Origin of the sequence: Tateyamaria sp. (genome assembly GCF_039945315.1) — a bacterium.
Taxonomy (GTDB): Bacteria; Pseudomonadota; Alphaproteobacteria; order Rhodobacterales; family Rhodobacteraceae; genus Tateyamaria.
In genome coordinates this window covers 1-111,430 of sequence record NZ_JBDUXB010000027.1, presented here as the reverse complement: position 1 = coordinate 111,430, position 111,430 = coordinate 1, and the positions used below count along the sequence as shown (strand labels likewise).

Below are 111,430 nucleotides of genomic sequence, written 5' to 3'. Positions count from 1 at the left end.
TCTTTCTTTGGCAGAAAGGTCATGTTTTCCGACATGCAGTACACACAGCGGAAATCGCATCGGTCGGTTACTGAAACGCGCAGGTATGTGATGGCGCGAGCAAAGGGATCAATCAATGGAGCTTTCATGTGAATATTGGTAGGTGTGCACAAGAGTGTCTGCAAGGGGCATTGCGCCAACAATTGCGTGCACTATGGTTGGGTCATGCGACAAATGATCATGATTGCGCTGTGTGTTTCGGGATGTGGAGTCTTGCCCGGGCCGATCGAAACTGCATCCGGTACCGCGAGTGTATCCTCGGCATCCGGTGAACTGCAGCGTCCCGTCGCTCGTTTCGACGGCGTCGTTGCGACCGAAGCATCTGTCAGCGGCACGCCCGAAGTCTCGGTTGGCACTCTGGGTCGTACGATTGCCTCTCTTGGTAACCCGGGCGAGCCGGGGATGTGGTTGAAAACCCCGTTGGTAAGCGCCGAACGGAGCGCTCGTGTTTCCAACCCTGCGACTGGTCAGTCCGTTGAGGTGACCCTCATTCCAATTGAGGGGCCACGGACAGCAGGCAGCCGAATGTCATTGGCCGCCATGCAGGCGCTTGGCGCACCGCTGGGTGACCTGGTCGAAGTTGACGTGTTCGGGCTTTAGCGCGTCACGCGAGGTACTTGCCCGCCTCTTTGGCGGCGAAGGGCTTCATGGTACCTCCATGTTCCTCGAGAAACGCGCGTGCGCGCGGGGCGTCATGTTTGCCCAATTCGCGCACCCACCACGCAACAGCCTTTTGAATAAACCATTGCTGATCAGGCACATAAGTGGCAGCCCATCCTAATACCCGTTCTCGGGCAGCCACTTCATCGGGCTTAGGAAAGTTTTGTTTGGTCCAGGGCAGGGTGATCACAAGAGCGGCCCGGCGCGTCCACATGTGTTCGGAAGTTGTCCATGCCTCAACCTGATCAAGGCGGGCCGGGTCGGCCGTAACCCGACGTTGCCCCGCCATGCAGGCGTGATCTGCGATGGCCCAACCGTCAAATTGCGGCACCCATGATGTAATTAGATCCCATGCGGCATCATCCGGGCGGATACGAGCTTGAGTCAGTAGCTTGGCGGCCGCCAGTCGGGCCTCGAAAATGTCAGTTTGCCAAAGCCCGTCCGCAAGGGCGACGCGCGCAGCAACATCAAGCTCCTTGCGCCAGCCTTGGGTCAAGTCATTCAGGACCGGATTGGGCACGCCCAGATGCACGCGTTTGGATTTGTGATATGCCTTGGCACCTGCTGCCCGAGTTTCATCCCCGTGTGTAGCGATCTGGGCCAGCGCGTCTTCCGGGCTCACTCGACTGTCACAGACTTGGCAAGGTTGCGGGGTTGATCGACGTCCGTGCCTTTGGCGACGGCCGTGTGATAGGCGAGCAATTGCGCAGGCACCGCATAGAGGATGGGCGCAATTATATCCGGGCAATCGGGCATCGTGATCTGCGCCCACGTGTCTTCTCCGGCCTCTTTCATACCTGCAGCATTAGAGATCAAGGCGACCTTGCCTTTGCGCGCCATGACTTCCTGCATGTTCGACACGGTCTTGTCGAAAAGCGTATCACGAGGTGCCATGACGACCACGGGCACGGATTTGTCGATCAGCGCGATGGGGCCGTGTTTTAACTCGCCTGATGCATAGGCTTCGGCATGTATGTAGCTGATTTCTTTTAGTTTCAGAGCGCCTTCCAGAGCCAGTGGGTACATCACGCCGCGTCCAAGAAAAAGGATGTCGCGCGCCTCGGCCAGTTTGCGGGCAGTGGATTTCATCGCGCTGCTCTGCTCGATGGCATGGTTCATAAGCGCGGGCAGACTGCGCAATGACGCGATGTGATCGGCCATTTGTTCATCTGTGATCGTACCGCGTGCGCGCGCCGCTTTCAGCACCAGCATCAAGAGAACGGTCAATTGGCAGGTGAACGCCTTGGTCGAGGCAACCCCGACTTCCACGCCCGCGAAGATCGGCAATGCCAGATCGCTTTCCCGTGCGATCGAGCTTTCGGGGACGTTGATGACGGACGCGATCTTGTCTGCCTTACCTTCGCAATAGCGCAAAGCGGCCAGCGTATCCGCGGTCTCGCCTGACTGGCTGACAAACAATGCCAGTGTACGCGTCGGTATCGGCGGTTCGCGATAGCGGAATTCTGAGGCTACATCGACTTCGACCGGTAGCCGCGCGATCTGTTCGAACCAGTATTTTGCGGTCAAGCAGGCATAATAGGCCGTGCCGCACGCGACCATGGTGAGCCGGTCGATCGCTGTGAAATCGATCCCAGGGTCGGGCAGGGTGATCTCGCCATCGGCATCGATGTAGTTTGCCAGCGTATTGGCCAACACGACGGGCTGTTCGGCGATTTCCTTGGCCATGAAGTGTTTGTGCCCAGCCTTATCGATGCGTGTGGAATCCATCTGGATCTGGCGCATCGCGCGGTTGGCTAAGGTGCCGTTGGCATCCCGGATTTCTACTCCGGCGCGGGTTACAACGGCGCGGTCGCCTTCTTCCAGATAGGTAATGCGATCGGTCATGGGCGCCAGCGCGATGGCGTCCGAGCCCACAAACATCTCGCCATCTCCATGCCCGATGGCCAACGGAGAACCCTTGCGCGCTGCTACAATCAGATCACCCTCACCTTGAAACAGAAACGCCAGCGCAAAAGCGCCTTCAAGTCGGTCGAGCGTGGCAAAGGCCGCATCCACCGGGCCTAACCCGCCGTTCATATAGTGTTGCGTCAGCAGGGAGACGGTTTCGGTGTCTGTCTCCGTCTGAAATTTCAAGCCAGCCGCGTCCAGTTCAGCGCGCAGGTCGCGGAAATTCTCAATAATGCCATTATGCACCACGGCAACCGGGCCGGACTTGTGCGGGTGCGCATTGCTGGTTGTGGGGGCGCCATGCGTGGCCCAGCGGGTGTGCCCGATCCCAGCCTTTCCAGCCAGCGGTTCATGCACCAGCCGATCGCTGAGATTCACAAGTTTGCCGACAGCGCGTCGCCGGTCCAGCACACCGTTGTTCACAGTGGCGATGCCAGCACTGTCGTAACCGCGATATTCCAGCCGTTTGAGCGCTTCCACCAGTATAGGCGCGACTTCATGGCTGCCCAGAACCCCTACAATTCCACACATTTTAGCTGCCTCTGCGCATTCTGGCCTTCTTGGCCTTTAACATTTCGAACAATTTGCGGGCCATGCCTGGTTTTTCCACCTGTGGCGCACGTGCCAGCGCAAGTGCGCCGGCTTCCACGTCTGATGTAATGACCGAACCAGACCCTGTCATCGCCTCGTTCCCGATGGACACCGGTGCAACGAGCATGGTGTTGGACCCGATAAAGACTCGTTCGCCGATATCGGTGAAATGCTTCATCACGCCATCGTAATTACAGGTGATTGTGCCTGCGCCGATATTGCTGGCCGCACCAATGGACGCATCGCCAATGTAGCTGAGATGGTTGACCTTGGATCCCTCTGCCAGCGTCGCATTCTTGACCTCGACAAAGTTGCCGATGCGCACATCTTCGGCCAGTTCTGCACCCGGACGCAGGCGGGCGTAAGGACCAACAATAGCACCACGCGCGACATGGCACCCTTCAAGGTGGGAAAATGCGCGGATGGTGGCACCGGATTCGACGCTCACGCCGGGCCCGAACACGACATTTGGTTCGATCACGGCATCCCGTCCGATCACCGTATCAAGGGAAAGATAGACCGTGTCGGGCGCGACCAAAGTCACGCCGTCGCCCAGCAATTCGGCGCGTGCCTTCGTCTGAAACAATGCATCCGCTGCTGCCAGATCGGTACGCGAATCCACGCCTAATGTCTCGGCTTCGTCACAGGCGATAGCCGTCACCGACAGACCCCGTCGGTTGGCCAGTTCTGCGACTTCGGTCAGGTAGTACTCACCTGATGCGTTGTCATTGTTCGTCTCACTCAGCATTTCAAACAATGTCTTTGCGTCGCAAGCCAGCAAGCCACTGTTGGTAAAACGAATAGTCTGTTCGTCCTCGCTGGCATCCTTGTACTCGACAATTTTAACCAAGCGGTCGCCGTCCATCACCAAACGGCCATAGCGCGGCTGAAGTTCGGCAATGTCGAACCCCAGCACCACCACATCGTGGGTTTGGCGGGTCGCAATCATGCGCTCCAGCGTTTCAGGGCGCAAAAACGGCGTGTCACCAAACAGCACGACAATGTCGCCTTCGAAGTCTTTCAGCACCTCGCGCGCCTGATCCACAGCATGACCTGTTCCCAATTGCTCTTCTTGCAGAACAACTTCGGCGTTCTCGTCATAGGCGAGGGCCGCCGCGCGCACTTGGTCCGCTCCGTGCCCGGCCACAACGATCACTTGTTCCGGATCTAGCGCCGCACCAGCACGCATCGCGTGGTGCAGCATGGGGGCACCGCCAATGGGATGCAGCACTTTGGGCAGGTCCGAATTCATCCGGGTGCCTTTGCCTGCGGCAAGAATGATTAATGCAGCGCTCATGAATTGCCTCTTAGCCCAATTCTCTTTGTCTTTTTGTTGCGCCCTGTTTATCGCCTATAGCGATGCGCGCAAGCGGGCCAGCCATCAAACAAGATTGCGGCTTGCAACAACTCGGACGCGGCGCGGGGCAAGGGAGAGCATGCATGACAGCGGTGATTTTCGATCTGGACGGAACGCTGGCGGACACCAGTGGGGACCTTTTGGCGGCGGCCAACGTCTGCTTTGCCGACATGGGATACGGGGATGTGCTGGGGGCAGGGGATGCGGGCGTTGCCTTGCGCGGCGGGCGCGCGATGCTGCGCGCGGGGCTGGCCCGCGTGGACCAGTTGGACGACGCGACCATCGATCGATACTACCCCGTATTGCTTGAGGCCTACGGTGCTGCGATCAGCACACACACCCGCCTGTATCCCGGCGCGATGGACGCCATCGAGGTTCTGAAATCCCACGGCCACGCCATTGGCATCTGCACCAACAAACCCGAAGGCTTGGCCGAACAGCTGATGCGCGATCTGGGCGTGCGCGACGTCTTTGGCAGTCTTGTTGGTGCCGACACTCTGCCTGTGCGCAAACCGGATCCGGAGCCCCTTTTTGAAGCGACCCGCCGTTTGGGCGTTGATCCAAACGCCTGTCTTCTGGTTGGCGACAGTGACACGGATCGCAATACTGCTCGTGCTGCCGGGGTGCCTTCTGTGCTGGTTACATTCGGACCCTCGGGTGAGGATATGGCCGCGCTAGAACCCGAAGCGCTGCTGGACGATTATGCCGCCTTACCATCAGTAGCTGCCGCTCTGTTGGCGCGCTAGAAACTCTGCATCCGACCTTTGATATTTTGAAATGGCAATGCACCGCATTGACGGTTGGCGCGTCTACTATCAAAACGAGATCATGACAGAGCAATTCACTGGCAGTTTCACCCAGCAAGAACCAATCCCCGAAGCGGGGATCGAGGCAGCGCTTGCCGTGCTGCGACACGGACGGCTTCACCGATACAACACAATTCCGGATGAAGTGTGCGAAACCGCACTGTTGGAACAGGAGTTCGCGGACGTGGTCGGCGCGCCCTATTGTCTTGCCGTAGCTTCGGGTGGGTATGCAATGGCGACGGCCCTGCGTGCCGTCGGAGTTGAAGCCGGAGACAAGGTTCTTTCAAACGCATTCACCCTCGCGCCCGTGCCTGGTGCCATTGCCTCTATCGGCGCAACCCCTGTGTTCGTCGGTGTGACTGAAAGCCTCACAATCGACCTTGATGATCTGGAGGCCAAACTGGATCAGGCCGGCGTCCTGCTGTTGAGCCACATGCGCGGTCATATCTGTGACATGGATCGTCTGATGGCCATGTGTGACGCCGCCGGCGTCGCTGTGATTGAGGATTGCGCGCACACGATGGGGGCTGCGTGGAATGGCGTGCCGTCGGGTCGGCACGGTACCGTGGGCTGCTATTCCTGCCAGACCTATAAACATGTGAACTCGGGCGAGGGCGGATTCCTCGTTACCGATGATCCCTATGTCGCCGCCAAAGCGGTCATGCTGTCCGGCAGCTATATGCTTTATGAACGGCACAGTGCAGCGCCACCTAAAGAGGCGTTTAAAGACATCAAATACACGACCCCAAACATCTCGGGCCGCATGGACAACCTGCGCGCTGCTATCCTGCGCCCACAAGTGGCTGATCTTGCCACGCAATGCGCGCGCTGGAACGACCGGTACTATGCGCTCGAAGCCGGTTTGCGCGATACACCCGGCCTGACGGTCATTGAGCGACCTAACCAAGAGACAATCGTTGGCTCCTCCATTCAGTTCCTGCTGCTCGACTGGGCTGCTGCCGCTGTGCGGGACGTGGTGGCGCGATGCGGGGCACGTGGGGTCGAACTCAAGTGGTTTGGTGCCCCTGAGCCGGTCGCCTTCACCAGTAAGTATGACAGTTGGAAATATGCGCCGTCAGCACCTATGGCGGACAGCGATCGTGTGCTGGCCGGGGTTGTAGATATGCGGGTGCCGCTGACTTTCAGCCTCGATGATTGCGCCCTGATCGCGCGGATCATTCGAGCGGAAGTCAGTGCGGTGTATCAGGCATCGGATTAGGCCACACCACTGAGCTCAAGTTGATCCTCGTCAAACGTCGCACCAGCAACCTGTGCTATCCTACTCCGCAGAATAAGGAGGGGTGCTATGGAAGATCTGGTCAAACTTGGGCGAGAGTTCGTAGAGGCAATGCGCGAACGTCGTGGCATAGAACATGTGGATGCCATCTACGCAGAAGACGCCCAATCGATTGAAGCGGTTGTTCCGCCCGGGCGCGACGTGCGCATCGCCAAGGGCCGACTTGCGATCAAAGCAAAGCGGGAAGATTGGGCTGCATCTCACGACATTCACACACTAGAAGCGGACGGGCCTTACGTTCAGCCACCCAGCCGGTTTGCAGTCCGCTTCAAAGCCGAAGTGACACACAAAGAAACAGGTCGAAAAATGACCCTGCGCGAGATCGCAATTTACACGGTCGAGGGCGATAGGATTGTTCGCGAAGAGTTCTTTCTGTTGCCCAAGTAGACCTTCAAACCAATCTGCCGCGCACAGTCCGGGGGCGGCGTATACGCCAGACTTTGCTTGGCGCGTACATTGACCAGTTTGCAACCCGGATCGGTGAATTGCAGTTGCGCCACGCGTTTGCGGACATGGCCAAATTTGAATGCTGGACAGACAACATCATGCGCTCTATTAATGAACAAGTGTTCAATAATTGCGGGGAAAGCTCGAAATGTTTACCCATTCTATGACCTTTGATCTCGGTGAGGACGTGAATGCCTTGCGCGACATGGTGCACCGTTGGGCTCAAGACCGGGTCAAGCCGTTGGCGGCTGAGATCGATCAAACCAACACCTTCCCTCCAGAACTCTGGGCCGAGATGGGCGAACTTGGCCTGCTCGGCATTACAGTGGATGAGGAATACGGCGGCGCGAACATGTCCTATCTCGCCCATACGGTTGCGATTGAAGAGGTTGCGCGGGCGAGCGCTTCGGTCTCGCTGAGCTATGGCGCACACTCCAACCTCTGTGTGAATCAGATCAAATTGAACGGCACACCTGAGCAAAAAGCCAAATACCTGCCCGGACTGATCAGCGGCCAGCATGTCGGCGCGCTTGCCATGTCCGAAGCGAGTGCTGGATCCGATGTCGTGTCGATGAAGCTGGCGGCTGAAAAACGCAATGACCGCTACATCCTGAACGGCACCAAATACTGGATCACCAATGGGCCTGACGCTGACACGCTGGTGGTCTATGCAAAAACAGACCCAGACGCAGGCCCTAAAGGTATCACCGCCTTCCTCATCGAAAAGTCGATGACAGGATTCTCCACCTCGCCGCACTTCGACAAGCTGGGCATGCGCGGCTCGAACACCGCCGAGCTGATCTTCGAAGATGTCGAGGTGCCCTTCGACAACGTACTGGGTGAAGAGGGGCGCGGTGTGGCCGTATTGATGTCCGGCCTTGATTACGAACGAGTCGTTTTGGCGGGCATTGGCCTTGGGATCATGGCGGCCTGCATGGACGAAATCATGCCCTACATGGCTGAACGTAAGCAGTTCGGCCAACCCATTGGATCCTTCCAGCTGATGCAGGGCAAGATCGCGGATATGTATACCGCAATGAATTCTGCGAGGGCCTACGTTTACGAAGTGGCCAAGGCATGCGACCGGGGGACAGTGACCCGACAGGATGCAGCGGCCTGTTGCCTTTATGCTTCCGAAGAAGCGATGAAGCAGGCCCATCAGGCAGTGCAAGCTATGGGCGGCGCCGGGTTCCTGAACGACGCGGCGGTCGCGCGCATCTTCCGTGACGCCAAACTGATGGAGATTGGAGCGGGCACCTCTGAAATCCGGCGCATGCTTGTTGGCCGCGAACTGGTCACGGCGATGGGCTGATGCCTCGCACCGTTCTCATCACGACGTCTGTGCTGGTGGTGCTGGCCGGGCTTGCCGGGTTCTGGCTGGGCCAGCGGCAAGTCACGCTGGATGCGACCGGGATCATCAACGCAGTTGCCACACAGCACGTGGCCGAACACGGGGGCGATACCTCCGCGTGCCTTGGCTGGGCGGGTTCAGGCGCGTCGGTGTTTCAGGTCAAATGCGGAGAGGTCACGTATCTGGTGGATCGGTTTGGCAACATTACGAATGCCCCGGAAGACGAGCTGTGACGACGGGTGCCAGCATGTACGATCCGGCACACGCACGGCGATGGATCAATCCATCAGGTGCGCTTTTGCAATCAGGCGCGCTGCCTCGTCCGCACGCAATGCCCGCAAGTACTGAGCGCACAGTTGCAACAACAAAGGCCTCTCTATGAAACTCACTTCACAAGCTCTGCCTTCGTCGCAAACCTTTAAAGACAATCGGGCCATTCATCTCGAGGCGCTTGATGTGGTGCAAAGCGCTGCGCAAACCGCCGCTGCGGGCGGGGGAGAAGCCTCTCGAGAGCGCCACCTTTCGCGAGGCAAGATGTTGCCACGTGACCGTGTCGCCAACCTGCTCGACCCCGGCTCGCCCTTTCTTGAGGTCGGCGCGACGGCAGCGCACGGGCTATATGATGGGGCCGCACCCTGTGCCGGAGTGATCGCGGGGGTCGGTCAGGTGATGGGTCACGACGTTATGGTCATTTGCAACGACGCAACGGTCAAGGGCGGCACCTACTATCCGATGACCGTCAAAAAGCACCTGCGCGCACAAGAGATCGCCGAGCAGAACCACTTGCCGTGCATCTATCTGGTCGACAGCGGGGGGGCGAACCTTCCCAATCAGGACGAGGTGTTCCCAGACCGCGATCACTTTGGTCGTATTTTTTACAATCAGGCGCAGATGTCGGCCAAGGGTATCGCGCAGATCGCCGTCGTTATGGGCTCCTGCACAGCAGGCGGGGCCTATGTCCCGGCCATGTCAGACGTCACCATCATTGTGCGCGACCAGGGCACGATATTCCTGGCCGGTCCTCCGCTTGTCAAAGCAGCGACGGGCGAGGTCGTCAGCGCCGAAGACCTTGGCGGCGGCGATGTGCATACACGCCTGTCGGGTGTCGCCGATTATCTGGCCGAAGATGACGCTCATGCCTTGGCGCTGGCGCGTAGAAGTGTCGCAAACCTTAACCTTTGCAAAGCGAACAACGTCACTTTGCAAAGCCCCGAAGAGCCCGCTTACGACCCCGATGAAATCCTTGGTGTCGTCCCGGGCGATCTGCGCACGCCCTATGACATCCATGAGGTGATCGCACGGATTGTGGACGGTTCGCGCTTTGATGCGTTCAAGGCACGATTTGGGGAAACACTCGTTTGTGGTTTTGCTCACATCAAGGGCTGCCCGGTCGGCATCATCGCGAACAACGGCGTGCTGTTTTCTGAAAGCGCCCAGAAGGGTGCGCATTTTGTCGAGCTCTGCAGTCAGCGTCGTATCCCATTGGTTTTCCTTCAAAATATCACTGGGTTTATGGTCGGTCAAAAATACGAAAACGGAGGGATCGCGCGGCATGGGGCCAAGATGGTCACGGCCGTCGCTACAACTTCTGTCCCAAAGATCACAATGCTTGTGGGCGGGTCATTCGGCGCAGGCAACTACGGTATGGCAGGGCGGGCCTATTCCCCGCGTTTCCTTTGGTCTTGGCCCAACTCCCGCATCTCCGTCATGGGCGGCGCGCAGGCTGCCGGGGTGCTGGCCACGGTCAAACGCGACGCAATTGAGCGCAAAGGCGGGACATGGTCGTCCGAGGAAGAAGCGGCCTTCAAACAACCGACCATCGACATGTTCGAAGAACAATCTCATCCGCTTTATGCCTCTGCCCGACTGTGGGACGACGGAGTAATCGATCCCCGCAAAGCCCGAGATGTTTTGCACTTGTCCTTACGCGCCGCACTCAACGCCCCGATAGAGGAGACGCGCTTTGGCCTGTTCCGCATGTGATCAACTTTGCAAAGGAAACCGTACGGATTTGCAAAGCTTAGGAGAGCGTTCATGTTCGACAAAATCCTAATCGCCAATCGCGGGGAAATCGCCTGCCGCGTCATTGAGACAGCCCAATCCATGGGCGTGTCATGCGTGGCCGTCTACTCGGATGCGGACGCATCGTCCAAACATGTCGCCATGGCAGATAAGGCTGTTCATATCGGTGGCAGCGCCCCGGCGGACAGCTACCTGCGTGGCGATGTAATTGTTCAGGCGGCGCTGGATACTGGCGCACAGGCGATCCATCCCGGCTACGGCTTTCTCTCCGAAAACCCCGATTTTGTTGGGGCTGTCGAGGCCGCGGGTCTTACCTTCATCGGTCCCAGCGCAGATGCCATCCGTGCCATGGGTCTCAAGGACGCGGCCAAGGCGTTGATGGTTGAGGCGGGTGTGCCAGTTGTTCCGGGCTACCATGGCAGCGATCAGGCGGACTTGACGCTCCAATCCGAGGCCGATCAGATGGGCTACCCGGTGTTGATCAAGGCCGTCGCTGGCGGTGGCGGTAAGGGCATGCGACTGGTCGAGAACCAAAACAACTTTGCGGACGCCCTCGCCAGTGCCCGTAGCGAGGCTCAAACCGCCTTTGGAAACCCCGACGTACTGGTCGAAAAATGTGTTGCTCATCCGCGCCATATCGAAGTGCAGATCTTTGGCGATGGGACCCGCGCCGTGCATCTTTTTGAGAGAGACTGCTCCCTTCAGCGCCGCCATCAAAAAGTGATCGAAGAAGCCCCTGCACCGGGCATGACGCCCGAAATGCGCACAGCGATGGGCGATGCGGCAGTCAAGGCCGCCGAGGCGATTGGGTACAAAGGTGCAGGCACGGTTGAATTCATCGTGGATGGTTCCGGCCCGCTGCGCCCGGATGGGTTTTTCTTCATGGAAATGAACACGCGCCTGCAGGTCGAACACCCGGTAACCGAGGCGATCACCGGCGTGGATTTGGTCGAATGGCAATTGCGGGTCGCTGCAGGCGCACCGTTGCCCATGACCCAAGACGAGCTGTCGATCACTGGCCACGCTTTTGAGGCGCGTCTTTATGCTGAGGATGTGCCGGCAGGCTTCCTACCTGCGACCGGCACTCTCACGCACCTGCGCTTTCCGGAGCAGGCTCGCGCGGACAGTGGCGTGCGGGCAGGGGACGCGATCAGTCCCTTCTATGACCCAATGATTGCCAAGGTGATCACCTACGGACCGACCCGTGACACTGCTTTGAGCCGACTGTCGCAAGCGCTCGCCGGAACAGAAGTGGCGGGAACAGTGACAAACCTCGCCTTTTTGGGTGCTCTGTCGGGGCATGACGGGTTCCAGCGCGGAGAGGTCGACACGGGTCTTATCGGGCGCGATCTGGAAACCCTGACATTACCACCGTCTCCTGAACCGCGCCACGCTGTTGCGGCTGCAATGGCTTTGGCGGGTCTTGCAGATGGTGGTGCTACGACCGGGTTCTCGCTTTGGGCTCCCTTGCGCCGCGCCGTGCCTCTTGCGTTGGGGGAAGACAGGTTAAACATCCATGTCGAAGTATTGGGACCGGATAAGCAGGTCTGGACGGTGGACGGAACCACCGTTCAAGCCAACCGACGACAGGGGGAATGGATTATTGACGGATCGCCTGCGCCCAGATGTAGCATTTCAAACGAGATCATCACTGTTTTTGGTCACTACGGGATCGCATATCGCGCCATTGACCTGCTCGATGTCACGGCGGGTGCCATGGGCGACGGCAACCTGATAGAAGCCCCGATGCCGGGTCTTGTCAAAGCCGTGTTCGCCACCCCCGGCGCAAAGGTTGCAAAGGGCGACAGATTGGCCATGCTGGAAGCCATGAAGATGGAACATGTTCTATTAGCCATGCGCGACGGCACCGTGGCCGAAATGTTGGTGTCACAAGGCGAACAGGTCAGCGCAGGGGCAGCGCTCGTCCGGCTTGAGGATGCTGATACGTGATTACCCTGCATCATTGCCCCCAGACCCGCTCGATGCGCACGCTCTGGCTACTGCATGAATTGGACATTCCCTTTCGCTTGGTCGTGCACCCGTTTGACAAGTCTCTGCGCCGCCCCGAGTTCCTGTCGCTCAGCCCGGCAGGGCGGGTGCCCGCACTGGAAATCGACGGCGAGCGGATGTTTGAAACTGGGGCGATTACGGAATACCTCTGCGAACGCTACAGCCCCGAGGCAATGGGGCGTGGTGCGAGGAGCCTGGATCGTATGGCCTGGCTTGTCTGGGTACACTTTGCTGAAACGGTCAGCCAGCATGCGGCAGCCCTGACCCAACAGCATGTCGTCCTCTATGAGGATACCATGCGCAGCCCCACAGTGATGAAGCTTGAGGCCGCGCGGCTCAGGAAATGTTATGATGCAATTGAGGCTCGGTTGTCCACGCCGTTGGAGAATCGCGACTTTTTGCTGACGTCAGGGTTTTCCGCGGCGGACGTTTCTGTCGGTCAGGCCGTCTATATGGCGCGCCATTTCGCGGCGCTTGACCAGCACCCTGAAACGTCGAAATGGTACGCACGGATCACCGAGCGCCCGGCATTCAAGGCCAGTTTACCCGAAAGTGGCGGTGGTCTTTACGACAAGGATTTCTATCCGGCTTGGGAGGGTTAGGTGGCAGAAGCAGTTGAAATTTACGAGGTGGGCCCGCGTGATGGCCTGCAAAACGAAGCTGGCGAAATTTCGGTTGCCGATAAGGTCGCGCTGATCGACCATTTGAGTAGCGCGGGTTTTCGCAGGATTGAGGCAGGCAGTTTTGTCAGCCCCAAGTGGGTGCCGCAAATGGCCGGCACAGCAGAGGTATTTGCCGGGATAGAGCGCGCGCCCCATGTCCGCTATTCGGCGCTGACACCCAACTTGAAAGGGTTTGATGCTGCCATTGAGGCCACGGTTGATGAGATCGCGGTGTTCGGCTCGGCCAGTGAAGGGTTCAGCAAGGCCAATATCAACGCTTCGATTGATGAATCCCTTGAACGGTTTGCCCCAGTCATCGAAGCCGCGCGGATGATCGATCTGCCTGTGCGCGGATATGTGTCTTGCGTGGTGGATTGTCCGCATGACGGTCCAGTCGTCCCTAGCGCCGTTGCGCGTGTTGCAGATCGGCTTTTCGCACTTGGATGTTATGAGATTAGTCTCGGTGACACCCTGGGCCACGGCACGCCCGAGACAATCGCGCGGATGCTGCTGGCGGTGCGAGATGTGGTGCCTGTGGGTCGTCTTGCCGGGCACTATCATGACACTGGCGGGCGGGCGATGGATAACATCGATGCGTCGCTGAGCCTTGGGGTGCGCGTGTTTGACGCCGCCGTTGGCGGATTGGGTGGCTGTCCGTATGCGCCGGGTGCGGCCGGGAACGTCGCAACCGAAGCTGTGGCCGAGCATCTGGAGCGGCTGGGCTATGACACGGGCCTTGATCTGGACGTTGTCCGCGCCTGTGCGGCGCGCGCCCAAGCCATGCGCAGTTGACATGCGCCACGAGACCATTTCGATTTCGCTCGATCCGCGTGGCGTGGCGACACTGACACTCAATCGCGCGGAAAAGCACAATGCGCTGAGCGCGCAGATGCTGGCGGAGTTGACACACGCTGCAGCAGATCTTGGCACTGATGAGGCTGTGCGTGTGGTGGTACTGACGGGGGCGGGCAAGAGCTTTTGCGCTGGCGGTGATTTGGAGTGGATGCGCGAGCAAATGCGGGCTGATTCAGAAACCCGAGCGCGCGAGGCTGCCAAACTCGCCCACATGCTTCAAGCACTTAACACTCTGCCCAAACCGCTGATTGGCGCGGTGCAGGGCAATGCGTTTGGCGGCGGGGTCGGGATGGCGTCAGTGTGTGATGTGGCCATAGGGGTCGATCACCTCAAAATGGGTCTGACCGAAACTCGTCTGGGCATTATCCCGGCCACAATCGGCCCCTATGTGCTGGCGCGTATGGGGGAAGGACGTGCACGCCGCGTGTTTATGTCCGCCCGTCTGTTTGGTGCAGATGAGGCAGTGTCGTTGGGGCTGTTGGCCCGTTCTGTTCCGCCGGCTGACCTCGCTCCGGCGATCGAAGCCGAAGTTGCCCCTTATCTCTCGTGCGCACCGGGGGCAGTCGCAGAGGCCAAGGCCCTGGCGCGCGCATTGGGACCGCGCATTGATGATGAAACGATTGAAACAACGATCCGAGCCCTCAAATCTCGCTGGGAAACAGACGAGGCAGTCGAGGGAATCAGTGCATTTTTCGACAAGCGCCCAGCCGCTTGGACGCACTCGTGAACTCAAAACCAAGTGCGCGTCCGCCTGATTTGCAGCGTGGGGTTGAGGCGCGTAAATACAATCATTGCCGTCTGTCAACTTTAAGTTGAGAGGTGATTTTGGCATTGGCGCAAACCCGCCCACGGGGTAGATTCGTTTTGTAAACTTAGGATTTTCAGTTATTTCTGCCAATCAGTAGGAGTTGGTGAGTTTTTCGATGCGTACACAGGTAAAAAACAAAAACGTCGATCAGGCGGATCATTCAAATGATATCAGCAACATGGCTGAGTTTGATGCGTTGGCGCAATCGATAACGGCCAAGCTAAACTGCGAGATGAGCCTGATCAGCATCGTGAATGCCGATGCTTTGGTCGCTCTTGGTTACTCCGGTGATGATCTGGCGGTGACGGGCCGCTCTTTCCAACTGCGCGACACGATCTGTTCGAAAACAGTGCAAGTCGGACGGCCTTTGCGCATTGCGGATGCTCAGATTGATCCGATGATTTGTGATATGCCAGCGGTCGTTGCGCATGGCATTGGTGCCTATATTGGCGCGCCTCTGCGGCTGGATGGATACGGCGTCATAGGGGCCGTCTGCGCTGTTTCGAAGTCGGCGCGTCTATGGCAGGACGGTGAGGTCGATTACCTGATCGCTGTCGGTGACCTGGTAGAAAGCAAGATCGAACGGCAGCTGCTGCGCTATGAACAGAAGGCGCTGAGTGACGCTCTCGCAGAGAGCGATGCCATCTTGACCATGTTGTCCGAGTTGGAAGGCAAGCCGCTCACCGTGCACAATGAAGCGGGCGATCTGGTCTTTGCGAATTCTGCGGTGCGTACGGACCTGCGTCTGAACACGCATGAAGTGTTGAGCCTGTCAAAAGTGGCAAGTGGCTTGATTCCAGAGGTGACACAGAATGGCGGAGTCGACGTGGCACTGCCTGTGCCAGGGCAAACGGAATTGAATGTGCATGTTTCGGCCATTCAGAACGGGTTGACCCTCGCGCAGTGGGCACGCACAGATTCTGAACTCGACTCCAACTGAAATACCCACCTGCATCAAAATTACGCGGCTCGCGGGCAGGATAGATCATTTGCCTTTATTGACGCTTTGAAAGTGCGCGCGTAGACAGGGCTCATCCACCGCGCTGATTGGATCGGCACCGGGCGGCAGACCAAAGGAGCGAGACTGTGGACGGCATGTTGCGGGAATATCTTCCCATTCTGGTGTTTCTGGCCGTGGCCATTGGACTTGGCCTTGTTTTGATGCTGTCTGCTGTTGTGATCGCGGTGCGAAATCCTGATCCCGAGAAAGTTTCAGCTTATGAATGCGGGTTCAATGCGTTCGACGATGCACGGATGAAATTTGACGTTCGTTTCTACCTGGTTTCGATCCTATTCATCATCTTTGACCTCGAGATCGCCTTTCTTTTCCCGTGGGCCGTGGCCTTCAAGGACGTGAGCATGGTGGGTTTCTGGTCGATGATGGTCTTCCTTGGCGTTCTCACTATTGGCTTTGCTTATGAGTGGAAAAAGGGCGCGCTCGAATGGCAATGAGTTCGACCTCGTTTCGTCAACATTCCGCAAAATTGTCTGTAAACGCATCGTAGTTGGCTAGATTATAGCTTCCGCTCTGGTAGCTCAGTTACGCCGTCTTGAGCCTGAATCTCAGTTCCCCAGCCATTCGGTAAATTCGGCAATCCTGTAGTTAGAAGTGCAGTCAAAGAAGTGCTCCGTACAGGGGGCCGCCTCTTGCGATTTTTCGACGACCATTCTGGGCCAAATGCGAATTCAATTTCAGTGATTGATGTGAAAGGTAACTTTGCGCAAAAGAGGATGCGACAAGCCGCCCTTCCATGCGCATGTCGCGTTGACCGCCTTGGGGTGCTAGGTTAGACGGGAACGGTATGACGATGCGGGGTTTGCGACCCCGTTCGAGCGCAGGAGCCAGAGCACTTATGTCGATTGCCACTTCGCCGAACGCCGCGGGTATGGACCGCGACGTGGCCGCGCAAAACCTGAACGAAGCCTTGCAAGACAAGGGGTTCTTGTTGACCTCGACCGATGACCTGATCAACTGGGCGCGCACAGGGTCGCTTCACTGGATGACGTTCGGCTTGGCCTGCTGTGCGGTTGAAATGATGCACACCTCGATGCCGCGCTATGACCTTGAACGTTTCGGCACAGCGCCGCGCGCCTCGCCCCGCCAATCCGACCTGATGATCGTAGCTGGCACCCTGACCAACAAAATGGCCCCAGCTTTGCGCAAGGTTTACGACCAGATGCCAGAGCCGCGTTATGTGATCTCGATGGGGTCCTGCGCCAATGGCGGCGGGTATTACCACTACAGCTATTCCGTGGTGCGTGGCTGTGACCGGATCGTGCCTGTGGATGTGTACGTCCCGGGCTGTCCGCCCACGGCCGAAGCGCTGCTGTATGGCATCATGCAATTGCAGCGCAAGATGCGCCGGACAGGAACGATCGTCCGCTAACCTTTTGATACCGCGTGCATTGTCGCGCAGACCACCTCCGGCTAGGAGCCTATGATGACCGAAGCCCTGAACGAACTTGGCGCCTACCTTGAGGCCAAGCGCACCGATTGCGTGCTGGCCTGGGATGTCACCCATGACGAGTTGAACGTGGATGTGACTCCGTCGAACATCGTCGGCTTTGTGGAGTTTCTGAAGGCGGACTCGACCTGCAAGTTCTCAAGCCTAGTGGACATTACGGCGGTGGACTACCCCGGCCGGGCCAAACGGTTCGACGTCGTCTATCATTTCCTGAGCATGTACCAGAACCAGCGCATCCGTTTGCGCGTGTCGATCCGCGAGGATCAGATGGTGCCTTCGGTCACCGAAGTGCACCCGTCGGCCAACTGGTTCGAGCGCGAAGTGTTCGACATGTTCGGCATCCTGTTTTCAGGCCATCCTGACCTGCGCCGCATCCTCACTGATTATGGCTTCCGCGGCTATCCACTGCGCAAGGATTTCCCGACGACCGGGTATACCGAGGTGCGCTATGACGACATGGAAAAGCGTGTTGTGTACGAGCCCGTCAGCCTTGTTCAGGAATATCGTCAGTTTGATTTTATGAGCCCATGGGAAGGTGCCGAATACATCCTGCCCGGCGACGAGAAAGAGCAAGAGGGGGCGTGATGTGGAGATGATTGTTTGGCTTGTCATCGCCGCGCTGACCATCATCCCGATGTTCAAGCTGTTGCCTCATTTCGGCATCAACGCCTATTGGGCGTTTGTCTGCGTAATCCCAATCGGAACGATCGCGCTCCTTTGGTTTATGGCGCTCAAGTTGCAAGAACTGGAGAAGCGGTGATGGACGGACAAATGGATGCAAACAGCGATCTACATGCCGCCGCTCTCGCCTATTGCGATGCGGTGTACTTTGCGAAAGCGGATGTGTTTGAGGACCTGTGCCATGAAAAATTTCAGATGACGTTGATCGAAGACGGGGCCGCAACCTTTTGGGACAAGGCATCTTACCTTGAACGTGTGCGCGGCCGCGAACCTTTCCCGGCGCCTGCCGCCTATGATCTGCTCGGTATGGACAGTGCGGGCGATGAGATTGCGCGGGTCCACCTGACTGTGGATGTGCCTCCGTTGCGTTATGAAGATCATTTGGGCTTTGTTCGAGTGAACGGCTCTTGGAAACTGTTGACCAAGGTGTTCCGCGTAAGCGCGCGCCTTAGCGAGGAGTAAAGCCATGATGGACGGCTCCAAATTCGACGACGCCCTCACAGGCGAACAAAAAATCCGTAACTTCAACATCAACTTCGGCCCGCAACACCCTGCGGCGCATGGTGTTTTGCGTCTGGTTCTTGAGCTGGACGGCGAAGTGGTTGAACGCTGCGACCCGCACATTGGCCTGCTGCACCGCGGCACTGAAAAGCTGATGGAAAGCCGGACCTACCTGCAAAATCTGCCGTACTTTGACCGTCTCGACTATGTAGCGCCAATGAACCAGGAGCACGCATGGTGCTTGGCCATTGAAAAGTTGACCGGGGTCGAAGTGCCCCGCCGTGCCTCGCTGATCCGGGTCCTCTATTCCGAAATCGGGCGCATCTTGTCTCACCTGTTGAACGTCACGACTCAGGCCATGGACGTGGGCGCACTGACGCCGCCGCTTTGGGGTTTTGAAGAGCGTGAAAAGCTGATGGTGTTTTACGAGCGTGCCTGTGGCGCGCGCCTGCACGCGGCCTATTTCCGCCCCGGCGGGGTCCATCTGGACCTGCCCGATGATCTGATCGACGATATTGAACAGTGGTGTCACGAGTTCCCGGCGCTGCTCGACGATATCGATGGGCTGCTGACCGAAAACCGCATCTTCAAACAGCGCAACGCCGACATCGGCGTTGTGACGGAAGATGACATTCAACTTTATGGTTTCTCCGGCGTGATGGTGCGGGGCAGTGGCCTTGCATGGGATCTGCGCCGCAGCCAGCCTTATGAGTGCTACGACGAGTTTGAGTTCCAGATCCCTGTGGGCAAGAACGGCGACTGCTATGATCGCTATCTGGTACGGATGGAGGAGATGCGCCAATCGGTGTCGATCATGAAGCAGTGCATCGGCAAGCTGCGTGAAGCGACCGGCGATGTGTTGGCGCGAGGCAAGATAACACCGCCGTCGCGCACAGACATGAAGACGTCGATGGAATCGCTGATCCATCACTTCAAGCTTTATACCGAAGGCTTCCACGTACCTGCGGGTGAAGTGTACTGCGCGGTTGAAGCGCCCAAGGGCGAGTTTGGCGTGTATCTGGTGGCTGATGGCTCTAACAAACCCTATCGCGCAAAACTGCGCGCACCGGGTTACTTGCACCTGCAGGCTATGGATTATGTGTCCAAAGGGCACCAACTGGCTGACGTTGCTGCGATTATCGGCACGATGGACGTCGTATTCGGAGAGATCGACCGGTGATGGCTTGGATCGGCCTCGGCTTTTGCGTGCCCTTTGTGCTGGCCTTTTGGCTGGCCGCTTGGACTGGTGCGCGGTCTAACTCTTCCCTTCTCGGCGCGCTGGTTGGTGTGCTGGGATTGGGCGTGCTGATGACGGGCTATGTTGCGATACTGTTTGTCCGTGTGCGGTCGCTGTTATTTGCGTTTGTCGAGAATGAGTTGCCTCTTTTCATCAGCCAGTTTCTGGGGATGGTTGAACAATTCTTGCAGTTGAGGGACGCGATCTGATGGTTGATGGAGTTTCGTCATGAAACGAATGGCCTTGACCGTAGGGTTTTTCTGCATCTGCTCCGCTGCACATGCCGATGCCCAAAAGGACGCTTTGATCGAAGCGATGCAGGCCAACGGCTGCATGATGACGACGGCGCAAGCCAATGTGCAAATGCCACAACTCGGTATCGACCAGCCTACGGCGATCCGGTTGTCCCGCGAAATGATGGCGGAGGGCATTGCTGCCTTCGCCGCTGATGAAGAAACGCTTTTGCTCTTGCCCCCTGCGTGCAAGTCATAGTGCGACAAGGATAATAGACATGCTCCGCCGCCTGCATCTAGACCAACCTGACAGTTTCGCTTTTACTCCTGCCAACCAGGCATGGGCCGAAGCACAGATCACAAAGTACCCAGAAGGGCGCCAGGCCTCGGCAATTATCCCTCTTTTGTGGCGCGCTCAGGAACAGGAGGGGTGGTTGACCCGTCCCGCGATCGAGACCGTCGCAGATATGCTCGACATGGCCTATATACGCGCGCTCGAGGTCGCGTCTTTTTACTTTATGTTCCAGTTGCAACCTGTTGGTTCGGTTGCCCATATTCAGGTCTGCGGCACAACGTCCTGCATGATATGCGGGGCCGAGGATCTGGTGGCGGTATGCAAGGACAAGATCGCCAAAAAGCCGCACCAACTGTCTGAGGATGGCAAGTTCAGCTGGGAAGAAGTGGAATGCCTCGGTTCGTGCGCGAACGCACCGATGGCTCAGATCGGCAAGGACTATTACGAAGACCTGACCGCCGCCCGCATGGGTGAGCTGATCGACGAACTCGCGGCCGGCAAAGTGCCGACGCCGGGCCCACAGAACGGGCGCTACGCCGCGGAACCGCTTAGCGGGCTGACAAGCCTCAAGGATTTTGACAGCGGACACACCAAATACAATGCCTCCGTCCAACTGGCCACAGACATCGGCGATACGGTCAAGCGGATCGACGGAACCGAAGTGCCCCTTATCGCACCGTGGCAGGGCAAAGCAGCCAATGCGACGGCCAAACCCAAACCGACTGCAAAACCGGCGGCCAAGGCCGAAATAGTTGAGTCAGGAGCCGGCGCCAAACCAGCGACTTTGGATGGCGCGCGTGACGGCAAGGCAGATGATCTCAAGATGATCAAAGGGGTCGGGCCCAAACTGGAGGCAGTTTTGAATGGCCTCGGCTTCTACCATTTTGACCAGATTGCAGCATGGACGGGTGATGAAGTGGTTTGGGCCGATCAGAACCTTGTAGGCTTCAAAGGTCGCGTCAGTCGGGACAATTGGGTCAGCCAAGCGCAGGCACTGGCGACCGGTGCGGAAACAGAATTTTCTCGACGTGCGAAAAAAGATGACATTTATAATGGTGAGTAACGTTTTGAATTCGGGGGACTGCGTATTATGAGCAATGAAAATGGATCAATAAGCTGCGCGTTGGGCTGTTGGCTGGTGGCGCTCCTTGGAGGCGTGTTGGCCGCTATTTTGTTGGGTCTGTTGGGCACATGGACGTTTGTGCAGGCGGTCTTTGCCGGTCTGGTCATTGCGGCAATTTCCGGTGCGTTGCTGAGTTGGATCATGTGCAAGTCTCTTCCGGCAGTGAATACTGCGAGTGACGACGCATCATCTGACGCTGAAGCGACAGCGGCGGCGGCCGTAGCAAAAGCGAAATCGGAAGCGGTTACGACGCCCCCTCCAGTTGCCGCGCAGACCGAAGCGGCTGTGAAACCGAAAGCCAGTGCAGCCCCCGCCGCCAAACCCGCGGCAAAACCAAAGGCCGAAAAAAAACCAAAGACTGTGACCAATCCAGAACCTTCAAGTGGCGGCAAAAAACCCGAAACTCTGAGTGCTGCGCGCGACAACGCACCCGACGATCTCAAGCAAATCAAGGGCGTGGGTCCCAAGCTTGAAGGTGTCTTGCATTCCATGGGCTTTTTCCACTTTGACCAGATTGCCGCATGGGGTGCTGACGAGATCGCCTGGGCGGATCAGAACCTCGTCGGGTTCAAAGGCCGGGTGAGTCGTGATGATTGGGTGACACAGGCCAAGACACTGGCCGAAGGTGGAACGACCGAGTTTTCCAAGAAGGTCAAAAAAGGCGACGTTTACTAGACCGTGGCTGAGCAACTTGATCCGAAACTGGCCCGGCAAGGCCGTATCGCGGCCCTCGTCATTGCGGGGGCCGCTTTGCTATCCATCTTTGCGCCTGTCATCGTGTCTGCTTTGGGCTTGCCTGCGCGCTTTGAGATACTTTTGCTGCTATTTGCACTGGCTGCGTTCATTTGGGCACTGGTGGTGGCCCTCAGGATTTGGCAAAACAGCCGCGACGCATGAAACGGCCCGGCGCGGGGTCGATTTAGGAGAATTGGCATGCTTGCTGACAAGGATCGTATCTTTACCAACCTGTACGGGATGCACGACCGCACGCTGAAGGGCGCGCAGGCGCGTGGCCATTGGGATGGCACGGACAAGCTGATCAAAAAGGGGCGCGACTGGGTTGTTCAGGAGATGAAGGACTCAGGTCTTCGCGGACGGGGCGGTGCGGGCTTTCCGACCGGGCTCAAGTGGTCCTTCATGCCAAAGGAAAGCGACGGACGTCCGGCCTACCTCGTTGTGAACGCGGACGAATCCGAACCGGGCACCTGCAAAGACCGCGAGATCATGCGCCATGATCCGCACACCCTGATCGAAGGCTGTTTGATCGCGTCCTTCGCGATGAATGCCAACGCCTGTTACATCTATATTCGCGGTGAATACATCCGTGAAAAAGAAGCCCTGCAAGCCGCCATCGATGAAGCATATGAGGCGGGTTTAGTGGGCAAGAACGCCGCCAAATCGGGTTGGGATTTCGACATTTACCTGCACCATGGGGCAGGGGCCTATATCTGCGGTGAGGAAACCGCATTGCTGGAATCGCTCGAAGGCAAGAAGGGAATGCCGCGCATGAAGCCGCCGTTCCCAGCCGGTGCTGGCCTTTACGGCTGCCCGACCACTGTGAACAACGTGGAGTCCATCGCTGTCGTACCCACGATCCTACGTCGGGGCGCGTCTTGGTTTTCGGGCTTCGGCCGTCCCAACAATGCGGGTACCAAATTGTTCGCCATCTCGGGCCATGTGAACAATCCTTGCGTGGTCGAAGAGGCGATGAGTATCCCGTTTGAGGAGTTGATCGAAAAGCACTGCGGCGGCATTCGCGGCGGCTGGGATAACCTGAAGGCCGTGATTCCCGGCGGGTCGTCCGTGCCCAACGTGCGCGGCGAAGACATGCGCGATGCGATCATGGATTTTGATGCGCTCAAGGAAAAAGGGTCATCCCTTGGTACAGCGGCGGTCATCGTGATGGACCAGAGCACTGACATCATCAAGGCGATCTGGCGTTTGTCGAAGTTCTACAAGCACGAGTCTTGCGGACAATGTACGCCTTGCCGCGAAGGCACCGGATGGATGATGCGCGTGATGGACCGTCTGGTGAAGGGCGAGGCGGAGGTCGAAGAGATCGACATGCTGCTCGATGTAACCAAGCAGGTCGAGGGGCATACGATTTGCGCCCTAGGTGACGCTGCGGCTTGGCCTATTCAGGGGCTGATCAAGAACTTCCGCGACGAGATCGAAGACCGGATTGCAAGCAAGCGGATCGCGGCGGAGTGAAGTGCTTTGCATTGTAGGGAGTAGTTGTCCGTCTTGTGGGCATCTCGGTTACTTTGATCCTGTCGGATATCGGGCACTCGGCCAGTCTATCTTGGGTTTCTTAAACTCTTACGGAAAACGGCTGTTGGTTGGAGCGTGCTTGGTGATCGTTGCAGTCGCTTAGGAATTGATCGATGCCCCTCGCAGAATTCAATATAGGCACTCTCAAATACGACTGGGACGATCCGCGTGTGGCGGACTTCCAGAACAATCTCGAACCAGTCTATAATATCGCGCGCCGCAGCCCCGGCTATATCTGGCATATGGAAAACGAGGATATGGAGGCCGCCCAACGCGATGCAGGTGGCCCGCTTGGAGGCAATCCGCGCACGGCATCTACGCTTTCCGTCTGGCAAGACATCGCCAGCTTTCGCCATTTTGTCTTTCAGACCGTCCACAAGCAGTTCTATGACCGCAAAGCGGAATGGTACGATCTGGACCAGCACGGCACCCGCCTTGTGATGTGGTGGGTGCCGTTCGGGTATATCCCTACCGTAGTTGAGGCTATGGAACGCTTTCATCATCTTGAAAACCATGGCAATACAGATCACGCCTTTGGCTGGAACCATGTGGATGCGGCGACGCGCGGAGAAGAAGATGACCAAGACCAAAACGCTGAGCCGGACTGACCTGCGTCCTGTCTGCCTGTTGGGCCTTTTACTAATTGCGACTTTGGTACTGACCGCTTGTAGTGGTGAACGGCGCGCGGATCGCATTGCCTTTGATGGCCAGTTCTTTCGCACTGATGCCAAAAAGCTGGACAAGCGACGCCTCGACTTTGAGGTGACGGTGCGTCCGGTCTCTGCCTCTTTGAATGGCGCGCTGGAAGCTGGGCTGCATGAGGGTATCCGCTACTGTATTGGCAATTTTGGCAGCTCGGATATTCGTTGGGTGAATGGTCCGGAATCCGAGAACGGCCAGGTTCCGATTTCCAACGACCGCCTCGTGTTGCAGGGAACCTGCACAGGCCTGTGACTTCATGCCCCTGAGTGGCCACAATTTGTGTGCTAACGGGTTGTGAAACCCTGTGATATTGCATAGCAAAGAGGAACTTTCCCATCTTGCGTCTGTACGACGCGATCAGAGGAGAGAAACGATGCGCGCAATGACCATGGCCCTGATTTTTTGCTTATCCGCCGGAGCGATTTCGGCCAAGCCGCATTTGCGGGAAGTTTCCAAGGTGGATGATACCCTTTTGGCTGTCGGAATTGCTGACGAAATCCGCAAAAACTGTCCGGATATTTCGGCCCGGATGTTCAAGGCGGTTGGCATGATCCGTGGGGTTGCTGCGCACGCGCGCGGTCTGGGTTATACGTCTGAAGAAATTGACCTGTACCGCAAGTCCGACACCGAAAAGGCGCGCCTGAAAGCCAAGCGTGACGCCTATCTGACGGCAGGTGGTGCAACGCCTGGGGCTAGCGATGGATATTGCAAACTTGGGCGTCAAGAGATCGAAAAAGGCAGCCTGATCGGCGCCGTGTTGAGGATGAACTGACCTATGAGCACTCTGCGCAAACTCGTGATTGACGGCCAAGAAGTCGAGGTCGAAGGGGCGTTGACCCTGATCCAGGCCTGCGAAGAGGTTGGGATCGAGATCCCTCGGTTCTGTTACCACGAGCGCCTGTCCATCGCGGGCAATTGCCGGATGTGTCTGGTCGAGGTTGTGGGTGGTCCGCCCAAGCCCGCCGCATCATGCGCGATGCAGGTCAAGGACATGCGCCAGGGCCGTAATGGCGAGCCGCCTGAGATCAAGACAAACAGCCCGATGGTCAAAAAGGCCCGCGAGGGCGTCATGGAATTCCTGCTGATCAACCATCCGCTTGATTGCCCCATTTGCGATCAGGGTGGCGAGTGCGATTTGCAGGATCAGGCGATGGCTTACGGAGTGGATTTCTCGCGCTTCCGCGAACCCAAGCGTGCGACGGACGATCTGGATCTGGGCCCGCTGGTCGAAACCCACATGACCCGCTGTATCTCGTGCACCCGTTGTGTGCGCTTTACCACCGAAGTGGCAGGCATCACACAAATGGGCCAGACGGGTCGCGGTGAGGACAGCGAAATCACGTCTTATCTGGGCGAAACGCTAGAGAGCAACTTGCAGGGCAACATCATTGATCTCTGCCCCGTTGGCGCGCTGGTGTCCAAGCCTTACGCCTTTACCGCGCGCCCTTGGGAGCTGACCAAGACCGAAAGTGTGGATGTGATGGACGCCCTTGGCTCCTCCATTCGTGTGGACACGAAGGGGCGTGAAGTCATGCGGTTCTTGCCGCTGAACCATGACGGCACGAACGAGGAATGGATTTCGGACAAGACGCGTTTTGTCTGGGACGGACTGCGCCGACAGCGTTTGGACAAGCCCTACATCCGCGAAAACGGAAAACTGCGCCCGGCCACTTGGCCAGAAGCGCTGGGTAAGGCGACTGAAGCGATTAAGGGCGCTTCAAATCTGGCGGGCCTTGTGGGCGATCTGGCTCCGGTTGAAGCGGTCTACGCACTGAAAGAGTTGGTTGAGGGGCAGGGCGGTATCGTCGAATGTCGCACCGATGGCGCCAAACTGCCTTCCGATAACCGTGCGGCCTATGTTGGAACTGCAGCGATCGAAGACATCGACGAAGCAGAAGCGATCATGTTGATCGGCACCAACCCCCGTGTCGAAGCCCCAGTTCTAAACGCGCGCATTCGCAAAGCGTGGGCGCGTGGAGCAAATGTGGGCGTAATCGGCGAAATGCCTGACCTCACTTACGAGGCAAACCACATTGGCACCGACGCCACTATCATGACCGATCTGCTTAAGCGTGATCATTCCGAAGTGGCTGAAAAGCCATCTGTGATCATCGTTGGCATGGGCGCGTTGACACGTGATGATGGGGCAGCGATTCTTGCGACGGCCCAAGCATTGGCAGAGTCGACCAAATCTGGCTTGATGGTGCTGCACACAGCGGCGGGCCGCGTCGGTGCGATGGATGTTGGCGCAACAAACTCGGACGCCATGGCGGCAATCGGCAATGCGGACGTGATCTATAGCTTGGGCGCTGACGAAGTCGAAATCGCGGACGGCGCGTTTGTAATCTATCAGGGCAGCCATGGTGATCGTGGCGCGCACCGAGCCGATGTGATCCTTCCGGGTGCCGCATATACAGAAGAGCCGGGCCTGTTCGTAAACACTGAGGGTCGCCCACAATTGGCTGCCCGCGCGAGCTTTGCTCCGGGTGAGGCCAAAGAAAACTGGGCCATCCTACGTGCGTTGTCGGGTGAGATGGGAGCGACGCTGCCCTTTGACAGCATCGCTGCCTTGCGGGCCGCGATCGTCAAGGGGCACCCCCACTTGGGTGACATCGACGTAGTGGCTGAAAACACCGGCGCCGCACTGGAGCAAGGTAAGATCGAGGGAGGCATGCTTGTGTCTCCAATCTCCGACTTCTACCTTACCAACCCAATCGCACGTGCCAGCCAATTGATGGCCGAACTGAGCGCGAACGCCAAGGCGCGCAAAACAGAGGCACTGGCGGCTGAATGAAGGCCGCGTGGCTCATAACGCTCGCACCCTTTGCAGGTTGTGACACAGTGCCCACGGCAGAACAGTTCATCCCGGACTATCGCGGCGTGGAAACCATGTTGCTCGCGGATGATCTGGTGCAGTTCAATGTGTCCATGACCAATGCGCTGAGTGTGCGGGACGTAGAAAACTATGCCGAATGCGCGGCCGCGGGCTATACCCTCATCCGAGGGTGGGGATTTGCGCGCCATTTGCGTACAAATGTTGACGAAGAGGCTGGCGTGTGGACGGCGGATGCTGTTTACACCATCTCGCCTGCCTTGCCGCGTGGGATCAGTACAATCGACGCCGAAGTCGTGTCTGCTGCCTGCGCGGAAAAAGGGATACCCACGGTGTGAGGACAGATGCCTGAATTTTTCACAAGCAGCCCGCTGGGCATCGGACTTTTGATCGTAGGGCAGGTGCTCTTGGTGGTGGTGCCACTACTCGTCGCACTTGCCTTCCTGATGTATGCGGACCGCAAGATCTGGGCTGCTGTCCAGATGCGCCGCGGTCCCAACGTTGTAGGTGTCTTTGGCCTGCTGCAGAGTTTTGCGGATTTTGGCAAATATATCGTCAAGGAAGTCGTTGTGCCCGCAGGCGCCGACAAGGGCGTGTTTTTCATGGCACCCATGGTCAGCCTTGTCATGGCGTTGATCGCGTGGGCGGTTATCCCATTCAACGATGGATGGGTTCTGAGCGACATCAACGTCGCGATCTTGTATGTATTCGCCATCTCGTCACTCGAAGTTTATGGCGTGATTATGGGTGGTTGGGCGTCAAACTCAAAGTACCCGTTCCTCGGTTCCTTGCGCTCTGCTGCGCAGATGATCTCCTATGAAGTTTCCATCGGTCTCATCATCATCGGTGTGATCCTGTCGACAGGGTCGATGAACTTTGGATCGATCGTACAGGCGCAAGACGGCGATTGGGGCATCTTCAACTGGTACTGGTTGCCACACCTTCCGATGCTGTTCCTATTCCTGATTTCGGCGCTGGCTGAAACCAACCGTCCGCCCTTTGACCTTCCCGAAGCGGAAAGCGAATTGGTTGCGGGCTATCAGGTTGAGTATTCCTCCACCCCGTTCCTGCTGTTCATGATTGGCGAGCTGGTCGCAGTTGTGCTGATGTGCGCACTGGTGTCGCTCTTGTTCTTCGGTGGCTGGCTGTCGCCCGTTCCGTTCCTGCCCGATGGCATTTTCTGGATGGTCGCCAAGATGCTGTTCGTCTTCTTCATCTTCTCGATGGTCAAGGCGATCACACCCCGATACCGCTATGACCAGCTGATGCGTCTGGGCTGGAAAGTGTTCCTGCCGTTCTCGTTGTTCTGGGTCGTGTTCGTCGCCTTTGCGGCCAAGTTTGACTGGTTCTGGGGCTTTTACGCCCGTTGGGCCGTAGGAGGCTGAGATATGACTACTCTTTCTGTTGCAGTCAGCGATGCCACACATCACGACCTTGCGGATATGACAGCGTTCATAGTCGCCGAATGCGAGATGTGCACCCAGGACACAGAGGGAAACATGATTGATATCAATCCTGACGAGGTGATCGTAGCGCTCAAAGCTTGGGCTCAAATGCATCGTAGAGAAGCCCAGAAGGGAGGCTTGCGATGACACAGATCGACTATGGCCGTGCCGCCAAGTACTTCTTGCTGCAGGACTTCTTCCAGGGCTTCAAACTAGGGCTGAAGTACTTTTTCCGTCCAAAGGCCACGCTGAACTACCCGCACGAAAAGGGGCCACTGAGCCCTCGTTTTCGTGGGGAACACGCGTTGCGCCGTTACCCAAATGGCGAAGAGCGCTGTATCGCATGCAAGCTGTGCGAAGCCGTCTGCCCCGCGCAAGCCATCACAATTGACGCTGAACCGCGGGAAGACGGCTCGCGCCGCACCACGCGCTATGACATCGACATGACCAAGTGCATCTATTGTGGCTACTGTCAGGAGGCCTGCCCGGTCGATGCCATTGTCGAAGGCCCCAACTTCGAATTCTCCACCGAGACCCGCGAAGAGCTTTACTACGACAAGGACAAGCTCCTTGAGAATGGCGAGCGCTGGGAAGCTGAGATTGCACGCAACCTTGAGATCGATGCGCCGTACCGATGAGTGATGAGGCAAACCCTTTTGCCGCTATGATGGCGCAGATGCAGGAAATGGCGAAAGCTTTTCCGCAAATGGGGGCGTTTGACCCGTCCAAGGGGTTTGATCCCAAAGCGATGGAAGCAATGTGGCCGACCATGCCCAAAGAGGTGATGGAGACGTGGTTTGGCAATGCGTTCAATGAAAACGGGTTGGATGCCAAGACCCGCCTGCTAATCACCCTTGCCGGGCTGACCATGCAGGGCGCGCAGGCTGACAGTGCCATACGCCAGACAGTGCGCCATGCCCGCGAGGCCGGGGCCACCGATCAACAGATTTCTGAGACATTGGGCATGATGGCGGTCTTCGCCGGAGTGCCTGCGATGACCCGCGCCATGGAATTGGCGCAAGAGGTTATGACCGACAGCGAGGACAAGACATGAGCGTGTTCGCCTTTTACCTCTTTTCGATCTGCGTGATCTCGGGGGGGCTGTTCACCGTGATCAGCCGCAACCCGGTGCATTCGGTCCTTTGGCTGATCCTAGCATTCTTGTCTTCGGCAGGACTGTTCGTCATGCTCGGAGCGGAATTCGTCGCGATGCTGCTGATTATCGTCTACGTTGGCGCGGTTGCAGTGCTGTTTTTGTTCGTGGTCATGATGCTCGACATCGACTTTGCCGAATTGAAGGCCGAGATGGCCAAATACATGCCGCTGGCCCTGCTGATCGCCGTTGTGATCCTCATGCAATTCGTGATGGCCTTTGGTGCTTGGGAAAGCAATGCCGCCGCCGAAGGGCTGCGTGCGCAGGTCACTCCTGTGGATCGTCACAATACCGAGGCGTTGGGCTTGATCTTGTATGACCAGTATTTCCTGCTGTTTCAGCTGTCTGGTCTGATCCTGCTGGTTGCTATGATTGGTGCGATTGTCCTGACACTGCGCCACCGCGAGGACGTAAAGCGCCAGGATGTAGTTGCCCAGATGATGCGCGACCCGGCTGCAGCCATGGAGTTGAAGGACGTCAAACCGGGGCAGGGGCTGTAAGCGGATGCGTATCAACTCTAAACAAATAAAGCCCGTGATTTGTGCTTGTTTCACGATAGCGATCAGCGGCGCTGCTCTCGCACAAAACGCTGGTGAGACAGCCATTGAGGGCATCGATGACCGCTTTGCGATTGCCAGTGAGCATTACGGTGAGGGCAAAGTCCAGATTCAGTCACGCACCAAGATCGATGACAAAGACGCTTATTCCGTCCATGAGGTGGACTGCATAGAAGGCAAAATGCGCGCGTTTTTCGAGAACACGGACGAAGCGAGTCCTTTACCGACATCTGGCAACATTCCCGGTGATGTGCCTTTTGAGCGTACGCCCGGCCTTGGACCCTTGGCGCGCCATGCTTGCGAGCAGCATGGTTTTAACTTGGTTGAATGGTGACGCATGTGTTTGGTCACGCAAAATCGCAGGTTTGCTGCTGAATGAAGAGGCTTCTGCATATCGTCTGTGTCTGTATGGCATTTGGTACGGTTGACGCGGCGGCGTTGACGTTGGCCGATTGCGAACGGACCACTCACATCTCTCATGGCGGAGAGGCGGATCACGTCGATCTGGGTGAAGAACGCGTGATGTGGCGCGACTGGTGGAGCCAGGAGGGTACCGCCACGTCCTTTGCGATTGTGGACTGCACACCGGGCACGGCCCTGACCTTTCGCAGCCAGGAAGAGAACATGGGCGCACGCCTGCCGTTTGATCGCACGGACAAGGCACTGGCCATCATTGCACGTCACCAAGACGGCGCGCGTGCCTTTGCGACTTTTGACAGGATCGCCGCCGACCTCGACGGGATTGCGCGAGACATAACCATAACCACCCTTGAAGCAGAGCCTTGCGCCTGCGCAGCCCTCTACCCAGAGGCGCGGGGGGACAAGACGGAATTCATGCTTGCGGGGTAACCGCGGGCGCAGACTAGGACAGACCGATGATCGGACTTGAACACTACCTCACTGTCGCGGCGACGTTGTTCGTCATTGGCATCTTCGGCCTGTTTCTGAACCGCAAGAACGTGATCATTTTGCTGATGAGTATCGAACTGATGCTCTTGGCGGTGAACATCAACCTGGTGGCATTCTCATCCTTCCTTGGGGACTTGGTGGGGCAGGTGTTCACCCTGTTCGTGCTGACCGTTGCGGCCGCCGAGGCTGCGATCGGTCTTGCGATCCTTGTGTGTTTCTTCCGCAACCGTGGCACCATCGCGGTTGAAGACGTCAACGTGATGAAGGGCTAAGACATCATGGAAACCATCCTCCTCTTCGCCCCACTTGTCGGCGCCCTTCTATGTGGCTTTGGCTGGCGCGTCTTCGGTGAGGCTGCGGCCTGCTGGATCGCAACGGGTCTTTTGTTCCTGTCCGCCATCCTGTCGTGGATCACCTTCCTGACCTTTGACGGTACGACCGAAAGCATCCAGATTCTGCGCTGGATTGAATCCGGTACACTCAGCACAGACTGGGCCATTCGCCTTGATCGGCTGACCTGCATCATGCTGATCGTGATCACGACGGTTTCATCCCTCGTGCACCTCTATTCCTTTGGCTACATGGATCACGATCCGCAGTGGAAAGAGGGCGAAAGCTACAAGCCGCGCTTCTTTGCGTACCTCAGCTTCTTTACCTTCACGATGTTGATGCTGGTCACAGCCGACAACCTTGTGCAGATGTTCTTTGGTTGGGAAGGGGTTGGCGTCGCATCCTATCTGCTGATCGGGTTCTACTATCGCAAGCCCACTGCGAACGCTGCTGCGATCAAGGCTTTTGTCGTGAACCGCGTCGGCGACTTCGGGTTCCTGCTGGGCATCTTTAGCCTCTACTTCCTTGTCGACAGCATCCGTCTGGATGACATCTTTGCCGCCGCACCAACGCTGGCAGAGACGCAGTTGACGTTCCTTTGGTCCGAATGGAACGCGGCCAACCTGATTGCCTTCATGCTGTTCATTGGTGCGATGGGAAAATCGGCGCAACTGTTCCTGCACACATGGTTGCCCGACGCGATGGAGGGGCCGACCCCTGTGTCTGCCCTGATCCACGCGGCGACCATGGTGACGGCAGGTGTGTTCCTCGTCTGCCGCATGTCCCCGCTGATGGAATTTGCGCCTGAGGCGATGATGTTTGTTACCTTTATTGGCGCCACCACTGCATTCTTTGCAGCTACCGTGGGTTTGGTGCAGACCGACATCAAACGTGTGATCGCATATTCGACCTGTTCACAGTTGGGCTATATGTTCGTGGCCGCTGGCGTTGGCATGTATTCGGCGGCGATGTTCCATCTGCTGACGCACGCGTTCTTCAAGGCGATGTTGTTCCTTGGGGCCGGGTCAGTCATCCACGCAATGCACCACGAACAGGACATGACCAACTATGGCGGCCTGCGCAAAAAGATCCCCTATACCTTCATGGCGATGATGATCGGCACGTTGGCCATCACCGGTGTGGGCATTCCGGTGTGGATCTTCACGCTGGGTGAAATTCCCATTGGCTTCGCGGGCTTCCAGTCCAAAGACGCCATCGTAGAAAGTGCATATGCCGCTGGAACGGGGTACAGCTTTTGGATGCTGGTCATCGCGGCGCTGTTCACCAGTTTCTACAGCTGGCGTCTGATGTTCCTCACCTTCTACGGTGAGCCGCGCGGGGACAAGCACACCCACGATCACGCTCATGAAAGCCCAATGACGATGCTCGTCCCTCTGGGAGTGCTCAGCATTGGCGCGATATTTGCGGGAATGGTCTGGTACGGATCTTTCTTTGGGCACGTGGACAAAGTCGCCAAGTTCTACGGCATACCTTATGCCGAAGCGGGCGAAGATCACTCTGCCATTGTCAACCCACGCGATAAGGCGGCCGGGAAGAAAGACGGCGAGCATCATTATGTCTTCGCAGGCGAGCCGGGGCAGGGCGCTCTTTACATGGCGCCTGACAACACGGTTCTGGATGACGCGCACAAGGTCCCTTACTGGGTGAAAACATCGCCCTTTGCAGCGATGCTTTTGGGTTTCTTGACCGCCTATTGGTTCTACATCAAGGATCCCAGCATTCCGGGTCGCCTGGCCGAAAACCAACGCCTGCTTTACCTGTTCCTCAAGAACAAGTGGTACTTTGACGAGCTGTATCACTACATCTTCGTCGTTCCGGCGATGTGGATCGGTAAGCAGCTGTGGAAAAAGGGTGACGGCAACGTTATCGACGGCTCGATCAACGGTGTTTCGATGGGACTCGTGCCCTTTATTACCCGCCTCGCGGGCCGTGCGCAGTCCGGCTACATCTTTACCTATGCCTTCGCCATGGTGATCGGGATCGCGGTTCTGATCACGTGGATGACGCTCAGCGGAGGAGCAAACTGATGGACAATCTTCTTTCCATCGTAACCTTCTTGCCCGCAGTCGCGGCGTTCATCCTTGCGATTTTCCTGCGCGGTGATGATGAGGCGGCCAATCGCAATGCCAAGTGGGTGGCTATGGCCACTACCTCCATTACCTTTGTGGTGTCACTGTTCATTCTTGCTGAGTTTGACCCCAACGATACCGGATTCCAGTTTGTGGAAGAAGGCGCATGGATCATGGGCCTGTCTTACAAGATGGGTGTGGACGGGATTTCGGTTCTGTTCGTGATGCTGACCACCTTCATGATGCCGCTGGTCATCGCGGCGTCGTGGAATGTGGAAACGCGGGTCAAGGAATACATGATCGCGTTCCTGATGCTGGAAACGCTGATGCTGGGTGTGTTCATGGCGCTGGATCTGGTGCTGTTCTATCTGTTCTTTGAAGCTGGCCTCATCCCGATGTTCCTGATCATCGGTATCTGGGGTGGGGCGAACCGGATCTATGCTTCGTTCAAATTCTTCCTCTACACCTTCCTCGGCTCGGTTCTGATGCTGGTGGCGATGGTGGGGATGTATGCGGACTCAGGCACCACCGATATTGAACAGCTGCTGACACACAATTTTGACTTTGCCACGTTTGAGTTGTTGGGCATTCAGGTTGTTGGTGGCTTGCAGACGCTCTTGTTCCTTGCCTTTTTTGCGAGCTTTGCGGTCAAGATGCCAATGTGGCCTGTGCACACATGGCTGCCGGATGCGCACGTACAGGCCCCGACGGCTGGCTCTGTCGTTCTAGCTGCGATCTTGTTGAAGCTGGGCGGTTACGGGTTTATCCGCTTTTCTCTGCCCATGTTCCCGGTGGGAGCAGAAGTGCTGACGCCGTTGGTCTTGTGGATGTCTGCGATTGCGGTTGTTTACACCTCTCTCGTGGCACTGGTGCAAGAAGACATGAAGAAGCTGATTGCCTATTCGTCTGTGGCCCACATGGGTTTTGTCACTATGGGCATCTTTGCGGCCAACCAGCAGGGGGTCGATGGAGCCATCTTCCAGATGATCAGCCACGGCTTTATTTCGGGCGCACTCTTTTTGTGTGTGGGCGTGATCTATGACCGGATGCATACGCGGGACATTGACGCCTATGGCGGTCTTGTGAACCGGATGCCGGCCTACGCAATGATCTTTATGCTGTTCACGATGGCCAATGTCGGCCTTCCGGGAACCTCGGGTTTCGTGGGCGAATTCCTGACGCTGATGGCGGTGTTCCAGGTCAACACTTGGGTCGCGCTGGTCGCGACGTCTGGTGTTATCTTCTCTGCCGCTTACGCGCTGTGGCTTTACCGTCGGGTCGTCATGGGCGATCTGATCAAGGAAAGCCTCAAGTCGATCACCGATATGACACGGCGCGAGCGTGCGATCTTTGCCCCGCTGGTGGTGATGACGATCCTTCTGGGGGTCTACCCATCGCTGGTCCTCGACATTACAGGGCCTTCGGTAGCGGCACTGGTAAGCAACTACGACACGGCACTTGCGGCGGCTGAAGCTGCAACGCAGCTGGCTGCGAATTAAGGACTGAATCGATATGATCTCCGCTGATCTGAACATCATCCTACCTGAAACCCTGCTGGCCGTCTTTGCCATGCTCGGGCTGCTGGGCGCGGTATACTCGTCAAAAGACGGGCTGGCCTCGCCGCTGCTATGGGCGACGTCTGCGGTGTTTTTGGCCGTTGCCGCGTGGATCGGATTTACGGGCGAAGGGGTGAACGTCGCCTTTAACGGCATGTTCGTCGATGACGCCTTTTCCCGCTTTGCCAAGGTGGCGATCCTTGTCTCTGCCGCTGCGGTCCTGTTGATGAGCGAAGCCTATATGTCGTCGCGCGGCATTCTGCGTTTTGAGTACCCGGTACTGGTCGTATTGGCGGTTGTAGGCATGATGATGATGGTGTCTGCCGGTGACTTAATGGCGCTTTACATGGGGCTCGAGTTGCAGTCGCTGGCGCTCTACGTGGTTGCCTCGTTGCGTCGAGACTCGGTGAAATCGACCGAAGCGGGCCTGAAGTACTTCGTGCTCGGCGCCTTGTCCTCTGGCTTGCTGCTTTACGGCGCGTCTTTGGTCTATGGCTATGCGGGCACAACGCTGTTCTCGGGCATTGTGCAAGTCGCCGAAGAAGGCGTCTCGCTGGGCCTATTGTTTGGCCTTGTGTTCCTCATGGCGGGCTTTGCCTTCAAAGTTTCAGCCGTGCCGTTCCACATGTGGACGCCGGACGTTTACGAAGGATCGCCCACGCCGGTCACAGCCTTCTTTGCGACAGCGCCAAAGGTCGCAGCGATGGCCCTGTTTGCACGCGTTATGCATGACGCCTTTGGCGGCGCAGTCGCTGACTGGCAGCAGATCATGGCGCTGCTTTCTGTCCTGTCCATGTTCCTTGGTGCCTTTGCAGCCATTGGGCAGACCAATATCAAACGACTGATGGCGTTTTCGTCTATCGCCCACATGGGATATGCACTGATGGGCTTGGCCGCTGGCACTGTTCTAGGTGTACAGGCGATGCTGGTCTATATGGCGATCTACGTCACCATGAACGTTGGCACCTTTGCGTTCATCCTGATGATGGAGAAAGACGGACAACCCGTCACCGACATCGGGTCACTGAACATGTATGCCAAGCGGGAACCCACCCGGGCACTGGCCATGCTGGTGCTGTTGTTTTCGCTGGCCGGTGTCCCGCCAATGCTGGGATTCTTTGGCAAGCTTTACGTGCTGCGTGCGGCCTATGAAGCGGACTTGATCTGGCTGGCGGTTGCAGGCGTGATCGCGTCGGTTATCGGGGCCTACTACTACCTTCGCATCGTGTTTTACATGTACTTCGGCGAAGAGCCGGAAGAGGGTTTGAACGGTGGCAAGTCTGTGATCCTGTCGGCCATGTTGCTGGGATCTGCAGCTGTGATGGTCTTTGGCATTGTCAACATGTTCGGTGTCGAAGGGGCTGCAGCCATGGCGGCGCAGACACTGGTCAACTAGGCACTTGGTGGCGGATCGGCCCTCTGGGGGTGATTTCTTGAATTCAGAGACGACAGGACCGCTTTGGCCTGAGGGTTATGGGCGGATCGTGTTGGCCCAAGTCGATTCAACGCTGAGCGAAGCGGCGCGTATTGCGCCCGAGCTAGGCGGGCCGACGTGGATCATGGCTCACGACCAGACGGCGGCTCGGGGGCGTCGCGGGCGTGCATGGGCTATGCCAAAGGGGAACTTTGCGGCGACTTTGGTCCTGCCACTGGCCGATGATCCGGGGCAGGCGGCGTTGCGTTCGTTTGTTGTTTCGCTCGCCTTGCATGAAGCTTTTGTAGCGGCAACGGGCCGTAGCGCAGCTTTTGCCTTGAAATGGCCCAACGATGTCTTGCTGAACGGAGGAAAGGTGGCTGGTATTCTTCTGGAAACGATCGTCACCGGGGCGCGAATGAGCCATTTGGCGATCGGCATTGGCGTGAACCTTGCAGCGGCACCTGATGTGGCAGAAGTTGAGGCTGGAGCGGTGCGCCCGGTCGCGGTGGCTTCAGACCTTGGCGTGCGCGTTGATCCGGTCGATTTTCTGAACCTTCTGGCCGCGTCCTATGCCCGTTTTGAGGATCAGTTTTCGCAGTACGGATTTGCCCCAATCCGGACGGCGTGGTTGGCGCACGCGGCCCGATTGGGCGAAAAGATCACTGCGCGCACGGTGCAGGTCGAACATGTGGGCACGTTCAGGGATGTGGACGAGACCGGACAACTTGTTTTAGAGACGCAGGCAGACCGCGTGACCATTCCTGCGGGCGACGTCTATTTCTGAAAGGGGCACCCTATGCTCTTGGCCATTGACTGCGGCAACACCAACACTGTGTTTGCGATCTGGGACGGAGAAGCGTTCATCGGCACATGGCGCACGTCGACCGAGTGGCAGCGCACAGCCGATCAGTACTATGTCTGGCTGTCCACACTGATGAAGTTTCAGCAGATTGACGTTGAGATTACGGATGTAATCGTGTCCTCCACTGTGCCGCGTGTGGTGTTCAACCTGCGCGTCTTTGCAGATCGCTATTTCAACACGCGGCCCATCGTGGTTGGTAAACCTGACTGTCTGCTGCCTGTGGATGTCCGGGTGGATGAGGGCACTCAAGTGGGTCCCGACAGACTGGTGAACACCGTGGCCGGATACGATCTGTTTGGTGGTGATCTGATAATGGTGGACTTTGGCACGGCCACCACCTTTGACGTGGTCGACAGCGACGGGGCCTACATCGGCGGGGTGATTTCGCCCGGTGTGAACCTGTCGCTTGAGGCGTTGCACAATGCCGCTGCCGCACTACCCCATGTAGACATCACCAAGCCACAAGCCGTGATCGGCACCAACACAGTCGCCTGTATGCAGTCTGGTGTGTTTTGGGGTTACGTCGGCCTTGTGCGTGAGATATGTGCCCGAATTAAAGCGGAACGCGCCCGCGACATGCGCGTCATCTCAACAGGGGGGCTGGCACCGCTTTTTCAGCAGTCAGAAGCCCTGTTTGATCACTTTATCGACGATTTGACGATGCATGGCCTGACGGTCATCCATCGCTATAACAAGGAAAATAACTGACAAAATGAGCAGTGAACGATTGATCTACCTGCCCCTCGGAGGGGCGGGTGAAATAGGCATGAACGCCTATGTGTATGGCTATGGTGCCCCTGAACAAGAACGGCTGATCGTGGTTGATCTGGGCGTGGCCTTTCCGGATATGGACGGATCACCCGGTGTGGACCTGATCTTGCCGGACATCGCCTGGCTGGCGGAACGGCGTGACCGGATTGACGGGGTGTTCATCACCCACGCGCACGAAGACCATGTTGGCGCGGTCTCTCACACCTATGAACAGCTTGGTGCGCCAATCTATGCGCGCCCCTTCACGGCCAACATCGCACGGCGCAAGATGGTCGAGCGTGGGCATCCGGATGATGCAGTGACTGTTGTGGCCGGATGGCCTGATCAGGTTGATTCCGGCCCTTTCAAGGTTGGCTTTTTGCCCATGTCCCACTCTATCCCTGAAAGTGCGGCGCTCGTCATTGATACGCCCGAGGGGCGTGTGATCCACTCTGGCGATTTCAAGCTGGATGAGACGCCATTGGTGGGTGAACCTTTTGATCTTGACCTGTGGGCTGAAGTGTCCAAGGATGGGGTGAAGGCGCTGATCTGTGACAGTACCAATGTGTTTTCTCCTAATCCCGGTCGCTCTGAGGCCAGCGTGGGGCCAGAGATTGAAAAACTGGTACGCGCCCATGACACAGGCATTGTGGTCGCCACGACCTTTGCCTCCAACGTCGCACGGGTCAAAACGCTGGCCGAAGCAGGGGATCGTGCAGGCCGTTCAATCGTTCTGTTGGGTCGTGCGATGCGCCGGATGATTGAGGCCTCAATTGAAACGGGCGTACTCAAGGACTTTCCGTCTGTGATCAGCCCTGAGGACGCGCGTAACATCCCGCGCGAAAACCTGATGCTGCTGGTCACCGGATCCCAAGGGGAAAGGCGCGCGGCGTCAGCTCAACTGGCCAATGGCAAGTATATGGGGTTGGAGTTGAAAGAGGGCGACCTGTTCCTGTTCTCGTCCAAAACCATTCCCGGCAATGAACGGGGCGTGATCCGCGTCATGAACCAGCTGAGCGAAAAGGGTGTGGATGTGGTCGACGACTCGTCTGGCCTTTACCACGTGTCTGGCCACGCCAACCGGCCTGATCTGGAGCGGTTGCAAGAGATCGTGAACCCGCAGGTGGTGGTGCCGATGCACGGTGAACACCGGCATTTGCGTGAGCATGTGAAACTGACCGAGGGCAAAGGGCGCTCAGGTGTTCTGGCCGTAAATGGGATGATGATCGAGTTGTCCGGCAATGCACCGCGCGTGGTTGAGTATATCGAGACCGGACGGACTTATCTGGATGGTGCTGTTCAAATCGGTGCTCTGGACGGCGTAGTACGCGACCGCATTCGCATGGCTTTGAACGGGCATGTGACCGTAACACTGATTTTGGACGAAGAGGACGAACCCCTCGGTGATCCGTGGTGCGAAACCATGGGCATTTCGGACATGGGGCGCAGCAACGCGGCTGTGGTCGAGGTGCTGGAGGCGGACTTAAGCCAGTTCCTTGGGCGCGCTGATGCAAAGACACTGCGGGACGATTCCAATCTGGAAGAGGCGTTGCGCCGTGTCGTGCGTAAGACGGCGCAGGACGAAATTGGCAAGAAGCCCGAGGTGACAGTGGTGATCAGCCGGATGCACTAACCCTTGGCGCGCATGGCAAGGGCATCTTCCGTTGTCAGGATGTTGCCCGCGTATCCCCATGCGCCGCTTTGCACGTCGAGGATGCGCACGGATGTGCCTCGTGCAATTGTGTCGCCGGCGACGCTGCCGAATGCTTCGGTTACGCGCGTGATGATGCTGGCTTTGTCTTCGGCGTCGAACACGCCTTCAAGCACTTGAATCTCGATGGATGGCATATGATTCCCCCAGTCCAAATGACGGACTGAGGGTAACCCTACCGGCGCTGAGCACAAAGCCTTTAGGCTTAGCTTACGCGGCGCTCTTCAAAGCTGAGCTCGATGAAGCTGGGCGTGTGATCGCCAAGACCCACAACCTTGTTGCCGCCACGGTCTTCGCGGTTTGATGACCGGTTGCGGCCAGAAGACGATCCGCGGCCGCGCCCACGACCCGATGTGCGCTCGGGTTCTGGTTCGGAGGTTGTCTCGGTCACGACCTCGACCGGTGCCGCTGCTTCAGGCTGCGCCTCTTCAACTTGTGGCGCGTCGGCCTTCGGTGCTTCGGCCTTGGGTTTGCGCGGGGCGCGTGTGCGTTTTGGTTTTTCTGCCTTCACCGCGTCGTCTGCTTCGGCGTCGGCCGCTGGGGCAGGGGTGCCGAGTGGATTGTCGATCCGTGGAATTTCCTTTTGGATCAATCGTTCGATATCCTCAAAATTCTTTTCGTCACGCGGCACGCAGATCATCATCGCTTTGCCATCGCGACCAGCGCGACCTGTGCGACCGATCCGGTGAACGTAGTCTTCGGCGTGGCTGGGCACATCGAAGTTGAACACGTGACTGACGGACGGCACATCGAGACCACGTGCAGCGACGTCTGACGCGACGAGGAACCGGAGTTCTCCATTGCGGAAGCCATCGAGTGTGCGGGTCCGTTGCGACTGATCCAGATCCCCATGTATTGGGGCGGCGTCATAACCGTATTTTTTCAGTGACTTGGCGACGATATCCACGTCTGTCTTGCGATTGCAGAAGATGATCGCGTTGGTGCATTTCTCACCTTCGGAGTCGATCAACATACGCAACACTTTGCGCTTTTCGCTTGCTTCTCGGTCCCGGCGCGAGCCTTTGAACATGACCACGCCTTGTTCGATCGTCTCAGATGCGGTGGCCTGACGGGCCACTTCGATCCGCTCGGGGTTGGACAGGAACGTGTTGGTGATCCGCTCAATCTCGGGCGCCATCGTTGCAGAGAAAAACAGCGTCTGGCGGGTGAAGGGCGTGAGACCAAAGATGCGTTCGATGTCAGGGATAAAGCCCATGTCGAGCATGCGGTCTGCTTCGTCCACGACCATGACTTTGACGTCATTAAGGATCAGCTTGCCACGTTCGAAATGGTCCAACAGGCGGCCCGGTGTCGCGATAAGTACGTCCACGCCCTTGTCGATCAGCGTGTCTTGTTCCTTGAAACTGACGCCGCCGATGAGCAACGCTTTGCTCAGCTTTACGTATTTGGAATAGGTGTCGAAATTCTCGGCCACCTGTGCTGCCAATTCGCGTGTAGGGCACAAGACCAGGCTGCGCGGCATGCGCGCACGGGCGCGGCCACGGGCCAGTTGGGTGATTAGGGGCAGAGTGAAGCTGGCGGTCTTGCCAGTGCCGGTTTGGGCGATCCCAAGAACATCGCGGCCTTCAAGAGCGGGTGGAATCGCGCCCTCTTGAATGGGCGTAGGGTTTTCGTAACCAGCCTCTTCGACAGCTTTGAGGACCTTGGGGCTAAGGTTGAGTTCAGAAAATTTTGTCATGTATGTCCGTAAGTTGCGGACACTGACTTGGCCCGCTGCGTATGATGATGTCGGCCCGAATGGCCCAAAGCGGAGGCAACTTGCCCCGACATGCTGCGCGTCCATAACAAAGGCGGTCGCACAGGTCAAACGGCAATGCTTTCAAAAGGTTGTTCGGCTTCAGAACGTTGCGTCCGGAAAGTGACGCGCTATCGGAGTTGCACAGTCCAAAGGCACAATCCTTAACAGGTCGTGAGCCGAAAGGCGGGCGCGCAATTCTGGGCCATCGCCGATGACTTCATCATAAAAAGCGCGCAAGCCTGCCTCGCCTTCTTCAACCTCGATCTTGCGGAACAGATCATGCAAGGACAATCCGCCCCGTTCGGGCGGAGACGCGGGTTTTAGTTCGGCCCTGTATGACCCCCGTTCATGGCGATACCGAAAGGACGCTCTCCAATCTTCCCACGACTTTGCGTGGCAATGGGCGAGATCAACCTGGTTAAGTTCGCTTGCGTTTGGGAGCATTGTATCGCCCTGAAATGCGTTGTGGATTTTGAACGTCATGTCGTTCAAGCCACTGCGAACAAATAGCTTTCCGGCAACATGACTTAGAAATCCCCCGGTCAAATGCGCGCCATATCGCGGGTAGATCTGGTTAACCACTTTGCGGCGCTGTCCGTTGGCGGGTACGAAGGCTTTGTACGCATCTGCGCTACCTCCCAACAGTTCCATCGGACGGACGCGAGCCGAGGTGACAGCGGAAGGCAAGTCGTCCAACACCTGTGTCAACGGCTGCTGCGCAACCAGGAATTCATCGACATCCATGTGAATGAGCCAATCAACCTCAGCCCGGCGGTTATAAGCATGGGTGGCATTGAGAGTTTGGCGCACTTGATGTTTCTCTGGGCGTTTACCCGACAGACGTTTCCAATAGGCCTCATCGCACGTCTGCACCCGGATTTTCGGATGCTCTTTTAGCGCCTTAAAGGCTGTGGGGCTTTCATCATCGAGATAGATATAGAGGCGATGCGCCCCTTGATCGAGGTGATAGGCGGCAAAACGAAGGATGTCGGCGGCCGGAGCACGGATGGTGGCTGCAAGGCCCCAGGTTGTCACGGGCTAGCCCTCCAGCTTGCCAAAATAGCGCGCGACCTTGGTGTCCAGATCAAGTGTGCGCGTGATCAGCATGTCATGGGCGGCCAAGACGTCAAGCCGTTCAGGGGCCGCGCTGCATAGTTCCTTGTGAAACGCCCGCAGGGCATCCGGGTCCGGATCGTCCATGAGAACGCGGATGAGATGGCCCTGCTTGTTCAGCTTTCCCTTGCGGTCATGATAGCTGCCCTTTTCGAGGCGATAGGTCACATGCTTCTGAAATGTCTCGAAATCCGGGGCGTGGGCATGACCAAGATCAAGCTCTTCAATCTGTGCACCTTCCCCGACGATCCGCCCCTTGTGGCGCAGGGCGTGGATGCCGAGGCGGATGTCGTGAAGCCCGCTTCGAGCAATCACTTTGGGGCTTTGCGTGCCGATGAAACCTCCGGACACATGTGCGCCATAAGTCGGGTAAATCTGACGCTTGATCGCTTTGTGCACGGGGCGTTTGAAATGATGGGGGTCGCCTTCGCAGTCTAACATCTCGGCCGGCAGCATCGCTACAAAGGGCGCGTTGGGGTCAACTTTCGCTAACAGGTCGGCCATGCGGGCAGGGGCCAGAATGAACTCATCAAGGTCGATATGGGCAAGCCAGTCGAGCTGGGTAATGCGATAGACGCGCGTCGCGTTATAGGCTTGGCGCATCTGATGCGTGCTGCGTGCGCGGGTTGGTTTGCCATCCCAATAGGCGTCGTCGCACTGCGTGAACCGTACTTTTGGATGTGAAAGACGCGTCGCAAGTTCGTGATCTGGAACGTCCAGATGGAGGTGAACCCGGTTGGCCCCCAAATCGAGGTGAAAGGCGATGAAACGCGCGATCTGGCGCATGGATCCCTTGACCGTAGACACAATCCCCCAACGCAGCTTGTCCGGATTGGTTTGGACGGGTTGCGGTACAGGAAGGGTCACATGAGCCAATGGTTCAGACCATCATTTCCTTGGTCGCCGTCAGTGTCACGTCCGGGTAGTCGCGCGCCACGCGGTCGATATCCCATTGCAACCGGGTGAGATAAACGATGTCTCCGTCATGATCGTAGCTGATGTGTTGTTTGTTACTTTCCACAAATTTATCAATGGCTTGCTGTCCGCCATTCACCCAACGGGCCGATGTGAATTGCGATGCTTCAAACCGGACGGGCAGCCCATACTCCAGCTCGATCCGGCTGGCCAGCACCTCGAATTGAAGAGCGCCAACGACACCGACGATGAAGCCCGACCCGATGGATGGCTTGAACACTTTGGCGGCGCCTTCTTCAGCAAACTGCATCAACGCCTTTTCAAGGTGTTTCGATTTCAGCGGATCGCCCGCGCGCACGCCTTGAAGCAGTTCAGGGGCAAAGGAGGGGATACCCGTTACCCGCAACGCTTCGCCTTCGGTCAGCGTGTCGCCAATGCGCAATTGTCCATGGTTTGGAATGCCCATGATGTCGCCGGCCCACGCCTCTTCCGCAAGTTCGCGGTCAGAGGCCAGAAACATCACTGGGTTGCTGATCGCCATCGGCTTTTTGGTGCGTACATGGGTCAATTTCATGCCCCGTTTGAAGTGCCCGGAGGCCATGCGGACAAAGGCAACGCGGTCGCGGTGCTTTGGATCCATGTTGGCTTGCACCTTGAACACGAAGCCCGAGACTTTGGTTTCCTCCGGTAAAATCTGGCGGGGCTCTGCTGATTGGATCTGGGGCTGTGGGCCGTAGGTGGCGATGCCGTCCATCAGTTCCTTGACGCCAAACGAGTTAATGGCGGAACCGAACCAGATCGGGGTGAGCGACCCTTCGAGCATGGCAGTCGGATCAAGCGGTGGCAGCAATTCGCGCGCCATTTCAAGCTCTTCCCGTAGGGTATTCAACTGATCCGCGGGTACGTACTCAGCCAACTTGGGATCATCGAGCCCGTTGATCTCAACGCTCTCGGCAACCTTGTTCCGATCGGCCCGGTCCATCAATTCGAGGCGGTCGCGCAGGATGTCGTAGCAGCCGATAAAGTCGCGTCCGACCCCGATGGGCCAGCTGGCAGGTGTCACGTCAATCGCCAGATTTTCCTGAATTTCGTCAATGATCTCAAAGGTGTCCCGGCTTTCACGGTCCATCTTGTTACAGAAGGTCAGGATCGGCAGGTCGCGCATGCGGCAGACCTCGAACAGCTTTTGCGTCTGTGACTCGACCCCTTTGGCACCGTCGATCACCATGATGGCGGCGTCGACCGCAGTCAGGGTCCGATAGGTGTCTTCAGAGAAATCCGAGTGACCCGGTGTATCCACGAGATTGAAGCGAAACACGTTGTCTTTATTGGTAAAATCAAATGACATGGCGGAGGCAGAGACCGAGATTCCCCGGTCCTTTTCCATTGCCATGAAGTCAGAGCGCGTGCGCCGCGCCTCACCCTTGGCGCGCACCTGTCCAGCCATCTGGATGGCGCCTCCAAATAGCAGGAATTTTTCCGTCAGCGTCGTCTTGCCTGCATCGGGGTGCGAGATGATCGCAAAGGTCCGGCGACGGGCAATTTCGGGGGGGAGGTCTGAGCGATTATCGAGCATGCGCGGTCTATATCGGCGGTGTGATGGGGGGGCAAGCGGGCGTTGAAAACGCTGTGCGCCAAACGTGTACAGGATGTGCACCGTCTTGGTGCATGTCCGATTTGGGTTGCTGCTAAAAATTGACAGGAGCGCCTGACACAACTGCTGCATCAACCCAAAAGGAAAACGATCATGACACTGAATGAAATTGCAAACGCACTTGTCGCAGGCTGCCGCAGCGGAGACACCAAGCCGAACCTTGACCGTTTGTATTCTGCGGATGCGGTTTCGGTCGAGCCCGTGGATTATGGCGATGGCCGTGCCGCACAAGGTCTGAACGCGATCAAGGGCAAGCACGATTGGTGGGATAGTGCATTTGAGGTGCTGGGTGGTTCGATTTCAGATCCGATGCCACACGGCGACGACCGTTTTGCTGTGATCTTTGAGTTGCAGACCAAGAACAAGGAAACTGGTGCCGTCGAAGACATGAAAGAGGTTGGGGTGTACCATGTCGCCGATGGCAAGATCACGCGGGAAGAGTTTTTCTACGCGTCCTGAGTGCGAAAACGGGCCGGCGGCTCGATCAACGTAGAGAGGCCCGGCGCAACAGTTCAGTTGCGTCGGGCCTATCAAGCAGGGTCTCGGTGACATCCAGCCCTGAAAGTCCGGCGCTTGATTGAGTGCTCAATTGCGCGCTCACTTCATCGGAAACGGAAGACTTTGTGCGCGTATTGATCAACATGGATTCCGCGGCGATCCCTTCGGCATAGATGATTTGGTGGCTGTCAAATAGCAGTTCAAAATAGTCTACAAAGCCACCATCCTGTACGATCACCGACTCGCCGTTCACAAGATGCCGGGCTTTGACCAGTAGTTCCGAGCGGCCCGCACCAAGGCGATCTTTGCGCTGGTAGATGAACAAGCGGTGGTCGGGGGAGACGATCAAATCGCGATCATTGTTCAGCGCGCCCGCTCGAATACAGATCGGGGCAAAATCACCGACCGCACGCACTGTGCTTTGCCCCACCCAGCGAACAGGTTGCGCGCCATCGTTGCGGGTCAGAATGCGGTCGCCGACAGCGAGTGCTTCGATCGGTTTTTGGGCGCCAGACGCCAGCGTGATATGCGTGCCACGGGTAAAGCGTGCGCAGGTCATTTGCGCGAATTTGGCCGCCGCGTCGAAGCGATCAGTGCCAACAAGGGCGTAGGGCGCGCGCGCGCTGAGCCGTGCCAATGGCAGCAAGTAGATTTGGGCGATGTCACCATCTGCGTCTGTTTCCACCAATACGATGGCATCCGTGATTTGCCCATCCGGAGACATCAGTGTCAGGGCGCAGTCCAGATGCACTTGGGCGCCCGTCTGGCCAAGTTCGCTATCGGCCGCGACGTGCAGATGTGCAGCCGCTGTGGCATGCAAAGTCAGTCGTTGGGGATTAGCGCCGCCGTGCAGCGCATAAACGTCGTCGAGCATCAGGTCATCCGCATGGGACAGCGGGTCGCTCAGATTGGCACCCTGGCGTACGCAAAAATCCTCGGCCCGGAAGACGGGCAGGTTTTGCGTCGGGCCTATTGCTGGGCCACTGTTCGGGGCGGTTATCATGCTAGGGTCTGGCCGGTTGTTTTGGACAGCGTACCCTAGAATTGTGGCGTGCCTTGGTCAACGCAGCGGTGTTTTACTGGCGCATCTGTGAGCGCCGCGTTACCAGTTGGCGGGATACATATGGGGAGAAGACTTATGGATTTGGGAATTTCGGGCAAACGGGCGGTTGTATGTGCATCGTCCAAAGGTCTTGGTCTGGGCTGTGCAGAGGCATTGGCGCAGGCGGGTGTTAACCTTGTGATGAACGCGCGCGGGGTTGATGCGCTGGAGGCATCTGCAGAGGCGATTTCGGCGGCCTATGGCGTTGAGGTGACCACGGTTGCCGCAGATGTCACCACGTCGTACGGGCAGGCGGCTCTGCTTGAGGCTGCGGGGGACGTCGACATTCTGGTCAACAATGCAGGGGGGCCGCCCCCGGGCATGTGGACCGACTGGGACCGCGACGACTTTATTGCCGCACTGGATGCCAATATGTTGGCGCCCATCGCGCTCATCAAAGCGCTGGTGCCGGGCATGATGGATCGTGGCTGGGGCCGGGTGGTCAACATTACCTCGCAATCCGTAAAAGCGCCCATCCCAGTACTGGGTCTGTCGAATGCGGCCCGCACCGGGTTGACTGGTTATGTGGCTGGCACCTCTCGTCAGGTGGCCGGGTCCGGTGTGACCATCAACAACCTGCTGCCGGGCATTCACGCCACGGCCCGTGCAGATGCTTTGGATGGCGGAGTTGTTGCCGCGCAGGGCATCACGCTGGAAGAGGCGCGCGCGAACCGTGCTTCCACCATTCCGGCAGGTCGCTATGGTACACGCGAAGAATTTGGGGCGGCTTGTGCTTTCCTGTGTTCAAAACACGCTGGCTTCATTGTTGGTCAGAACCTGTTGCTGGACGGTGGGGCGACTGTGGCAACCATCTGATGGCCAAGGCGCCACCTACGTTTTCACTGAAGGATCAGTTGTTTAACGCAGGGTCTTTAGGTGATTTGGCCGATGAGTTTGCCGCCGGAATACCGGGGTTTGATCGCAAGGCCTTTCATGCGGCCGCCCTGTCTGGGATCGCTGAGCGGTCGCTATTGGAGTGTCTGGACTGGTTTGCCGATTGTGCGGAGCCTTATCTGGCTGCGGACTTTCCGACCATGGCAGACCAATTGGAGGCGGCGATGCCGCCTCCGCTTGATCCTTCTTGGCGCGATGACGACTTTGGTCGTTTCATTCACGCGGTGCCGGGCATTCTTGCGGTGCGCCATGGGTTGGAGGCGCATCGTGACCGTGCCCTTGATCTCCTGTGGGCGGCCACGCAGCGGTTTTCGATGGAGTTCTATATTCGCGCTTTCCTTAACCGGTGGCCGGAGGAGACGCTCGCGCGCCTGAAAGAGTGGGCGAGGGACGACAATTACCATGTGCGCCGTCTGGTCAGTGAAGGCACGCGCCCCAAGCTGCCCTGGGCGCGCAAGGTAGATGTGACACCGGCACAGGCCTTGCCCTTGCTGGACCAGTTGCAGAGAGATCCGACACGGTTTGTTACCCGTTCCGTTGCCAATCACCTTAATGATCTGGCCAAGAGTGATCCTGACGCCGTTCTGGCCCGTCTTGAGGCGTGGGAGGTGGAGGCGAAGCAAGCCCCCGATGAACGCGCGTGGATGCGTCGCCATGCCTTGCGAACATTGATCAAGGACGGTCATCCGGGGGCGATGGCGATGCTGGGTTATGCGCAGGATGTGCCGGTTGAGGTAACTTTGGATATGCACACCCCTCAGGTCACGTTGGGGGAGGCGTTGGCGTTCGACGTGACCTTGCACGCGGATCGGGACGTGCCAGCGCTTGTGGATTACCGCATCCGCTTTGCTCGGCCCGGTGGGAAGAGTGCGGAAAAAGTGTTTAAGCTGAAGGTCGGGCGGGTGCGCAAGGGCAAGCAGTTGGTGCTGAAGAAACAGCATAAGCTGAAGGCCAATGCGACCACATTTGAACTGCATCGCGGCGTGCATGGGGTGATTGTGCAGGTGAATGGGGTGGACCGGGCGGAAGGCACTTTTGAGATTGTGTGAAGTCACTGTGCTGGTCTGTTTGCAATTGGCAAATGCACCCACCCGCCGACCCATCCAAATCCATCTTGGGTTCGCTCAGACAAAGGGCAACCTGAGATCAGGTGCTTGCGGCAGGTGCGGCACCCTGATACCTCCCGACTGTTTTTATCGGGAATGGACATCCACACGTGACTGACGCTGCCCCTCCACGGCTTGAAATCCGCGACATGGTGCGCAGTTTTAGTGGCCGCCGCGTGGTGGACGGGGTCAGCCTGTCCATTCAGCCGGGTCAGGTGACGTGCCTGTTGGGGCCGTCGGGCTGTGGCAAGTCGACGACGTTGCGCATGATTGCCGGTGTCGAGATGCAGGATTCAGGCGAGATCTACGTAGATGGTGCCCTGATTTGCGACACGAAGTTCCGTGTTCCGCCAGAGCGGCGGGCCATTGGCCTGATGTTTCAGGACTTTGCCCTGTTTCCGCATCTGAGCGTCGCGGGCAACGTGGCTTATGGGTTGAGTAGGTCCAAGTCCGAAAAGCGTGTCCGCGTTGAAGAGATGCTCAAGCGGGTCCGCATGGAGCGCTTTATTGATATGTATCCCCACCAGTTGTCAGGGGGTGAGCAGCAGCGCATTGCGCTGGCCCGTGCGCTGGCACCGCGCCCGCGTATCATGCTGATGGATGAGCCGTTTTCAGGTCTCGACAACCGTTTGCGCGATGGCATTCGCGATGAGACGCTTGCGATCCTCAAGGAAGAGGACACCGCCGTCTTGCTGGTGACGCACGAGCCGGATGAGGCGATGCGCATGGCGGATGAGATCGCGTTGATGCGCGATGGACGCATCGTTCAGCAGGGTGCGCCTTACAACGTTTACACTCGGCCTGTGGATCGCGCATCCGTTGCGTTCTTCAGTGATGCCAACCGTCTGCGCGCCACAGTTGAAGGCGCTTTGGCAATGACTCCATTTGGCCGGTTTCTGGCGCCGGGTGTGCCGGATGGGACGGATGTGGACATCGTGTTTCGCCCGCAGCACGTGAAAATCGACTTTGATCGTGCCGGTGTTGGCCCCGGGCCAACGGCCACAGATGGAACCGCAGCGCGTGCCACTGTTCAGCGCTCACGGTTTATGGGCAACGAGAGCCTTGTGGAGTTTCGTCTGGATCACGACGGCGCGATCATCAAGGTCACCGTACCCGGCGTGTTCCTGCCCCAGGCAGACACCGTGATGTGGCTGCGCATTCGGCGCGACAAGTGTTTTGTCTTTCAATCCGAGGAGGGGGGCTGATGGGACCCATGATCGTGGAATTTGGCCTTGGCACATCCCTGCGCCGTGGCGACTACACTCAGGCAGCGGAACGCGCGGTGCGCGCCGCCCTGTGGCGCAACTCGATCAATCTGGCCGAATATATGGGCGTTGCAAAAGAGGATATGGTGATTGAGGTGCGCGTTGGCTGTGCACAGCCTGACGCGGTTGATGTGGATGTTCTGGCGGATGCGTTTCCATATGGGCAGACTTCGTTTGTCGTGGAAAAGGGTGGTTTGGATGTGGTTCGGCCTGACGGCACCGGGAATCCGACTGTTATGGCGCAGGCCGCGCTGATTGTGTCGGTGGCATCATGAATCAACAGCGTTTGATCATCGAAATGGCCCAAGGGGTCGACCTGCACGGACGCGATGACTCCAAGGCGGCGCGGCGCGCGGTCGAGCAGGCATTGCAGGGCGCATCCCTGCCGGTTTTCGGCACGTTGGGTGTGGATCGCGAGACAATGCGCGTTGTGGTGCATATCGGAGTGCCGCGACCTGAGAGTGTCGACGTGGAGGTGATCGCGGGTTTGCTGCCCTACGGGTCGGTCGAGGTGGTCGTCGAGGCTGGTGGTCTGGATGTGCCTGTTGCGGGTGACGTTCATGTGATGGCGGTGGCTGCACTTGAGGTGTTCTTACCGGTTTCTTGAACGGCCGCTCTTAGCTCAGTGTCGGGTGCCACAGGGCAGGTCACAAGTGCGAAGCAAAACGCGGAATGCTGGGTTTTGTTAAATCAGACAAGGTATTAAAAGGCCCCGAGACACGCGGGGCCTTTGCATCATTTTGGTTCGGCCAGTTAACCAGAAGCGAAGCTGGAACCGCGTTCGACGCTCGTCATCTTCATTGGAAGCTCTTCTGCGGCTTGATCACGGATCTCATCGATGCGTGATTGAGCGGCCTGTCCAGCAGCCGCGTCCGCGTATTTCGTTACAACAACAAAACTCAAATCACCTGTTCTAATCATATCTACACTTTGTGCGCCCAGTGCCTTTACCATCGGTACATATTTGTCGCGGGCCAAAGCTTCCATTTCGTCGGTCCATTCGGTCGCAGCCCAGTGCGAGACGGAGTAGTAAGACATTTGTAGATCCTCCCAGTTTAGAAGCCTCACTTTGAAACTTCAGGGCCTATTTGTCGCACAGTTTCAATATTCGCCCTAGAATAATGACTCTTTGGGAGAGTCTGCCTGTTCCGCGTCGCCGGTATTGGCGCCGGTGTACCGCAGGTCTATGTGTTCTTCGTTTGGCGGGTTGCTCGTGACCAGTCACGGCCTTGAAACTTTGGAATCGAAAACCCTACGCATTGATTTGAGGTACCTCACAGGTTCGGATCATAGTCGCTGAGCTGCTTTCCGGGCTCGTCAACGAACATTTCTGGCAATGCCTCGGCCGACTGGATCAGGTCCACGCGGAACACACGGAAATCATTTCGTTTTTCGCACCATGCGGTCAACGTCCACACACGCCCCCAATACTCCATATGTAGCGGGCGGATGGTGCGCGTCGTGATCCGATCTCCCTTGGAGTGATAGGTCAGCCGCAGCTTCTGCCGGGCACGGATCGCAGCGCGCAAAGTTGGCATCTGTGCGAACCCGCGCACCGCATCAGCAAAGGGATAGACGGCGAATTTCCATTTGTCTGCGTCCGCCACTGTGCGTTCCGGCAGAACGGCGTCGATCTTGTCGGCGAGGGTTTGGGCCGCCCCTTTCAGTGTTTCATCGGCGGCTTCTGCCACGATGGCCATGCCGAGGTTGAGGGCTTCCAGTTCTTCGACCGTCATGGTCAGGGGCGGCAGGCTGATCGCCTCGGTGATCATGTAGCCCACGCCCCGTTCGCCCTGAACGGGCACGCCGGAGGCGACCAGCGTATCCATGTCGCGGTAGATGGTGCGCACCGACACCTCACAGGCCTCAGCAATCCCCCGTGCGGTGTGCAATTTGCCGTCGCGCAGGATCTGGATGATGTCAAAGAGGCGGTCGGTGCGACGCATGTTACTCCTGTTGCAGCTGGATCGGTGCGTGGCGCATGTCCATACCTTCAGGCGAGATCATGGCCATGAACGGCTGCGCTGCGGGCTGTTCAAACATCTGGGCGGAGGCAGCCTTGGCGGCCTCGAGCGAGGTCCAGGTGATGTGGTCGGTCCACAGGCCCGTGTCATCGACGGACAAAGTGCGTTTGATCATGGCGCCGGTGCTGCGCAGGAAAGGGCCCATATCATCTGCAGCTGAGACAAAGGCGGCGGGGTCAGCGCCATCAACAAGCCGGAATGTCACGACTTCTGCGACAGGACTTGTGTTGCCTGATCCTTCGCCTGCTGCTGGATGGGCAATGGTGGAAGCGAAGAGGGTGGTCATTATGGTGCGCATCGATGTCTCCTGTTGTTCGAGCGGTGATACGCCGGGTTTAGCCCTGTCCAACTGACACTAACCTGTCAGTTGGGTTGAGGCCAGAAGGATTTTTTCTGATTTTGCCACGCAGATCAGCGCCAAAGCCGCTGTGTTGACTGGTCGTTGTCGCGCGTCACCCATATCAAGCTCGGCAACAGGCGACGTGTGTCGCGCGAACAGGGAGACTTTGAAATGCTGAACAATATTGGTTTGCCGGGCATCCTGCTGATTGCAGTTGTGGTTTTGGTTCTTTTTGGCCGGGGCAAGATTTCGAGCCTGATGGGCGAAGTGGGCAAAGGCATCACCAGCTTCAAGAAGGGCATCAATGATGGCCAGAAAGAGCTGGAAGAGGAAGCCGCGGCAGAGGCCAAAGACATCACGCCTGAGGCGGAAGACGTCGCGGTGAAGTCCGAAAAAGACAAGGCCTAAGCCATGTTCGACCTCGGCTGGACCGAGATGCTGGTGGTCGGGATCGTCGCGTTGATCGTGATCGGCCCCAAGGACCTGCCCGTGCTGTTTCGCAATGTCGGTCGCTGGGTTGGCAAGGCCAAAGGCATGGCGCGTGAGTTTTCCTCTGCCATGAATCAGGCAGCGGACGAGGCGGGCGTGAAGGACATCCAAAAGTCGATCAAGACGGCGAGTAACCCAATGGGTGCTGCGATGGACGGGGTGAAAGATGCGGCCAAGGACGTGACCTCGGCCCTGAACAACCTCGATCCAGAGAGCGAGACCGGCAAGATGGCTGCCGACAAGGCAGAGCGCGCTGAAAACGCACGAAAAATTCAAGCGGCAACCGCGCGTGCCCAAGCCGAGCGCAAAGCCAAGGAAGCTGCAGACGCCTTGAAGAAGGCGGAGGAGCTAGAGGCTGCGGCGCCGGCGAAAGAAGAGAGCAAAGATGGCTGACACGTCCGACGTTGATGACAGCACAGCGCCGCTGATCGAGCATCTGGCGGAACTGCGCACGCGCCTGATCCGTTCGGTCATCGCGTTTTTGATCGGTATCATTCTGGCCTTTGCTGTGGCCGAACCGATCCTGCAATTCCTGCTTGGGCCTATTGAAGAGACCTTGCGCGACCTCGGCGATCCGTCTCCGACGATGCAATATACGTCGCCGCAGGAATATCTGTTTACGCTGTTCCGCATCTCGATGGTGTTCGGATTTGCTCTCGCCTTTCCAGTGATTGGCTTTCAGATGTGGCGCTTTGTTGCGCCGGGCCTGTATCGGCAGGAAAAGAACGCGTTTCTACCGTTTCTGATTGCCTCGCCACTGATGTTTTTCCTTGGCGCATCGTTCGCACATTTCGTTGTGACTCCATTGGCTATGGCCTTTTTCCTTGGCTTTGCCGATGTGCCGTCGATCATTGCCGGACTCATGAACGGGTTTGTCAGCCCCGATGTCGTGCCGGAAGTGGCCGTACCGGTGGCCCCAGAGACGGGCGAAGGCATTCGCATCACTTTCTTTGGGAAGGTGAACGAAAGCCTTGATATCACGTTGAAATTCATCATGGCCTTTGGCCTGTGCTTCCAGTTGCCGGTTCTTTTGACCCTGATGGGCAAGGCGGGTCTTGTCAGTGCTGAAGGCCTTGGGAATGTGCGCAAATACGCAATGGTGGGCATTTTGGTGTTGGCGGCGCTTGTGACGCCCCCAGACGTGATCACTCAAGGCATTTTGTTTACGGTGGTCTACGGCCTTTATGAAATTTCCATCTTCCTCGTTGCTCGTGTCGAGAAAAAGCGTGAGGCCAAGCTGCGCGCTGAAGGCTACTATGACGACGAGGATGATCTGGGCGATCTGCCTGAGGACGATGCGAAGCCATGATTGACGATCCTATGGACCGCATCGCGGCGGCGCTTGAGAGGATGTCTCCTGCGCCGATGGCAGCACCCGACTTTGACGCCAGCAGTGCATTTGTCTGGGGTACGGAGCCGGATCGTCTGGAGCCTGTGGCACAGGTGTCCCGAATCCCGCTTGACCTGCTGCTGGGCGTTGAGAGGTCACGCGATACGCTGCTGGCCAACACTCGCCAGTTTGCCAAAGGTCTGCCTGCGAACAATGCTCTTTTGTGGGGCGCGCGAGGCATGGGGAAATCGAGCCTTGTCAAGGCGATACATGGCGCCCTTGAAGCAGAGTTTCCACAATTGAAAATTGTGGAACTGCACCGCGAAGACCTGCCGTCCGTGGGCCGTTTGCTGGCCGTGATGCGGCAAGCGGAGCAGGCGCGCTTTGTGCTCTATTGTGACGACCTCAGCTTTTCCCACGACGATCAGCACTATAAATCCCTCAAGGCGGTACTGGATGGCGGGATCGAAGGGCGCCCGGAGAACGTGATCCTGTACGCCACGTCCAACCGCCGCCACCTGATGCCACGCGACATGATCGAGAATGAGCGCGGCAGTGCGATCAACCCGTCCGAGGCAGTTGAAGAGAAAGTGTCTCTGTCAGACCGCTTTGGGCTTTGGTTGGGGTTCCATGCCTGTGATCAGGACCAGTACCTTGCAATGATCCGCGGCTACTGCGGGGCCTATGGTGTCGAGATTGACGATGAATCCCTTTGGGCCGAAGCGATCGAGTGGCAGGCCACACGCGGGTCGCGGTCGGGCAGGGTGGCATGGCAGTTTTTCTGTGATCTCGCCGGGCGACGAGGTGTCAGCCTTACGGCCTGATCGCCCGTCGACGCGCTGTGGCAACGCGCCGTTGTGCAAGTCAGAAGGCTCCGTGTGTTGCTTAGAAAGCGTGGATCAAACCGCAAAGAACTGACTTTGGATCATTGGCAGCGAACGGCGGTTCTGAGCCCAGTTCGGACGACAGAGCTACTCTTGTATGCCGGCGCGTCGCGGCCGTCGGCATACAAATAGGTATTTTCTTGCTGGTCGAACATGACAGTTGCTTTCGTATCCCCAATAGATCAAAAATTTGCCCCGAAGCACTTGATGTGAAGGTCCTCTTTGGCGAGCAACGCTAAAGCACTGCTGAGCCCGCTCTCGTCGTTGAAACATAAGATTACAGGATCGGCCCGCTTTTTGAGCCAATCAGCCTTCCACTGCACAAAGCTGATTAAAGCGGCGCGCCCGGTGCGCATTATCCCTCAGACGGCGGCATATCGTTTGGATCAACAAAGGGGCCATCTTCGAACAAGTATTCGAAGAGTGCCTCGATGTAATCGAGCCATTCATCACCATCGGCAAAGTCCTGGCCCGTGAGTGCTTCCCAGCGCGCCTGATCCATGCCCTCCAATGCGATCATCTCGTTTAGCCCATCATGAAAGGCGTCCGAGACCTCGGATTTATGGGGCTGTTGCAGATAGGCTTTCAACGCTTCGATATCGTAAGCTTGGGGATCGAGATAACTCCCGGCAAGCTGGGTCAGCGCGGCCCTTGTGGTCATCTCAGCCATGCATTTTTGCTCCGAGTGTCATGTTCTGTAGGTCTCCGTTCAAGTCGTTTTTCCCTGCGCTGACCGATTCCTGCGGTTGTTGCGCTTCCGGCGTTTCCGTTTTGGTGCCGGTTTGGTAGGTGCAGGAGCAGGTGCCGGAACAGGCGGCGGGGTCGCTCCAATTGGCGCGGGCGCGCGCGTTTTCGGATTTGGATAGAGCGTAACTAGGCGCAGCGAGCCATCGTCAAGCAGGTCATAGATTGCCTTGCACGTGCTCCCAGCCTCCCAGACAGAGCCGACAACCTGGCCCGCTTTGTCCAGGTTAAAACGCTCGACCCCTTGCACGCTTTTGGCCCAATCAGGACCCAGAACATCCAACAGTGTCGCTTCGATCACCAGGCGTTCAGGGCGTCCGCCTTTAGGGGGCGGAACGATACCATCGCTCGTGATCTTGGCCAACGCGCGCTCGCGCGCATAGAGTTCGGCCTCAACATAGGAGGCTTTGTCCGTGAAATTCGACGCACTCTTGACCTTGTTCTTGGCTTTCGCCCCGGTGCGCGGATTAACCTTTTTTTCTATCCGGTCCCGCTGGTTGTCCATGGTCAGGCCAGGGCCATGACATTCCGGGCCATGGGCCGCCGGAGGTTGGTCAACATTGGCATAAAAAAGATCATCCATCTTCGCCTTCATCACCCGCAATTCGTCGATATTGGGCGGCGGCGGTATCAGGGCAATCGAACTTTTGAGAGCCCCGCGCAGCTTGGACATTTGACCATATGCGCTGCGCAAGAATGTGGGGTCACCGGTGGCCTTGGTCTCCCATTCGGTGATCTTTGGGCTTAGCGCGGCAAGTTTGGCGGGATCAACGGCGGCGGCAACATTGCTCGCAATTGCGCCGGTGTCAGAGATCGTACTAACAAGGGTCTTGATTGCATCCAACGCCTGTTTGGCTTTGGCGGGGCTTTTGGCGGAGACCGCTTTCTGGAAAAACACAATAGCTTGTTTGATTTTGGCCTTTAGCCCATCGGGCGCGTTGGGAAGACTGGATGTCAGGGTCGGCTTATAGGCTTCGAACGCAACAACAATCTTGGCCAGAACATCCTCGGAATCCGTCGATAGGTCCGTTGCCTCACCGTCGGTTTCGTCAGAGGCCGCGTCAATGACGTCGCCATTTGCAGCCTTCAAAACCACCTGCATCTTAATTTTCAGGGTATTGAGGTGCTTGCGAAAAGCCTTCGCAAAGTTGGCTGGTGTAGAATCGGGATCTTCAACAGTGAGGTAGGCGGTCTTTCCCTCAACTTTCAGAACCCCAACGGCGCCTTTGGGTGTCGCGCCATCATCCTTTGCCGCCTTGCGCATGGCGGACATGCTCTTGGTCTTATGGGCTTTGAACACGAATCCCGTATCGCCACGAAATAAAGCGAAGTTATGATCGCCCTTCTTTGCCGCAGTCATGATGGCCTTAACTTCATTGGCCTCATTTCCACCGCCGCCAGATTTGTTTTTCGCCATCGCCATCGCCATCGCCATCTCCCACGCCCTTCTAGTACCGAGGGCAGTCGACAATTTGTCAAGATGTTTTGCCGACGTCCGCAGTAGTCTCCCTCATCTTGCCAAACATCGAATAGTATCTGAGCCAACGACCACATCCGGTACAGCTTCGCTTCCGACATCTGCCCCTCCAACGCGATAGTTCGCATCCGATACTGCAAGAAGTCAGCAAAATGCGAAGGCAGCAGTATGTTTATGCGCTTGTGGCCAGCGACCGATTAACGCCACCGCCAGTGTGGTTATTCAGCCAGCCTACGCTCCTGTAAGTCAACATTTCAGAAGTTGAAAAGGCCTTGAAACGCCGCTTTGCAGTTAACAGTAGCTTTGTGCCTTGGCCAGCCCGTCAGATCACCGTTTAACGCTGCATCGCAGCAAGAGGCGGCTTAGTCCCGCACAGCGGAACTTAGGAAGAGCCTCAGTTAACGTCTGTTAAACGGATTGTTCAAAACCTAATCGATAAAGATGCAAAGCACACAATGGCCGTACAGCCCAGCATGGTCGACGGTTCTGACGTTTTTACACGTCACCATCGCCATCCGGTTTGCGCAACGTTGGAAGCGTGCACAGAATATGAAGAGTTGCCCACAAAGTCCTCTGTAAACGCTGCGATTTGATCAAAGGCCTTGGAAATCGTCCTCGAGTGGATACAGGATTTCCAATCCGCGCGCCTCCAAAATTATTTTTATCGCGTGTTCGCCCCTTGCTAGTTCGGCGAAAACGTTCGTTCTCGCTATTTGCTTGGGACCGCTAAACTTGTGGCATGGTGGCGCTACCAGCTCAGGTAAACAAGGATCATTCGGCCGCTCATTTCAGTGTATGCATCACATTTGCAAACGGCGAAGCGACGAGAATAACAGCTCATACAGAGACCCTTGGGAAACGCAGCCCAAGTTTTCAGCACTTGCCACCGTCCTATTTTGACTTACCCTAAAGGGTGGCATGGGGATGCCGCTGGTCCTGCCGCTGGGTTGAGGAGCCTTGGCAGGATAAAACAACGGAAAACCCCAGTCTGAACTATTAGGCGTGGTCGATTTCTCTAAATTGTTGGCTGCGTCAGATTCCTAGGGAGGGAACATGAAAGATACAGTTAACCGCAGAAACTTTCTGCGCGGTTCCGCTGTGGCCGGTGCCGCAGCTTTGGCGACGCCCGCGATTGCGGACGGTCATGGGACAACACTCAAGATGCAGGCAGCCTGGGGCGGCGGCATCTTCCTCGAGAACGCACAATCCTTTGCGGCTCGCGTAAACGAAATGTCGGGCGGCTCTCTGACAATCGAAGTTCTTTCGGTCGACGCCGTTGTGAAAACCAGCCAGATGCAGGACGCGGTACACCGCGGCGTTCTGGACGCGGCACACTATGTCCCAGCGTATTGGTACGGCAAATCCAAATCGGCTTCGCTCTTCGGTACAGGCCCTTGCTTTGGTTGGTCTAGCCAAGAAGTTTTGGGATGGGTCCACGCAGGTGGCGGCCAGGAACTCTTTGACGAGTTGATGGATACGCTGCGCCTCAACGTCGTGTCCTTCTTCAACTCACCAATGCCTGCGCAGCCTCTTGGCTGGTTCCAGGAGCAGATCACAGACGCTTCGCAAATGGACGGCCTCAAGTACCGTACCGTTGGTCTGGCTGCTGACGTTCTGCTGGAAATGGGTATGTCGGTTGTTCAGCTTCCGGGCGGCGAAATCCAGCCTGCTATGAAATCAGGCCTGATCGACGCGGCTGAATTCAACAACCCCACTTCTGACCGCGACTTTGGTATGCAGGACGTGTCCAAGCACTACCACCTCGCGTCTTACCACCAGAGCCAGGAGTTCTTTGAGGTCACGATCAACAAAGACAAGTTCAACGCACTGTCGGATGAGCATAAAGCGATCATCAAGAACGCATCTATGGCTGAAAACTCCGGCTTCTACTGGGGCAATACCAAGCGCTATTCAGACGACCTGCTGAAGCTGCAGGAATCTGACGGCGTGAACGTATACCGGACGCCGGATTCGGTGATGGCCGCACAGCTTGAAGCATGGGACAAAGTCACAGCGCGTATCGCAGAGGACGATCCGTTCTTTGCCAAGGTGATGGAATCGCAAAAAGCGTATGCGAAGGATGTGATGAACTATCTCAACCTGAACCAGCCTGACTATAAACTGGCCTACAACCACTACTTCGGTTGATTTCAGTACAAGACTGAGATGTCCGGGCACCGTTTCGGTGTCCGGACATCTTGTCCGCGGGTTACACAGTAAGCCCAGTGGATCTGTGGGGAGAATAAAAAAGATGAGATTTGTTCACGCGATCGAAGGCCTCAGCCTTTGGACGGGGCGGGCTTTTGGGTGGTGCATTTTGATCCTGACACTGTCGGTCTCTTACGAGGTCTTTGTGCGCTACGTGCTGAATTCGCCGACCGTCTGGGCGTTTGACATGATGATCCAGATGTATGGCGCATTGTTCCTGATGTGCGGAGCGTATGCACTGGCGCAGGACACGCATGTAAGGGCCGACGTCGTCTATCGCCTGTTTCCGGTCCGGGTGCAGGCAGCCTTGGATTTCCTGCTCTACTTCCTGTTCTTCTTTCCCGGCATCATCGCACTGGTCTGGTACGGTTATGAAATCGCCTCGGACAGTTGGCGCTACAAGGAAGTTAGCTTTAACAGCCCCGCCTCAATCCAAATCTACTTCTTCAAGTCTCTTATCCCACTGGCAGGCGGTCTGCTTGCGATACAGGGTATCGCCGAGCTGGTGCGATGTGTGATGGCCATTCGCACCGGTGTTTGGCCTGAACGTTTGGCTGATGTGAAAGAAACAGAGGATCTGCTGAGCGAAGCCGATCTTGAGGCGATCGAAGCCATATCTCCGAATAATCGATAAGCCGCTTAGCGCTTCTAGAAAGACAAAAAAGATGACAAATCCCGAAGTCGCCCTGCTGATGCTTGCGCTCTTTATCGTCCTCGTCCTGCTGGGTTTCCCAATTGCCTTTACATTGCTGGCGATGGGTGTCGCCTTTGGCTACTACGCCTACCATCAGGGCGGCTCGATCGAGAGCTTCAGTGATATATTCAACAACAACATCTTCTATCTGCTGAACCAGAACACTTATTCGGTGATGGAGAACCCGATACTTGTCGCGATCCCGCTGTTCCTGTTCATGGGCTATGTAGTGGAGCGCGCCAATATCGTCGATAAGTTGTTCTTCTCCCTCTACATGGCAGCGCGAAATTTGCCCGGCAGCCTTGCCATTGCCGCACTGGTGACCTGCGCCGTTTTCTCAACTGCATCAGGCATCGTTGGAGCGGTTGTCACGCTGATGGGATTGTTGGCCTTTCCCGCGATGGCCAAGGCTGATTACAACAAGAGCTTCGCCTCTGGCGTCATTTGTGCGGGCGGTACGCTGGGCATTCTGATTCCGCCTTCGATCATGCTGATCGTCTATGCCGCGATTGCGGACCTGTCTCCGCTGCGCCTTTATGCTGCGGCCCTTTTCCCAGGCATGCTGCTTGCGGGCCTTTATATCGTCTACGTGATCTTTCGGGTCTGGCTGACGCCGTCGCTGGCGCCCAAGCCCACGATTGAGAACCCGCCACCCCCGCGGGAGATTTATTGGGACCTGCTCGTCAGCTTCGTACCGTTGACCGTCCTGATCGCACTTGTCCTCGGATCCATCTTGGGCGGCTTGGCGACGCCAGCAGAGGCCGCTGCCATGGGTGCCCTTGGGGGTATGGTCCTGGCGGTGCTCTATCGGTCCATGACATGGACCAAATTGAAGGAAAGCGTGTTCCTGACGGCAAAAGCCACAGCAATGGTCTGCTGGTTGTTTGTCGGGTCGTGGACGTTTGCGTCCGTATTTTCCTATCTCGGTGGCCATGACATCATCGCCCATTGGGTGGGGGGCATGGACCTTGAGCCGTGGGAATTCCTGATCCTCGCGCAAATCATCATCTTCCTGTTGGGCTGGCCGCTGGAGTGGTCGGAAATCCTGATCATCTTCGTGCCGATCTTCTTGCCTCTGCTCGAAGTCTTCGGCGTGAACCCCTATTTCTTTGCGATGCTCGTTGCGCTGAACCTGCAAACTTCTTTCCTGACCCCGCCCATGGCCATGTCGGCCTACTACCTAAAGGGCGTGCTTAAAAAGCAGATCGAGTTGATGGAAATCTTCCGTGGGATCATGCCGTACTTGGGCATCGTGATTTTCACGATGGTGCTCATGTACCAATTCCCAGGCATCGCGTTGTGGTTCCCTGACTACCTCTTTGGGCCCTACATCCCGTGATCAAGGATGCCTACACTCTTTCGGCAACAGAGGCCCTTGCCGCTATGGCGGCAGGGCGACTGACTTCTGTCGCTTTGGTCCAATCTTGCCTTGATAGGATCAATGCTACAGACGATGCGATAAAAGCTTGGGTATTTCTGGATCCGGACGCGGCACTGGCACAAGCCGCGGAAAGCGACCGGTTGCGCAAAGCAGGAATGGCGTTGGGGGCTTTGCATGGCATTCCGGTTGGTCTGAAGGACATCATTGACACAGCCAAAATGCCGACGCAGCGCGGCACTCCAATCTTTTCAGGTCGCGAGACCAAGCATGTGGCCCGACTGGTCGAACGGCTGCGTGAGGCCGGCGCGGTCATCATGGGCAAAACAGTCACGACTGAACTGGCCTTCGTCCATGCAAATGAAACCCGCAATCCACACAATCCGGACCACAGCCCGGGTGGATCCTCCAGCGGATCTGCGGCAGCAGTCGCGGCGTGCCATGTGCCGTTGGCCGTCGGAACACAGACAAATGGATCGGTGATCCGGCCAGCGTCGTTTTGCGGCACATTCGGGTTCAAACCCACACGTGGAGTGATCTCACGCACAGGGCTGTTGCAAACCTCTGTATCTCTGGATCAGGTAGGTTGCTTTGGCCGCACTTTGGCGGACACAGCACTGCTGACCGACGCCATTGGCGGTTATGACCAACATGACCCAGCCAGTTTCGCTCGGCCTCGTCCGGATATGTCAGCAGGGGCGGGGGCAGACGTGCCTGTGCCACCTGACCTTGCGTGGTTCGACCTACCGTTCAACGACAGGCTTTCAGAAGATGCGCGCACAGGGCTTGATGCCGTTCTGGATATTCTGGGGCCGCAGGTAACACGTATGCAGCCCGCCGACACATTGTCGAACCTTGTCGCGGTGCAAGCACGCATCCACGAATACGAAATCTGTTGGCATCAGGCCGAGGTGTTCGATCAACACTGGGATCAGATAAGCGAGACGCTGAAACCGGTCATCACACGTGGCCGCCAAATTACCCAAACCGAATACGAGGACGCGCTTGCCGTCAAAGCATCTGCGGAGGCTTTCTTTGCCGATTTCTTCGTCGAGTTTGATGCGATCATAGCTCCCTCGGCAGCAGGTGAAGCACCTTTGTTTGGCAGTGGCACCGGCGATCCGATATTCTGTACACTGTGGACGTTGGCTGGTTTGCCTTGCGTCACGCTGCCCCTGCTTGTGGGTGAAACAGACTTGCCGATCGGGGTACAGCTGATCGGACCGGCGGAAAAAGACGACCGGTTGCTGCGCACCGCGCGCTGGTTGCAGACCGAACTGGCCCAAGCGGCCGACGCATAGAGAGGACATACCATGTCATACACTGTGAAACTGATTGTCGGACTGATTGGAACGGCGTTCCTGTGCATCTTCATTGGAGGATTGTCGCAAAGTATCTCGAGTGGCTTTGCTGGTTTCTACGGCGGACTGCCCTTCATGATCATCGCCATAATCGTTTGCGGCATGGCGATTTATGATTTCTGGGATGAATGCGTGCGCAAAAAAAATGACCCGTAAACGCCTATGGATCACTCGACGCTTATCTGACGCCACGCTGGAGCGAGCCGCGCGGGACTATGACGTGGTGATCAACCACGAAGATACTCCCGGCACGGCAGATGAATTGATTGCAGCCAGCGCCGATTTCGATGCCATCATTCCATGCCATTCTGAACATTTCAGCGCCGCTGTGGTGGCGCAGTTTTCGGATCGGCTGCAGATCGTGGCAAACCACTCTGTGGGTGTGGATCACTGCGATTTACCTGCGCTCAGGAAACGTGGCATCGCGGTAACGAACACGCCTGACGTGCTCTCGGATGCCACGGCGGAACTCGCGATGTTATTGATGCTGGGTGCGGCACGTAACGCGGTGGCAGGCGACCGTATTGTGCGCAGTGGCGGTTGGGATAGCTGGTCGCCTGCGTTCATGGTCGGTAAGCAAGTTACGGGCGCTCGGCTGGGTATCATCGGGATGGGACGTGTGGGCCGTGCTTTCGCCGCAAAAGCGCGCGGCTTTGACATGGACATCCACTACTACAACCGTACCGAATTGCCCGCCGATCAGGCGCAGGGCGCGACCTATCACGACAGTGTCGAAAGCCTTCTGAACGTCGCGGATTTTTTGTCATTGCATTGCCCGGCTACGCCGGAGACGACAAACCTGATGAATACGGAACGCTTTGCCCTGTTGCCGCAAGGTGCTGTGATCGTGAACTCCGCACGCGGAGCGCTGGTGGACGAGGCTGCGCTGTTGGACGCTTTGGCAAAGGACCACGTCGCAGCTGCAGGCCTTGACTGCTTTCAGATCGAGCCTGGTGGAAACCCTGCATTTTCGGCGCATGACAATATTTTTATGCTGCCACACATTGGCAGCGCCACGCGTCAAACCCGCGACGCTATGGGGTTCCGGGCGCTCGACAATCTGGATGCATTCTTTGCCGGGAAGACACCTGGTGACTTGCTTTAGTCGCTCGCGTCACAGTGACTTGGCTTGAGCAGGGCAGGAGACAGCGATCGCGCACTGTTCGCTGAAGGTTCAACCTGTCTCCCTTAAACATTTCAAACTGGCCCGGAGTTCATGTTTCACCGAGTCCTGCCCTTGTCGATCAAAGTGGGGGCACTTTTCAAGCTGCTCGTTGGTAAGGTCCTTTGGGCGCCCACAGGGGTTTTGAAGTAGTTCTGTGTCGGCGACATGGATGAAACCGGCTCAGCCTAATTCATAGGACCTCAGGGCCATACGGGTGCAGGGAGCAATCGGTTCCGACCTTTGGCTGTCGATACCAAGGCCTATGGCGATGCTGCAGAAATCTTTCTCTTTATTTCATTAAACCTCGCTCGCCCCTGAAAACCAGACGTCGGTTTTGGCTGGGATACTACATATTGCTCCCCGTTTGTGTCGCGCCCCCAAAGCATCGCAGTGCCGTCCTGAAGAACATTAACCAAAAGATGGACATCGTAAGGTTCGAAACGATAAACCCCCTCCTCATCAATCCCACTCGTCGTTGCGTTTTTCCACACATACCCCCCGAAAGGGGAATCATGAGTCTGCCATGTCCCTTCGGTGATTTCTTGCCTATAAAAATCTACAGATTGGAAGGAGCCGTTTTTCGCAAAATACAATTCAGTGAAATATCCCTTTGCGCCATCCGTAATGTCAAATCGAATAGAGTTTCCGGCATATCGGCTATAGACCTCGGCTTCTGTAAGCGTTCGCGATCCTTCAACCATAGCAGCGCTGATGGGAGGGCCATCACGAAGACAGCCCGATACGAAAAGAACGCAAATAGAGAGCAGGCAGATTGAAACTCTGCTCAGATATGGGTGATTTGTCATAAAGACTATCCTATGATTGCAGGTTAGAAAAAACCCGAATGCACCACGTCTCCAGTGCATTCCACTCAGGCTTTCGAACGAAACTCGGCTATATTCATCCCGCATTTCCCTGCACTGCGGACAGTGAAGACGACTGCGTTGAATGATCGACTGAGCGCAATGCAGACCTCAGGGGCAAGCTCAGGATTGGTTGATAAAGCTACAAAGCTTTTCTTGCTGGCGTGGGTTGGCTGAGGACCAGAAGATTTCTGTGATACGTGAGGATCATTGCCCCCACCACCAGCGCGGATTTGGTGATGTAGGAGAAAAGCCTACCACAAATGGATCAAAGTCCATTGAGCCTTTATAAAAACTCGGGTGTATAAAAACGTACATTGAATCACCTTTGACAAAACGCGTTGATTCTTGTCCCTTTTGTGTACCTTTTTCGATCTTTATGACGTTTTTCTTGTATCCTTTCGCAACCAATGCAGTCTGAAATGCATCGTCTAGTGCACGTACACCCGCCATATCGTGGTCGGCCGTCCCCTTAACCCTGAGTTTGAATGCAGCATAACACACACGCCCCCTTTTAATGCTATTTGCTGTTAATGTTATGTAGCGGCCAGTTACAAACTTTTCATGTTTATCATAAAAGCTTTTTTTCCTGTCGAGGTTCCACTAAACCCTGCCTGTTCGAGGGCAAGTGTGGGAAACTTCCCGGTCGCCAAGTACGAAGCGCATGCTTCGGCCGCAACTTTTCCATCCTTTACATGGTCAATGGTTTGGGACTGCACTGACAACGGCCAAATAAGGAGTGCTAGAAATAGAGTTGTCCAGTAAAATGATGAATGGGTCGGTATTGTTGATTTTATCATTATTCGTCCTTTTTATTCTAGATTAGCGTATGAGTTAAACTGGAAAATCAAAAGTGTAGTATACCTTACCTTCCAGAAATGACTTTGCAAAAATGGTCTGACTTGACGTAATTAAAGTTCGATATCCAGTATGTTGTCGATGCAGCATACGGTGGCTTCGTCCGCATGGCAGTCATTCAGGCAGAACGCAGCGAACGATGGTTCAGAGCCCTTAGCTGACACCAAAAGTGGTCTGCTTGAAATCGCCATGCCAAGGCTGACTGGTCTAACCTTTGCCCACCTTCGCTGTCTCAATGCGTTGGTGGAAGCCAGACTGTGAATTCCTCGGCGTTTGGAGCTGCTGAGTTTGGAGATATTGCGCCATAAAGCTCATCCCCGCACGTCACAAGAAAAGGTGCAACAACACCATCTTTATCATTAAAGTTGCCCGTGCAACGCTGGTACCCCTTGATAGAAGACGCATTCCGTTCCTTTGACGGGGGGCCGATGGGGTCCACGGTCACTACTGCATATTTGGTTGTCAGGCCGTCAAAGCTTAGAAAACCTTTTAGGCCTTTGTTGCAAACAAGTTCGGATCTGCTCGGGCCGGTTAACCCTCCTTCGCTTAGGTTGCGGGAGCCTTTGCAAATCACGGCATTTCTTGGCACCGTCAGTTTGGCTTCACGTTTGCCTGCAAAGGCGGGTGTCAGTGGCGTTCCCTTACTCGAAACGACTTCAACGGGCTGTTTCACTTTTGATTGGCTCACGCCGTATTGAATGGGGACCCAAACGGGGGCTGTGGCAACCACGGCGGCACCTGCATAGAGGCCAACAATCTCGCAGCCGGCTAGGAGAGGTATGGCAAAAAGTATAGCGACAAGTTTTTTCATAATTTCACCGGTGTTTAATAATTTGGAGTTGGGGCAATCCGCTGGAAATACGGAAACTGGACTTGGGCCTTTGCGAAGAAAGGCTTTGGTTCATTTGCATCGCTTTTGTTTGTAGAGATCTACCAGCACAGCCTGCCGCGCAGTTGCTGCTTCCTGTGCTTGTTTGGCATTCATGTTATTTCCGATCACGGCGGGCCAGAACAAGATGGCAGCGGCTACGTTCTCTCCGGAAGCGGTTCTGCCTTTTTCGGCTTCTTTCTGGATCTGCTGGAGTTGACCAAGTTGCGTTTTTATTTCTGAGCAGGTCAACGCGTCGTCGGATATCGTTTTGACGGTTACGACTTCTGGACTCACGCAGGCAGAGGTAAAGAGGCAGAGCGCTGTAAAGGGCAGGATTGTTTTTCGTGTCAGGTTCATAGGTCTTGCTTTCAAGTTTTTTCAGTTTGGTGCGAAACGGTAAAAAAGTTTATTCTGTACGGCGTTCAGAATGATCTGAATTCTGAACGGCAGTCAATAAAAATATTGAACAATGATCAGAAAAAATTTAAGACATTGTTTGTAAACGATTAAAAATCGCATCATCTCTTTGGGTTAGATCAATTTGGAAAGGGTGCTGGTTGACCGGGGATCAAAATAGTCGAATCCTGAAGAACCGAAGGTCCGTGTCGGACAGGCCGTTCCTTGGAGTAGCCTGATGGCTTTATGGGGAACTTCTTCGGCAGCACTATTGCTGCAGAAACTTGCTATTGGCTGGGCGGAACCTTCGCAGCATTCTGCATTGCAAACGGCCTCACTAGGCGGACGTGTTATCCGATTTCTGGTTGAGCGATCGTAAGTGGTCGGTAGCGCCGCCGCAGCGAACTGGCACTTCGTGCTCGAAGCAAAATCTCTGAGTGATTTTGTAATAAGTCGGTGCTGACGCAAACACGCCTGCTTCAGGCGTAGTTTCTACATCGTTTGTAATGCTTAGAGACCTTGGGATCACCCGGGCATTAAATCAAAGGTGCGTGCGTTTAATAAGCTGAAGACTTGCCCGGCCTATATCAGGCCCGATCAGTTGGGACATGCGCAGGTTGAAGACGACCAGAACACATGGGGAAAAAGCGACCGGCGCGTGAAAGTGATCAATGCCAGCTGCCGTCCACCGTATCAGGGCAGGTAGTTCGACGGATCGACACTATCGAATCCGTCTCGCACCTCAAAGTGCACAAAGGCCTGATCGGCACTGTTGCGCAGTTGTGCAATGGCCTCTCCGCGTTTGACCGCATCTCCTTTGGTCACTTTGACGCCGGCAACGTTGGCATAGACCGTCAGCAAGTTGTCGGGATGGCGCACGACGATGATCGGCACGCCCTCGGCGCTTTTGGTGATGGCGGCCACTGTGCCGCTTGCAGCGGCGTTCACAGGTGTCCCGGGTGCTGCCTTGATGTCGATCCCGTCATTGCGCCCTTTGGAATAGCCGCGGATGATGCTGCCTTGCACAGGGACCTGCATTGCAGCGCTTTCTTTTGGTGAACTGGTCTCTCCCACCTCGGCCACGGTTTCAGTCGTCGCGGCGGCAGCTGCCGCGGATTCACTTGCGGTGTCGTCTGCGGGCAGGGGCTTTGTCGCACTTGGAGGCGTTGGTGTGTCCGAGCCTGCGCCAGGAAGCGGTGTTGTGTTTGACGGTGGGGCGACGCGTGCCACGGGGATGAGCAAGTACTGACCTTCGCGAACGGCGAAATCTGCGTTCAGACCGTTCCATTCTGCAAGCGATTTCGCGGGCACCTGATAGAGCCGCGCAATTGTAAAGGCGGTCTCACCTCGTTCGACCTGGTGGCGGATTGGTTCCTGACCGGTCTCGGGCAACGCTGTGGTCGCGACTTGCGGAGCTGCCGGCGTGGGTTCTGCACGATCAATGGCGGAGCCTGCCAAGGTGGTCACATCCACGCCGCTTGGAGCGCTGATCTCGCCGGTCGGTTCGGACACGCGGCGGGGCAGGGCGATGATTTCGTCTTGTCGCAGGGGGACGTCCACTGCGATCCCGTTGTACCGCGCCAACTCATCCTCGGGCAGGCCAACGCGCTGCGCCACCTCTGTAACCGTATCGCCGCGCCGTGCCACGGCCACTTGATAGTTGGGATAAGAGATCACCCCACGTGCATCAGGTTCGGGCCGCTCCACTGTGGCATTGCGCGCCGCTTCGCGGGTATTGAACCCGCCTTCGGGCCCGCGCAGGTCAAAGTCGAGCGGTTCGTCGCATGCCACAAGCACACCCAGACTGAGTGTGGCGATCATAATGCGCCCCAAGCGCGCACGCGTTTTGGTCGGAGTCATCTGCGTCGTCCTCTGCCGGGCCCCTCTGTTTGGGGGTATTGCCGGATCATGGCACCACGTTTGGTACCGCCTCGCCGATGTTTTACACCAGTTTTACTCTTTGCCCAAGCCCTCGAGCAGAGGGACAAAGCGCACGTCGCGTAATTCGTCATACTCAAGGCCCGTCTCGGTCTTGTTGACCCGGATCAGGCTTTGCACCGCATCGGATTGGCCCACGGGCAGCACCATGATCCCACCAACTTTCAGTTGTGCGAGTAGGGGGCCGGGCGGGTCTTCGGCGGCTGCCGTTAGAATAATACGGTCAAAGGGGGCCTGATCGGACAGCCCGTGGCTGCCGTCCCCTGTAATGGCTGTGATCGTATGCAAATCAAGCTGGTCAAAGATTTCACGCGCTTCGTGCACAAGACGACGATGTCTGTCGATGGTGTAGACCCTGCGGGCCAGTTTCGCGAGGATTGCGGCCTGATAGCCTGATCCGGTGCCAATCTCGAGCACCTTGTCACGCGGGCTTACGTTCAGCGCCTGCGTCATCATCCCCACAACGGAAGGCTGGCTGATCGTTTGCCCACATGGGATAGGCAGGGGCATGTCTTCGTAGGCCCGTTCGGCGAAAAGCCCACGCACAAAGGGCCCCCGGTCAACCGCCTCCATGGCCTCAAGCACCCGCTTGTCGGTCACGCCGCGCGATCGCAGGGCGTAAAGAAACTGCATTTTGCGGGTTGCGAGGTCGTCTTCACTCATGTGGCGATGGCCCCGAGAGTGTCGAACATGTCGTGGGCGGTAAAGTCTGCGCGCATGGGCGAGACCGAGATGTAGCCGTCCAGGTTGACCGCAGCGTCAGTGCCGGGGGCGGTTTGCACCTGTTGGTTACCACCTTTGATCCAAAGGAACTGCCGACCCGATGGGGAGGTGGTCGCCTCAGTGTGAAAACCCACGCCGGGACGCAGTCCTTGAGGCACCAATGCAATTCCTTTGACGTCCTTGGCCGCAACGGGTGGCACGTTGACGTTGTAAAAGAGTTGGTAGTCCGGCTGGTTCTTCGGAGTGTTGGCGATAATCCGCTCAATCACGTCTTTGCCATGGGCCAGTGACGCTTCGAACGGGTCATCGAGGTCGCGATTGCCGGGGCCGAAATACTGAGAAAGCGCAATGGACAGCACGCCTTGTAAGGCCCCTTCGATCGCCCCGCCAAGGGTGCCGGAATAAAGCGCGTTTTCAGCCGAGTTGTTGCCCCGGTTCACGCCAGACAGGATCAGGTCGGGGCGTTCGTTCATGACTTCGAACAGCCCTGCCAGTACGCAATCTGCGGGGCTGCCTTCGACTGCGACGCGGGTGGGTCCGATTTTTTGAATCATGAAGGGGCGCGCATAGCTAATGCAGTGCCCAACGCCGGATTGTTCAAACGCAGGCGCAACTGTCCAGACCTCTCCGCCGGGTCCGGCCAGATCATGCGCGATGGTTTCGAGGACGGCGAGGCCGGGCGCGGAAATGCCGTCGTCATTTGTGATGAGAATGCGCATGGGATGCCCTTTTCTTTCCTTACTATGGGGCGTGGGTGCACGGGGCAACTGTGGGAGCGCGCCGCGCGGCTTTTTTTGAAACAGAGAAAGAGGACCGTGGCCTGTGGGTTACGGACGGCGCGCGGTATAGCCATGAGAGACGCGCGAGGGCGGACCTTTGGCAAACGGATAGGCGCAAATATCGCGAAAACCGGCCCGAACCAGCATGTCTCGCGCCTTTTGAGGCGAATAGGCGGCGTTGCCCCAGCGCCAGCGGACCAGTGCCGTGCACCAATGCGGTTTCGATATCGCCATTACGATGTGTCCGCCGGGGGCCAGACGGTCATAGAGCCATTGCAGACCGGCAATGGGATCATCAAGGTGTTCGATCACATGGGCGCAGAGCACGATGTCCTGCGCTGGGACATCCGGCATCGCGGAGCCGAGGCCAGCGTGAATTGCCCGTGCCTCCGGTAGGCGGATTCTGGCGGATGCCAGCATGGCGGGTGAAATGTCGGTGATTGTCAGTGTATGCGGCGCGCCATGTACGCTGATCCACGCGTTTGCAAAGGCCCCTGTGCCAGTGCCGACGTCCATGACCTTTGGCTGCGGTACGCGCGGTTTTGGGCACAGCGTGACAAGATCGCTGTAGGCCCCCACAAAGCCCAGTTTGGAAATGCCGTCCTGCCAACCTGTTTCTGCCGCATCATAGATACGGGCGAGTGTGCGGCGCCCTGTGGCGGGACGGGGCCGGTCAAATCGAGGTGAAATGCGCAGCATGGCCAGCAGTCAGCCACGGCCTGCACGTGACTTCAAGAGTCGAGTGCGATCATGATCCGCTTGGCCTCGGCCATTGGATCGGCAAGAGGGCCGCGATCCTCGCCCGGATGGAAGCGCGCGCGGGTGGCGGTCGGCATCGGGGCGGGCGTCGCGATATGCACGCGCGGGCCGCTCCGCTCGGTTTCGGCTTGCCAAGAGCGTGCCAGAGCAATCTGTGCCGCCTTTGTTGCGCCGTAGCTGCCGTAGAAAGGTACGCCTGCCTGTGGATCGTCAAAGAACAGGGCTGTGCCTTCTGTCCCCAGTAGCGGAGCAATGTAGGTGATCAGAGTGGCAGTGGCTGTGACATTGCCAGCCACCGATTTGCTCATGTCCTTGGCATCAATCATGGCCGCTGGTGTCAGAGGTGCCGCATGGATTGCCGTGTGCGCCCACATATCCAAGCCACCCCATCGGTCATGGATGCCCCGGCACAGCGTCTGCATCGCCGCCTCGACCGTAATGTCCATTGGCGCAAGGGTGGCTGACCCCCCCATGGCCTTTATCTGGTCATCCAGTTCTTCGAGCGCGCCCGTGGTCTTGCCCACAGCGATGATGTGGTGCGTTGGCGCAAGGGTGAGGGCCAGAGCGTGGCCAAGGCCACGCGAGGCACCGGTGATGAGTGCTGTTTTTGTCATATCGGCGTCTTGCCCCGCACGGTGCGGGGCGTCAAGCGGCGGCGCGCGGTTGTGGCGGCGCCGGAATGCGCAAAGTGTGGGTTCCGGTGGCGGTGTTCAGTATCACTGCACCCTCGTCGATGGCGATAACCGTGCCCTGTCGTAATTTGTCGCCGATGGACACAGTCGCGATTTTGCGGTCAGCGTGGCGCAGAAATGCACGGCGGGCGTTTTCACTGGTGAATGTCCCGATCAATTGCAGGCTGCGCAGGGGTAGGACGGCTTTCTGGGTCGCCAGATTGGCGGTGGTGGAATTGGTTTTGTCGGACATGATGCCTCTGGTTGGTAAACTGCAAGAGGCGTGCGGTAACACGGGTTTTGTAAGGGCAAAATGCGCCAAATGACACATGGGCTAAGACTTGCCCATTGACGCCGCGGCACTTGCGTATTGGGGAATTGAGAAGGGCTGCAAGGCGCGGAGCAGCGTCGTACCTGATGAACATCTGAGGGATTGGAGGTGCACCCATTGGTCGAAAAAGAGCACCGAACGAGGCGGTGCCCTTTCTGGTTGGTCCGTCACTCTGCGGCGTAACTAGGAATAGCGTCTTTGGATTTCAGCAACTTGATCATCGCGGGATACTTCAGCTTTTGAATCGGACTTGTCTTTGGCTCTTTCTTCTTAATCTTTTCAAAGACTTTTGGCGCTTTCTTGCGCGTGTCATAGTCCATATGCAGATTGATCATCTCCTTCAGCATCGTCACGATTGATTTGTCGTTAACGTTTTCGAAACCGAGCACCACGAGCTTTTTGCGGTCTACTTTTATTTGGTCGGCACCGGCCGAAAGCCCCTTTTGGTCCTTAATGGCGTCCTTGATCAGGAAGGCTTTCCACTTCAGGTCGGACTTCTTGCATGCATTTGTCGCCTCTACTTCGTCGTCCATGTAAAGCGCGATCATAATCTCCTTGATCGCGGCCTTGTTCTTTGAGCCCAGTCGCTCGGTGACGATGCCCACCTTGCCATAGCGGCTTTCGCATTTCTTGTCGGCAATCTTGCGCACGATCTTGTTGAGCGGGCTGCCTTTTTCAAATCGGGTTTCGTAGAACGGGCCCAACAGCCGCTTGTTGAACAGGTCGCGGAATTCCTTGTTCAGAACCTGGCCCAATACATCCAGTTTGGAAGCGGCCTCGCTCTGCGCGCCGGCCATGATCTTGTCGAGCGCTCCTTTCAACTGCCCGTCGAGCTTGATGCGCGGCCGCGCCTCGGGGCCTACGAACTTGGTGTAGATGTCGTAACCTTTGGGGTTTTCGTTGATAAAGGTGAGTTTGGCTGCGGCGTCGGAGCCCGCGTTCTTGATGACAAATGTCTGGAAAATAACGCTGAGCATGCGGTTGTTCAGCATCTCGTCGACGTTTGCTGGAAAGTTCTCTCCTACAATCTTGATAGGCATAATGTGGTCCTTTCGATGTCCAATGTCCGGCCAGCTCAGGCCGGGTTCACAGAGGAAACATCTGGGGCGGGGGTTTTATTCACGGGGGCGTGAAAAAAAATTATGCGACGGGCAAAACGCGTTTGTAGCGAAAAGTCATTTCAGCGAGATGGCGCAGCGCTTTTTTGGGCAGTGCGGCGCTTGATGCAAGGTACAGGGCCCGTGGAGCGTCGTAGTCAAACGCGTCCGGAAAGTCCGATTGCATGCGCACGCACAGGTCCGTCTTGCAATCCACAAACAGGCCAATCGCGCTCCTATCTGCCTTCCAACTCATCCTAAGCGTCGTCCCACCCTTTAGCGGACGCCATGCCGGTTCCCCCCATTTTAGCGATTCCGTCAATTCGGTCGCTGGATTGGCATCCGCCACTTCAAACGCAATAGCGCGGGCAGTCAAAAGGTGCTGCTGGGCCTGTTGTGGCCACAAGGCAATGACGTTCAGGATATCCGGGCTGAGTGGTTGCACAGCCAAGGTTCGCACATCCTGTTGACGGTTTGTGTCAACAGATGGTGATCACTCTGCCGCCTTCATCTCGAACCCTTTTTCAATCATATCGGCAGGTTCGACCGGGTATTCGCCAGAAAAACACGCATCGCAATACTGCGGGCTGCTGGCATCTCGTCCGTTGGCCTCGCCAACAGCGCGGTAAAGCCCGTCCAGTGAGATGAACTTGAGGCTGTCCACGCCCAAATGTTCGGTCATTTCGGCTTCGCTCATTGTGGCGGCGAGCAGTTTTTCGCGCTGGGGTGTGTCCACCCCATAAAAACAGGGCCAGGCCGTGGGAGGAGAGGCGATGCGGAAATGGACCTCTTTCGCGCCAGCATCGAGGATCATTTCCTTGATCTTGCGTGAGGTCGTGCCGCGCACAACCGAGTCGTCCACGAGGATCACACGCTTGCCCTTGATCAGGGCGCGGTTGACGTTGAGTTTGAGGCGCACACCCATGTTGCGGATCTGCTCGGTCGGCTCGATGAATGTTCGGCCCATGTACTGGTTGCGAATGATGCCCATCGCATAAGGGATGCCTGATTCCAGCGAATATCCGATAGCCGCCGGCGTACCACTGTCAGGTACGGGGCAGACAAGGTCCGCTTCAACAGGGGCTTCCTTTGCCAGTTCACGCCCGATGTTTTCGCGGGTCTCATAGACGCTGCGTCCACCGAGGATGCTGTCGGGGCGAGAGAAATAGACGTGTTCAAAGATGCAAAAGCGCGATTTCTGCCGGCGGAACGGGTGGTGGCTTTCGACACCGGCTTCGGTGATGACGACCATCTCGCCCGGTTCGATCTCGCGCACGAATTCGGCGCCAATGATGTCCAGCGCGCATGTTTCAGAGCTAAGCACCCAACCAGTAGGCAATTGGCCCAGCACCAATGGGCGCACACCCAGTGGATCACGTACGCCGATCAGCTTGGTGCGGGTCATGGCCACAACGGAAAACGCGCCTTCAACCCGGCGCAGGGCGTCTTCCATACGTTCGGGGATGTTGCGTTGCAGAGAACGCGCCATCAGATGGATGATGCATTCGCTGTCTGAAGAAGATTGGAAGATCGATCCGCGCTCGATCAGCTCGCGCCGCAGAGCGTCTGCATTGGTGATATTGCCGTTGTGTGCAATTGCCGCTCCACCCATTGCAAATTCGCCAAAGAAGGGCTGGACGTCACGGATGGCGGTTTGGCCCTTGGATCCGGCGGTAGAGTAGCGCACGTGACCGATAGACAGAGCGCCGGGCAGTGTTTCCATCACTTTTTGCGATGTGAAGTTATCGCGCACGTAGCCAAAGCGTCGTGCTGAGTTGAAACCATGATCAGGGTGGTATGAGACAATACCGCCCGCTTCTTGTCCTCGATGTTGCAAGGCATGCAGGCCAAGGGCGACGAAGTTGGCGGCATCCACTGTGCCGAGCACTCCAAATATGCCGCACTCCTCCTTTAGCTTGTCATCGTCAAATGGATGGGCAGGGGGCATTAGCGCGTCGGCGTCTTGGTCGGACAAGGGGCAGCTCCGAATCCGTGGAAAGGGTTAGCCGGGGTGTAGCAAGCCCGGCCAGCCCTGTCACGAAAGGATCACACTTCATGCAACCTTTAAGCCGCTGCTGCATCCGGTGCGGGCATTTTGCCATCCAGAAGTGCCAGAAGGGCACGGGTGTCGCCATAGTTGAGGGTCGGAAAAAAGCTGTCGGCGTTCGCGTCAAAGGCGTGAATCAAGAGGCCGGTCTGGGCATAGATCATCTCTTCTTCCCCGAAATGCAGGGTGGCAAGGTCGGGACCGGCAAATAGGGTGGGGCGGATGCCGTTCCAACCGCTCAGCGCCTTGATTAGAACAGACACCACAGGGGCTTGCGACCAGCGCGCCGGGGGCGTCAGGGCGATGTGGCCATCGGCTGGCAATGCGACGTCGGAACAGGTCGACAGAACGCCACCCGGCACCTGCACGAGCGGGGCGCGCCGTTTGGGGTGGGTGATAGCTGTGATTGTGGCGAATCCGCCATCCATCGTCGCCACGCGATCTCCTGCAATAAGGTCATCGACACTGGCCCAGCCACGTGTTGTTTCCAGTCTCGTCTGGGCGCTCAGCGTATCGGTGTACTGGGGCAGGTTTGAGTGAATGGCGGGGGCGAACGTGGTGAAGGCGGCGTCATGATTGAGGAACATTTTGGCTCTCCGGTGTGGTTTGGGTGATTGTGTTCTGCCACCAAAGACGCATCACAAATCTGCCGCTTTTTCGTCACAAAGAGGGCGATAGGCAGGCTCTGTTTCACCTCAGATGCCAGTCACGTTTGCAGGAGGGCCACTTTGCACGCTGGGGCCACGCGATTAACCGGGTGTTTACTATGATCGCCTGAGGCCTAAGCCGCGACGGTTCTGGCTACGCGCGCGAATCGTGATTAAGCCGGATGATTCTGAGGTAAATTTCTGGCCGCAATGGTTGAGCGGCGCGCAAAGCGCCGCGTCGCGCCGCAAGTTTTCGCCGCCGGTCTGTTTGTTCTAGCAATGGCCGTAACGCGAGACCTAGTTTCCGCGGCCATCTCATGGGCAACACCGCATCAGTCGGCATGGCGTTGCCGAGGAAACCGCGGATCAGCACACGTCAACTGACTGTCAGCGCATCACTCGGCCGAGCATGTCCCAACGAGTGCTTCGTATTGCGCTGTAATCCAGCCCAGGGCCTCTTCGGGGTTTTGCTCTTCGATTTGTCCGGTGAAGCGTCCGAATACGGCGGCTGAGCGGCTTTCGTCGACGATGGTGTATTCCTGACCAGTGATCACTGTGTCGTAGACAAAAAATGCGATCGCCACGAGCAGGACGCCGCGCGCCACCCCAAAGAGAAAGCCCATACCCTGATCGATCCCGCCAACCGCCGAGCGCTGCACAAGGGATGAAAACATTGGCGTAAACAAGGAAACCACAATGAGAGCCACTGCAAAGACGAGGGCAAAGGCACCGATAATGCTCAACTCGCAGCTGTCAGCGAGGAATTCGCCAATCACCGGTATTTCACGCACCAGTGGTTCGACCCGCGGGGCAAACAGGAACGCAAGAACAGCCGCTGCGATCCATGCCGCAATGGCCATGATCTCCCGCACGATGCCGCGCCCATAGGCCAGTAGCGCCGACAGGATGATGACCACGGCCACAATGCCGTCAATGATGGTGAACCCTTCCATGGTCCTTTTCCTTCTTCTGCTCGCCTTAGGCCTTGCAGCCGACGTCACGTTCATTCGATGGCTTTATCCGGCGCCAAAAACCTCACCCACAAACCCGGTCAAATCGCTCATCAGGTTGAGCGTCATTCCTTGCGATCCGTAGGCTTTGCCCCCTTTGGGAGCGATGGCAGATGCAAAACCAAGTTTTTGGGCTTCTTTCAACCTGTTTTCGGTCTGAGGGGCGGGTCTGAGCGCCCCAGACAGGCTGATTTCGCCAAAAACAACCGTATCAGCGGGCAGGGCGCTGTCTTCTCGAGCGGATAATAATGCAGCCGCCACAGCGAGGTCCGCAGCCGGTTCGGAGATTTTCATCCCCCCTGCAACGTTCAGATAGACATCTAATCCGGCAAATGGGATGCCGCATCGCGCTTCGAGCACCGCGAGGATCATGGCAAGCCGCCCGCCATCCCAACCCACCACTGTGCGGCGCGGTTGGCTGTGCGGAGTGGGGGCGACAAGGGCCTGCAATTCGCAAAGGACAGGGCGCGTCCCTTCGATGCCTGCAAAGACAACCGAACCGGGTGAGGGCGTACCGCGTTCGGACAGGAACAGGGCGGAAGGGTTGGTGACTTCGGCCAGACCCGAGCCGGTCATTTCGAACACGCCGATTTCCTCGGCAGGACCAAAGCGGTTTTTGACGGCCCGCAAGATACGGAACTGGTGACCGCGTTCCCCTTCGAAATAGAGCACGGTATCGACCATGTGTTCGACGACGCGGGGGCCTGCAATCTGACCCTCCTTGGTCACGTGACCCACAAGGATGACGCTGACGCCTTTGCGTTTGGCAAACGTGGTGAGTTCGTGGGCTGCCGCACGCACCTGACTGACCGAGCCGGGGGCGCTGTCCACTGTGTCGAGCCACATGGTCTGGATCGAATCTATGATAGCGAGGCCCGGCGCTTCGGCTTCTAATGTGGTGAGGATGTTGCGCAGGTTGGTGTCTGCAGCCAACTGCACCGGCGCATCCCCAAGACCAAGGCGCTGGGCACGCATGCGAACCTGAGCGCTGGCTTCTTCTCCGCTCACGTAAATGGTTTTGAGGCCACCGCGCGCGAATTGGGCTGCGGCTTGGAGCAAGAGCGTGGATTTACCTATGCCGGGGTCCCCGCCCACGAGGATCGCTGAGGCGGGAACGAGGCCACCGCCTAACACGCGGTCGAGTTCGGCCAACTTTGAAGCCGTGCGGGGGGGCGGTGCCTCTTCGGTGCGCAGATCGCTCAGGGCGATGCCGGTGCCCCGTTTGGCCCCGAGGTATTTGGCGCCCGGACCAACGGACAGGCCGGTATCCTCTGAAATGGTGTTCCATTCCCCACAACTGTCACAGCGTCCGGACCATTTGGTAAAGGTCGCAGCGCACGCTGAGCAGGAAAAGGAGGGTGATTTGGCCATGGGGCAAGGAGTGCCAGCGCGGTGCTGTGGGGTAAAGCCCTATTCCGCGCGCTCGGCCTTTGCGCTGCGTTGCGTGCGCCAACTCACCCAGAGGGAGGTGAGGATGCAGGCCGTGAACAGGTAAAGCCCCCATGCGGTTTCGAGCCGTCCGACCCCGACCCCTTTGGCCAGGGTGATGTAGAGGGCGATCAGAAAGATGTCGGCCATGGCGAGTTTGCCAAGGAAGCCTAGCAGAGGGGTGATGCGGGGCGTCAGGACATCCCAATGGACCAGTGCCAGAGCAATGGTTTTCAACAACGGCGCGACGAGGGCGAAGACGGCCACGACGATTGCGAGGAAGATATCGGATCCCCATAGAGACTGCAGCCCGGTGATGACCGAAATCTTGCTGAGCCCGAACAGTGGCAGCAGGCCTGCACGCATGAGCGGTGCAAACCACGCGATCGGAAACAGGATCAACAGGGATAGGTTAACGAGTTTCAGCGCAGTCATGTTGGAGAAGTAGACGCTGCGTATCTCTGCCACAAGGGCGACGCACCCGAGAGGGCGCTGGTTAGGTTGCCCTCACGAACCACGAATGAAGGGAGTTTGATGCCGCGTGCTTGCATGTTGGGTTTGCCGCTTGCGTAGGCGTGGTGTTGGCTTTGGATCAACGGTTAAACGCTGAGAACATCCTGTACGCAAGGGTATGGATATCCAGACTGCCTCATTGATGAAAAATCGCGCACGGTGGTTTCATCTGATTATTTTAATTAGAAAATTTTGAAGGAATATCCTCCAAGAAAACCTATTTTCTCGCCGGTGCGGTCGCAGCGCTGCTTTCGGGGTGCGAAATATTGATACTGGCGCCAGTTGCGCTTGTCGCTGCACCCATCATCCTGCCGATAGATGCGGCCCAAACCAGCGCCTCAATCACGCAACCGGTGGAGGTTTTGAACCGTTCTGGCAAGACACTCGCCGGTCCGGCGCAGGCTGGCGCGCCCGTCAAAGCGCGCTTTGAAACCACAAGCCGGACAGTACGTTGTAGCGGCAAAAAAAGTGGCGCACTCAAAGGGGCCAACCAGGCGGTCGTTAAATTGACCTGTACCAACGGGATGCGTGGTGAAGGTGTCGTTAGGAGTAATTTGACAGTGGGCTATGGTTTCAAAACGGAACTGACGGGCCGGCGGCCCGGGAACATTGCTTGCTCCGGAAATTTCCGTGCAAATGGTGAAACTCTAGGGCCGTTTCTTGCGTCTTGTCAGCTTTTCGAAGAGAGGTTCACGGATTTCACCAATAAAAAGAAGGGGTTGGTTGCCGTAGCAGACTGGCAAGCGGCTGTGTCGGCGGGGTCAACAGCGTCGGGTGACTATGCCATTACACTCTGGGTGCAAGTTCAGTGAGACGTGTTTTTAAAGTAACTGGCATCAAGGTATTTATGGTCGTTTCGCTTCTGAGCGTCATGTTGGCTGGATGTGTTGATCCACCCGGTCCGGTGGCGTCGGACCAAAGCTTTCGAGTGACCAGTGTGTCTGCGCAAGTTTTCAAAAAAGGCGATCGGCGAGTACCACTGTTGCAAACTGAATTTGAGCACATTCGTCTGTCCACCATCAACGCCTTCGGTCTAAACCAAAACCGTGTTCTGGCAGACCTCAAGCAGGTGATGGCAAACAGTCTCATCCCGGCGTCGCGCCAAGGTAAGCAAGAGGTTCGAGCGGAATTCGTGCTTTACACGATGCGACTGCGCACCGTGTCCGAAACGTTTACCAATCTTGTCGGGTGGTTGGATTTTTATGACGCCAAAAGTGGGGCGCAGTTGGCGAGTGTCGATGTTGCGATATCGCCGATGACCGGTATGAAAGCCAGTGAAGTCAGACGGCTGTGGCGGACGACAGGCAATGTGGTTCAGGAATATGAGTCTCTGATGGATTTGGCGAAGGACACGATGCCCAAATATCTGCCGCGACCTTGAACCGCGCTAGCGCACAGCTTCGATCGGCCCTGTCGCACGGCCATGGATGAACTGATCTACGTAAGGATCGCCGGCGCTGTCCATCTCGGCGACAGGCCCGGTCCAGCGGATTTTACCAGCGTGCAGCATGGCCACGTGATCTGCGATAGTGCGCACTGAACTCATATCGTGCGTGATCGTCATCGTCGTCGCCCCCATTTCGGTGACGATTTCCCGGATCAGGTCGTTGATGACCCCGGCCATGATCGGGTCAAGCCCGGTCGTGGGTTCGTCAAAGAAGATGATTTCGGGATCGGCCGCGATGGCGCGGGCCAATCCCACACGCTTTTGCATGCCCCCGGAGAGTTCTGCGGGAAGCCGGTCGGCCACATCCGGGGTCAGTCCGACCCGGCGCAGTTTTTCGACGGCGATGGCGCGGGCTTCTTCCTTTGGTTTGGCGAGTGATCCGCGCAGCAGGCGGAAAGAGACGTTTTGCCAGACGGGCAAGCTGTCAAAGAGGGCGCCCCCTTGGAACAGCATCCCAAAGCGGGCCAGAAAGGCGTCCCGGTCGGCCTTGGTCACGTCAGTGCCGTCGACGGTGATTGTCCCGCTGTCCGGGGTGACGAGGCCGAGGATTGATTTGATGGCGACCGACTTTCCTGTGCCTGAGCCGCCGATAATGACCATCGATGTGCCTTTGGCGACGTGCAGATTGACGCCGCGCAGGACGTCGTTTGAGCCGAAAGATTTATGGACGCTGTCGAGTGTGATCATGGTGCTGCGCCTAGGGCACCCCGGCCTTGCGGGGAGCCTGTATGGGGTGAGATGAAAATATGCCGATCTGTCATACCGAGAAAAACACCCCCGTCAGTACGAAGTTGGCGGCTAGGATCAGCACAGCAGCGGCCTCGACAGACCCTTTGGTGGCGCGTCCCACGCCTTGGGCGCCGCGCCCGGAGTTCATCCCGAAGTAACAGCCCATGAGGGCGGCGATACAGCCAAAGACGGCCCCTTTGGCTAGGCTGGAGGTGACATCGCGCAGCTGAAGAAAGTCAACTGTGTTCTGGATGTAAGCCGCCGCGTTGAAGCCAAGCGAGCCTGTCGCTACGGCATACCCTCCGAAGATCCCGATAATGTCGCCCACAGCCACCAGAAGCGGGACGACGAGTGTTGCGGCAAGCACGCGCGGTGCTGTGAGGTACTTCATCGGATGTGTTGACAGGGTCACCAGCGCGTCAATCTGCTCGGTCACCTTCATTGTCGCGATTTCGGCAGCGATTGAGGAGGTGACGCGCGCCGCTATCATCAAGCCAACCAGAACGGGCCCCAATTCACGTACCATACCGATTGCCACGATCTGGGGCACCACAGCCTCGGCGTTGAACCGCGCGCCGCCGGCATAGATTTGCAACGCCAGCGCGCCGCCGGTGAAGATGGCTGTCAGTCCCACCACGGGCAGCGACAGCCAACCGATGTTCAACAGGGCGAGTGCAAACTCGCGCGGGTAGAAGGGGGGACGCACGATGTGGGACAAGGTTTGGGCACCAAAAATGCTGACGCGTCCGATGGCGGCAAACAAACCGAGGATCACCCGCCCGAGGGCCGCAAGAACGCTCATGCGAGTATGGTCCGCGCGTAACGTGCGCCCAGTTGCGTCAGGATTTCATAGCCGATGGTGCCCGCGGCGTCCGCAACCGTGTCGATGGACTGGTGCCGACCCATCAGTTGCAGGCGTGTCGGGTCGTGGCGCAGGGCGGTGACGTCAGCTGTGATCAGGTCCATCGACACGCGGCCCACCACCGGGCAGGCCACATCGCCCGCATAAAGCACTGCGTTAGAGCCCATGGCGCGGATTAGCCCGTCTGCATACCCCCCGGAAACAGTCGCAATGCGCGCGTCTCCTTCGGCGGTCCAGCTGTTGGCGTATCCGACGGTTTCCCCCGCGGTTACATCGCGGACCTGAATTACTGGCAGATCGAGGGTAACGACGGGCTCTGCATCTACGAAGGGCAAGCCGCCATAAAGTCCCACGCCCGGGCGTGTCATATCAAAGTGATAATCCATCCCAAGAAGGGTGCCCCCCGTCGCCGCCAGAGAGCGGGGCACGTCCAGCCCATCCGTCATTGCATGGAATGCAGCAAGCTGCTGTGCGTTCATGCTGTGATCGGGCGTGTCAGCACAGGCCAGATGGGACATGACCAATACTGGCCGTTGCGCAATGGCGATGTCGCGCACTGCCGACCATTCCGCAGGCTCCATCCCCAGCCGGTTCATGCCGGTGTCGAGTTGGATACCAAAGGGTGCACCGGGCAGGGCTTCAAAATGGCGTAGCATCTGATCGACGGAATTCAGAAGCGGGGTCAGCGATCCTTCGCGGATTTGATCGGTATCGCCGTCCATGTGTCCGGAAAAGACAAAAATCCGTGGCCCGTGCCCAATGGCAGTGCGCAAGTCGGTGCCTTCGCCTGCAGTGGCAACGAAAAAGCTGCGCACCCCGGCCTTGTGAAGTGCCTGACCAACCTCGCTGGCGCCCAAGCCATAGCCGTTTGCTTTGACCACAGCCCCGGTTTCCCCTTCGCTCATCGCACCAAGGGTGCGCCAGTTGCGCACAACGGCGCCAAGGTCGATGGTCAGGGTTGCGGACGTCATGCTTGTCTTGTTGGCAACATGCCGCGCAGGGTCAAGGGGCAAATGTGCTTTGTATCGGCCGCTTGGCTCCTACGGGTAAGCAAACAGGCTGCGGTTCTGTTCCCAGATTTTTTCCCCGATGAGGCAATCGTACGGGGGCGGACTTTGCGCGCGCCATAAACGTTCGGTGACCGGGGTAGAGGCGATTTCAAGAACCAGCTTGCGCCGCACGGCCTCTTCGAACTCGGCCCAGTCAATGACAGGCAGAACGAAGGCGCCGCTCCCTCCGATCACACAGGCGGTATAGTATGCATCAAGATCGTCGATATTGTAGCGCGAGGTAATAGAGTCGTCTTTGGTCATCAGGGGCAACCCGTTGATCGTCATACCGCGCGCCAGCACTCTGTCTCGGGCGCTAGTAACTGCATCGCCCATGTTGTTGGGGCCGTCGCCCGACACGTCGATTACCCGGCGTAGCCCGTCAAATGCGTTGTTCTCGATTGATGTTGCGGCATAGTCCAGCGCCCCGGAGATCGACGTGCGCCGCAAAGCATCGTCAAAATTGGCAGTTATCTGGCTTGCGATCTGCTCTGCTTGCGCGCGGCTTTCCAGCAAGGTCCAAGGGACAATAACGCGCTGACTGTAGGCTCCGGCCCATTCGACGTAGGTTATGGCGATCCGCCCAAGCATACCGCCTCCGATGGCGGCCTGCACTTCGTCGCTTGTCAGTGCGGCGGCATAACCCCGGCGCTGAATTTCCAGCTCCAAAGGTTGCATGGAGCGACTGACATCGACGGCAAGGAACAGTTCCACGTCCACTTCGAAGTGGTCCTCGGCCTGCAAAGGCTTGGAAAACAGTAAAAACAGCAAAACAAATGCGCGCCACATAACATCAGTGGGGCAGAGAGGTGATGTGCTGTCCAGTCACAGTTCGGTTAGGGCCTGCTATAGTCTTGCGCCCAACGCCTGACCGCCTAATCCCCGGTCATCGTCTCTGATTCAAAAAATTCGAGGGAGCCCGAAGGCCGAACTCCCATCAACGCTCTCAGAAACCGACGTCGTCGCCGCCACCTTGTTGCTGCCAAGGCTGTACCAGATTGCCAAAGCGGGTAAATCGGCCCTCAAAGGACAGATCAACCGTGCCGATGGGCCCGTGTCGCTGCTTGCCGATGATGACCTCGGCGCGACCGTGCAGGCGTTCCATTTCTTCCTGCCACTTGCCCATGGCTTCCAGATCGTGATCGCCGGGTTTCTCGCGCTCTTTGTAGTACTCTTCGCGGAACACGAACATCACGACATCCGCGTCCTGTTCGATCGATCCGGATTCACGCAAATCGCTGAGCTGCGGGCGTTTATCTTCCCGGTTTTCGACCTGTCGGCTGAGCTGTGAAAGGGCAATGACGGGTATGGCCAGTTCCTTTGCGATAGCCTTGAGCCCCATGGAAATCTCGGCAATTTCCTGCACCCGGTTGTCAGCCACACCGCGTACCAGTTGCAGGTAGTCCACGATCAATACGTCCAGCCCATGGGCCCTCTTGAGACGGCGTGCGCGGGCGGCCAGTTGTGCTATCGGGATGGCGGGCGTATCGTCGATGAACAAGGGGCACGCTTCAAGCTGCTTGGCTGCATCTACAAAGCGGCGGAATTCGCCTTCGGTCATGTCGCCGCGCCGAATCTGTTCGCTGGGCACTTCTGATGCCTCTGACAGGATCCGGGCGGCGAGCTGCTCGGCGCTCATCTCCAGTGAAAAGAAGCCTACGACGCCGCCCTGGATGGATCCTTCGCTGCCATCGGGTTTCAGGCCGCGTTTGTAGGATTTGGCGATGTTGAAGGCGATGTTGGTGGCAAGTGATGTCTTGCCCATGGACGGGCGACCCGCAAGGATCAGCAAATCGGACGAGTGCAATCCGCCGAGTTTCTTGTCCATGTCAGTAAGGCCGGTTGAGATACCTGCAAGGCCACCCTCGCGCTGATAGGCCGCGTTGGCAACATTAACTGCGTCAGTTACGGCCTTGAGAAAGCTTTGAAAACCGCCTTCTGACGTGCCTTGTTCAGCCAGCTGATATAGCGCCTGTTCCGCCTCGACGATCTGTTCTTTGGGTTCGGAAGTCACTTCGACTTTGGCAGCCTTGGCGCTGATGTCGCGACCCAATTGGATCAGATCCCGGCGTACTGCCAGATCATAGATGATTTGGGCGTAGTCGCGCACCGCGTAGGCGCTGATTGCTGCGCCAGCCAGTCGCGCGAGGTAGGCGGGTCCGCCAAGTTCTTTCAGCCCTTCGTCATCTTCCATGAACGCTTTGAGAGTGACGGGGCTTGCAAGGTTGTTCTTGGCAATGCGCGCCGCCGAAATCTCAAAAATGCGGGCATGTACAGGGTCATAGAAATGACTAGGCCCAATGATCGCGGCAACACGGTCATAAATGTCATTGTTGGTGAGGATCGCACCCAGAAGCTGTTGCTCAGCCTCTGTCGAATGCGGCATCGTTTCGGCATCCTGTACCGCAACACCCGTTGGATTGATCGCCGCAATCTCGTTCATCTCACCCCGTCCTGCTCATTTTATTGCCTGTGCCCACCGTGCGGATGGGGTGTCACAGCGTCCTCGCACCCGCTATCGGGAAATAACTGGGGACAAGCCTGTGGGTATGTCCGTCCAGCCAGAAACGCCTTACAAGATATAGTATAGTTTTTCGGCTATGTCACCACATCGCGCAAGTTCACTGTCGTCGAATCGTCTTATTCACAAAGCGCGCACAGGCAGGTTATCCACCGATTCCTTGTAACGGCTCACAGCCTGTCCACAAGATGTCAGTCAGCCCTGACAGAAATCGCGCGGATTTTAATCCCCTACGTTTGCGTACGTGCGGCTTGCCAGGCGCGCGGGTCGTTCAGAAACTCTTCGACACCCGCGAGCGTATCGACGTCAAAGCTGCCCTGGACCTTTGCTTCGGCCAGAACATCCCACCACGTGCACAGATGGTGCAGTGCGACGCCATGATCGCCGAGCGTTTTCTCTGTCTCAGGGAAGATGCCATAGTAAAAGATGACGGCCGTATGCCCGCACGTCGCTCCGGTGTCCCGGATCGCATCCACAAAGCTCAACTTCGACCCGCCATCGGTTGTAAGATCCTCAACCAGCAAAACACGCTGGCCTTCGCTCATGTCCCCTTCGATCCGGGCATTGCGCCCGTATCCTTTGGGCTTCTTGCGCACATAGGTCATGGGCAATGCCATCCGCTCAGCCACAAGGGCTGCAAATGGGATGCCTGCGGTTTCGCCACCAGCGATGTTGTCAAAGGCTTCAAACCCTGCGTTGCGCATCACAGTTACCGTCAAAAAATCCATCAGTGTGGCGCGGATACGGGGGTGGCTGATCAGTTTGCGGCAATCGATATAGGTGGGCGAGGGCAGGCCGGAGGCGAGCGTGAACGGCTCGGCTGCGTTAAAGTGAACGGCCTTGATCTCGAGCAGCATACGGGCGGTGAGGCGTGCCATTTCTTCTGGGCTTGGATAGCTGGTTGGGATCATATCGCTTGTCTTTCGAACGGTTGGGCCGGTGGCGCGGGCAGGAGCCTCCGGCGGGGATTTTCTTGAAACACAGAAGTTACAGTACGGACCATTGCAATTCGAACCCGGGATCGAAGACCGTGACCGGGCCTTCGTCGGTTGCGATGTGGTCGTGATGCGGGGAGGGGGTTTTGGTCAAAGTGAGTGTATCGGCGTTTACTGGCAGGCCGTAAAAGGCGGGCCCGTTGTGGGATGCAAATCCTTCGAGCTTGTCCAGAGCACCGTCTTCTTCGAACACTTGCGCAAGGATGGCCATGGTGTTGGGCGCGGTGAAACAGCCCGCACAGCCGCAAGGCAGCAATTTGTTGGCGTCGGTGTGTGGCGCGCTGTCAGTGCCGAGGAAAAACCGTGTCTCACCGCCAGTTGCGGCTTCGCGCAAGGCAAGGCGGTGCGATTCCCGTTTTGCGACGGGCAGGCAGTAGTAGTGCGGTTTGATACCACCGGCGAGGATGTGGTTTCGATTGATCACCAGGTGGTGTGTTGTGATCGTGGCCCCTAGACTGTCGTCCTGAGCGCGGGCGTAGTCGACCGCGTTTGAAGTCGTGATGTGCTCCATCACTACCTTCAGGCCCGGTGTGGCACGCCGCAACGGGTCAAGCACGCGGTCGATAAACACGGCCTCCCGGTCAAAGATATCGATGTCAGCATCCGTCACTTCGCCATGGACGCACAGCGGAAGGCCGATCTTGGCCATTCGGTCGAGCGTTGCGCGGATTTTCCCAAAATCCGCCACGCCTGACGCTGAATTCGTGGTGGCGCCGGCGGGGTAGAGTTTTACTGCTTTGACCAGACCGCTGGTATGGGCGGCGGCGACGTCATCGGGGTCTGTGTCCTCAGTCAGATAGAGTGTCATTAGGGGTTCAAATGACATTCCCTCTGGCAATGCGCCCATGATCCGGTCGCGGTAGGCCGTAGCTTGCGCACCTGTCACCACAGGCGGCACAAGATTGGGCATAATGATCGCACGTGCAAAATGCTGAGCGGTGTGGGGCAGAACGGCGCGCATCATTGCGCCATCGCGCAAGTGCAGGTGCCAATCGTCGGGGCGGGCAATCGTAAGGGACTTCATGGCAAGCGCGTTAGCACGGGTGCGCGCGCGGGCGCTAGCCCTCCTGCGTGTCTGGGTTGTTCTTTTCGACTGTTTGCTGGGCCGCTTCACGCTCTGCTTCGATTTCGGCACAGCGTCGGACAAATCGCGGCGCATTGATGCGCTTGGCGACGTTATGTGCCAGCAGATACGTCAGTTCTGTGCGTTTGGCCCCATCGAGTGCAACCATCAGCCGTCGCAGGTATGGCAGGAATGTCCGCCGTGCGCGGTAGTGCGTGGCAAAAGAGGATTGGTCCAATGCGCCTGATGCCGCTTCGATGAGCAACGGCGTCAAAATGCGCATCCGCAACAGATCGCCCTGCAATGCGTTGCCCATTCGTGGCATGCGAAGGAGCACAGCGCCGGAAGTCGCAAACAGAGTTGCATGCATTGCATCTAGCTGCTCGAGCGGATCATAGGCAACATAGGCCTGTGCGCAGGCGTCCAGCATGTCCGGCGCATACCCGTATCGCGTTGCGAAATCAGTGCGACGCATTTCGATGAATCGTGTGTCCCATTCTGTCAGGCGCGGATCGAGAGTGGCCTGAGGCTGAATTGCAAAGACGCGTGCGCCGGGGGCTGCGACAGAAAAGGCCGCCGCCGCATAGCCGCAAGGGCCCGCGCCATAAAATAGAACGGTTTCAAAGTCGTCAAAGAAGCCGTCATCTACGAGTCGATCAAACAGCCCGATCACATCAGGGTCGCGAAACCAGGTGTCACCGTCTGCTGCGATGCACAGACTTGACCAGTTCTGCGTTCGCACAAAAGTCCAGCCCAGTGGCTCTGCTGTAGAGGTAAGCGCCTGCATGCCGTGAATAGACTCGAAACTGACGATCAGTGTGTCGCCGCGCCGCACATGTGCTGCGAAATGTTTCTTCCCAAGGGATTCGAAAAATCCGTGATCTTCGGAAACGGCCTGCAATTCAGCGCGCCATTTGCTTTGCGGCAATTCGGCAAGGTCGGGGTCGAACTTGGTGTCTGCGTCCTGCATCGCAATACCTCATACTCCCGGCGTTTTGAGCCCGGGTTTTCCTTTAGCTAGATAAGTAATACGGCGAAAGTAAGAAGACTTTGAGCGACTTTTTTGCCGTAGATCCGGCTCAGGACGTCACTGAAGAGGCTTTACGCCCATAGCGCAACACGAATTGAGCCGCTTGAACCGAGAGAGGCTGTGCGGGTGGTGTCAGGAGCAGGCGTCCGAACAAGGCGCGATAGGGTTCTTGCTCCATCAGCGTTTCAAACCGCGCTTTGCGCCATGCCACGGCGTCGTCGTGCAGGGTGGCAATAGCCTGATCGCCGCGCAAAATTTTCAGTATCTCATCCCGTGCTCCGTCGTAGCGCCGGATCGAGGTGTCTTGATCGGTGTTGAAGTTGCGTTCGACCCAGTAATCGGCCCCCAGTGGCGTGTCGGCCCGGTTCACCCGGCCCCGGTCCACCTTGATCAGATAGCTTTCCATCGACCCCAGAGGGTAGTGGTTGAGTTGCACCAGCCCATAGTTTCTTTGCGCAAAGTTTGAAAAAATGCGTTTGGTTTTGAATTGCGTGTCCAGTGCGCGGCCGTGCCCATCAAACCAGCGCGCGGCGTCGACACGGCCCGTATCTGGCGCGCGCGGGCGGTGCACCCCAGGTTTTGTGTAGGTCCCGTCATTGGCATAGAGCGTTTTGAACATAGAGGCCCGCCACGGCCAGTGCAGGATGTCAGGCGCCGCCTTGTCAAAGGTTTCGGTCACCGGCTGGTCGCTGTATCGCACCTGTCCGTTATTGCCGAAGAGCCGCCAGGTGAGCGTAATCGCTGAGGCGTCAGGAAGGGCGTCATGCAGAGCTGCAAACGTGCCATCGCCGGTGTGGATGTTCACGAATTCGTCCACGTCCATCGCCAAAATCCAATCGGCGGCGCGCACAACCTCCAATTTGGCCGCAAGGTTCAGCGCAGTGAACTGGATGCCAGCAGTGTCATATGGACCGTCGTTGTGGACATGGGTGAGCCAGTCAAGTTCTGCCAGCTTATCCAGCATATCATCGGTGCCATCGTCGCAATCATTTGAAAACACAACGAAATGATCCACACCGACGGCCCTGTGATGGGCCAGCCATTCCAGCAGAAACGCGCCCTCGTTGCGCATTGTTGTGATTACAACGTTGCTCACAGAGCGGTCCTTGGGGTGCCACAGCGCCGGGTCATCAACGCGGGCATGGCAGAAATTGGATACATGTTATGCCGCCTCTTATGGGGCTGGATGCGTGGTCGCCCATCCCTCGTTTTCTCAGATCAACATGTTTTCCACATGTGCCGCTGAATCATGCCAGTTTGGCAAAATTCCGTCAACGCGCGCGCGGGGCAAGGGCTTGACCTCCGGGCGCCGTGATGCAGGTTGGGCTGGAGATAGAAGGACTTTTCATGCCCATCCCCCAATCGATCGACGCCGTACAGGCCATGCTGGACGCCCAAGGGTATGTCTGTGACCGTGCCTTGGGCACTGTAGTGTTCCTAAGCCTGAAATTGGGCCGACCGCTTTTTCTGGAAGGAGAAGCTGGCGTAGGTAAAACTGAAATTGCAAAGGCCCTGAGTGCAGGGCTGGGACGGCGCTTGATCCGTCTGCAGTGCTATGAGGGGCTTGATGCGTCCTCGGCCGTTTACGAGTGGAATTTTCCGGCGCAAATGGTCGCCATCCGCACTGCCGAAGCAGCGGGCGGATCTGATCGCCAGGCGCTACAGACAGAGCTGTTTTCAGACGATTTCCTGATCAAACGCCCATTGCTTGAGGCGATGCAGCCAGATGAAACCGGTGCGCCCGTACTGTTGATAGACGAGTTGGACCGCACCGACGAACCGTTTGAAGCCTTTCTGCTCGAAGCGCTCAGCGATTTCCAGGTCACGATTCCTGAGTTGGGGACGATCAAGGCCCCGGAACCTCCCATCGTGATTTTGACCTCTAATCGCACCCGCGAAGTGCATGACGCCCTCAAACGCCGTTGTCTTTATCACTGGGTCGATTATCCCGACTTCCAGCGTGAGATGGACATATTGACGGCGCGCGCACCGGAGGCCGCGGCCAGTTTGAGCCGTGAAGTCGTCGCCTTTGTGCAGCGATTGCGCACAGAAGATCTGTTCAAGAAGCCGGGCGTGGCCGAGACCATCGACTGGGCCAAATGCCTGCTTGCGCTGGATGTGATGACGCTCAGCCCAGAGGTGATTGCTGACACCCTTGGCGCTGTCCTGAAGTATCAGGACGACATCCAAAAGCTTCAGGGGTCCGAGGCTAAGCGTATTTTGGACGAGGCCAAGGCGTCTCTCGAACCGGCATGACGTTTCTTTTGGCCGTAAATAGTACGGGGGTCTTGGGGCTGCCCACTGGTCTCACATATGCCTGAATACGCGCCTCTTGATCTGCCTGAGCATCCGAAACTGGCAGGCAATATCGCCCATTTTGCGCGGGCATTGCGCCGTGCCGGTGTGCCCATCGGTCCGGGGCGCCTGATCGATGCGATCGAGGCTGTTCAGGCTGCCGGGTTCACTGAAAAGCGTGACTTTTACTGGACTCTGCACGCCTGTTTCGTGTCGCGCCCCGAACACCGTGCGGTGTTCGGGCAAATCTTCCGCCTTTATTGGCGTGATCCGCGTTATTTGGAGCATATGATGGCGGCAATGCTGCCTGCGGTGCGCGGTGTGCAAGAAGATCGCTCAGCTCAAGCGGCCGAGAAGCGTGCGGCGGAAGCGCTGTTGGATGGTGCGCCAGTCTCGGAAGCTGAGCCTGACGAGGACGAACAAGGCACCGAGATCGAGATCGATGCGTCGCTCACCACCTCTGCCGACGAACAGCTAAAGACACTTGATTTCGAGCAAATGAGTACAGACGAAATGGCCCGGGCCAAGGCAATGTTGGCCCGCATGACGCTGCCCGTTGACCCAATCCCGTCACGACGCGTGGCTCTAGCACATAGCGGGCGCATCGATCGGGCGCGGTCTTTGCGTGCAGCCATGCGTTTTGGTGGCGAGATGCGGGACTTGAAGTGGGTGCAGCCCAAACCGCGCTATCCTAACCTTGTGGTGCTGTGCGATATATCTGGCTCGATGAGCCAGTATTCCCGCGTGGTGCTCCATTTCTTGCATAGTGTCGCCAATGCCAAGGGTGCGGGTTGGGCCCGTGTTCATGCGTTCACCTTTGGGACGCGGCTGACCAATATCACCCGCCATCTGGGCACTCGCGATGTGGATGCTGCCCTGCGCGCCGCTGGGGCGGAGGCACAGGATTGGGAAGGTGGAACACGCATTGGCAGTTGCCTTGAGACCTTTAACCGCGACTGGTCGCGCCGGGTGCTGGGGCAGGGAGCGGTGGTGCTTTTGATCACGGATGGGCTTGATCGTGGAGAGGCGGACGATCTGGCCCGTCAGATGCAACGCCTCCACTTGTCTGTGCGCCGTCTGATCTGGATCAATCCGTTGCTACGCTGGGATGAATTCGCACCCAAGGCCCGTGGGATTGCGGCGATGCTGCCTCACGTGGACAGCTTTCGCGCTGGGCACTCAATTGCATCGCTTGAGGAGTTGGCGGCCGTCATTTCGCGCCGCGATGATGTGGGCGAGCGTGATCGCCTGATCGGAATGTTATCAAATTGAGCGCCTTGCGGCGCATTACACTTTTGGTTCGGCGCTTCGGAACTCTCCGTCCCAAAAGATCGGAGCCGCCCTTGATTGATCTCGCATCTGACAGAGATGTCTGTCCTTCCCAAGTCAAATAGCCGTATCCCCAAAGGGGCCCCTCGGCGATTTCACTTGGCAAAACCAGCCCTCCCTGTCCGAAGCAGCTCAAGCAAGGACGGCTCCGACCCAAAGGTCAGGCGAAGGTGGCCGCGAAGGTCGTCTGGTAAGTCTCGGAAAGGTCCGTAAGAGGCGCGCTGGAGTTGCCCATCCACACTGTATCCCCGCTGAATTTGCCAACCGTCTGGATCGGCACACCCGCTTGACCCGCTGCAATCATTAAGGCTTCGGCCTTGTCAAAGCTACAGGCCACCAGATAGCGGCCCTGATCCTCGCCAAAGAGCGTGCTGGTATCGCTGCTGTCCAACACCACGCCGACGCCTGACGCTTGCGCCATTTCGAACGCGGCAAGCGCGAGCCCGCCATCGCTGAGATCGGTGCAGGCGTTGATCAGCGCCCGGTTGTCACGGATGAAATCACCGTTGCGTTTTTCCGCTGCTAGATCGACTAATGGCGCATCTCCCTCGGCACGGTTGAAGATTTCCAGCAACAGGGCGGACTGGCCCAAATGTCCTTCGCTGTCGCCTATCATGACGGCCAGATGCCCGTCGCGCACGTCGCAGCCGATGATGTCATCTGGGTGCGAAATAAGGCCTACGGCCCCAATTGTAGGGGTGGGCAGGATCGCAGTTCCGTCGGTTTCATTATACAGTGAGACGTTGCCTGACACGATGGGCATGTCGAGCGCGGCGACTGCTTCTCCGATCCCATTGATCGCACCAACAAGTTGGCCCATGATTTCGGGTTTTTCGGGATTGCCGAAGTTGAGGTTGTCGGTCGTCGCCAGCGGTGTGGCGCCCGTGGCGGTGAGGTTACGGTAGGCTTCTGCTACTGCCTGTTTGCCACCCATTTCGGGATTTGCTTGCACATAGCGTGGTGTCACGTCCGAGGTGAAAGCCAGCGCCTTGTCCGTGCCGTGAACACGGACGATCCCTGCGCCGAGGCCAGGGGTGCGCGCGCTATCGGCCATCACCATGGTGTCGTATTGTTCAAACACCCAAGCTTTGGAGGCATAGTTGGGGCTTGCCAGAAGCGCCTTCAGCCCGTCGATGGGATCGACATTTACAACATCTGCCAGCGGCTCAGGCGCTGGTGTGGGCACCCAGGGGCGGTCATATTCGGGGGCTGTGGAGGCAAGTTTGGACAGAGGCAGATCGGCCTTTATCTCGCCGTTGAGCTGGATCAGGAACCGGTCTTCGGCAATGGTTTCACCGACGATCGCAAAATCGAGGTCCCACTTGTCGAACACGGCTTTGGCCTCTGCCTCAAGTTCGGGGCGCAGGACCATCAGCATGCGTTCCTGAGACTCTGACAGCATCATCTCGTAGGCGGTCATTGCCGTTTCGCGCACAGGTACCTTTTCAAGATCGAGACGCACGCCAAGACCGCCTTTGTCACCCATTTCCACGGCGGAGCAGGTAAGGCCCGCTGCACCCATATCCTGAATAGAGATCACAGCGCCGGTGGCCATGAGTTCCAGCGTGGCTTCCATCAACCGCTTTTCGGTGAAGGGGTCGCCGACCTGTACGGTGGGGCGCTTTTCCTCGATTGTGTCGTCAAATTCTGCCGAAGCCATCGTGGCACCGCCGACGCCGTCGCGCCCGGTTTTGGCGCCGAGATAGACCACCGGCATGCCAATGCCCGATGCGGCGGAGTAGAAGATCTTGTCAGCATCCGCGAGGCCAGCGGCAAAGGCGTTTACAAGACAGTTGCCGTTGTAGGCCGGATCAAAGCGGACTTCACCGCCGACGCACGGCACGCCAAACGCGTTGCCATACCCGCCAACGCCTGCCACGACGCCGTGCACAAGCTGGCGCGTTTTGGGGTGTTCCGGTTCCCCGAAGGATAGCGCGTTCATCGCAGCGATTGGGCGCGCGCCCATGGTGAACACGTCGCGTAGAATGCCGCCCACGCCGGTGGCTGCACCCTGATAGGGCTCAATGTATGACGGGTGGTTATGAGACTCCATTTTGAAGACCACGGCTTGCCCGTCTCCGATGTCGACCACGCCTGCGTTCTCGCCGGGGCCGCAGATCACCTGAGGGCCGTCTGTGGGGAGGGTACGGAGCCACTTTTTGGAGGATTTGTAGGAACAGTGTTCGTTCCACATCGCCGAAAAAATGCCGAGTTCAGTGAAGGTTGGGGTTCGACCGATGATTTCGAGGATGCTGTCGTATTCATCTGCGCTGAGGCCATGGGCCGCGATCAGATCTTGTGTGATGGCTGGATCGGTCATGCGCTCTTGTCCCCTGACTGCATTTCTTGCGTTGCGGCTTCTCTTACAAGGCAGAACAGTCGGGGGAAAGGGGGCGTAAGCTTAGCGTCGGCTTAGAAGAACGACGTCCCTTGGGCCGTCATCATCGCGGAAGAATTTTGGCGGAATTGCATTGCGGAACCGCTGTTTCGATTCATCGAGAATCAAGTCCGTTCCGTTAAGTGTCACCTTGTCTGTGTAGGTAGTCACATTCAGGTCGTCACTTATGGGGCGAAAGCTCGATCCGACTTTGTTCAACACGAACAACCGCATACGGTCGTCGCGAAAGAAAAACAGCCCGTTGGTAACGCCGACAAACGCGCCATCCGACGTGAAAACGCGCAAACCGCTTTTTCCGGCAATCTGGTCTTTGTCGGCGTCCGACAGTTCTGCCTGCGCAAAGCTGGCTGTCATAATGATGGCAAGGGCGCTTGTGTGCAGTGCCTTTAGTAATTGTGACATGTTTTGTCTCCTTTTCGGTGCATGGACTACACGTCAGGTCGGGCTTTTATTCACGAAGGAAACATCGGCTCGCGCGCAAGTGAGATCGGCGTGAAACAAGCGACGTCGGTTAGTCGCCGGGTTTATCGCCTGCCGGTGCTGCCGCTGCCTGTTCCTGCGAAGCTTGCGCTGCTGCGCCAGCTATGGCCCTTTTTTCGTCATCCGTCAGCTTGTCGTCGCCATCTGAATTGGGCAATGCAACCCGTACTTCACGACGCGCGAATTCAATACCGTTTTCTGCAAAGGCTGCATTCACGCGGTTGTAGATTTCCTTGCGAATGGTGAACTGTGTGCCAGGCTTGGCCATGAACTTGCCCCGGATCACGATGCCCACGTCGTCGAACTGGAAGACGCCTTGCGACTTGAACGGCTGCAGAAAGTCATCGCCGTAGATCTCGTGTTGTAGCAGGTCCTGCCCGATCTTCTTGAACAGTTTTCGTACCTTTTCCGGGTCTGTGCCAAAGGGCACGGTAAAGATCAGCTTCATGATCACCCAATCGCGCGAGAAGTTCGTGATTTTTGGGATTTCGCCGTAAGGCAACGTATGCACGGGCCCCTTGTGGTGGCGCAGCTGCATCGAACGGATCGAGATTTTTTCGACCGTACCCATCGTGCCGTTCACATCCACATATTCACCGGTGCGGAACGCGTCGTCGATCAGGAAGAAGATACCGGACACAACGTCCGACACCAGTTTTTGAGCGCCAAAACCGATAGCGAGGCCAACGATACCAGCACCGGCAAGGAGCGGTGTTGTGTCCACGCCCACATTGCTCAGGGCGAGCAGAACAAAGAGAATTACAATTGCTGCCTGCGATACGCCAAGGATCAGGGGCAGCACTGTTGAAAGCCGCGATCCACCAGCGCCGCCGCCGTCGCCTGTGTCTTCAGTCTCTGGATCAAAACCAGCAGAAGTTTGTTCCTGCGCGAGCTTGCGGTTGATGTAGAGGGAGACCAGTTCGTAGACGATGTAGCCAACCGAGATGATCATCAGGAATTCGATCATGTTGGCAGCCAGCCGTTCGCCCACACCAGCAGAGGCCAATCCACCAGGTGTCATACCCCAGAATCTGCCAATAATCATCAGGACAAGGCCAAATACGATGACCCGACCGATGCGGATGTAGGATCTTTTGGCGGCATAATATGCCCGAGCTGCAATTGGGCCTTCGCCAGTCATTGGAGGGGACAAGTGATGCACCAATCCGCGGATCAAAGTGTCCAACGCTGGCGCAAACAACAAAAAGATCATTGTCTTGTAGTGCGGCAGGGTCAGTAACAGCGCGAAATTGCCATAGCTCGACACTATGTTGACCACCCACCAAGTCCCGAATGTTACGGCGAGTCCAAAGATCGGGAATGCTTGTGCGATGCGTTCTTCTATCGGGCTCACATCTGGTTCCGAGCCGCGCATCATCATGATCAGCCCTTCGCGGTTTCTCCAGATAATGAGGGCGAGATAGACATGAACACTCAGGTTCAACCAGAACCCAATCCGGGTTTCGCCAGCCGGGACACCATTGGCTGCGTTGAAGGCAAGCACAAAGAACGTGAAACCAATAAGGAAGGTGAGCCAGAACATGTGGAACGCGATCGTCTTGGCAGTCCGGTCGTCAGTGTGGACGAAACGATAGGCGGGGTTGTCCGGGGCCATCAAAAACCGCGAGATGGCACCAGCCATCCGCGGCAGCACGATCAACATTGGAACCACCACTGCAATGAATGGGCGATAAAGTTCGGGGATGACATTGTGAGTCATAATGCCCGCGACGACAAAGAAGACGAGCACCGCTCCTACCTGGCCCATAAGCCGTTTGAACAAAAGTGACACAGTTTCGCGAATCGACGCATCCGCGTTCATTTGTTTAGGCAGTTTCAACCAAGGGCGTGCGACCTGACGAAAAAGCAATTCCGCAACAGCGGCCGTCGCGATGACTGCGCCCAAAGCCGCAAACAGATAAAGCAGCCCCGTGCCACCAAAAAAGTTTGCAAAATTGACAAATGCTTCGCCTTGTTTGCTAAATGCGAGCGGAAGCCGTCGAACCGCCTCGAGCACATTGTCACCGGCGCCACTTGTGGCATGATAAATGAACTCGCTCAGACCAGCAGCGCTGACTTCCTCATCGACAGTTTGTGTGTTGAGTTGATCAAGCAGAAGCGCGCGCACCTCACTGTCACTAAGCCGTGAAATCAATGCGTTAGCGGCTTCTGGTGTCAAGGGATCAGGAAGTTCGGCTACCGTCGGTTCTGATGAGCCGCCGCCGGTCGATGGCATGAGCGATTGTGCAAAAACGCTTGTTCCGACAAAGACAGACAGTAGAAGCGCGACCGTCTGAATCGCTACTTTGGTAAAACGCATACTATCCCCATGTGACTTTTATTTTCAGGCACAATGCGTCCGGCAAGGGCATATTTGCAAGCGATTTGCAGGATGGCCGGATTCCATTGCCGCAAAAAAAAGGCCGAGCACGAAGCTCGGCCAAGTCCAACAGGGAGGTATGAAGATGGCGCGGGAGCGCATCGTCTTCATGATGATGAGTTAAGTGCCGATATGCCGCGGTTCAAGGCACTTTGTTCATGTTCTTAGGAATGTCCGTTATGCACAGGGTGCATATCTCAGGCGTTTTCACGTGCTCTCAGCGCCTTGCGATAGGCTGTGATTTCTTCCTGAACAAAGTCCCGGAACGCAGCTATCCGCTTGGATTGCCGCAATTCTTCAGGGTAGGCCAGAAACACGGGTACGTCCGCAGATTCAACATCGGGCAACACTCTGACAAGCCGGGGATCTTCGGCGCTCACGTAGTCGGGCAGAACGCCGATCCCAAGGTCCTGCAGCACCGCTTGAAGCACGCCGAAATAATTGTTTACGGTCAGAAGGCTGCGCACGTCATAGGTGAGCATTTGTTGCACCAGGGTAGAACTGGCGCCGACCTGTGTCGCGTTTACACTCTGGCAGATGAGCCGATGGTCGACCATGGCTTCGAGACTGTCGGGTACGCCATTTTCGTCCACATAGGCCTGTGTGGCAAAGAGTTGCATCTTGACCGTCATGAGACGTTTGCGGATCAGGTCAGCCTGGCTCGGCTCTTTCATGCGGATGGCCACATCGGCCTCGCGCATTGGCAAGTCCAGAACACGCTCTTCCAGCATCAGATCCACGCGCAGATCCGGGTATTTAGCATAAAGCTTGACCAAACGCGGGGCCAGCCACAGCGTACCAAAACCGATTGTGGAGGTGACACGCAAATCGCCAAACACTTCTTCTTCGCTGTCGCGGATGCGTGCGCTTGCCGTATCGAGCCGCTTGTTCATGGCGGTCGTTGCATCAAAAAGCAACTCGCCTTGCTCGGTCAGGATCAGTCCGCGCGCATGGCGGTGGAACAACGTGGCGTTCAGCGATTCCTCAAGCCCACGCACCTGACGGGATACCGCCGACTGGCTGAGGTTCAGCTTGTCGCCAGCATGCGTCAGGCTGCCCGCGTCAGCGACCGCGTGGAATATCCGTAATTTGTCCCAATCCATTTGCGTACAATCCGTAACCCTCACCTCACATACAGTGAGTTGATCCCATTTCACACACCCGAGGCCAGTGGAACCGTCTCTTTCACAAAAAATTATGTATACAGGTCAGAATTTGTGACCTATATTTGGGCGAAACTTATGTAAGACTGATCGTGGCAGGGGAGGCCAAGCATGAGCACGCAGAAGATTTCCTTGAATGATCGGTATGACCTCGAAAAAAGCCCCGTTCTGCTGAACGGCACCCAGGCGCTTGTCCGACTGGTGATGATGCAAAAGGCGCGCGACAAGGCCGCGGGATTGAATACGGCCGGTCTGGTGACGGGGTATCGTGGCTCGCCTCTCGGGGCCGTGGACATGCATATGACGCGCGCGCTCAAGCCACTGGCCGCCCATGATGTGACCTTTCAACCCGGCCTCAACGAGGACCTTGCCGCGACTGCCCTTTGGGGTGCGCAGCAGGCGGAACTGCGTGGTGAGGGCAAATACGACGGCGTTTTTGGCCTTTGGTATGGCAAGGGGCCGGGCGTCGATAGATCTGGGGATGTGTTCAAGCACGCCAATATGGCCGGTACTTCGCCAAATGGCGGCGTTGTCGTGGCGATGGGGGATGACCATACTGGTGAGTCTTCGACCGTACTGCACCAATCCGAGTGGGCTTTGGTGGATGCCTATATGCCGGTTGTTTCGCCCGCAGGCGTTCAGGAGATCATGGATTATGGTCTGTATGCCTGGGCGTTGAGCCGTTTTTCCGGCACATGGGTTGGCCTGAAGACGATGAAGGACACGGTTGAGGCCACGAGTGTTGTGGATGGCGACCCGCATCGTCTGAATTTTGTGCAACCACAGTTTGACATGCCTGAGGGTGGCTTGAACATCCGGCTGGTGGACGACCCCACTGCGATGGAAGCGCGTGTGATTGACCAGAAACGGTTCGCAGCCGAGGCGTTTTCCCGCGCCAACAAAATGGACAAACGCGTTTGGGGCAAGTCGGGGGCCAAGATTGGGTTCGTCGCGGCAGGCAAGAACTGGCTGGATCTGATCCACGCTATGTCCTTGCTCAACATTGATGAGGATGAGGCCGAACGTCTTGGCATCACAACGTACAAGGTCGGCCAGACATTTCCACTGGATATGCAAGGGTTCCAAGAGTGGGCCGAGGGCCTCGATCTGATCGTCGTGGTCGAAGAAAAACGCAAACTGATCGAAGTGCAGATCAAAGAGGCGATTTTTGACGACCGTCGCGGGCGTCGCGTCTATGGCTGGTACAAGGGTGGTGCAGGTGCCTTGCACCGCGAAGAGTTGTTCCCGACGCGCGGCGCACTTGATCCGATCTGGATTGCGGAGAAGCTGGGTGAGATCCTGATCGAGGAAGGACGCGAGACCGATGGGATCAAGGCGGGCATGGCCACGCTGGACGAAGCCCGCAGATCAGATAACGCCGAAGATATTGCCGCGCGCTTGCCCTATTTCTGTTCAGGATGTCCGCACAATTCCTCCACCAAAGTGCCTGAGGGCAGTCGTGCCTATGCGGGTATCGGATGTCACTACATGGTGCAGTGGATGGACCGCGAGACCATCGGCTACACCCATATGGGTGGGGAAGGTGCCAACTGGATCGGCGAGTCGCCGTTTTCTGAGCGCGGCCATGTGTTCCAGAATATCGGGGACGGGACGTATAACCACTCCGGTGTGCAGGCAATCCGCGCAGCGCTCGCCGCTGGCACCACGATGACCTACAAGATTCTCTACAACGATGCGGTGGCCATGACAGGCGGGCAGGGCAACGATGGTGGTCTTGATCCTTACCGGATCGTTAATGAGGTCCGCGCGATGGGATGTGAGAACGTTGCTGTCGTTTATGACGACAAGGAAGACGTGGACCTTTCGCGGTTTCCAACAGACGTGCCGACCCACGAACGTGCCGAACTGCAACTTGTACAGGAGCGCTTTGCCAAAACAGAAGGTGTCAGCGTCATCGTCTATGTCCAGACCTGTGCCGCTGAAAAACGCCGTCGACGCAAACGTGGGACGTTTCCGGATATCGACAAGCGCGTGTTCATTAACACCGACGTCTGTGAAGGATGCGGCGATTGCGGGGTGCAATCCAACTGTGTCTCCATTGTTCCTGCCGAAACCGAATTGGGCCGTAAACGCGCCATAGATCAGTCGAGCTGCAACAAGGATTTTTCCTGTGTCAAAGGGTTCTGTCCTTCATTTGTGACCCTTGAGGGCGCGCAGGTGAAAAAGCAGGCCACCGCAACGCTGGACCTGCCTGATCTGCCGATGCCGGACCTGCCGACCATCAAGGGCACCTGGAATGTGGTGATCACCGGCGTCGGAGGCACGGGTGTTGTGACCATCGGCGCGGTCCTTGCCCAAGCAGCCCACATCGACGGAAAAGGCGCAGGCATGATGGAGATGGCGGGACTTGCCCAAAAGGGAGGCGCAGTACACATCCATTGCCGGCTGGCCAATGACCCCGGCGACATCAGCGCGATCCGTGTGGCCACGGGCGAGGCGGATGCCCTCATTGGGGGCGATCTGGTCGTGAGTGCAGGGCCTAAGACGTTGGGCCTGACCGCGACGGGGCGCACGGGTGCAGTGATCAACAACCATGAGATTATTACCGGCGACTTTACCCGCGATACAGAATTTGCATTGCCCACAGACCGTTTGACGCTTTCGGTTGAAGCGCGGCTGCAAGGGCGGGTCGATATGTTTGATGCCTCTGATCTGGCCCGCGCCACGATGGGGGATTCGATCTTTTCCAACATGATGATCTTTGGCGCAGCATGGCAACGCGGGTTGGTGCCCTTGTCTCTGGATGCGATTATGCAGGCGATTGTTCTCAATGGGGCTGCTGTCGACAAGAACAAACGTGCTTTCGAAATCGGGCGCTGGGCGGTGCTGCATGGTGAAGAAGCCGCGCGCGTGGCCGAACCTAAAGTGTTGCAGATGCCCAAGACGCTGGAGGACAAGATCAACTTCCGCGCGGATCATCTGGTCAAGTACCAAGGCAAACGACTGGCCAAACGCTATCGCAAACTAGTGGACTGGATCAGCGAAGCTGCTGTGAAGGAAGCGGTTGCCAAAGGATATCACAAGCTGCTTGCCTACAAGGACGAGTACGAGGTCGCACGCCTGCATTTGGACACCGAAGCCAAGGCGCGCGAGCAGTTTGATGGAGAGTTCACGATGAATTTCCACCTCGCTCCGCCGATGCTCTCTAAGACAGGCCCGGACGGTCGCCCTTTGAAAAAAGAATATGGGCCCTCCATGATGCGAAACTTCCGTATTCTGGCGCGAATGAAGGGACTGCGAGGGACTCCTTTAGATCCCTTCGGCCGTACCGAAGAGCGGCGTATGGAGCGCGCGCTGATCCGCCAATACGAGGCTGATATGGCTGAGGTTTTGCCAAAACTCAGCGATGGCACACGCGATGCGATTGTGGCCCTTGCCGCGCTGCCGCTGGACATTCGTGGCTTTGGTCCGGTTAAGCATGCAAACGCAGCAAAAGCGGAAAAACGGCGCGAAGAACTGCTATCGGTGATCCGTTCAGGTGGGACCGCGCAGGCACAGGCGGCGGACTAAAGCCGTCATGTGCGCGTCATAAAAGCTTTGCAGACTGGGTCACCGACATTACATACACCGCATGTGAGACAGAGGCCGGACCCAAAAACCATGCCCCGCAGTAACCGCCAAATTGCCCGCGAAATCTCGTATGCCCATTCGGCAGAGACAAAGGGTGGGCGCGCGCTGATCCGGTTGATCGAGAATACGACGGGGCGCATGCGGTTGATCAAACGCGCTGAGGGATACGAGGACGAGGTCGCGGCGGGCCGTGATTTCTGGGCTGTCATGGTTGAGCGATATGGGCTGAGCCTTGATATCGTTGGTGGCAGTCTCGACAACATCCCGCGTGACAAGCCGCTGATCCTGATTGCCAATCACCCGTACGGCATACTGGACGGGCTTATGATGGGCCATATCCTGTCGATGGTGCGAGGCGATTTTCGGCTCATGGCAAATTCGGTTTTCAAAAAGGCCGAAGAGCTGAACCGAGTGCTACTACCCATCAGCTTTGACGACAGCCGCGAAGCCATGGCGATGAACATCGCCACCCGCAAAGAGGCGCTGCGGTATCTGGGAGAGCGCGGCGCCGTTGGCATCTTCCCCGGTGGTACGGTCAGTACCGCAGTCAAGCCCTTTGCCAAACCAATGGATCCCGGTTGGCGCAGCTTTACAGCGCGGATGGTCGCCAAGTCGGAAGCGACCGTTGTACCGCTTTACTATGATGGCCACACAAGCCGTTTGTTCCAGATCGCAAGCCATACGCACAACACATTGCGCCTTGGCCTGTTGATCAAGGAGTTCAAAAAGCGCGTCGATACGCCGGTAAAGGTTGTGATCGGAGAACCCATTGACCGAGCGGTTCTGGACCCGATGGCGGGTGATCCCAAACAGATGATGGAATTCCTTCGAAAAGCCACGTATGAGCTGAATCCGAACCCAGTGAAAATGTTTGATCTGGGCTATGAGTTTGAAGAGCGGCACCGCACCTGAGCCGCAGCAAGGCCCATGTCATGGCGATAGGCATTTTTGATTCCGGATTGGGCGGTTTGACCGTCATGGACGCTGTGCGGACACGGCTGCCTGACGTGCCGTTTGTGTATCTGGCCGACAGCGCCAATGCCCCTTACGGCGTGCGCACTGCGGACGACATCTATGATCTGACATGCCAAGCTGTGCAGCGCCTGTTCGATGCGGGGTGTGATTTGGTGATTCTGGCCTGCAATACGGCCTCGGCCGCTGCCTTGCGGCGAATGCAGGAATCCTGGGTGCCGCAGGACAAGCGCGTGCTGGGTGTGTTCGTCCCGATGATTGAAGCCCTGACCGAACGGCAGTGGGGCGACAACTCTCCTCCAAGGGAAGTGGCTGTGCAGCATGTCGCCCTGTTTGCGACGCCCGCCACTGTGGCAAGCCGTGCTTTCCAGCGCGAGCTGGCGTTTCGTGCCATAGGTGTGGACGTTGAGGCGCAGGCCTGTGGTGGTGTCGTGGATGCTATCGAGGACGGGGACATGATCCTTGCGGATGCGCTCGTTCGCAGCCATGTCGATGCGCTCAAACGCAAGATGCCCCAACCGCAGGCGGCCATTCTGGGCTGCACGCACTATCCGCTGATGCAGGCGGAATTTCAGGATGCGTTGGGCGCGGATGTCTCTGTCTACAGTCAGGCAAACCTCGTGGGTGAAAGCCTTGCGGACTACCTTGAGCGCCATCCCGACAAGATCGGCACGGGCGAGGCAGCATATCTGACCACCGGCGATCCGGCCCGTGTCAGCCAACGGGCCACGCAGTTTTTGCGACGACAGATCACGTTTGAAGCCGCCTGATCTGACACCTTCTTCGAAAGACACGACATGAGTTATTCCATCGCAATCTTGGGCGCTTCCGGGTACACGGGCGCCGAATTGATCCGGCTGATTGCCGGACATCCATCCCTTGAAATCAAGGCCTTGGGCGCCTTTTCTAAAGCTGGCCAGACAGTCGCGCAGGTCTATCCGCATCTGCGGCATCTGGACCTGCCCGCTATGGTGCCCTTTGATGAAATCGAATGGAGCGGAATCGATCTGTGCTTTTGCGCCTTGCCGCACAAGACAAGCCAAGAAGTCATCCGCGATCTGCCCAAGGATCTTAAGATAGTGGACCTGTCGGCAGACTTTCGGTTGCGCGACCCTGAGGCCTACCAGAAATGGTACGGCAACCCGCATTCCGCCGTAGAGATGCAAAGCGAGGCCGTTTACGGACTGACCGAATTTTATCGTGATGAAATTGCAAATGCCCGGTTGGTTGCAGGCACAGGGTGCAATGCCGCCACCGGGCAGTTTGCACTGCGTCCACTGATTGCCGCCGGTGTCATTGATCTGGACGAGATCATCTTGGACCTTAAGGCGGCAGTGTCGGGTGCGGGCCGTGCGTTAAAGGAAAACCTTCTGCATGCCGAACTGAGTGAAGGATATCATGCGTACGCCCTTGGCAGCACGCATCGGCATTTGGGCGAGTTCGATCAGGAGTTTTCGAAGGTGGCGGGTCGGGATGTTTATATCCAATTCCAGCCCCATTTGATCCCAGCCAACCGTGGCATTCTGGGGACGGCCTATGTGCGTGGTGATGCGCAGGCCGTACATGACACGTTGGCTGCGGCCTATGCTGACGAGGTGTTTGTCGAAGTGCTACCGATGGGCGAGGCCCCCAGTACGCGGCACATTCGCGGGTCGAACTATTGCCATGTCGGGGTCGTTGCGGATCGGATGCCGGGCAGGGTGATCGTTGTCGCGGCACTTGATAATCTGACGAAAGGTTCATCCGGCCAAGCGTTGCAAAACGCCAATCTGATGTTAGGTATTTCTGAAACCGAGGGGCTGATGATGGCCCCGTTATTCCCGTGAGACCATGAAGAGCCTCAAGAAACAGCGCCGTATTCAGATCATCGCCCTCGCCGCCGTCGCGTTGACCCTCGCGACAGTGCTGATCGGCTATGCGATGCGCGATGGCATTAATTTCTTTCGTGCGCCCAGCCAGATTGTCGCGGAACCACCCGGGCCGACGGAGGTGTTTCGTATTGGTGGCTTGGTCGCAGAAGGGTCTTTGATCCGCGGCCAAGGCGAATCGATCACCTTTGAGGTGACTGATGGCGGCGCGTCGGTTCCTGTGGTTTTCACGGGCGTATTGCCGGATTTGTTCGAAGAGAATCAGGGCATGGTTGGCACAGGCCGTTACATCAACGGCGTCTTTGAAGCCTCTGAAATTCTGGCCAAACATGATGAAACCTATATGCCGTCGGAAGTCGTGGATGCCTTGAAAGAACAGGGCGTGTATCAGGACCCGAACGGCTAGCGTGCGCAGGGCTTAAGGCCCGTTAACCAACAAAATGCAGTGTTTCCCGCGAAACGGACCGCGCGTCCAAGGGAGACCTGTGCATGCAAAGCGTCAGAGAAATTGCCAAAGAAATCGTGGACCGCGAGGGCGGTTACGTGAATGATCCGGACGATCCAGGTGGCGCCACCAATTTCGGAGTGACGATCCATACTATGCGCCGTCTCGGCCTTGATCTGGATCGGGACGGGAACATTGATGCTAAGGACGTGCGTCAGCTTACTCGTGCTCAGGCCACCGACATCTTCGTCACTCATTACTTTGAGCGTCCGTTGATTGCAGAGCTTCCGTCGCCTCTGCATGCCACTGTGTTTGACATGTATGTCAATGCCGGCGGCAACGCGATCAAGATCCTGCAGCGGCTATTGAATGAGATGGGTCATCCTTGCGTCGTCGATGGTGCGCTTGGGCCGAACTCTATCGGGGCTGCACGGGCGGCTTATGCAGACGCTCCGCAACACCTTGTGGATGCCTACGGGATCGCGAGGCGGAACTACTATTTCCGCATCGCAGATCAACGTCCGGCCAGTCGCAAATACGCCCGCACCCGTGCCGGCGGAAAAGGCGGCTGGATCAAGCGGGCCGAAGAATTCATCGCGCCGCGCTTTCATATGAGCCCTGCACAGTTTCAGGAAAGGGTAGCGTCATGGGGTTGATAGAACGGATGTTTGGGTTGTTTTTTGAAAATGGAACCAATGTGATAAAGGACACTGTTGAGGTGTTTCACGAAAACGCAGAGGCTGGCTCTGCGCGCTCTCACGCGGTGCAGATCGAGGCGATGCGCGCCCATAGCGATGAGTTCCTGTTGCCGCGTCAGGGTGCGTTTGATCGCATAATGGACGGCATCAATCGCTTGCCGCGTCCAGCGTTGGCCCTTGGAACGCTGGGCTTGTTTGTATCGGCGATGGTTGAGCCATTGTGGTTTGCCGAAAGGATGCAAGGCATTGCGCTCGTGCCCGAGCCGTTGTGGTGGTTACTGGGTGTGATCGTGTCGTTTTACTTTGGCGCGCGCCATCAGGTGAAAGCGCAGCAGTTTCAGCGCGAAATCGTGAGCACGATGGCGCATGTGCCGCAGGTTATGCAGAACGTGGCCGCTTTGCGCAAACTGCGAGCCGACAGTGTTGGCGTTGCTGGAACCGGGCAGGACGCACGTTTGGCTGCTGTAGCGGTAACTGCCGACGCTAACCCGGCTTTGGACGAGTGGCGTCGTTCGGCGTGACGACCGGTCGGGGCGGTATGGCAAAGCTGTGATCGCGTTTTCGTCTTTGTCGCATTGGCGGGCGGGTGCGCGTGATCTATAAGCTTAACATGCTTACAGAACTCGGTCATTTCGCACTCATCCTCGCTTTTCTGGTCGCAATCTTACAGGCTGCGCTTCCCCTTTATGGCGCGTGGCGGCGAGATAGTCGACTGATGGCCATGGCTGAACCTGCGGCGAACGCACAGTTCCTGCTGATCGCCTTTTCTTTTGCAGCGTTGATGTACGCGTTTATCGTGTCTGACTTTTCGCTGCGGTTAGTGGTGCTGAACAGTCATTCGGCGAAGCCAATGCTCTACAAGATTTCAGGCACGTGGGGGAACCACGAGGGGTCCATGCTGTTGTGGGTTCTTATTGTGGCGTTGTTTGGCGCGACCGCGGCCTGGTTTGGCGGCAACTTGCCACCCTCGCTGCGCGCCCGCGTGCTTGCCGTGCAAGGCGCGATTGGTGTCGCGTTTCTGGCCTTTATCCTGTTCACATCCAACCCGTTTGTGCGCCTTGCAGTTCCACCGTTCGATGGGCAGGACCTGAATCCGCTGCTGCAAGACCCGGGCTTGGCCTTTCACCCGCCATTTCTATACCTTGGATATGTGGGCTTGAGCATGGCGTTTTCCTTTGCAGTAGCTGCTCTCATTGAAGGGCGCGTGGACGCGGCCTGGGGTCGCTGGGTGCGTCCTTGGACACTGGCGGCATGGGTGTTCCTAACCATTGGGATCGCACTTGGATCTTGGTGGGCGTATTACGAACTCGGTTGGGGCGGCTTCTGGTTCTGGGATCCGGTCGAAAACGCGTCCTTCATGCCGTGGCTTTTGGCGGCAGCCCTCGTGCATTCGGCCATCGTTGTGGAAAAACGCGAGAGCCTGAAGGCATGGACGATTCTGCTTGCAATCCTCGCCTTTGGATTTTCGCTGATTGGAACCTTCATTGTCCGCTCGGGCTTGCTGACATCGGTGCACGCATTCGCTAATGACCCGGAGCGGGGCGTGTTTATCCTGATGATCATGGGCTTTTTCATGGGGGGCGCGCTGATCCTGTTTGCGCTGCGGGCCGGTGCGATGGAGGCGCGTGGCGTGTTCGGAATGGTCAGCCGCGAAAGCGCGCTGGTGGCTAACAATGTGCTCTTGGCGGTGTCTTGCTTTGTGGTTTTTGTCGGGACGATGTGGCCGCTCGTGGCCGAGATGTTCTTTGATCGTAAACTCAGCGTTGGCCCGCCCTTTTTCAACATGGCCTTTACGCCGTTCATGGTTGTTCTGGGTCTTATCCTGCCTGTTGGCGCCATGATGCCGTGGAAGCGGGGCCAGGTGATGCGGGCGATGCGTCCGTTGCGCTACGTGTTTGTCCTCGCGCTGGCCCTTGGTGGGCTGGCCTGGGCCTTGCAAACAGGTCGCAGTCTGGTCGGACCCATGGGCGCTTTCCTTGGCGCGTGGCTGGTGATGGGCGCGATGGTCGATCTGGCCAGCCGCACAGGTCGGACATTCAACGCAGGCCGTCTGTTGCGCCTGCCACGCTCTGACTGGGGCAAGGCGGTGGCGCATGGTGGGCTTGGGATCACCATGTTGGGGGTTGCGGGGCTGACATCCTGGCAGTCTGAAGACATCCGCGTCGCCCAGATCGGAGCGCCGTTCGAGGTTGGCGGGTACACTTTGACGCTTGATAACGTCGAGCAGTTGGAAGGGCCCAATTACCTCTCAACCATGGGCTTTGTGACACTGGCCAAAGATGGGCGCGAAATCGCACAGCTGCGGCCGGAAAAGCGCATCTATCCTGTGGCCCAGATGCCGACGACCGAGGCCGCCATCGACTACAACCTCGCACGTGACGTCTATGTCGTGATTGGCGATGCTCAACAGACTGGTGGATGGGCGGTGCGCACCTACATCAAACCGCTGACCAACTGGATCTGGATCGGATGCGGGTTGATGGCGCTTGGTGGTTTCTTATCACTTAGCGACCGACGGTTCCGTGTGGCGGTCGGAGCGCGCAAGGCACAAGAGCAGGTACCTGCAGAATGATGCGCTTGGGTCTCATCTTCTGGTTTGTACTCAGTTCGGCGGCATTGGCGTTGGACCCAAGCGAAATGCTGGACGATCCGGTTCTTGAAGCGCGGGCGCGTGGCCTTGATCACGCACTGCGCTGCGTGGTGTGCCAGTCGGAATCTGTAGCCTCCTCAAACGCGCAATGGGCGATTGATACGCGCCGCGTTATCCGTGAACAGGTGGCAGCGGGGCAGAGCGATGTGCAGATCGTCGACTTCTTTGTTGAACGATACGGCGAGTTTGTGCTGATGAACCCTCGGCCGTCGGGGTCCAACTGGCTGCTCTGGGCGGCGGGGCCGCTTATGTTCCTTCTCGCCGCTGGAATCGGATTTGGCTATCTGCGCACCCGTGCCAGCGCGCCCGTCACCTCAGATGCCGCCCTGAGTGCGGATGAGGCCAAGCGGCTCCGCAAAATTCTGGACGAGTAACGGCGCGTCGGGGCTTTTCTAAACTGATCGGTTTGATATGGATGGGCGCAGACCCAAAAGGGAAGGCTGATCCATGAAGTACGACACCCTGACATATGCGCTGGAAGACGGCGTTGCGTTGATCACACTGAACCGTCCGGACGTGATGAATGCGCTGACCACACAGATGCGGGCAGAGATTGACGTTGCCGTCACGCACGCCGGTAAGACGGCGCGTGTTGTGGTGATCACCGGGGCAGGGCGCGCGTTCTGTTCTGGACAAGACCTCGGTGATCGGGCGAATGCTTCTGACCTCAACCTCGAGCGCACGCTGCGTGATGAGTACGCGCCGATGCTGCGCGCGATCGTCAACTGCCCGATCCCAACTATTGCTGCGGTGAATGGGGCGGCCGCTGGGGCAGGTGCGAACCTGGCGTTGGCTTGCGATGTGGTGATTGCATCGGAAAGTGCATATTTTCTTCAGGCCTTTACCCGGATCGGTTTGATACCGGATGCGGGTGGCACTTATGCCCTGCCGCGCGCCATGGGCATGGCAAAGGCGATGGGGGCCGCGCTATTTGCTGACAAGATTACTGCCCGTCAAGCGGACAACTGGGGGATGATCTGGGAGGCCGTTACTGATGACGACTTTGATGCGCAGTGGCGCGGGCGTGCGACCCATCTGGCCAACGGGCCGACCAAAGCCTTCGCGGCGGTAAAGCGTGTGATCCGGGGCAGTTGGGAAAATGATTTTGAGGCACAGCTGGCGCTTGAAGCATCCGAGCAAGGAGGGTGTGGCCAAAGCCGGGACTTCAGAGAGGGCGTGCTGGCGTTCGTCGAAAAGCGCAAAGCGGATTTCGAGGGGCGATAGTCGGAAAAAACGCCCCAGAGCTTGGGGCGTTTTGGTAAGTTTCGCGACTGTGAGCGGAACTAGCGGTTTTCGATATCCACGTAGTCGCGCGCGCTCTCGCCCAGATACAACTGGCGCGGGCGGCCGATCTTGTTTTGTGGATCGGCAATCATTTCTTTCCACTGCGAAATCCACCCAACAGTGCGCGACAACGCAAAGATGGGGGTGAACATCGACGTCGGGAAACCCATCGCCTCAAGAATAACACCGGAATAGAAATCGACGTTGGGGAACAGCTTTTTCTCGGCGAAGTAGGGGTCAGCCAATGCGGCAGCCTCAAGTTCTTTGGCGACGGCCAGAACCGGGTTGTTTTCCACGCCCAGCAATTCGAGTACTTCGTCAGCTGACTGTTTCATCACTATCGCGCGCGGGTCAAAGTTTTTGTAGACCCGGTGGCCAAAGCCCATCAGGCGGAACGGATCGTTCTTGTCCTTAGCGCGTGCGATGTATTCAGGGATGCGATCGGGCGTGCCAATTTCGCGCAGCATCTCAAGACAAGCTTGGTTCGCACCGCCATGTGCGGGGCCCCAAAGGCAGGCGATGCCAGCAGCGATACAAGCGAACGGGTTGGCACCGGACGAAGAAGCCAAGCGCACGGTTGAAGTTGACGCGTTCTGCTCGTGATCCGCGTGCAGTGTAAAGATGCGGTCCATCGCACGGCTGAGGATTGGGTTTACTTCGTATTCCTCGGCCGGAACGCTGAAACACATGCGCAGGAAGTTTGACGCGTAATCAAGATCATTGCGCGGATAGACAAAAGGCTGGCCGATCGAGAACTTATAGGCCCAGGCTGCGATGGTTGGCATCTTGGCAATCAGGCGGATCGTGGCGACCTCGCGCTGCCACGGGTCGCTCACGTCTGTTGAGTCATGATAAAACGCAGACATCGCGCCAACAACGCCGGTCATAATCGCCATCGGGTGCGCATCGCGGCGGA

At 57.3% G+C, this 111,430-nt stretch carries 119 protein-coding genes (1 of these 119 cut by a window edge); 73 read left to right on the top strand and 46 right to left on the bottom strand.

Going from position 1 to position 111,430, the window contains the following annotated elements:
• Positions 1-128, bottom strand: the beginning of a protein-coding gene (gene moaA, locus ABJD00_RS08105) for a GTP 3',8-cyclase MoaA (protein WP_413829520.1). The gene continues 880 nt to the left of window position 1, outside the view; the window shows 128 of its 1,008 coding nt (coding positions 1-128); the start codon lies at positions 126-128; its stop codon lies off the left edge, out of view.
• A gap of 76 nt (positions 129-204) precedes the next feature.
• Here moaA and ABJD00_RS08100 point away from each other — a divergent pair, with 76 nt between their 5' ends.
• Entirely contained in the window at positions 205-639 is a 435-nt protein-coding gene (locus ABJD00_RS08100) for a hypothetical protein (RefSeq protein WP_413829518.1), read from the top strand.
• Positions 640-643: 4 nt separating this feature from the next.
• On the opposite strand, the gene ABJD00_RS08095 is transcribed toward ABJD00_RS08100, so the two are convergent.
• From ABJD00_RS08095 to glmU, 3 genes are read right to left on the bottom strand one after another with little or no spacing between them, the layout of a single operon-like run.
• A complete protein-coding gene (locus ABJD00_RS08095) occupies positions 644-1,321 on the bottom strand; it encodes a DNA alkylation repair protein (RefSeq protein ID WP_413829516.1) in 678 nt (225 codons plus the stop codon).
• Complete coding sequence (glmS, locus tag ABJD00_RS08090) at positions 1,318-3,138, bottom strand: glutamine--fructose-6-phosphate transaminase (isomerizing) (RefSeq protein WP_413829514.1); 1,821 nt, start codon at positions 3,136-3,138, stop codon at positions 1,318-1,320. Before glmS ends, ABJD00_RS08095 begins: the two co-directional genes overlap by 4 nt.
• A gap of 1 nt (position 3,139) precedes the next feature.
• Entirely contained in the window at positions 3,140-4,495 is a 1,356-nt protein-coding gene (gene glmU, locus ABJD00_RS08085) for a bifunctional UDP-N-acetylglucosamine diphosphorylase/glucosamine-1-phosphate N-acetyltransferase GlmU (RefSeq protein WP_413829512.1), read from the bottom strand.
• A gap of 143 nt (positions 4,496-4,638) precedes the next feature.
• On the opposite strand from glmU, the gene ABJD00_RS08080 reads away from it, so the two are divergent.
• The 42 genes from ABJD00_RS08080 to ABJD00_RS07875 all read left to right on the top strand — a co-directional run bounded on the left by ABJD00_RS08080 (position 4,639) and on the right by ABJD00_RS07875 (position 39,856).
• Positions 4,639-5,301, top strand: a complete 663-nt coding sequence (locus ABJD00_RS08080) for an HAD-IA family hydrolase (protein WP_413829510.1) — start codon at positions 4,639-4,641, stop codon at positions 5,299-5,301.
• 82 nt (positions 5,302-5,383) lie between these two features.
• Complete coding sequence (locus tag ABJD00_RS08075; protein WP_413829659.1) at positions 5,384-6,580, top strand: DegT/DnrJ/EryC1/StrS family aminotransferase; 1,197 nt, start codon at positions 5,384-5,386, stop codon at positions 6,578-6,580.
• Positions 6,581-6,667: 87 nt separating this feature from the next.
• Positions 6,668-7,045: a SnoaL-like domain-containing protein gene (locus ABJD00_RS08070; protein WP_413829508.1), complete on the top strand. Its 378-nt coding sequence runs from the start codon at positions 6,668-6,670 to the stop codon at positions 7,043-7,045.
• Positions 7,046-7,253: 208 nt separating this feature from the next.
• A complete protein-coding gene (locus ABJD00_RS08065; RefSeq protein ID WP_413829506.1) occupies positions 7,254-8,417 on the top strand; it encodes an isovaleryl-CoA dehydrogenase in 1,164 nt (387 codons plus the stop codon).
• Complete coding sequence (locus ABJD00_RS08060; protein WP_413829504.1) at positions 8,417-8,689, top strand: hypothetical protein; 273 nt, start codon at positions 8,417-8,419, stop codon at positions 8,687-8,689. Before ABJD00_RS08065 ends, ABJD00_RS08060 begins: the two co-directional genes overlap by 1 nt.
• 145 nt (positions 8,690-8,834) lie before the next feature.
• Positions 8,835-10,439, top strand: coding sequence for a carboxyl transferase domain-containing protein (locus ABJD00_RS08055; RefSeq protein ID WP_413829502.1), 1,605 nt, complete (start codon positions 8,835-8,837; stop codon positions 10,437-10,439).
• A gap of 51 nt (positions 10,440-10,490) precedes the next feature.
• A complete protein-coding gene (locus ABJD00_RS08050) occupies positions 10,491-12,428 on the top strand; it encodes an acetyl/propionyl/methylcrotonyl-CoA carboxylase subunit alpha (RefSeq protein ID WP_413829500.1) in 1,938 nt (645 codons plus the stop codon).
• Positions 12,425-13,090 (top strand): glutathione S-transferase family protein, encoded by a 666-nt coding sequence (locus tag ABJD00_RS08045; protein ID WP_413829498.1) that lies wholly within the window; start codon positions 12,425-12,427, stop codon positions 13,088-13,090. The genes ABJD00_RS08050 and ABJD00_RS08045 overlap by 4 nt, the downstream gene beginning before the upstream one ends.
• The gene (locus tag ABJD00_RS08040; RefSeq protein ID WP_413829496.1) at positions 13,091-13,942 is read left to right on the top strand and encodes a hydroxymethylglutaryl-CoA lyase; all 852 of its coding nucleotides are present in this window, start codon (positions 13,091-13,093) and stop codon (positions 13,940-13,942) included.
• A gap of 1 nt (position 13,943) precedes the next feature.
• A complete protein-coding gene (locus ABJD00_RS08035) occupies positions 13,944-14,732 on the top strand; it encodes a crotonase/enoyl-CoA hydratase family protein (protein ID WP_413829494.1) in 789 nt (262 codons plus the stop codon).
• Positions 14,733-14,928: 196 nt separating this feature from the next.
• Positions 14,929-15,753 (top strand): GAF domain-containing protein, encoded by an 825-nt coding sequence (locus ABJD00_RS08030; protein ID WP_413849693.1) that lies wholly within the window; start codon positions 14,929-14,931, stop codon positions 15,751-15,753.
• Positions 15,754-15,899: 146 nt separating this feature from the next.
• The gene (locus tag ABJD00_RS08025; protein WP_108837585.1) at positions 15,900-16,265 is read left to right on the top strand and encodes an NADH-quinone oxidoreductase subunit A; all 366 of its coding nucleotides are present in this window, start codon (positions 15,900-15,902) and stop codon (positions 16,263-16,265) included.
• Positions 16,266-16,666: 401 nt separating this feature from the next.
• Positions 16,667-17,200 carry a NuoB/complex I 20 kDa subunit family protein gene (locus tag ABJD00_RS08020; RefSeq protein WP_108837586.1) on the top strand — a complete coding sequence of 178 codons (534 nt, stop codon included), beginning with the start codon at positions 16,667-16,669 and terminating at the stop codon, positions 17,198-17,200.
• 54 nt (positions 17,201-17,254) lie between these two features.
• Positions 17,255-17,863 carry an NADH-quinone oxidoreductase subunit C gene (locus tag ABJD00_RS08015; protein WP_413829490.1) on the top strand — a complete coding sequence of 203 codons (609 nt, stop codon included), beginning with the start codon at positions 17,255-17,257 and terminating at the stop codon, positions 17,861-17,863.
• Between the two features lies 1 nt (position 17,864).
• On the top strand, positions 17,865-18,038 hold the full coding sequence (locus ABJD00_RS08010) for a hypothetical protein (protein WP_199913670.1): 174 nt from the start codon (positions 17,865-17,867) through the stop codon (positions 18,036-18,038).
• Positions 18,038-18,421, top strand: a complete 384-nt coding sequence (locus tag ABJD00_RS08005; RefSeq protein ID WP_413829488.1) for a nuclear transport factor 2 family protein — start codon at positions 18,038-18,040, stop codon at positions 18,419-18,421. Before ABJD00_RS08010 ends, ABJD00_RS08005 begins: the two co-directional genes overlap by 1 nt.
• 7 nt (positions 18,422-18,428) lie before the next feature.
• The gene (locus ABJD00_RS08000; RefSeq protein WP_413829657.1) at positions 18,429-19,640 is read left to right on the top strand and encodes an NADH-quinone oxidoreductase subunit D; all 1,212 of its coding nucleotides are present in this window, start codon (positions 18,429-18,431) and stop codon (positions 19,638-19,640) included.
• Complete coding sequence (locus ABJD00_RS07995) at positions 19,640-19,906, top strand: hypothetical protein (protein ID WP_413829486.1); 267 nt, start codon at positions 19,640-19,642, stop codon at positions 19,904-19,906. The genes ABJD00_RS08000 and ABJD00_RS07995 overlap by 1 nt, the downstream gene beginning before the upstream one ends.
• Before the next feature lie 19 nt (positions 19,907-19,925).
• Positions 19,926-20,189 carry a hypothetical protein gene (locus ABJD00_RS07990; RefSeq protein ID WP_413829484.1) on the top strand — a complete coding sequence of 88 codons (264 nt, stop codon included), beginning with the start codon at positions 19,926-19,928 and terminating at the stop codon, positions 20,187-20,189.
• Between the two features lie 19 nt (positions 20,190-20,208).
• Complete coding sequence (gene nuoE / locus ABJD00_RS07985) at positions 20,209-21,288, top strand: NADH-quinone oxidoreductase subunit NuoE (protein ID WP_413829482.1); 1,080 nt, start codon at positions 20,209-20,211, stop codon at positions 21,286-21,288.
• 27 nt (positions 21,289-21,315) lie between these two features.
• Entirely contained in the window at positions 21,316-22,023 is a 708-nt protein-coding gene (locus tag ABJD00_RS07980; protein WP_413829480.1) for a hypothetical protein, read from the top strand.
• 3 nt (positions 22,024-22,026) lie between these two features.
• Complete coding sequence (locus ABJD00_RS07975) at positions 22,027-22,245, top strand: DUF5337 family protein (protein ID WP_413829478.1); 219 nt, start codon at positions 22,027-22,029, stop codon at positions 22,243-22,245.
• 36 nt (positions 22,246-22,281) lie between these two features.
• Positions 22,282-23,559 (top strand): NADH-quinone oxidoreductase subunit NuoF, encoded by a 1,278-nt coding sequence (gene nuoF, locus ABJD00_RS07970; RefSeq protein WP_108837593.1) that lies wholly within the window; start codon positions 22,282-22,284, stop codon positions 23,557-23,559.
• 173 nt (positions 23,560-23,732) lie between these two features.
• Positions 23,733-24,227, top strand: a complete 495-nt coding sequence (locus ABJD00_RS07965; protein ID WP_413829476.1) for a DUF3291 domain-containing protein — start codon at positions 23,733-23,735, stop codon at positions 24,225-24,227.
• Complete coding sequence (locus ABJD00_RS07960; RefSeq protein ID WP_413829474.1) at positions 24,196-24,573, top strand: hypothetical protein; 378 nt, start codon at positions 24,196-24,198, stop codon at positions 24,571-24,573. Before ABJD00_RS07965 ends, ABJD00_RS07960 begins: the two co-directional genes overlap by 32 nt.
• A gap of 121 nt (positions 24,574-24,694) precedes the next feature.
• Entirely contained in the window at positions 24,695-25,093 is a 399-nt protein-coding gene (locus tag ABJD00_RS07955) for a DUF5333 domain-containing protein (RefSeq protein ID WP_413829472.1), read from the top strand.
• Positions 25,094-25,096: 3 nt separating this feature from the next.
• Positions 25,097-27,115 (top strand): NADH-quinone oxidoreductase subunit NuoG, encoded by a 2,019-nt coding sequence (nuoG, locus tag ABJD00_RS07950; RefSeq protein ID WP_413829470.1) that lies wholly within the window; start codon positions 25,097-25,099, stop codon positions 27,113-27,115.
• Positions 27,112-27,492: a hypothetical protein gene (locus ABJD00_RS07945; RefSeq protein ID WP_413829468.1), complete on the top strand. Its 381-nt coding sequence runs from the start codon at positions 27,112-27,114 to the stop codon at positions 27,490-27,492. The genes nuoG and ABJD00_RS07945 overlap by 4 nt, the downstream gene beginning before the upstream one ends.
• A gap of 6 nt (positions 27,493-27,498) precedes the next feature.
• Positions 27,499-28,539, top strand: a complete 1,041-nt coding sequence (nuoH, locus tag ABJD00_RS07940; RefSeq protein WP_413829466.1) for an NADH-quinone oxidoreductase subunit NuoH — start codon at positions 27,499-27,501, stop codon at positions 28,537-28,539.
• 3 nt (positions 28,540-28,542) lie between these two features.
• Positions 28,543-28,746, top strand: coding sequence for a hypothetical protein (locus ABJD00_RS07935; RefSeq protein ID WP_413829464.1), 204 nt, complete (start codon positions 28,543-28,545; stop codon positions 28,744-28,746).
• On the top strand, positions 28,743-29,237 hold the full coding sequence (gene nuoI / locus ABJD00_RS07930) for an NADH-quinone oxidoreductase subunit NuoI (RefSeq protein WP_413829462.1): 495 nt from the start codon (positions 28,743-28,745) through the stop codon (positions 29,235-29,237). Before ABJD00_RS07935 ends, nuoI begins: the two co-directional genes overlap by 4 nt.
• Entirely contained in the window at positions 29,234-29,653 is a 420-nt protein-coding gene (locus ABJD00_RS07925) for a carboxymuconolactone decarboxylase family protein (protein ID WP_413829460.1), read from the top strand. Before nuoI ends, ABJD00_RS07925 begins: the two co-directional genes overlap by 4 nt.
• Entirely contained in the window at positions 29,650-30,252 is a 603-nt protein-coding gene (locus ABJD00_RS07920) for an NADH-quinone oxidoreductase subunit J (protein WP_413829458.1), read from the top strand. The genes ABJD00_RS07925 and ABJD00_RS07920 overlap by 4 nt, the downstream gene beginning before the upstream one ends.
• A gap of 4 nt (positions 30,253-30,256) precedes the next feature.
• Positions 30,257-30,643 carry a hypothetical protein gene (locus ABJD00_RS07915; protein ID WP_413829456.1) on the top strand — a complete coding sequence of 129 codons (387 nt, stop codon included), beginning with the start codon at positions 30,257-30,259 and terminating at the stop codon, positions 30,641-30,643.
• A gap of 41 nt (positions 30,644-30,684) precedes the next feature.
• Positions 30,685-31,158, top strand: coding sequence for a hypothetical protein (locus ABJD00_RS07910; protein WP_413829454.1), 474 nt, complete (start codon positions 30,685-30,687; stop codon positions 31,156-31,158).
• A gap of 26 nt (positions 31,159-31,184) precedes the next feature.
• On the top strand, positions 31,185-31,490 hold the full coding sequence (nuoK, locus tag ABJD00_RS07905; protein ID WP_008553673.1) for an NADH-quinone oxidoreductase subunit NuoK: 306 nt from the start codon (positions 31,185-31,187) through the stop codon (positions 31,488-31,490).
• A gap of 6 nt (positions 31,491-31,496) precedes the next feature.
• Entirely contained in the window at positions 31,497-33,596 is a 2,100-nt protein-coding gene (gene nuoL / locus ABJD00_RS07900; RefSeq protein ID WP_413829452.1) for an NADH-quinone oxidoreductase subunit L, read from the top strand.
• Positions 33,596-35,137, top strand: a complete 1,542-nt coding sequence (locus ABJD00_RS07895) for an NADH-quinone oxidoreductase subunit M (RefSeq protein WP_413829451.1) — start codon at positions 33,596-33,598, stop codon at positions 35,135-35,137. Before nuoL ends, ABJD00_RS07895 begins: the two co-directional genes overlap by 1 nt.
• A 13-nt stretch (positions 35,138-35,150) precedes the next feature.
• The gene (nuoN, locus tag ABJD00_RS07890; RefSeq protein ID WP_413829450.1) at positions 35,151-36,590 is read left to right on the top strand and encodes an NADH-quinone oxidoreductase subunit NuoN; all 1,440 of its coding nucleotides are present in this window, start codon (positions 35,151-35,153) and stop codon (positions 36,588-36,590) included.
• A 37-nt stretch (positions 36,591-36,627) separates the two neighbouring features.
• The gene (locus ABJD00_RS07885; protein ID WP_413829449.1) at positions 36,628-37,395 is read left to right on the top strand and encodes a biotin--[acetyl-CoA-carboxylase] ligase; all 768 of its coding nucleotides are present in this window, start codon (positions 36,628-36,630) and stop codon (positions 37,393-37,395) included.
• 12 nt (positions 37,396-37,407) lie between these two features.
• Positions 37,408-38,181 (top strand): type III pantothenate kinase, encoded by a 774-nt coding sequence (locus tag ABJD00_RS07880; RefSeq protein WP_108837610.1) that lies wholly within the window; start codon positions 37,408-37,410, stop codon positions 38,179-38,181.
• Between the two features lie 4 nt (positions 38,182-38,185).
• Complete coding sequence (locus ABJD00_RS07875) at positions 38,186-39,856, top strand: ribonuclease J (protein ID WP_413829448.1); 1,671 nt, start codon at positions 38,186-38,188, stop codon at positions 39,854-39,856.
• On the opposite strand, the gene ABJD00_RS07870 is transcribed toward ABJD00_RS07875, so the two are convergent.
• From ABJD00_RS07870 to ABJD00_RS07850, 5 genes are all read right to left on the bottom strand, one after another.
• On the bottom strand, positions 39,853-40,071 hold the full coding sequence (locus ABJD00_RS07870; protein WP_413829447.1) for a tautomerase family protein: 219 nt from the start codon (positions 40,069-40,071) through the stop codon (positions 39,853-39,855). The two genes, ABJD00_RS07875 and ABJD00_RS07870, sit on opposite strands and share 4 nt — an antisense overlap.
• A gap of 68 nt (positions 40,072-40,139) precedes the next feature.
• Positions 40,140-41,633, bottom strand: coding sequence for a DEAD/DEAH box helicase (locus ABJD00_RS07865; RefSeq protein ID WP_413829446.1), 1,494 nt, complete (start codon positions 41,631-41,633; stop codon positions 40,140-40,142).
• Positions 41,634-41,792: 159 nt separating this feature from the next.
• Entirely contained in the window at positions 41,793-42,728 is a 936-nt protein-coding gene (locus ABJD00_RS07860; RefSeq protein WP_413829445.1) for a glycosyltransferase family 2 protein, read from the bottom strand.
• 3 nt (positions 42,729-42,731) lie between these two features.
• On the bottom strand, positions 42,732-43,673 hold the full coding sequence (locus ABJD00_RS07855; protein ID WP_413829655.1) for a glycosyltransferase family 2 protein: 942 nt from the start codon (positions 43,671-43,673) through the stop codon (positions 42,732-42,734).
• Between the two features lie 13 nt (positions 43,674-43,686).
• On the bottom strand, positions 43,687-45,297 hold the full coding sequence (locus tag ABJD00_RS07850) for a peptide chain release factor 3 (protein WP_413829444.1): 1,611 nt from the start codon (positions 45,295-45,297) through the stop codon (positions 43,687-43,689).
• A 171-nt stretch (positions 45,298-45,468) separates the two neighbouring features.
• Here ABJD00_RS07850 and ABJD00_RS07845 point away from each other — a divergent pair, with 171 nt between their 5' ends.
• Positions 45,469-45,834 (top strand): SnoaL-like domain-containing protein, encoded by a 366-nt coding sequence (locus ABJD00_RS07845; protein WP_413829443.1) that lies wholly within the window; start codon positions 45,469-45,471, stop codon positions 45,832-45,834.
• Between the two features lie 25 nt (positions 45,835-45,859).
• On the opposite strand, the gene ABJD00_RS07840 is transcribed toward ABJD00_RS07845, so the two are convergent.
• On the bottom strand, positions 45,860-46,876 hold the full coding sequence (locus ABJD00_RS07840; protein ID WP_413829442.1) for a Hint domain-containing protein: 1,017 nt from the start codon (positions 46,874-46,876) through the stop codon (positions 45,860-45,862).
• Between the two features lie 135 nt (positions 46,877-47,011).
• On the opposite strand from ABJD00_RS07840, the gene ABJD00_RS07835 reads away from it, so the two are divergent.
• The 5 genes from ABJD00_RS07835 to ABJD00_RS07815 all read left to right on the top strand — a co-directional run bounded on the left by ABJD00_RS07835 (position 47,012) and on the right by ABJD00_RS07815 (position 50,847).
• Positions 47,012-47,791, top strand: coding sequence for an SDR family oxidoreductase (locus ABJD00_RS07835; RefSeq protein WP_413829441.1), 780 nt, complete (start codon positions 47,012-47,014; stop codon positions 47,789-47,791).
• Positions 47,791-48,918 carry a DNA alkylation repair protein gene (locus ABJD00_RS07830; protein ID WP_413829440.1) on the top strand — a complete coding sequence of 376 codons (1,128 nt, stop codon included), beginning with the start codon at positions 47,791-47,793 and terminating at the stop codon, positions 48,916-48,918. The genes ABJD00_RS07835 and ABJD00_RS07830 overlap by 1 nt, the downstream gene beginning before the upstream one ends.
• 206 nt (positions 48,919-49,124) lie before the next feature.
• Entirely contained in the window at positions 49,125-50,180 is a 1,056-nt protein-coding gene (locus ABJD00_RS07825) for an ABC transporter ATP-binding protein (protein ID WP_413829653.1), read from the top strand.
• Complete coding sequence (locus ABJD00_RS07820; RefSeq protein WP_413829439.1) at positions 50,180-50,515, top strand: Lin0512 family protein; 336 nt, start codon at positions 50,180-50,182, stop codon at positions 50,513-50,515. The genes ABJD00_RS07825 and ABJD00_RS07820 overlap by 1 nt, the downstream gene beginning before the upstream one ends.
• Positions 50,512-50,847, top strand: a complete 336-nt coding sequence (locus ABJD00_RS07815; protein WP_413829438.1) for a Lin0512 family protein — start codon at positions 50,512-50,514, stop codon at positions 50,845-50,847. Before ABJD00_RS07820 ends, ABJD00_RS07815 begins: the two co-directional genes overlap by 4 nt.
• A gap of 146 nt (positions 50,848-50,993) precedes the next feature.
• On the opposite strand, the gene ABJD00_RS07810 is transcribed toward ABJD00_RS07815, so the two are convergent.
• The 3 genes from ABJD00_RS07810 to ABJD00_RS07800 form a co-directional block, all read right to left on the bottom strand.
• The gene (locus ABJD00_RS07810) at positions 50,994-51,278 is read right to left on the bottom strand and encodes a hypothetical protein (protein WP_413829437.1); all 285 of its coding nucleotides are present in this window, start codon (positions 51,276-51,278) and stop codon (positions 50,994-50,996) included.
• Between the two features lie 236 nt (positions 51,279-51,514).
• The gene (locus ABJD00_RS07805) at positions 51,515-52,186 is read right to left on the bottom strand and encodes a helix-turn-helix transcriptional regulator (protein ID WP_413829436.1); all 672 of its coding nucleotides are present in this window, start codon (positions 52,184-52,186) and stop codon (positions 51,515-51,517) included.
• 1 nt (position 52,187) lies between these two features.
• A complete protein-coding gene (locus ABJD00_RS07800) occupies positions 52,188-52,562 on the bottom strand; it encodes a hypothetical protein (RefSeq protein WP_413829435.1) in 375 nt (124 codons plus the stop codon).
• A 213-nt stretch (positions 52,563-52,775) separates the two neighbouring features.
• On the opposite strand from ABJD00_RS07800, the gene ABJD00_RS07795 reads away from it, so the two are divergent.
• The 4 genes from ABJD00_RS07795 to ABJD00_RS07780 are packed head-to-tail and all read left to right on the top strand — an operon-like array spanning position 52,776 to position 55,247.
• Positions 52,776-53,012: a twin-arginine translocase TatA/TatE family subunit gene (locus ABJD00_RS07795; RefSeq protein ID WP_108837805.1), complete on the top strand. Its 237-nt coding sequence runs from the start codon at positions 52,776-52,778 to the stop codon at positions 53,010-53,012.
• 3 nt (positions 53,013-53,015) lie between these two features.
• The gene (tatB, locus tag ABJD00_RS07790) at positions 53,016-53,486 is read left to right on the top strand and encodes a Sec-independent protein translocase protein TatB (protein ID WP_413829434.1); all 471 of its coding nucleotides are present in this window, start codon (positions 53,016-53,018) and stop codon (positions 53,484-53,486) included.
• A complete protein-coding gene (tatC, locus tag ABJD00_RS07785; RefSeq protein WP_413829433.1) occupies positions 53,479-54,402 on the top strand; it encodes a twin-arginine translocase subunit TatC in 924 nt (307 codons plus the stop codon). The genes tatB and tatC overlap by 8 nt, the downstream gene beginning before the upstream one ends.
• Complete coding sequence (locus ABJD00_RS07780) at positions 54,399-55,247, top strand: ATP-binding protein (RefSeq protein WP_413829432.1); 849 nt, start codon at positions 54,399-54,401, stop codon at positions 55,245-55,247. Before tatC ends, ABJD00_RS07780 begins: the two co-directional genes overlap by 4 nt.
• A 415-nt stretch (positions 55,248-55,662) precedes the next feature.
• Here the strand turns inward: ABJD00_RS07780 and ABJD00_RS07775 are convergent, their stop codons facing one another.
• Entirely contained in the window at positions 55,663-55,977 is a 315-nt protein-coding gene (locus tag ABJD00_RS07775; protein ID WP_413829431.1) for a hypothetical protein, read from the bottom strand.
• Between the two features lie 39 nt (positions 55,978-56,016).
• On the bottom strand, positions 56,017-57,468 hold the full coding sequence (locus ABJD00_RS07770) for a hypothetical protein (RefSeq protein WP_413829430.1): 1,452 nt from the start codon (positions 57,466-57,468) through the stop codon (positions 56,017-56,019).
• A gap of 1,113 nt (positions 57,469-58,581) precedes the next feature.
• Between ABJD00_RS07770 and ABJD00_RS07765 the strand changes: the two genes are divergently transcribed.
• The 6 genes from ABJD00_RS07765 (at position 58,582) to ABJD00_RS07740 (ending at position 64,274) form a co-directional block, all read left to right on the top strand.
• Positions 58,582-59,676 (top strand): TRAP transporter substrate-binding protein, encoded by a 1,095-nt coding sequence (locus tag ABJD00_RS07765; RefSeq protein WP_413829429.1) that lies wholly within the window; start codon positions 58,582-58,584, stop codon positions 59,674-59,676.
• Positions 59,677-59,779: 103 nt separating this feature from the next.
• Positions 59,780-60,370: a TRAP transporter small permease subunit gene (locus tag ABJD00_RS07760; RefSeq protein ID WP_413829428.1), complete on the top strand. Its 591-nt coding sequence runs from the start codon at positions 59,780-59,782 to the stop codon at positions 60,368-60,370.
• A 31-nt stretch (positions 60,371-60,401) separates the two neighbouring features.
• A complete protein-coding gene (locus ABJD00_RS07755; protein WP_108839111.1) occupies positions 60,402-61,769 on the top strand; it encodes a TRAP transporter large permease in 1,368 nt (455 codons plus the stop codon).
• The gene (locus ABJD00_RS07750) at positions 61,766-63,109 is read left to right on the top strand and encodes an amidase (RefSeq protein WP_413829427.1); all 1,344 of its coding nucleotides are present in this window, start codon (positions 61,766-61,768) and stop codon (positions 63,107-63,109) included. Before ABJD00_RS07755 ends, ABJD00_RS07750 begins: the two co-directional genes overlap by 4 nt.
• A gap of 12 nt (positions 63,110-63,121) precedes the next feature.
• Positions 63,122-63,325, top strand: a complete 204-nt coding sequence (locus ABJD00_RS07745) for a hypothetical protein (RefSeq protein WP_413829426.1) — start codon at positions 63,122-63,124, stop codon at positions 63,323-63,325.
• Positions 63,315-64,274: a 2-hydroxyacid dehydrogenase gene (locus ABJD00_RS07740; RefSeq protein WP_413829425.1), complete on the top strand. Its 960-nt coding sequence runs from the start codon at positions 63,315-63,317 to the stop codon at positions 64,272-64,274. Before ABJD00_RS07745 ends, ABJD00_RS07740 begins: the two co-directional genes overlap by 11 nt.
• Before the next feature lie 320 nt (positions 64,275-64,594).
• Here ABJD00_RS07740 and ABJD00_RS07735 read toward each other — a convergent pair whose 3' ends face one another.
• The 17 genes from ABJD00_RS07735 to ABJD00_RS07655 all read right to left on the bottom strand — a co-directional run bounded on the left by ABJD00_RS07735 (position 64,595) and on the right by ABJD00_RS07655 (position 79,187).
• A complete protein-coding gene (locus ABJD00_RS07735) occupies positions 64,595-65,140 on the bottom strand; it encodes a hypothetical protein (protein ID WP_413829424.1) in 546 nt (181 codons plus the stop codon).
• Between the two features lie 264 nt (positions 65,141-65,404).
• On the bottom strand, positions 65,405-65,650 hold the full coding sequence (locus ABJD00_RS07730; protein WP_413829423.1) for a hypothetical protein: 246 nt from the start codon (positions 65,648-65,650) through the stop codon (positions 65,405-65,407).
• 637 nt (positions 65,651-66,287) lie between these two features.
• Complete coding sequence (locus ABJD00_RS07725; protein ID WP_413829422.1) at positions 66,288-66,866, bottom strand: hypothetical protein; 579 nt, start codon at positions 66,864-66,866, stop codon at positions 66,288-66,290.
• Between the two features lie 90 nt (positions 66,867-66,956).
• A complete protein-coding gene (locus tag ABJD00_RS07720; protein WP_413829421.1) occupies positions 66,957-67,283 on the bottom strand; it encodes a hypothetical protein in 327 nt (108 codons plus the stop codon).
• 732 nt (positions 67,284-68,015) lie between these two features.
• A complete protein-coding gene (locus tag ABJD00_RS07715; protein WP_413829420.1) occupies positions 68,016-69,182 on the bottom strand; it encodes a peptidoglycan DD-metalloendopeptidase family protein in 1,167 nt (388 codons plus the stop codon).
• 93 nt (positions 69,183-69,275) lie between these two features.
• Entirely contained in the window at positions 69,276-69,923 is a 648-nt protein-coding gene (locus ABJD00_RS07710) for a protein-L-isoaspartate(D-aspartate) O-methyltransferase (protein ID WP_413829419.1), read from the bottom strand.
• Complete coding sequence (surE, locus tag ABJD00_RS07705; RefSeq protein WP_413829418.1) at positions 69,920-70,702, bottom strand: 5'/3'-nucleotidase SurE; 783 nt, start codon at positions 70,700-70,702, stop codon at positions 69,920-69,922. Before surE ends, ABJD00_RS07710 begins: the two co-directional genes overlap by 4 nt.
• Positions 70,703-70,810: 108 nt before the next feature.
• Positions 70,811-71,461 (bottom strand): class I SAM-dependent methyltransferase, encoded by a 651-nt coding sequence (locus tag ABJD00_RS07700; protein WP_413829417.1) that lies wholly within the window; start codon positions 71,459-71,461, stop codon positions 70,811-70,813.
• 32 nt (positions 71,462-71,493) lie between these two features.
• The gene (locus ABJD00_RS07695) at positions 71,494-72,135 is read right to left on the bottom strand and encodes an SDR family NAD(P)-dependent oxidoreductase (protein WP_413829416.1); all 642 of its coding nucleotides are present in this window, start codon (positions 72,133-72,135) and stop codon (positions 71,494-71,496) included.
• 31 nt (positions 72,136-72,166) lie between these two features.
• Positions 72,167-72,445: a hypothetical protein gene (locus ABJD00_RS07690; protein WP_413829415.1), complete on the bottom strand. Its 279-nt coding sequence runs from the start codon at positions 72,443-72,445 to the stop codon at positions 72,167-72,169.
• 245 nt (positions 72,446-72,690) lie between these two features.
• The gene (locus ABJD00_RS07685; protein WP_413829414.1) at positions 72,691-73,563 is read right to left on the bottom strand and encodes a hypothetical protein; all 873 of its coding nucleotides are present in this window, start codon (positions 73,561-73,563) and stop codon (positions 72,691-72,693) included.
• A gap of 100 nt (positions 73,564-73,663) precedes the next feature.
• Complete coding sequence (locus ABJD00_RS07680; RefSeq protein ID WP_413829413.1) at positions 73,664-74,071, bottom strand: hypothetical protein; 408 nt, start codon at positions 74,069-74,071, stop codon at positions 73,664-73,666.
• A gap of 42 nt (positions 74,072-74,113) precedes the next feature.
• Positions 74,114-75,568: an amidophosphoribosyltransferase gene (gene purF, locus ABJD00_RS07675; protein WP_413829651.1), complete on the bottom strand. Its 1,455-nt coding sequence runs from the start codon at positions 75,566-75,568 to the stop codon at positions 74,114-74,116.
• 116 nt (positions 75,569-75,684) lie between these two features.
• Entirely contained in the window at positions 75,685-76,254 is a 570-nt protein-coding gene (locus ABJD00_RS07670; protein ID WP_413829412.1) for a hypothetical protein, read from the bottom strand.
• Between the two features lie 455 nt (positions 76,255-76,709).
• Positions 76,710-77,267, bottom strand: a complete 558-nt coding sequence (locus ABJD00_RS07665; protein WP_413829411.1) for a CvpA family protein — start codon at positions 77,265-77,267, stop codon at positions 76,710-76,712.
• A gap of 63 nt (positions 77,268-77,330) precedes the next feature.
• Positions 77,331-78,695, bottom strand: coding sequence for a DNA repair protein RadA (gene radA, locus ABJD00_RS07660; protein WP_413829410.1), 1,365 nt, complete (start codon positions 78,693-78,695; stop codon positions 77,331-77,333).
• 39 nt (positions 78,696-78,734) lie between these two features.
• The gene (locus tag ABJD00_RS07655; protein WP_413829649.1) at positions 78,735-79,187 is read right to left on the bottom strand and encodes a paraquat-inducible protein A; all 453 of its coding nucleotides are present in this window, start codon (positions 79,185-79,187) and stop codon (positions 78,735-78,737) included.
• Between the two features lie 344 nt (positions 79,188-79,531).
• On the opposite strand from ABJD00_RS07655, the gene ABJD00_RS07650 reads away from it, so the two are divergent.
• Positions 79,532-80,077, top strand: coding sequence for a hypothetical protein (locus ABJD00_RS07650; RefSeq protein ID WP_413829409.1), 546 nt, complete (start codon positions 79,532-79,534; stop codon positions 80,075-80,077).
• Complete coding sequence (locus ABJD00_RS07645; RefSeq protein WP_413829408.1) at positions 80,074-80,646, top strand: hypothetical protein; 573 nt, start codon at positions 80,074-80,076, stop codon at positions 80,644-80,646. The genes ABJD00_RS07650 and ABJD00_RS07645 overlap by 4 nt, the downstream gene beginning before the upstream one ends.
• A 6-nt stretch (positions 80,647-80,652) precedes the next feature.
• On the opposite strand, the gene ABJD00_RS07640 is transcribed toward ABJD00_RS07645, so the two are convergent.
• The 9 genes from ABJD00_RS07640 to ABJD00_RS07600 form a co-directional block, all read right to left on the bottom strand.
• Positions 80,653-81,399 (bottom strand): ABC transporter ATP-binding protein, encoded by a 747-nt coding sequence (locus ABJD00_RS07640; protein ID WP_413829407.1) that lies wholly within the window; start codon positions 81,397-81,399, stop codon positions 80,653-80,655.
• 70 nt (positions 81,400-81,469) lie between these two features.
• Positions 81,470-82,243 carry an MlaE family ABC transporter permease gene (locus ABJD00_RS07635; protein ID WP_413829406.1) on the bottom strand — a complete coding sequence of 258 codons (774 nt, stop codon included), beginning with the start codon at positions 82,241-82,243 and terminating at the stop codon, positions 81,470-81,472.
• A complete protein-coding gene (gene alr, locus ABJD00_RS07630; RefSeq protein ID WP_413829405.1) occupies positions 82,240-83,274 on the bottom strand; it encodes an alanine racemase in 1,035 nt (344 codons plus the stop codon). The genes ABJD00_RS07635 and alr overlap by 4 nt, the downstream gene beginning before the upstream one ends.
• 69 nt (positions 83,275-83,343) lie before the next feature.
• On the bottom strand, positions 83,344-84,123 hold the full coding sequence (locus tag ABJD00_RS07625) for a DUF1194 domain-containing protein (RefSeq protein ID WP_413829404.1): 780 nt from the start codon (positions 84,121-84,123) through the stop codon (positions 83,344-83,346).
• A 175-nt stretch (positions 84,124-84,298) separates the two neighbouring features.
• A complete protein-coding gene (locus ABJD00_RS07620) occupies positions 84,299-85,795 on the bottom strand; it encodes a replicative DNA helicase (protein WP_413829403.1) in 1,497 nt (498 codons plus the stop codon).
• Between the two features lie 308 nt (positions 85,796-86,103).
• The gene (locus tag ABJD00_RS07615) at positions 86,104-86,784 is read right to left on the bottom strand and encodes an orotate phosphoribosyltransferase (RefSeq protein WP_413829402.1); all 681 of its coding nucleotides are present in this window, start codon (positions 86,782-86,784) and stop codon (positions 86,104-86,106) included.
• Positions 86,785-86,860: 76 nt separating this feature from the next.
• Positions 86,861-87,892, bottom strand: a complete 1,032-nt coding sequence (gene pyrC, locus ABJD00_RS07610) for a dihydroorotase (RefSeq protein ID WP_413829401.1) — start codon at positions 87,890-87,892, stop codon at positions 86,861-86,863.
• A 34-nt stretch (positions 87,893-87,926) separates the two neighbouring features.
• Positions 87,927-88,901 (bottom strand): phosphoadenosine phosphosulfate reductase, encoded by a 975-nt coding sequence (locus tag ABJD00_RS07605; RefSeq protein WP_413829400.1) that lies wholly within the window; start codon positions 88,899-88,901, stop codon positions 87,927-87,929.
• Positions 88,902-89,010: 109 nt separating this feature from the next.
• Positions 89,011-90,057 carry a glycosyltransferase family 2 protein gene (locus ABJD00_RS07600; protein WP_413829399.1) on the bottom strand — a complete coding sequence of 349 codons (1,047 nt, stop codon included), beginning with the start codon at positions 90,055-90,057 and terminating at the stop codon, positions 89,011-89,013.
• Positions 90,058-90,308: 251 nt separating this feature from the next.
• On the opposite strand from ABJD00_RS07600, the gene ABJD00_RS07595 reads away from it, so the two are divergent.
• Positions 90,309-91,217: an AAA family ATPase gene (locus ABJD00_RS07595; protein ID WP_413829398.1), complete on the top strand. Its 909-nt coding sequence runs from the start codon at positions 90,309-90,311 to the stop codon at positions 91,215-91,217.
• Between the two features lie 57 nt (positions 91,218-91,274).
• On the top strand, positions 91,275-92,528 hold the full coding sequence (locus tag ABJD00_RS07590) for a vWA domain-containing protein (RefSeq protein ID WP_413829397.1): 1,254 nt from the start codon (positions 91,275-91,277) through the stop codon (positions 92,526-92,528).
• A 217-nt stretch (positions 92,529-92,745) separates the two neighbouring features.
• On the opposite strand, the gene purL is transcribed toward ABJD00_RS07590, so the two are convergent.
• The 4 genes from purL to ABJD00_RS07570 form a co-directional block, all read right to left on the bottom strand.
• Complete coding sequence (purL, locus tag ABJD00_RS07585) at positions 92,746-94,905, bottom strand: phosphoribosylformylglycinamidine synthase subunit PurL (protein WP_413829396.1); 2,160 nt, start codon at positions 94,903-94,905, stop codon at positions 92,746-92,748.
• A gap of 81 nt (positions 94,906-94,986) precedes the next feature.
• Positions 94,987-95,385: a hypothetical protein gene (locus tag ABJD00_RS07580; protein WP_413829395.1), complete on the bottom strand. Its 399-nt coding sequence runs from the start codon at positions 95,383-95,385 to the stop codon at positions 94,987-94,989.
• Between the two features lie 109 nt (positions 95,386-95,494).
• Positions 95,495-97,783 carry a mechanosensitive ion channel domain-containing protein gene (locus tag ABJD00_RS07575; protein ID WP_413829394.1) on the bottom strand — a complete coding sequence of 763 codons (2,289 nt, stop codon included), beginning with the start codon at positions 97,781-97,783 and terminating at the stop codon, positions 95,495-95,497.
• Positions 97,784-98,040: 257 nt separating this feature from the next.
• Positions 98,041-98,946, bottom strand: a complete 906-nt coding sequence (locus ABJD00_RS07570) for a LysR family transcriptional regulator (RefSeq protein WP_413829393.1) — start codon at positions 98,944-98,946, stop codon at positions 98,041-98,043.
• A 171-nt stretch (positions 98,947-99,117) separates the two neighbouring features.
• Between ABJD00_RS07570 and ABJD00_RS07565 the strand changes: the two genes are divergently transcribed.
• The 10 genes from ABJD00_RS07565 (at position 99,118) to ABJD00_RS07520 (ending at position 110,454) form a co-directional block, all read left to right on the top strand.
• Positions 99,118-102,537, top strand: a complete 3,420-nt coding sequence (locus ABJD00_RS07565; protein WP_413829392.1) for an indolepyruvate ferredoxin oxidoreductase family protein — start codon at positions 99,118-99,120, stop codon at positions 102,535-102,537.
• A gap of 90 nt (positions 102,538-102,627) precedes the next feature.
• Complete coding sequence (locus ABJD00_RS07560; RefSeq protein ID WP_413829391.1) at positions 102,628-103,509, top strand: lysophospholipid acyltransferase family protein; 882 nt, start codon at positions 102,628-102,630, stop codon at positions 103,507-103,509.
• Positions 103,510-103,529: 20 nt separating this feature from the next.
• Positions 103,530-104,339 carry a glutamate racemase gene (locus tag ABJD00_RS07555; RefSeq protein WP_413829390.1) on the top strand — a complete coding sequence of 270 codons (810 nt, stop codon included), beginning with the start codon at positions 103,530-103,532 and terminating at the stop codon, positions 104,337-104,339.
• A 27-nt stretch (positions 104,340-104,366) separates the two neighbouring features.
• On the top strand, positions 104,367-105,395 hold the full coding sequence (gene argC / locus ABJD00_RS07550; RefSeq protein ID WP_413829389.1) for an N-acetyl-gamma-glutamyl-phosphate reductase: 1,029 nt from the start codon (positions 104,367-104,369) through the stop codon (positions 105,393-105,395).
• A 4-nt stretch (positions 105,396-105,399) separates the two neighbouring features.
• Positions 105,400-105,843: a cytochrome c maturation protein CcmE gene (ccmE, locus tag ABJD00_RS07545; RefSeq protein WP_413829388.1), complete on the top strand. Its 444-nt coding sequence runs from the start codon at positions 105,400-105,402 to the stop codon at positions 105,841-105,843.
• Between the two features lie 83 nt (positions 105,844-105,926).
• On the top strand, positions 105,927-106,538 hold the full coding sequence (locus ABJD00_RS07540; RefSeq protein ID WP_413829387.1) for a holin-associated N-acetylmuramidase: 612 nt from the start codon (positions 105,927-105,929) through the stop codon (positions 106,536-106,538).
• Positions 106,529-107,101 carry a holin family protein gene (locus ABJD00_RS07535; protein ID WP_413829386.1) on the top strand — a complete coding sequence of 191 codons (573 nt, stop codon included), beginning with the start codon at positions 106,529-106,531 and terminating at the stop codon, positions 107,099-107,101. Before ABJD00_RS07540 ends, ABJD00_RS07535 begins: the two co-directional genes overlap by 10 nt.
• A gap of 89 nt (positions 107,102-107,190) precedes the next feature.
• Positions 107,191-109,152: a heme lyase CcmF/NrfE family subunit gene (locus ABJD00_RS07530; protein WP_413829647.1), complete on the top strand. Its 1,962-nt coding sequence runs from the start codon at positions 107,191-107,193 to the stop codon at positions 109,150-109,152.
• Positions 109,149-109,604, top strand: a complete 456-nt coding sequence (locus ABJD00_RS07525; protein WP_413829385.1) for a cytochrome c-type biogenesis protein CcmH — start codon at positions 109,149-109,151, stop codon at positions 109,602-109,604. Before ABJD00_RS07530 ends, ABJD00_RS07525 begins: the two co-directional genes overlap by 4 nt.
• Positions 109,605-109,677: 73 nt before the next feature.
• Positions 109,678-110,454, top strand: a complete 777-nt coding sequence (locus ABJD00_RS07520; RefSeq protein ID WP_413829384.1) for an enoyl-CoA hydratase-related protein — start codon at positions 109,678-109,680, stop codon at positions 110,452-110,454.
• 59 nt (positions 110,455-110,513) lie between these two features.
• Here ABJD00_RS07520 and ABJD00_RS07515 read toward each other — a convergent pair.
• Positions 110,514-111,430: citrate synthase (locus ABJD00_RS07515; protein WP_413858178.1), on the bottom strand; the 917-nt coding region annotated here is incomplete at its 5' end.

What these genes read in the sequence shown, in the direction of transcription:
- ABJD00_RS07955 (WP_413829472.1), top strand. Translation starts at nt 24,695, where the DNA reads ATGCGCGCAATGACCATGGCCCTGATTTTTTGCTTATCCGCCGGAGCG.
- ABJD00_RS07555 (WP_413829390.1), top strand. Translation starts at nt 103,530, where the DNA reads ATGGCGATAGGCATTTTTGATTCCGGATTGGGCGGTTTGACCGTCATG.
- alr (WP_413829405.1), bottom strand. Translation starts at nt 83,274, where the DNA reads ATGACGTCCGCAACCCTGACCATCGACCTTGGCGCCGTTGTGCGCAAC.
- ABJD00_RS07980 (WP_413829480.1), top strand. Translation starts at nt 21,316, where the DNA reads ATGAGCAATGAAAATGGATCAATAAGCTGCGCGTTGGGCTGTTGGCTG.
- ABJD00_RS07725 (WP_413829422.1), bottom strand. Translation starts at nt 66,866, where the DNA reads ATGAAAAAACTTGTCGCTATACTTTTTGCCATACCTCTCCTAGCCGGC.
- ABJD00_RS08015 (WP_413829490.1), top strand. Translation starts at nt 17,255, where the DNA reads ATGACCGAAGCCCTGAACGAACTTGGCGCCTACCTTGAGGCCAAGCGC.
- ABJD00_RS07945 (WP_413829468.1), top strand. Translation starts at nt 27,112, where the DNA reads ATGAAGGCCGCGTGGCTCATAACGCTCGCACCCTTTGCAGGTTGTGAC.
- nuoN (WP_413829450.1), top strand. Translation starts at nt 35,151, where the DNA reads ATGATCTCCGCTGATCTGAACATCATCCTACCTGAAACCCTGCTGGCC.
- ABJD00_RS07775 (WP_413829431.1), bottom strand. Translation starts at nt 55,977, where the DNA reads ATGGCTGAGATGACCACAAGGGCCGCGCTGACCCAGCTTGCCGGGAGT.
- argC (WP_413829389.1), top strand. Translation starts at nt 104,367, where the DNA reads ATGAGTTATTCCATCGCAATCTTGGGCGCTTCCGGGTACACGGGCGCC.
- ABJD00_RS07760 (WP_413829428.1), top strand. Translation starts at nt 59,780, where the DNA reads ATGAGATTTGTTCACGCGATCGAAGGCCTCAGCCTTTGGACGGGGCGG.
- ABJD00_RS07815 (WP_413829438.1), top strand. Translation starts at nt 50,512, where the DNA reads ATGAATCAACAGCGTTTGATCATCGAAATGGCCCAAGGGGTCGACCTG.
- ABJD00_RS07835 (WP_413829441.1), top strand. Translation starts at nt 47,012, where the DNA reads ATGGATTTGGGAATTTCGGGCAAACGGGCGGTTGTATGTGCATCGTCC.
- ABJD00_RS07715 (WP_413829420.1), bottom strand. Translation starts at nt 69,182, where the DNA reads ATGACTCCGACCAAAACGCGTGCGCGCTTGGGGCGCATTATGATCGCC.
- ABJD00_RS07690 (WP_413829415.1), bottom strand. Translation starts at nt 72,445, where the DNA reads ATGTCCGACAAAACCAATTCCACCACCGCCAATCTGGCGACCCAGAAA.
- ABJD00_RS07710 (WP_413829419.1), bottom strand. Translation starts at nt 69,923, where the DNA reads ATGAGTGAAGACGACCTCGCAACCCGCAAAATGCAGTTTCTTTACGCC.
- ABJD00_RS07535 (WP_413829386.1), top strand. Translation starts at nt 106,529, where the DNA reads ATGGGGTTGATAGAACGGATGTTTGGGTTGTTTTTTGAAAATGGAACC.
- ABJD00_RS07820 (WP_413829439.1), top strand. Translation starts at nt 50,180, where the DNA reads ATGGGACCCATGATCGTGGAATTTGGCCTTGGCACATCCCTGCGCCGT.
- nuoL (WP_413829452.1), top strand. Translation starts at nt 31,497, where the DNA reads ATGGAAACCATCCTCCTCTTCGCCCCACTTGTCGGCGCCCTTCTATGT.
- ABJD00_RS07765 (WP_413829429.1), top strand. Translation starts at nt 58,582, where the DNA reads ATGAAAGATACAGTTAACCGCAGAAACTTTCTGCGCGGTTCCGCTGTG.
- ABJD00_RS07540 (WP_413829387.1), top strand. Translation starts at nt 105,927, where the DNA reads ATGCAAAGCGTCAGAGAAATTGCCAAAGAAATCGTGGACCGCGAGGGC.
- glmU (WP_413829512.1), bottom strand. Translation starts at nt 4,495, where the DNA reads ATGAGCGCTGCATTAATCATTCTTGCCGCAGGCAAAGGCACCCGGATG.
- nuoF (WP_108837593.1), top strand. Translation starts at nt 22,282, where the DNA reads ATGCTTGCTGACAAGGATCGTATCTTTACCAACCTGTACGGGATGCAC.
- nuoH (WP_413829466.1), top strand. Translation starts at nt 27,499, where the DNA reads ATGCCTGAATTTTTCACAAGCAGCCCGCTGGGCATCGGACTTTTGATC.
- ABJD00_RS07520 (WP_413829384.1), top strand. Translation starts at nt 109,678, where the DNA reads ATGAAGTACGACACCCTGACATATGCGCTGGAAGACGGCGTTGCGTTG.
- ABJD00_RS08100 (WP_413829518.1), top strand. Translation starts at nt 205, where the DNA reads ATGCGACAAATGATCATGATTGCGCTGTGTGTTTCGGGATGTGGAGTC.
- ABJD00_RS07620 (WP_413829403.1), bottom strand. Translation starts at nt 85,795, where the DNA reads ATGAACGAGATTGCGGCGATCAATCCAACGGGTGTTGCGGTACAGGAT.
- ABJD00_RS08070 (WP_413829508.1), top strand. Translation starts at nt 6,668, where the DNA reads ATGGAAGATCTGGTCAAACTTGGGCGAGAGTTCGTAGAGGCAATGCGC.
- ABJD00_RS07875 (WP_413829448.1), top strand. Translation starts at nt 38,186, where the DNA reads ATGAGCAGTGAACGATTGATCTACCTGCCCCTCGGAGGGGCGGGTGAA.
- ABJD00_RS08080 (WP_413829510.1), top strand. Translation starts at nt 4,639, where the DNA reads ATGACAGCGGTGATTTTCGATCTGGACGGAACGCTGGCGGACACCAGT.
- ABJD00_RS07845 (WP_413829443.1), top strand. Translation starts at nt 45,469, where the DNA reads ATGACACTGAATGAAATTGCAAACGCACTTGTCGCAGGCTGCCGCAGC.
- ABJD00_RS07700 (WP_413829417.1), bottom strand. Translation starts at nt 71,461, where the DNA reads ATGCTGCGCATTTCACCTCGATTTGACCGGCCCCGTCCCGCCACAGGG.
- ABJD00_RS07925 (WP_413829460.1), top strand. Translation starts at nt 29,234, where the DNA reads ATGAGTGATGAGGCAAACCCTTTTGCCGCTATGATGGCGCAGATGCAG.
- tatC (WP_413829433.1), top strand. Translation starts at nt 53,479, where the DNA reads ATGGCTGACACGTCCGACGTTGATGACAGCACAGCGCCGCTGATCGAG.
- ABJD00_RS07595 (WP_413829398.1), top strand. Translation starts at nt 90,309, where the DNA reads ATGCCCATCCCCCAATCGATCGACGCCGTACAGGCCATGCTGGACGCC.
- nuoI (WP_413829462.1), top strand. Translation starts at nt 28,743, where the DNA reads ATGACACAGATCGACTATGGCCGTGCCGCCAAGTACTTCTTGCTGCAG.
- ABJD00_RS07880 (WP_108837610.1), top strand. Translation starts at nt 37,408, where the DNA reads ATGCTCTTGGCCATTGACTGCGGCAACACCAACACTGTGTTTGCGATC.
- ABJD00_RS07640 (WP_413829407.1), bottom strand. Translation starts at nt 81,399, where the DNA reads ATGATCACACTCGACAGCGTCCATAAATCTTTCGGCTCAAACGACGTC.
- radA (WP_413829410.1), bottom strand. Translation starts at nt 78,695, where the DNA reads ATGGCCAAATCACCCTCCTTTTCCTGCTCAGCGTGCGCTGCGACCTTT.
- ABJD00_RS07720 (WP_413829421.1), bottom strand. Translation starts at nt 67,283, where the DNA reads ATGAACCTGACACGAAAAACAATCCTGCCCTTTACAGCGCTCTGCCTC.
- ABJD00_RS07870 (WP_413829447.1), bottom strand. Translation starts at nt 40,071, where the DNA reads ATGCCATCCATCGAGATTCAAGTGCTTGAAGGCGTGTTCGACGCCGAA.
- nuoE (WP_413829482.1), top strand. Translation starts at nt 20,209, where the DNA reads ATGCTCCGCCGCCTGCATCTAGACCAACCTGACAGTTTCGCTTTTACT.
- ABJD00_RS08005 (WP_413829488.1), top strand. Translation starts at nt 18,038, where the DNA reads ATGGACGGACAAATGGATGCAAACAGCGATCTACATGCCGCCGCTCTC.
- ABJD00_RS07795 (WP_108837805.1), top strand. Translation starts at nt 52,776, where the DNA reads ATGCTGAACAATATTGGTTTGCCGGGCATCCTGCTGATTGCAGTTGTG.
- ABJD00_RS07850 (WP_413829444.1), bottom strand. Translation starts at nt 45,297, where the DNA reads ATGCTCGATAATCGCTCAGACCTCCCCCCCGAAATTGCCCGTCGCCGG.
- ABJD00_RS07570 (WP_413829393.1), bottom strand. Translation starts at nt 98,946, where the DNA reads ATGGATTGGGACAAATTACGGATATTCCACGCGGTCGCTGACGCGGGC.
- ABJD00_RS07665 (WP_413829411.1), bottom strand. Translation starts at nt 77,267, where the DNA reads ATGGAAGGGTTCACCATCATTGACGGCATTGTGGCCGTGGTCATCATC.
- ABJD00_RS08035 (WP_413829494.1), top strand. Translation starts at nt 13,944, where the DNA reads ATGCGCCACGAGACCATTTCGATTTCGCTCGATCCGCGTGGCGTGGCG.
- ABJD00_RS07730 (WP_413829423.1), bottom strand. Translation starts at nt 65,650, where the DNA reads ATGGCGGGTGTACGTGCACTAGACGATGCATTTCAGACTGCATTGGTT.
- ABJD00_RS07685 (WP_413829414.1), bottom strand. Translation starts at nt 73,563, where the DNA reads ATGCCTATCAAGATTGTAGGAGAGAACTTTCCAGCAAACGTCGACGAG.
- ABJD00_RS07865 (WP_413829446.1), bottom strand. Translation starts at nt 41,633, where the DNA reads ATGACAAAATTTTCTGAACTCAACCTTAGCCCCAAGGTCCTCAAAGCT.
- ABJD00_RS07530 (WP_413829647.1), top strand. Translation starts at nt 107,191, where the DNA reads ATGCTTACAGAACTCGGTCATTTCGCACTCATCCTCGCTTTTCTGGTC.
- ABJD00_RS07895 (WP_413829451.1), top strand. Translation starts at nt 33,596, where the DNA reads ATGGACAATCTTCTTTCCATCGTAACCTTCTTGCCCGCAGTCGCGGCG.
- ABJD00_RS07655 (WP_413829649.1), bottom strand. Translation starts at nt 79,187, where the DNA reads ATGACTGCGCTGAAACTCGTTAACCTATCCCTGTTGATCCTGTTTCCG.
- ABJD00_RS07825 (WP_413829653.1), top strand. Translation starts at nt 49,125, where the DNA reads ATGGTGCGCAGTTTTAGTGGCCGCCGCGTGGTGGACGGGGTCAGCCTG.
- ABJD00_RS07695 (WP_413829416.1), bottom strand. Translation starts at nt 72,135, where the DNA reads ATGACAAAAACAGCACTCATCACCGGTGCCTCGCGTGGCCTTGGCCAC.
- ABJD00_RS07755 (WP_108839111.1), top strand. Translation starts at nt 60,402, where the DNA reads ATGACAAATCCCGAAGTCGCCCTGCTGATGCTTGCGCTCTTTATCGTC.
- ABJD00_RS08030 (WP_413849693.1), top strand. Translation starts at nt 14,929, where the DNA reads ATGCGTACACAGGTAAAAAACAAAAACGTCGATCAGGCGGATCATTCA.
- nuoG (WP_413829470.1), top strand. Translation starts at nt 25,097, where the DNA reads ATGAGCACTCTGCGCAAACTCGTGATTGACGGCCAAGAAGTCGAGGTC.
- ABJD00_RS07800 (WP_413829435.1), bottom strand. Translation starts at nt 52,562, where the DNA reads ATGCGCACCATAATGACCACCCTCTTCGCTTCCACCATTGCCCATCCA.
- ABJD00_RS07990 (WP_413829484.1), top strand. Translation starts at nt 19,926, where the DNA reads ATGAAACGAATGGCCTTGACCGTAGGGTTTTTCTGCATCTGCTCCGCT.
- ABJD00_RS08060 (WP_413829504.1), top strand. Translation starts at nt 8,417, where the DNA reads ATGCCTCGCACCGTTCTCATCACGACGTCTGTGCTGGTGGTGCTGGCC.
- ABJD00_RS08020 (WP_108837586.1), top strand. Translation starts at nt 16,667, where the DNA reads ATGTCGATTGCCACTTCGCCGAACGCCGCGGGTATGGACCGCGACGTG.
- ABJD00_RS07995 (WP_413829486.1), top strand. Translation starts at nt 19,640, where the DNA reads ATGGCTTGGATCGGCCTCGGCTTTTGCGTGCCCTTTGTGCTGGCCTTT.
- ccmE (WP_413829388.1), top strand. Translation starts at nt 105,400, where the DNA reads ATGAAGAGCCTCAAGAAACAGCGCCGTATTCAGATCATCGCCCTCGCC.
- purF (WP_413829651.1), bottom strand. Translation starts at nt 75,568, where the DNA reads ATGCCCCCTGCCCATCCATTTGACGATGACAAGCTAAAGGAGGAGTGC.
- nuoK (WP_008553673.1), top strand. Translation starts at nt 31,185, where the DNA reads ATGATCGGACTTGAACACTACCTCACTGTCGCGGCGACGTTGTTCGTC.
- ABJD00_RS07935 (WP_413829464.1), top strand. Translation starts at nt 28,543, where the DNA reads ATGACTACTCTTTCTGTTGCAGTCAGCGATGCCACACATCACGACCTT.
- ABJD00_RS07840 (WP_413829442.1), bottom strand. Translation starts at nt 46,876, where the DNA reads ATGATAACCGCCCCGAACAGTGGCCCAGCAATAGGCCCGACGCAAAAC.
- ABJD00_RS07670 (WP_413829412.1), bottom strand. Translation starts at nt 76,254, where the DNA reads ATGTTCCTCAATCATGACGCCGCCTTCACCACGTTCGCCCCCGCCATT.
- ABJD00_RS07965 (WP_413829476.1), top strand. Translation starts at nt 23,733, where the DNA reads ATGCCCCTCGCAGAATTCAATATAGGCACTCTCAAATACGACTGGGAC.
- ABJD00_RS07910 (WP_413829454.1), top strand. Translation starts at nt 30,685, where the DNA reads ATGAAGAGGCTTCTGCATATCGTCTGTGTCTGTATGGCATTTGGTACG.
- purL (WP_413829396.1), bottom strand. Translation starts at nt 94,905, where the DNA reads ATGACCGATCCAGCCATCACACAAGATCTGATCGCGGCCCATGGCCTC.
- ABJD00_RS07615 (WP_413829402.1), bottom strand. Translation starts at nt 86,784, where the DNA reads ATGATCCCAACCAGCTATCCAAGCCCAGAAGAAATGGCACGCCTCACC.
- glmS (WP_413829514.1), bottom strand. Translation starts at nt 3,138, where the DNA reads ATGTGTGGAATTGTAGGGGTTCTGGGCAGCCATGAAGTCGCGCCTATA.
- ABJD00_RS07810 (WP_413829437.1), bottom strand. Translation starts at nt 51,278, where the DNA reads ATGTCTTACTACTCCGTCTCGCACTGGGCTGCGACCGAATGGACCGAC.
- ABJD00_RS07525 (WP_413829385.1), top strand. Translation starts at nt 109,149, where the DNA reads ATGATGCGCTTGGGTCTCATCTTCTGGTTTGTACTCAGTTCGGCGGCA.
- tatB (WP_413829434.1), top strand. Translation starts at nt 53,016, where the DNA reads ATGTTCGACCTCGGCTGGACCGAGATGCTGGTGGTCGGGATCGTCGCG.
- ABJD00_RS07580 (WP_413829395.1), bottom strand. Translation starts at nt 95,385, where the DNA reads ATGTCACAATTACTAAAGGCACTGCACACAAGCGCCCTTGCCATCATT.
- ABJD00_RS07915 (WP_413829456.1), top strand. Translation starts at nt 30,257, where the DNA reads ATGCGTATCAACTCTAAACAAATAAAGCCCGTGATTTGTGCTTGTTTC.
- ABJD00_RS07920 (WP_413829458.1), top strand. Translation starts at nt 29,650, where the DNA reads ATGAGCGTGTTCGCCTTTTACCTCTTTTCGATCTGCGTGATCTCGGGG.
- ABJD00_RS07565 (WP_413829392.1), top strand. Translation starts at nt 99,118, where the DNA reads ATGAGCACGCAGAAGATTTCCTTGAATGATCGGTATGACCTCGAAAAA.
- ABJD00_RS07560 (WP_413829391.1), top strand. Translation starts at nt 102,628, where the DNA reads ATGCCCCGCAGTAACCGCCAAATTGCCCGCGAAATCTCGTATGCCCAT.
- ABJD00_RS08065 (WP_413829506.1), top strand. Translation starts at nt 7,254, where the DNA reads ATGTTTACCCATTCTATGACCTTTGATCTCGGTGAGGACGTGAATGCC.
- ABJD00_RS07805 (WP_413829436.1), bottom strand. Translation starts at nt 52,186, where the DNA reads ATGCGTCGCACCGACCGCCTCTTTGACATCATCCAGATCCTGCGCGAC.
- surE (WP_413829418.1), bottom strand. Translation starts at nt 70,702, where the DNA reads ATGCGCATTCTCATCACAAATGACGACGGCATTTCCGCGCCCGGCCTC.
- ABJD00_RS07605 (WP_413829400.1), bottom strand. Translation starts at nt 88,901, where the DNA reads ATGCAGGACGCAGACACCAAGTTCGACCCCGACCTTGCCGAATTGCCG.
- ABJD00_RS07635 (WP_413829406.1), bottom strand. Translation starts at nt 82,243, where the DNA reads ATGAGCGTTCTTGCGGCCCTCGGGCGGGTGATCCTCGGTTTGTTTGCC.
- ABJD00_RS07770 (WP_413829430.1), bottom strand. Translation starts at nt 57,468, where the DNA reads ATGGCGAAAAACAAATCTGGCGGCGGTGGAAATGAGGCCAATGAAGTT.
- ABJD00_RS08050 (WP_413829500.1), top strand. Translation starts at nt 10,491, where the DNA reads ATGTTCGACAAAATCCTAATCGCCAATCGCGGGGAAATCGCCTGCCGC.
- pyrC (WP_413829401.1), bottom strand. Translation starts at nt 87,892, where the DNA reads ATGAAGTCCCTTACGATTGCCCGCCCCGACGATTGGCACCTGCACTTG.
- ABJD00_RS07830 (WP_413829440.1), top strand. Translation starts at nt 47,791, where the DNA reads ATGGCCAAGGCGCCACCTACGTTTTCACTGAAGGATCAGTTGTTTAAC.
- ABJD00_RS08000 (WP_413829657.1), top strand. Translation starts at nt 18,429, where the DNA reads ATGGACGGCTCCAAATTCGACGACGCCCTCACAGGCGAACAAAAAATC.
- ABJD00_RS07745 (WP_413829426.1), top strand. Translation starts at nt 63,122, where the DNA reads ATGTCATACACTGTGAAACTGATTGTCGGACTGATTGGAACGGCGTTC.
- ABJD00_RS08055 (WP_413829502.1), top strand. Translation starts at nt 8,835, where the DNA reads ATGAAACTCACTTCACAAGCTCTGCCTTCGTCGCAAACCTTTAAAGAC.
- ABJD00_RS07780 (WP_413829432.1), top strand. Translation starts at nt 54,399, where the DNA reads ATGATTGACGATCCTATGGACCGCATCGCGGCGGCGCTTGAGAGGATG.
- ABJD00_RS07590 (WP_413829397.1), top strand. Translation starts at nt 91,275, where the DNA reads ATGCCTGAATACGCGCCTCTTGATCTGCCTGAGCATCCGAAACTGGCA.
- ABJD00_RS07575 (WP_413829394.1), bottom strand. Translation starts at nt 97,783, where the DNA reads ATGCGTTTTACCAAAGTAGCGATTCAGACGGTCGCGCTTCTACTGTCT.
- ABJD00_RS07960 (WP_413829474.1), top strand. Translation starts at nt 24,196, where the DNA reads ATGACCAAGACCAAAACGCTGAGCCGGACTGACCTGCGTCCTGTCTGC.
- ABJD00_RS08075 (WP_413829659.1), top strand. Translation starts at nt 5,384, where the DNA reads ATGACAGAGCAATTCACTGGCAGTTTCACCCAGCAAGAACCAATCCCC.
- ABJD00_RS07735 (WP_413829424.1), bottom strand. Translation starts at nt 65,140, where the DNA reads ATGACAAATCACCCATATCTGAGCAGAGTTTCAATCTGCCTGCTCTCT.
- ABJD00_RS07740 (WP_413829425.1), top strand. Translation starts at nt 63,315, where the DNA reads ATGACCCGTAAACGCCTATGGATCACTCGACGCTTATCTGACGCCACG.